The sequence below is a fragment of the Romboutsia sp. BSD2780061687b_171204_C1 genome (assembly GCF_015560225.1).
GTDB lineage: Bacteria > Bacillota > Clostridia > Peptostreptococcales > Peptostreptococcaceae > Romboutsia_C > Romboutsia_C hominis.
Genome location: NZ_JADMRK010000005.1, coordinates 1 through 115343 on the forward strand (window position 1 = coordinate 1; position 115343 = coordinate 115343).

Consider the following 115343-nt stretch of genomic DNA (forward strand, 5'->3'; position numbering starts at 1 on the left):
TACCTGGTTGATAGGTCGAAGGTGTAAGTGCAGTAATGTATTTAGCTTATCGATACTAATAGGTCGAGGACTTGACCAAAAATCATTAACTAAATGATATACAGTTTTCAGAGTATTAACTCTAAAAGATAAAGATTATGTGGTTATTATAGCAAAGAGGATACACCTGTTCCCATACCGAACACAGAAGTTAAGCTCTTTAGCGCTGATGGTACTTGGGGGGCGACCTCCTGGGAGAGTAAGACGTAGCCACGTAATCTTTTTTTTATTTTATAAAATATTAGATATGTATAGATAGCTATTTAAGGCTATCTCTTTTTTATTTTATAAGTTTACTGTTATGATATTTAAAAAGGTTAAATAAATTAGATAAGTTATTAGCAAATTATTTAGCAGAAGTAAAAAACGGTAAGACAATAAGCACAAATTATGGTATGAAAAATTCACTTCAAATATGCTATTTTATGAAAAGATAGAAGGAATTATTTATATGGTAATAGGGGATTTTATGTTAGAGGCAGCAGTCAAAAATAAATAATCACTGTATTGGGATAAGTTATGTGATATAAGAAGTTGTAGTAATATATATGCTGATGGAGAATTATTCTATGAAAATGGAAAGTTTGTAGACTATATTTTATGTAAGTACGGATTATAAATAAAAATAAGTAGGGGGTTAGGTTATATACTAAGCCTCTTATTTTTTAATAAAATTTTATTTTGTTCTAATAAAGAATTGAGATAATTTAGATATTAAGTAATTTTAAATCCATAAAACAGTCAAAGTATTTAAACGTAAGGTATTTAAGTAAATTTTAGATAAATTAACAAGGTAGTGTAAGGATAAAATATTATATCAGATTATAGATTATATGCTAATATTATAGTATATAACAAAGACAAGGGGGACTGACTATGGGTATAATAGTAAGTTTATTAAACCAAGGTGTAGACGAAAAATTAATAAATGATGCAATAAAGTTTAAAGAATTCTATAAAATAGATGAGAATCTTAAACATAGGATATCAGATTCGACTAAGTATTTTTATGGAAAAGATATATGGAATATGGCTATATCAGCTATATTAGAGGGAGAAAACATACTATTATCTGGCCCAAAGGCGACAGGAAAAAATCTACTAGCAGATAATTTATCAGAGTTATTTGGAAGACCTCAGTGGAATACATCGTTCCATATAAATACAGATAGTACAACTTTAATAGGTACAGATACATTTATAGATAATGAAGTTAAGTTAAGAAGAGGCTCAGTATATGAATGTGCTATAAATGGGGGATTTGGTATATTTGATGAAATAAATATGGCTAAAAATGATGCAATTGCAGTACTACATTCAGCGTTAGATTATAGAAGAGTAATAGATGTACCTGGATATGAAAGAATAAATCTTCATGATGCAACGAGATTTATAGGAACTATGAATTATGAATATGCAGGGACAAAAGAATTAAATGAGGCACTAGTTTCTAGGTTTATGGTCATAGATATACCTGTTGTAGAAGAAGAAAAATTAATGCTAATATTAAAAAAAGAATTTGAGGATGCAGATGAAGAAAAATTAATCCAATTTGGAGGTATATTCTTAGACTTACAATTAAAATCACAAAATGGAGAAATATCTAGTAAATCAGTAGATTTGAGAGGATTAATAGGATCACTAAAAGCTATCAGAAGAGGATTAAAACCATCTTTAGCGGTTAATATGGGAGTAACAAGTAAAACATTTGATGTATATGAGAAAGAGATTGTAGGAGATATTATAAAGACTAGAATACCAGATAAATGGGAAACTAAAGATATATTTCCTAAAATAAATACATATTAAAGTAGGAAATAATTATGAAATGGGTATATGGGAATTATGAATTTGAAAATAGAATTAGCAATCTATCTTGGACTGTAGCAGGAGATTATAATGATGATATTCAAATATCTAAAAATGAATATTCATCTAAAGATATCGCCTTGTATTTTGCTACGATGGCAGGAGGAAGGCATAAATACATAGATTGGATCTTAGTAAAAAGATACTTATTAAGTAGAGCTAAAATGGGATATGATATTGATGTTATATCTGATTTATTGCATATAACATTAGATAGGTTAGTTGAAGAAAAGATTATAAAGGAAAGACCAGGTATTGAAGATATAAGATTAAGTGCTTACAAAGATATTTTATCAGGTTTTAGTAAAATACATAATGAAGAAATACTACAAAAAATAAAATACTTTTTAGTTTTAGAAAGGATGGGAAAACATCCAACTATAGACGGACTAAGTAGAAGGATAGTAAATAAAATAAATGAAATTAATCTTAATGAAAATATAGTTGAAATACTTAGGGGAATAGATGAAATTTATATAAATTATTTTAATGATACTTCAAATAAATATGATAATGAAAACTATGAAAATGAAAGAATAATAAATTCAAATATAGATTTTGACACATTTTCAGATTTTATGTATGAAGAACTTTATGATAATGAATACAGTAAAACTATAGAAAATCAAATAAGCGAGATATCATCATCTATGTTAATTGAAAGCTTAGGAGAAGTTGATATTAAAGGCTCAAAACATAGTTCTAACAATGTACTATATGTTGATGAGGAAACTTTAAATAAGATATATAAGAAAATAGAGCATTACTACGGGAAATCATATATAGGTGACTTAGAATTAAAAAAAATAGAAAGCAAATGTTGTAGAGGGGTTCATGAGGGATGTAGAGTACATTTTACAGATGGAGTATTAAGAAGTGAATGTAGTAATATAGCTCAGATAAAATATGCAACTAGACAAAAAGAAAATAATACTCGTAAATTTAGAGAAAACATAAAAATATATAAAAGGAATATATTAAAATTAAAGGAAACTCTATTGAGAATATTAATAGAAGAAAATGAGAAAAGTAGAGTTTATTGTGATAGTGGTACTATATATGCAAATAGGGCATGGAGAGCAACTAGAAGCAATAATAATAAAATTTTCTACAAAGATATTGAAAATGAGAAAGGTAGGTATGTAATAGATATACTTTTAGATTCTAGTGGGTCTCAAACTAGAAATCAAGCCAATGTAGCGATACAAGCATATATAATATCAACAGCTTTAACTAAGGCTGGTATACCAAATAGAGTTATGGGATTCTCAAGCCTTATGGATTACACTATATTAAAAAGATTTAGAGACTATGAAGATAAAATAACCAATAATGAGAACATATTTGAATATTTTTGTGCTGGAAATAATAGAGATGGACTAGCCATAAAATCTATTTGTGAAGGATTATTAGAAAGAGAAGAAGAAAATAAAATCTTAATTGTATTAAGTGATGGAAGACCGAATGACATAAAGATAGGTAAAGACAGGGAAAGAAGTATAAGAGGAGAAATGTCTTATAAAGGTATGATTGGAGCAAAAGATACTGCATCAGAAGTAAGAAAAGCTAGGCAAAAGGGAATAATGGTACTAGGAGTATTTACAGGAAAAGAAATAGATTTAGAAGTAGAAAAAATTATATATGGTAAAGACTTCATATATACTAAAGACATCCAGAGGTTTTCTGATGTGGTTTCCATGTATTTAAAAAAGATAATAAGAAATTAGAAAAATAAAAGGAATATTAAAATATATAGCGAATATAATTTAATATAGAAAAGTATATATTATAGGTTCTTAATATAAGATTAATAGGGAAAGAGGTTAAAATCCTCTACAGCCCCCGCTACTGTGATGCTGATGAAATTTCTAAAACCACTGTAATATTAGATTATGGGAAGGAGAAAGAGTAAAATGAAGCTAAGTCAGGAGACCTGCCTAATAATATTAAATGATTTCTTCGGGGATGGAGAATGTCTTTAAGCTACTTATATAGTTATTTATGTAGATAAAGTCTAATCCCTGTGGATTAGGCTTTTTTATTGTGAAAAGTTTAAAATTTTATATAAATGATATTAAGAAATATTTTAAATAGATGAAGTATATAAGATTAAGCTATGCAAGATAGTTTGCATTAAAAAGAGACTTGTAATGTATAAGTCTTAAAATTAATTTGCCTTAAGCCTAAATTTAATATAAATTTTATATCTAAAGCTTTATGCTTAAAAAGCCCTTATTACATTTAAGGGCTTATTTTTTTATGTAATGATCTTATATTAAGAATAAAAATGTAGATAATTCATATTGATAATACACATTAATTAGTATGAAAATGTAAAAATATTAAAAAATACATGAAGCCATAAGTGATATGAGCGAAGTAAATTTTTTATTTAACATAAATTGTTTACATGTGTAAAGACATATAATACAATTTATGTGTAAACATAATTTATCAGGGGGAGATTTAGTATATGTTAAAGTTAAAGAAGAGATTAATATTTACAGCAATAGTAGGGATTATGTCTTTAAGCATGATTGGATGTAGTAATGACTCAAAAGAAGGTAGCAAAAACATGAAAGGTGACGAAGAAAAATTTTCTGTAGGAATAGTGCTTGGAGAAGGTGGGGCTAATGACCAAAGCTTTAATCAATCATCATTAGAAGGATTAGAAAAGGCAAAATCAGAACTAGGTATAGATGGCTCATACTTGGAGTCAAACCAAGATGCAGATTATGCACCTAATATAGAAACCTTTATAGACCAAGAACGTGATGTAATTATAGGTGTTGGATATACAACAGCAGAATCAATGTTAAATGCAGCAAAACTTTATCCAGATAGACAGTTTGTCATAATTGATCATAATTATGAAGAAGAGGGACAAGAAATACCAGACAATATGATATGTATGACTTTTGATGAAAGAGAGGCAGCATATTTAGTAGGTATAATAGCATCTAAGATGAGTGAAACTAATAAAGTTGGATTTATAGGTGGTATGGAAATACCAAATATAACAAGATTTGAAGAGGGATTTAAAGCTGGGGTAAAGTCGGAAAATAAAGATGTAGAGTATTTATCTCAATATGCAAATTCCTTTGATGATGCTAGCTTAGGAAAGTCTATAGCTAATCAAATGTATAATAATAAAGTAGATGTAATATTCTCAGCTGCAGGTGGTGTTGGAACTGGTGCGATAGAGTCAGCTAAAGAAAAAGATAAGTATGCTATAGGAGTAGATATGGACCAAAATAATTTAGCTCCTGACAATGTAATAACTTCAGCTATGAAAAGAGTTGATATTGGTGTTTTTGATACAATATCAAAGATAAAAGAAGGAAAATTTGAAGGCGGAAAAGCTGTAGTTTATGGATTAAAAGAAGAGGCAGTTGGGATAGCACCAAGTACTGGTAAAAATGTACCTAAAGAAATAATTGATTATGTTAACAAAAAAGCAGAGGATATAATAGAAGGAAAATTAGAAGTAAAATAATACATAAGATATAAAATGGCTATTTAAAATAATAACTTGTAACTTAAGAAAGTATAAATTGCAAGGATTATTATTTTTAGATAGCCTATTTATTTTAAATAAAATACAAGAATAATATAAAGTATGGTATAGTATAATTTCATTTAATAAATAAATTATATTTTTATAATATCCATTTTAGAATAATTAGATTATGGAGATTATCAAAATATAGGACTGATTTAAAGTTTGAATAAATATTTATTATAGATTAAAATATAGTTATAGGAATAGCGACAGGAGGAAAATTATGAATTTAGATACATTAAATCCTGCCCAGAGAGAAGCTGTAGAAAAAACAGAAGGACCGGTACTTATACTAGCTGGAGCTGGGTCAGGGAAAACTAGAGTTTTAACAACGAGAATAGCACATCTTATAGAAGATAAAGGTGTACAAGCCCCAAATATATTAGCAATAACATTTACAAATAAAGCTGCTAATGAAATGAGAGAGAGAGTAGAGGAAACTTTAGGAACAGATACAAAGGAAATGTGGATAAGTACTTTCCACTCTTGCTGTGTGCGTATACTAAGAAAAGATATAAATAGAATCGGATACAATAGAAGTTTTGTTATATATGATAGTGCTGACCAAGTTACCTTAGTAAAGGACTGTTTAAAAGAGTTAAATTTAAGTGATAAAGTATTTGAACCTAAGGTAATAATAAGTACAATATCAGGGGCAAAAGATAAGCTGTATAGCCCATCACAATTTAAAGATATGCATAGACATGATAATAGAATGAGTAAGATTGCAGATGTATATGCACTATATCAAGATCGTTTAAAAAGAAATAGTGCTTTAGATTTTGATGATTTAATATATAAAACAGTAGAACTTTTAAAATCTGAAGAAGAAGTTTTAGAATTTTATAGAAGTAGATTTAAATATATAATGGTAGATGAGTATCAAGATACAAGTAAAGCTCAATATGAACTAATAAAATTATTAGCAAAGGAACATCAAAATATATGTGTTGTTGGAGATGATGACCAAAGTATATATGGATGGAGAGGTGCGGATATAAGAAATATACTTGAGTTTGAAAGAGACTATGATGATGTTCATGTTGTTAAGCTAGAACAAAACTATAGATCTACTCAAGTTATACTAGATGCAGCAAATACTGTTATATCTAATAATATAGAAAGAAAAAGAAAGAAACTTTGGAGTGAGAAAAAAGAAGGAGAGCTAATAAAGATACAACTATCTGAAAATGAAATAAATGAATCTGATTTTGTTGCAGATATGATAGCTAAAATAGCAAGAGAGCAAGGTAGAACTTATAAGGACTTTGCTGTACTTTATAGAGCTAATGCTCAGGCTCGTCCAGTAGAAGATGCACTTAATAGAAGCCAAATACCATATAATATATATGGTGGAACAAAATTCTATGAAAGAAAAGAAATAAAAGATTTACTAGCATATTTAAGGGTTATACAAAATCCTCAAGATGATATATCTTTAAAGAGGATAATAAACGTACCTAGAAGAGGTATAGGTCTTAGAACTATAGAAAAAATAGAAGATAGAGCTAGTTTAAAGCAAGAGAGTATGTACTCTGTACTAATAGATATAGATACAAATTCAGATATATCAACAAAAGCTAAAAATAGTATAAATGGATTTGTTGATACAGTAGGAACACTTAGAACTATAAAAGAAGTATATCCTGTAAGTAAGCTTATAGAGAAAGTATTAGAGACTACAGGATATATAGATGAGCTATCTAAGGACAAAAGTGAAGAAGCTCAAGATAGAATTGATAATCTAAAAGAGTTTATATCTATAGCATTAGAATTTGAGCAAAGTAGCGAAGAAAAAGATTTACAAACATTCTTAACAGGTGTTGCACTTTCATCTGAATCTAGTGAAGATGAAGAGATAGAAAAAGTATCATTAATGACTATACACACATCAAAAGGGCTAGAATTCCCTGTTGTATTCTTAATTGGTATGGAAGAGGGATTATTCCCAATATCTAGAGCTGTAAGGTCAATGAGTGAGTCAGATATAGAAGAAGAAAGAAGACTTTGCTATGTTGGTATAACAAGAGCAAAAGAAGTTCTTTATATGACATTAACTCAAAGAAGAACTTTATATGGAAAAACTAATCCATCAATAGCATCTAGATTTATGGAAGAATTACCAGAACAATGTATAGAGAAGCTTAACAAAGTAGAAAAAGAATTAACTTACTCAAAGGCTAATTATAATGTATTAGATAAGTACAAACAAAAATATATGAACACTATGAATAAGTCCACAGTTGCTAAAAAAGTAAATGCGACTATAAAAGATACTAAAAAAGAAACTGATATAGATGATATAAAGCTAGGAGCAAAGGTACATCATCCAAAATTTGGAGAAGGTACTGTTGTTGGTATGATGGGCTCTGATGTTACAATAGCATTTAAAGAACAAGGAATTAAAAAAATAAATAAAGAATACACAACATTAGATGTATTATAGTAAATAAAAAATAAAGGATATATTTATATATCCTTTATTTTTATTTAAATAATATATTTAAAAAGCTTAGGTTAACTATATAACACATTAGAACTCACTAAGTTAATGACAAATATAAATATAGTAAATCTTTATTTTAAAGATTAAAATACTCTGTTTAAGATTGGGAAAATTAGTATTATAATATATTTATAATGTAGAAATACATTAATTTACATTTACTAGGGAGGCTACAAAATGGAACAAAAGAGATTTGCTAAAGATTTAATAGATTTTATTTATAAAAGTCCAACATCATTTCAAGCAGTAGAAACATCTATAAAGCTTTTAGAGGATAATAACTTTAAAGAATTAAAATTAGATGATATATGGAACATAGAAGTAAATGGGAAGTATTATGTAACAAAGAATTCTTCTGCTATAATAGCCTTTGAGGTTAACTCTAATAACATAGAAAAAGAAGGATTTAGAATAGTAGGTTCTCATACTGACTCACCTACATTTAGAATAAAGCCAAATGCTGAAATGTGTTCTGAAGGTACATACTTAAAATTAAATACTGAATGCTATGGTGGACCAATATTAAATACTTGGTTAGATAGACCTTTAGCCATAGCTGGAAGGGTTGTATTAAAGGGAGAAAGTATATTAAATCCAGTAGAAAAAATGGTAAATATAAATAAACCAATATGTATCATACCAAATATAGCTATTCATTTAAATAGAGGAGTAAATGATGGATATGCACTAAATAAACAAAAGGATATGTTACCTTTAGTAGGTCTTATAAACGAAAGTTTAGAAAAAGATAACTTCTTAATAAATGAAATAAGTAAGTCACTAGGTATAAATAAGGAAGAAATATTAGACTTTGATTTATTCTTATATGAATATGAAAAAGGTTCTTTAATGGGTCCTAATGAGGAGTTTATATCAACAAGCAGATTAGATAATTTATCAATGGCACATGCTAGTTTACATGCACTTATAAATGCTAATGGTAAAAATGGTGTAAATTTAGTAGCTGTATTTGATAATGAAGAAGTAGGAAGTTCTACTAAACAAGGTGCAGATTCTAATATGTTATTAAACATACTAGAAAGAATATGTATATCTTTAGGTAAATCAAGAGAAGAATTCTTTACAGCATTATATTCTTCATTTATTATATCAGCTGATTTAGCACATGCAGTGCATCCAAACTTAGGAGAAAAGCATGACCCAACAAACAAACCAGTAATGGGTAAAGGACCAGTTATAAAGATAAATGCAAATCAAGCATATACAAGTGATGCCAGCTCAATATCTATATACAAAGCTATATGCAAAGAAGCTAACGTTAAGTATCAAGAATTTGTAAATAGATCAGATGAAAGAGGAGGAAGTACTATAGGGCCAATTTCATCAACACATATAGATATACCATCTGTTGATGTAGGTTCACCAATACTTGCAATGCACTCTATAAGAGAATTAGGAAGTGTAAAAGATCATTATAGTATATATAAGACATTTAATAAATTTTATGAAATATAAATAGGAGATGAGACAGATGAAAATAGGATTATGCCTTTCTGGAGGAGGAGCTAAAGGAGCTTATCAAGCAGGAGTTATAAAGGCTCTTTATGACAGAGGGTTAGATTTTAGTGCAATATCGGGAACATCTATAGGAGCAATTAATGGATATTATATATTCACAGGAAATGTTGAAAAGTTAGAGGATATGTGGACAAATATAGAAATAGATCCTGCAAACGATATCAAAATAATAGATAATACTGTGGATAATTCTTATGTGATAGAAGGATTAAAAACTTTAGAAGTAAGTAAAGAAGCGGAAATAGACTTTTATGTTAATTATATAGAAATAAAAAATAAAAATCTAAATGAAAAGGTAATGAATATAAAAGATGTAGATAAGTCTAAAGCTTTAGAAAGTATTAAGTATAGTTCTTTATTACCATGTAACCCAAAAGCAACTTTACCGCTAGGACAGCAGTTTATGAAAGATGTAAGTGAAGGGCTATATGATGGATTTAATCTTGATGGAGGATTAGTTAATAATACATTAATACAGCCATTAGTAGAACAAGACTTAGATAAAATAATAATAATAGATACACATACAGAATATGAACTACCTGCAGAAATAAGCGATAAATTTGGTAAAGACAATATTTTTATAATAAAGCCTAAAAAACCTTTTGAAAAAAATGCTACATTAAGATTTGAAAAAGAATTTTGTAAAAAAATATACAATGAAGGATATGAAATAGGAAAGAATTTTTCTATGCACATATAAAATAGTTCTTTTTAGAGTAAATATTAAAATATGAACATTTCTATGTAAATATATAGAATTGTATCAAAAACATTGAATAAACTGCTAAATATTAGTATAATATAAAAGTTCCTTAAAAAGAATATAAATTATGGAGTTGATATAAATAATGGCAACTAAGAGAATAGCAGTTTTAGGTGGGCCTAGATGTGGTAAAACTACACTAATACAACACCTATACGTTGAAATGAAAATAGCAGGATTAAATGTAGGATATGCTTTAGAATACTCAACTGATTATTTAAAAGATAAGGGTATGATAGAGACTATATCTGAACAATACGGAATATACTTAGGGCAAAAGAGAATAGAAGATGAGTTATCAACATTTGATTATGCTCTAACAGACTATGCTACTTTCGTACCTTACATATATGGAAGATTTATGTTAGGAAATAAGGAAAGAAGTAAAAAAGAAATACAAATACTTAAAGATTTATACTGTCTAGCAATAGAAGATATACAAAACTATGACACTATAATATATGTGCCACGAGAGTTTGGATATGTGCAAGATGGTGTAAGATGGCAAGATGAAGAAATCGCTCTTAAAATAGATGAAGCTATATTAAGTTTCTTAAAAGCTGAGAATGTAAACTTTGTAGAAGTTAAAGGCTCTACAAAAGAAAGAGCTAAGCAAATATTAGAGTTATTAGATATAAAATATCAAGATACTCCACAATTAGATGGAGAAGAAAAATAAGCTACTATTATATAGTAGCTTATTTTACTTATACAAAAATAATTACTTTATAATTCAAATATGTAGAGAATTATTTCAAAGTTAGTATATAATAATAAATAGAAAATACATAAAGATAAGAAGAAAGGAATTAAAAAAATGGAAACTAAAAACCCAATAGTAACTATAGAAATGGAAAATGGAAAGAAAATAGTAGCTGAATTATATCCCAATATAGCTCCTAACACAGTTAAAAACTTTGTAACACTAGTAAACCAAGGATTCTACAACGGAGTAGGGTTCCACAGAGTAATAGAAGGATTTATGATACAAGGTGGATGCCCTAATGGAAATGGAATGGGTGGACCAGGATATTCTATAAAGGGAGAATTCAGAGGAAATGGATTCACTAATAACTTAAAGCATGAAGCTGGAGTATTATCTATGGCTAGAACTATGGCTCCAAACTCAGCTGGATCACAATTTTTCATAATGCATAAAAATTCTCCACATTTAGATGGACAATATGCTGCATTTGGTAGAGTAATAGAAGGAATGGACGTTGTTAATGAAATAGCTACAACTGCGACAGATAGAGCTGACAAGCCTAAGACTCCTCAAATTATGAAGTCTGTAACAGTGGAGACATTTGGAAAAGATTATTCAGATGTTGAAAAATGCTAGTTAGTTTCTAAAAGGTAAAAAATAACTATTTACAATCTAACTAAATTATTTTAAAATATTATAAGGTTTAATCCTAACCGAAACACACAAAACACACAAAATACAGAAATTAAACCATTTTATTAATCTACATTATTTATAAGTAGACGATTTAAATTTATAACATATGAAAAAGGAGCTAATCTATATTAAAGATAGCTCCTTTTTCTATATATTAAATATATTATAGTAAACAAAAAAGTATTTATAAAAGATTATAAAATCATTATAAATACTTTTTATTTATTATTATAAATTATTCTTAATAGCAGAAGTTAAATTTGGAACTAATTGTTTCTTTCTAGAAACTACACCCTCAGCAAATACTCCTTGATGAGCTTCAACATTAAATGCTTCAGATATTACTTTATCTTCAGCTTTGTATATTAGGTAAGAACCTTCTTTTATTATGTCAGTTATAGCAAGAACTAACATATCGTAATCAGTAGAGTTTATATAAGATAAAAATTCATCTTTTTTATCAAATATAGAATCTATATCTAAAGTGAATACTTGACCTATACCAACTCTTTTTCCACTCATATCAAATTCTTTAAAGTCCATATTAACTATTTCTTCTATGCTGTATTCATCTAGTGAAGTACCAGCTTTAAACATATCCATAGCATAGCTTTCCATATCAACATCAGCTATTTTACTTAATTCCTCACAAGCTAACTTATCTTTTTCTGTAGTAGTTGGAGATTTAAATAATAATGTATCTGATAATATAGCAGATAATAAAAGTCCAGCTATATGTTTTGGAACCTCAACATTATTTTCTTTAAACATGTTGTAAATTATAGTACAAGTACATCCAACAGGCATTACTCTAAATGATATAGGTACATCTGTAGTTATACCACCTATTTTATGGTGGTCAATTATTTCTACTATATTAGCATTTTCTATGCCATCTGCACTTTGAGCGTATTCATTGTGATCAACTAAAACTACATTTTTATTAGTTAAATCATCTATATTTAATATTTGAGGAGCTTCAACATTGAAGTGATTTAAAGCGTATTGAGCTTCTTTTCTTACCTCCCCTAAAGCATAAGCAGTAGCTTCTTCACCTAATTGATTTTTTAGGTAAGCTAACGAAATTGAAGAGCATATAGAATCTGTATCTGGATTTTTATGCCCGAAAACTAATAATGTCATACAAAAAACTCCTTTCGCAAAATTATGTATTAATTTAAAAAATAAACCTCTATATAAGAGAATAAAACACTATATCTATAATTAATAGTACTAAAATTTAATATACATTATAAATATATTTGTTAATAACAAAGATATTATATCAAAATAACTAAAAAAATTGTTCAAAAAATAAAAAATTTAAAAAAGTATATTATATTATTGCCAATTTTAGTAATAGCAATAACAAATAGTGTATTACTATGAAAATATATAGTATATTGAAATATTATTAAAATAAGTAAATTAAAAATTACTATAATAATATTTGATCTAATGTAAAAATGCAAAAATAAATAGTTTGATTAAAAATTAACTATTGTAATTAAATGAATTTTAAATACTTAAAGTAAGATTTTAAAATAAATTTAAACTTATAAATAAAGATGTAGAAAATTAAAATAAATTATAAAAACGATTTCATAAAACAAATAAGATAAAAATTTAACAAAAAATATTGACAGTTTTATCTATGTGATGTATTATCTAAACATAGATAGTTTGTTAAATAACTAACACAGTTTTATATAAATTGCCTGGGAGGAAAGCATAATGACTAAAGATTTAAAAAAAGTTAAAAATGTAAAAGAAAAGCAAGAAATAACTGTAGAAAGTATGATAAACGATTTAGTAACAAAAGGAAATAAGGCTAAAGAGGAAATGTTAAAATTAGACCAAGAAGCGGTAGACAAGATAGTAAAAGCTATGGCTAAGGCTGGTCTTGATAAGCATATAGAACTTGCACAAATGGCAGTAGAAGAAACTGAAAGAGGAATATTTGAAGATAAAGTAACTAAAAATATATTCGCTACAGAATATGTTTATAATAGTATAAAATATACAAAAACTGTTGGTGTAGTAGAAGAAAATGATGAAGAAAACTACATGATGGTTGCGGAACCAATAGGAGTTATAGCAGGTGTTACACCTGTTACTAATCCAACTTCAACAACAATGTTCAAATCATTAATAGCTATAAAAGGAAGAAATCCAATAATATTTAGCTTCCATCCATCAGCTCAAAAATGTTCAGCAGAAGCTGCTAGAATTTTAAGAGATGCAGCTATAGAAGCTGGAGCTCCAGAAAATTGTATACAATGGATAGAAGAACCATCATTAGAAGCATCAAGTGCTTTAATGAAAAATAACAAAGTAGCATTAATATTAGCTACTGGTGGACCTGGAATGGTTAAGGCAGCTTACTCTTCAGGTAAACCAGCCTTAGGGGTTGGGGCAGGAAACGTACCTTGTTTTATAGAAAAATCAGCAGATATAAAACAAGCCGTTAACGATTTAATATTATCAAAAACATTTGACAATGGAATGATATGTGCTTCAGAGCAAGCAGTTATAATAGAAGAGCCAATATACAATGAAGTAGTAGATATAATGAAGGGATACAATTGCTACTTTGTAAACAAAAAAGAAAGAGAATTATTAGAAAAAACAGTTATAAATCCAGAAACTAAAACATTAAATCCTAATATAGTTGGGCAAAGTCCTTATAAGATAGCTCAAATGGCAGGATTTGAAGTACCTAAAGATGCTAAAATGTTAGTAGCTGAAATAGAAGGTGTAGGTATGGATTACCCATTATCAAAAGAAAAGTTAAGTCCTGTACTTGCTTGCTTAAAAGTTAAAAATGCTGAAGAAGGAATACAAAGATGTGTAGAAATGACTGAATTTGGTGGATTAGGTCACTCAGCGGTTATACATTCAGAAAATGATGACATAATACTAAAATTTAGCGAGAAAGTAAGAACAGGAAGATTATTAGTAAATGCGCCATCTACTTTCGGAGCAATAGGAGATGTATATAACGTGAATACACCATCATTAACACTAGGATGTGGATCTATGGGTAATAACTCAACTACAGATAATGTATCAGCGGTAAATTTAATAAACCTTAAGAAAGTTACTAAGAGAAGAGTAAATATGCAATGGTTTAAAGTACCTGAAAGAATATATCATGAAGTTGGATCTATACAATACTTAGAAAAACTACCACAAGTTGAGAGAGTAATGATAGTTACTGATAGAATGATGGTTCAATTAGGATATGTTGAAAAATTACAATATCATTTAAGAAAAAGAAGAAGCCCAGTTATGATAGAAGTATTTGCTGATGTAGAGCCAGATCCATCTGTTGATACAGTGTTAAATGGTGCTGATGCTATGAGAAAGTTCAAGCCAGATACTATAATAGCTTTAGGTGGAGGATCTGCAATGGATGCTGCTAAAGGTATGTGGTTATTCTACGAAAATCCGGAAGCAGACTTTGAAGATTTAAGACTTAAGTTTATGGATATAAGAAAGAGAATATATAAATTCCCTAAATTAGGAAGACAAGCTAAGATGGTGGCTATACCAACTACTTCAGGAACTGGTTCAGAAGTTACTTCTTTCGCAGTTATAACTGATAAAGTTAATAATATTAAATATCCTTTAGCTGACTATGAGTTAACTCCAGATGTAGCTATAATAGATCCTACATTTGTAATGTCTGTGCCAGCAGCTGTTACTGCAGATACAGGATTAGACGTATTAACTCATGCTATAGAAGCTTATGTTTCTGTAATGGCAACTGATTATACAGATGCTTTAGCTATGAAAGCTATACAAATGGTATTTGAATATCTACCAAAATCATATAAAGGAGCAAATACTCAAGAAGGTAAAGAAGCTAGAGAAAAAATGCACAATGCATCTTGTATGGCAGGGATGGCATTTGCCAATGCATTCTTAGGAATTAACCATTCATTAGCTCATAAGTTAGGATCAGAATTCCATATACCTCATGGTAGAGCAAATGCTATATTATTACCATACGTAATAGAGTACAATGCATCTATGCCAACTAAGTTTGCTGCATTCCCAAGATACAAATCTTTTGTAGCAGATAAGAAATATGCTGAGATAGCTAAGATGTTAGGATTAAAAGCTAACACTACAGAAGAAGGAGTTAAGAGCTTAGTAGAAGCTATAAGAAACTTAATGAGAGAATTAAATATGCCAATGACTATAAGAGAATGTGGTATAGAAGAAAAAATATATATGGGAGCTATAGAAAAGTTAGCATTAGATGCTTTTGATGACCAATGTACTCCAGCTAACCCAAGACAACCATTAGTATCAGAGTTAGTAGAAATATATAAGACAATATATGGAGATAAGAAAACTAAGTAAATAGTTCAAAAATTAAGAAAGTATATTGAACATTAAAATATAAAATAAAGAGGGGCCTTATTAAGGCTCCCTCTTTATTTTATAGACTTGTACATAACAACTTTTTCATATTCATTTTTTATGCTTATTATAGAATTAGAGATATTAATTTCAAAATTGGCAAAAGCAGAGAATAAATCAATGTCTCTCATTAAATGCATAGTAATAATATCGCTCTCTTTGTTTAATCTTAATATAATAGACCTAACAAATGGAAACTGTACTCTTGAATTAAAGAAATTTGAATCTTCTAGTTTAATATCTAAGCTGCGATAGTTTAAGTCTATAAATAAGTCTAAATCATTTTCTTCTTCCCTTATGACTCTGTATTCAAAGTCTGTATCTAAGTTTAATTTACCGAAAATTACCATTTTACAACCTCTTCTACCGAAAGTTTTTTTATATATTATACATTATAGAATGATAGCTAACTATACATTTGTAAAATGTTTTGAAAAATAAAAAGCCTTCGTTGGGGGAACGAAGACTTAATTTGGGGGAGATTGAGTTAAATATTTAATTTTATATTACTATTATGGACAGATAACTTTAATCTATACATAAATTTATAAAATATTTTTAAATCTATCTCTTCTTGTTTATAAACTTAGGTCCAAGGTATTTTCTTATATCGTCATCAGATGAAAAATCATCTATAAGAATTTCTCTACCACTTTCTTCTAGCACAACTAGAACTTCACAGTCACCTTGTAAGAAGAACTTTCTAACTGTTTCTTCTCTAACTTCCCTAACTTTAGTTATATTTTTCTTTTGTTTTTCATAATCCTTTGTATAATAACTATCCATCATGTTTATTATTTTTGTATATCTAGTCATGATTACCTCCTGTATGTTAAATTGAATATTTATTTCTTAAGTAAATATTTTTCTTCACTTAACTAATTCGTATCACACTAATAAAAAGTGTGATATAATAAGTTTTTGTATTAACCTAATAATTATAACAAGGAGTAATAATAATGGCTAGTATAAATAGAAATGATATTTTAAATTGTATAAATTATTGTAAGGAAAATGAGCTGTTTGATAAGTTAAATGATACTTACAAATCACTACCAAGTGGAGATTGTACTGGCTGTGGTAATTGTTGTATGGAATCAGTAGGTATAAATTTAATTGAATTTATTAATATATATAGCTACTTATTAGACAAAGATGAATTAAGAAAGACAAGTTTAAGTAAAATTATAGACTACTATTTTTTAGAATTTACTAAAAAGAGTGCGTGTCCATTTAAAGATGAAAATAACAGATGTTTAATATATGAAGTGAGGCCACTAAATTGTAGAATTTTTGGTCATTGGAAAAAAGAGGATTATAATAAAAATTTATCAAATATAACTAAAAGGAATAGAGAATATAGTGATCTTATGAAATCAAAGTATGGATTTGATATAAGTGAAAAAGTTGTTAATTACAAAATAAAATACTGTGAGGATTTTAAACCCCAAAATGGATATTTAGATAAATCGACTAGATTAAGTTTTGCAGATGAGCTAATGATACTAGATTCTAAGTTATATTCTAAAGGTATTATAGATATAGATTTTAAAGATAGAGGTATAGTTGAATATTTTATAGAAGCTTTATTAAAAGATGATACTGCTTACAATATAAAAATAAGATTATCAAAAGATGAAGAGGTAAGAGAGATAGCATTAAAAAGATTAAAAAAGATACTATTATAATTAGGTGATTAAATGGAGCTTAAAAAAATAAAAGGAAACACATTTTATATAAAGGGTGGAACTAACACTGGTGTTTATATTTTTGATGATAATAAAGCTTTGATAATAGATCCCGGGTTAGCTGGTTCAAGACCTAAGAGAATTATAAATATGTTAGAAGAAAAAAATATCAAGGTAAATTTTATAATAAATACACATGAACATGATGATCATTATGGAGCGTGTAACCAATTTAAAGAGTATTATAATGATATTTGTATATTATCATCAGATGAAGCTAAATTATATATAGAAAAGCCTTATCTATTTGGCAAATATATAATGGGTGGTAAATATAATAGATTTTTTGTGGATAAATTAAAAAATAAATCATTAGATGAAATAAAAGTAGATAAAATAGCAAAAGAAGGAAGTCTGTTATTAAATAATGAAGAATTTGAAATAATAGATTTAAAGGGACATACTGAAGGAAGCATAGGAATATTAACTAAAGATAAAGTTTTATTTACTGGAGACCTTCTAATAGGCTTAGATATGCTTAAAAAGTATGATTTCTTATTTTTGTATGATATAAAGAAAGAAATAGACTCAATAATGAAATTAAAAGAAATAGATTTTGATTATTTAGTCTTAGGGCATAGTAAAGAAGTAATAAGTAAAAAAGATTCTAAGTTTATAACAGAAATGCATTTAAATGCTATTGATAAGTACTTAAATAAAGTAAGAGAAGATTTAAATGTACCAATAACGTTAGAAGAATTATTAAAAAAAATTATAATAGATAATAATTTAAAGTGCAATTATAAAGAATATCATTTTTTTAAGTCATCTTTAGTTTCGATGATAAGCTATTTAGCTGATTTAGATGAAATAGACTATATATTAAATGATGGAGAATTGCTTTATTGTACCAAAAAAAAATAAATTATGCTAAAATAGATATGTTAAAAAAGACTCAAAATAAGATAAAGGGTGAGTACGATGGAATTTGAAAAATGGGATGAAATACTAACACCTTATGACCATGCAGTAGAAGAATTAAAAGTTAAGTTTAAGAATATAAGAAAAGAATTCTTAGCAAAAGGAGAATACTGTCCTATAGAGTTTGTAACAGGAAGGACTAAAAAAATAGCTTCTATAATATCTAAATCAAAGCGCCTAGGAATTGAAGATATAGAGGGTGAGATGGAAGATATTGCAGGTATAAGAATAATGTGTAAGTTTGTAGAAGATATATATACAGTAGTTGAACTTATACAAAATAGATGTGATATGAGTATAGTATATGCAAAAGATTATATAAAAAACTTTAAGGATAGTGGATACAGAAGTTATCATGTTATAATAAAATATCCTATAAATACGATAGCAGGTTCAAAAGAAATATTGTGTGAAATCCAAATAAGAACTTTAGCTATGAACTTTTGGGCAACTATAGAACATTCTTTAAAATATAAATATGAACATTACATACCAGAGGAATTAGCAGTTAGATTAAGAAGAGCATCTGATGCAGCATTCCTATTAGATCAAGAAATGAGCGAGATAAGAGAAGATATAATGAAAGCTCAAGTTATGTGCCAGGTAAAATCAGTTACAGTAAGAGATGTACTTAGTAAGATTCAAGAATTATATAATCTAGGAGAAACACATAAAGCGCTTATATATCAAAGAAGGCTAGATAAAATAGATAATGAACAAGATATAGAAGAAATATTACATCTTCAAAGTGAGGTAGATAATTTATTAGAATTTTACAATAACAATAATAAAGTTAGATAGAGGTTATCCATATTCATGGATAACTTTCTTTATATAATAGTATAGTAATTGAATTTAAATTTAAACTATAGGTATTAATATAGAATATATAAGAAAAGCTACATAAGAAAGGAAAAAAGACATGAACTTATATGCAATAGGAGATTTACACTTTTCAACATCAGTAAATAAGCCTATGGATGTTTTTGGAAAGAATTGGATAGGTCATGAGGAAAAGTTAATAGAAGACTGGAAAGAGAAAGTAAGTGATGAAGATTTAGTATTAGTATTAGGAGATACTTCTTGGGGAATAAATCTAGACGAAGCAAGAAGTGATTTAGATATAATAGATAATTTGCCGGGGAAAAAGATATTTATAAAAGGCAATCATGATTATTGGTGGACTACTGTAACAGCATTAAATAAGCAGTATGATAATATGAACTTTTTACAAACTAATTTCTATGAATACAAAGATTATGCTATTTGTGGAGGAAGAGGATGGATATGTCCGAATGATTTTAAGTTTGATGAAAATGACGCTAAAATATATAAGAGAGAAGAAAATAGGATAAGAATATCTTTAGAAGCTGCTAAGAAGAAAGGACATACTAAATTTATAGTTATCACTCACTATCCTCCTACTAATGATAAACTTGAAGAATCGTTATTCACTAAATTATATGAAGAATATAAAGTTGAAAAAGTTATATATGGACACTTGCACGGAAAAGAATCATTTAAAATGGGATTAAGAGGTGTAAGAAATGGAATTGAATATATATTAGCATCTTGTGATTACACTGATTTTAAATTAATAAAAATATTAGATTAATAATCTTAAAATTGTAAATACTATTATATATGGTTAAAATATGAAAATTGGGGGATTTTTGTTTAAATATACAAAAGAAGGAGATGTTAATGATGAGATGGATATTAGTATTCTTATTTTTGTATCTTATCCCCTTGATAATATTATTTAGAAATTATAAAAATTTGAGAAGATCGTACATATATAGTAGTATTTATGTTGTATTAGTTACAATGATAGTAGCAACAAATCTTTATATGAGTGGATTAAATAAAATCAGAGAAGCTATATATTATTACAGTTATGTTAATGATGAGCCATACGAATATAAGGATAATGTAGGCAAAGAAGAGAATATTGATGAAATTTATAAAGTAGATAAGCAAGACAGTGAAGTGTATGAAAGTAAAGGAGATAAATCAAATGAAGTAGCACTAGAATCAAAAGAAGTAGAATTAAATCAGGATAAAGAAGTAGAAGTTATTAAAAAAACTGATAAAGAAATAATTAGTGATTTCAAAAAAGAAATTTACAATATAGAAAGAAAAGCATTAATTCCTATGAGGGATTGTATTCCTTATACAAAAAATATATCTGAGAGTATAAAAAAATTACCGACTATAGAAAATGACTTAAAATATGCCAGCAAAAAATGTAAAGAAGTTATAGAACTTTATGAAAGTATGGATATACCTAGTCTTTCAGATGAACAATATACTACAATACTAAGCAATGCAAGAGATGATGTTAAAAAGGCTTATGAGCTAAGAGAAAAGGCTATGAACGAGTCTATAAACTTAGTAGAAAGTAAGAATCCAAAATATATTGGAAAAATAACAGAGTATTTAAGCTTATCTGATGAGCACATAGCAAATTTTAAGGATAGAATAGATAAGCTAAGTCTAAATATAAAATAACAAAAGCTTATCTTTTATGATAAGCTTTAAATATACTATAATGCATAAATTTTGATTTATAATATAACATATGATATAATTTTCGATTATAACGTTAATCAGGGAGGTATGTATGGGAAGATTAAATATATGTATAGATATAGATGGAACTATAACAAGTCCATATCATTTTATTCCGTACTTAAATGAGATATATAATAAAAATATAAAAGAAGAAGAATGTGTAACTTATAACTGGGAACAATTATATGGTGATACCATGGATGAAATATTAAATAAATTCCATAGTAGCTGTATGCATTCTTATGAAGAAGCAGAAATAGTAGAATATGCTAAGGACGTTATAGAAAAGTGGTTAGCTAATAGCCACAACTTATATTTTGTAACGGCAAGAGATAAAAGTCTTACAGAGATAACTACAAGATGGTTAAACGATAAAGGATTTTCTGATATAGATGTTCACTTATTAGGTAGTCACGATAAAATAGCTAAAGCTAAAGAATTAGAATGCAATATATTTATAGAAGACAATCCATCAAATGCAATGCAACTTGCAAGTGAAGGTATGAAAATACTACTAATAAATACCAACTACAATCAAGGTGTAGAACATGATAATATAACAAGAGTAGACACTTGGAAAGACATAGATAAATTCATAGAATTGTACAAGTAAACATAGCAATACTATAGGGGGAGGTGGTCTTATGGTCGAATTAAAAGTAGAAAATCGAAAAGGCAATATAAGCATAAATAGCAATGATGTTAAAGAAATCATCAAAATAAGACCAGATATAGAATATACAAGAGATATATCAAATACAATTAATCAAGATGGTATAATGGCATTTGACTGCAAACTGTCTCAAGATGTATTTAATATGCAAGATATAGAAGATGTACTAGATGAAATAGGAGAAGACTTAGACGAAAGCTATTTCCAAGTATTATTTGAAGATGTAAGAGCATATTTAAAAGATGCTACAGATGAAATTGAAGAAGAACTTCAGGATAAATATTTATTTGATAATGTAAGATGTTTCTTTGATATTTATAATATAGATGAATCTTTTACAGATTTTAAATTTGTATTTTTAGTTAGCTTCAAGGATATAAAAATAGCATCATTAGCTAACCTATCTAAAATAGTAGGAAAAAGACAGTTAGTAGGAGCATCAAAATTCTATAGCTAAGGATTATAAATAATATAAAAGATTAATATAGAAATAAAAAAGAGCATCTGTATACAAAGATGCTCTTTTCATTTAATTTTTAAAAGGAATTAAGCTTTATTTATTGATCCGAATAATTCCATTTTTTCTTTAACAGTAGTTTTTATAGATTCAAACCCTGGAGCTAAAAGCTTACGAGGGTCAAATCCTTTACCTTCTAAGTCTTTACCAGCTTCTATATACTTACGAGTAGCATCAGCAAATGCTAATTGACACTCAGTATTAACGTTTATTTTAGAAACACCTAATGATATAGCTTTTTGTATCATTTCAGCAGGTATACCAGTTCCTCCGTGTAATACTAATGGCATGTTTCCTGTAGCATTATTTATAGCAGCTAAAGCATCAAAGTTTAATCCAGCCCAATTTTCTGGATATTTACCATGTATATTACCTATACCAGCAGCTAGCATATCTATTCCTAAATCTGCTATTAATTTACATTCAGCTGGATCTGCAACTTCACCAGCACCAACAACACCGTCTTCTTCTCCACCTATAGAACCAACTTCTGCTTCTAAAGAAAGACCTTTAGCATGAGCTAATTCAACCATTTCTTTAGTTTTAGCTATATTTTCTTCGATTGGATAGTGAGAACCATCAAACATTATTGAAGAGAAACCAGCTTCCATAGCTTTTTTAGCTCCATCGTAGCTTCCGTGGTCTAAATGAACAGCAACTGGAACAGTTATGTTTAATTCTTCCATCATTCCTTCAACCATATTGACTATAGTTTTAAAACCACACATATATTTAGCAGCACCTTCAGATACTCCTAATATAACTGGAGAATTGTTTTCCTGAGCAGTTAATAATATTGCCTTAGTCCATTCTAAGTTATTTATGTTGAATTGACCTACTGCGTATTTTCCTTCTCTAGCTTTTTGTAACATGTCTTTAGCTGAAACTAACATATATAAACCCTCCATACAATTAATTATTAAAAATAATCAAATATAAAATTTACCCATCAATTAATATTATAACCCTAATACAAAAAAAGTACATAGTAAATTGTAATAACTAGTAATTAAAAGTATAATAATATCTATAACTAAATAAATTTTAAGAAAAGAGAGGAATTATATATGCCACAAATAAAAGTAAGAGGTATAAATGAAAATGATATATGTAAAATAAGTGAAAATATGATAGATAAATTAGTGGAAGCAGTAAAATGTCCTAGAGATTATTTTGAAATAGAATGTATAAAATCTGTAGCAATAAGAGACGGAAAAATAGCAGATGTATATCCATTTGTGGAAGTAGCTTGGTTTGATAGAGGACAAGAAGTCCAAGACACAGTAGCTAAAATAATAACAGATAGTATAAGGGATGGATTAAAAGTAGAAAGTATGGATTTAGCATTTACTGTTTTTGAAAAGGAAAAATACTATGAAAATGGAGAACATTTTTAATGGCTAAAAAATTACGTATAGATAAAATACTTTCTAATATAGGATATGGTAGTAGAGCGGAAATAAAAAAATACTGTAAGCAAGGTATGATATCTGTAAATGGAAAAAATATAAATAATCCAGGGATTCAAGTTGACCCAGAAAATGATAAAATACTTTTTAATGGAGAAGAAGTAAACTATAGAGAATTTGTGTACATAATGTTAAATAAACCAGATGGATATATATCGGCGACTTTTGATAAGCATGACCCAATAGTATTAGACTTAATAGATTCATCATACTATGTTTTTGAACCATTTCCAGTAGGTAGGTTAGACAAAGATACAGAAGGGCTATTGGTATTAACAAATGATGGACAACTTGCACATAGGGTATTATCACCAAAAAAGCATGTACCAAAAACTTACTATGCTAAAATAGAAGGAATTGTAACAAAAGAGGATGTAGTTGCTTTCTCAAAAGGAGTTACGCTTGATGATGGATATGAAACTATGCCGTCACAACTTAAAATATTAAAGAGTGATGAAATATCAGAAATAGAACTTACTATACATGAAGGAAAATTCCACCAAGTTAAAAGAATGTTTGAGAGTGTAGGTAAAAAAGTAGTATACTTAAAAAGACTGTCTATGGGAAAATTAGAGCTAGATAAAAATCTAGAGCTAGGAGAATATAGAGAATTAACAGAAGATGAAATAAAATTATTAGAAGAAAGATAACAATTGAGCGGAGGTAGTTTTAGTGAAAAGAAGAGACATAATAGAGTTTGAAATAGATAAAATGGAGTTCGGTGGAACTTCTGTAAGTTTATATGATGGAAAAGATATATATATGAAGGGCGGAATAACTGGACAAAAAGTTAAAGCAGTAGTTCAAAAAGCTAGAAGTAAAAAAGCTGAAGTTAAAATGCTAGAACTTCTAGAAAACTCACCGCTAGAAACAGAAGAGCCATGCAAACATTTCAATCAATGTGGAGGATGTAGTATATTATCAGTTCCTTATGAAAAACAACTTCAAATAAAAGAAAGACAAGTAATGGATTTATTCTTACAACAAGAGTTATTTGGATTCAAATTCTTAGGAATACAAGGAAGTCCTGAGCAAAGAATGTACAGAAATAAAATGGAATATACTTTTGGAGATGAGGTTAAAGATGGTCCACTATCTTTAGGTCTTCACAAAAAAGGAAAACATATAGATATAATAACTGTTGATGGATGTTATTTAGTAGACCAAGACTTCATAAATATATTAAAAGCTACTGTAGAGTACTTTAATGAAAAGCAAATACCATATTACAGAACATTTAATCACAAAGGATACTTAAGAAACCTTGTAGTTAGAAAAGGTATAAATACTAAAGAGATGATGGTAAACATAGTTACATCTTCTCAACTAGATTTTGATATGACTGAGTATAAAAACATGCTTTTAAATTTAGGTTTAGATGCAGAATTAGTAAGTATACTACACACTATAAATGATGGATTAGCAGATGCAGTAAATTGTGATGAATTAAGAATTCTTTATGGAAGAGATTATATACAAGAAGAAATATTAGGGTTAAAATTTAAAATATCTCCATTCTCATTCTTCCAAACAAATACTAAAGGAGCAGAAGAGCTTTACTCTATAGCTAGAGAGTTTGTTGGAGACCACAGTGACAAGGTAGTATTTGACTTATACAGTGGAACTGGTACTATAGGACAAGTTATGGCAGGATCTGCTAAGAAAGTTTATGGTATAGAAATAATAGAAGAAGCTGTAGCAGCTGCTAATCAAAATGCAAAATTAAACGGTTTAACAAACTGTGAATTTATAGCAGGAGATGTTGCTAAAACAGTAAACAAATTAAAAGAAAAGCCAGATTTAATAATAGTTGACCCACCAAGACCAGGTGTACACAAAGATGCTATAAGAGATATATGTGGATTTGATTCTAAGGAAATAATATATATATCTTGTAATCCAAAGACATTAGTATTAGATTTAGTTGAATTTAAAAACTATGGATACGAAGTAGAATTAGTTAAATGTATGGATATGTTCCCAAATACACCTCATGTTGAAACTGTTGTTAAGTTAAAAAAAGCTTAATATAGATTATATCAATAAGACTACCTATAAATTTAGGTGGTCTTATTTTAAGTGTAAAGCAATTAAAAACTTTGTATACTTTGAATAATTTGATTTGAAATATTAACCAAAGACTATATAAAAGATATAATAAAGGAGTGTTATTATAAAAATTATATCAAAAGAGTTTATAAAAGTTACAAATTAATATATTATTAAATGTATATACAATTAAATAGGCAATAAGTTCATGTCTAAAGCCGAGGGAGGAAAGTTATGGGTCAACCTATATATAAAATAATAGAGAACTATGTAAAAGAATTAATTAATTCAGGAAAATTAAATCAAGGAGATTTAATACCATCAGAACATCAATTATGCGAAGAATTTAATGTAACAAGAATGACTGTTAGATCAGCACTTAATAATCTAGTTAAAGAAGGATATATAGCAAGGAGGAGGGGTATAGGAAGTATAGTTTTAGGAAGTAAGGTATATGACAATATATCTTCTATAAGTGGTTTTACAAAAGAGATGAATAGCAAAGGATATAAAGTATCAAGTATATTAGTTAGTTTAGAAAAAATAGAATCAGATGATGAAATTTCTGAAAAGCTAAATATAAGTGAAGGTGATTATGTTTGGGAGATAAAGAGAGTTAGACTAGCAAATGATAAGAGATTATCGTATATGATTACATATATGCCAGATAAACTATTTCCAAATATAAATGAAACTCACTGCAAGGGTTCTTTATATGAATATGTTGAAGAAGTTAGCGGACGTAAGATAGCTATATCAGAAAGAGAAGTAGAGGCTGTCATATCTAATGATGAGTTAGAAGAAAATCTAAAATTGGATAGAAAAGAACCGTTATTATATATAAAGCAAGTTTGCAGACTTGATAACGGTGAAGCATTTGAATACTCTCATACATACCATTATGGTTATACTTTAACCGTTAACGCTATATCTAAATAAAAATACATATAGTGTGAAAATGTTTTCTTTAAATGTCTATACATTTAATATATAATAAATGTATAGACATTTAAATTTTAATAAAATATATTTTGGGGAGGTACAAAAAATGGTAAAAATAATGTTAGCTTGTTCAGCGGGGATGTCAACTAGTTTACTAGTTACAAAAATGGAGGCTGCAGCGAAGGAAAAAGATATAGAGGTAGAAATATGGGCTATATCAGAAGTTAACTTAGATAGGGAAATAGGAAATTGTGACGTTTTATTATTAGGACCGCAAGTTAGATATATATTAGGTAAAGCGACAGAGATGGCTAAGCCATACAATGTACCAGTAGAGGTTATAAATATGATGCACTATGGAACATGTAATGGTAAAGCTGTATTAGATAGAGCAATGGAGTTATATAATTCAAAGTAAATTAAAAAGGGGGATAATCAAAATGGAAGCATTAATGAACTTTATGGAAAGACATTTAGTTCCAATAGCATCTAAGGTTGGCTCACAAAGACACTTAGTAGCAATAAGAGATGGTTTCATTGCTATGATACCAGTAACTATGGTTGGGGCATTTGGATCACTTATAAAAAACTTACCATTAAAACCTTACCAAGATATGTTAGCTAACACTACAGTTGGTCAACAAATATCTGCACTTGGAGGCGATTTATGGTGGGGATCACTTGCAATGATGTCATTATTTTTAGCTGTGTCAGTAGCCTATTCTTTAGCAAAATCATATGAAGCAAATGGTTTACAAGCAGGACTTCTAGCATTATGTGGATTTTTAGTGTTATCTCCTCAAACTGCAGACATAGTAACTGAGGCAGGAGAGGCAGTTTCAGGGTGGGGGTTTATACCTTGGGGTTATGTGTCAACTAATGCACTATTTACTGCTATGGTAGTAGCACTAGTAACAACAGAAATTTATGTAAGATTATCTAAAGTAACTTGGTTAACTATAAAAATGCCAGATGGTGTACCACCAGCAGTTTCTAGATCATTTGCAAAATTATTACCAGGAGTAATAGCGTTATTTATAGTAGGTATAATAGGTATAATAGTAAAACTTTTATCAAACGGATTATTTATAAATGATTTATTATCAACATATTTATCGAAACCTTTAACTGGTATGGCTGACTCTTTAGGAGGGGCTGTGTTTACAGTATTGTTTATCCATGTTTTATGGATATTTGGATTACATGGTGCAAACATAGCACTTCCTGCAGTAGAGCCAATATTAATGGAATTAGGTGGTAAAAATGCTGAGTTAGCATCAGCAGGAGCAACAGAAGGTTACCATGTATTTGCAGGAGCATTTTTAGATGCATTTGTATACTTAGGTGGTTCAGGGATGATACTTGGATTAATAATAGCATTAATAATAGCAGGTAGAAGACGTAAAGAAATGATAGCTTTAGGTGGACCACCAGCATGTTTCAATATAAGTGAGCCTATGATATTTGGTATGCCAATAGTATTAAATCCAATATACATGATTCCATTTGTACTAGCGCCAGTATTATGTACAATAACTTCATACTTAGCTATATCCAGTGGGATAGTAGCACCAGTTTTAATGGCAAAAATTCCTTGGATAACTCCTCCAATATTTAGTGGAATAATGGCTACAGGGCATTGGACTGGTGGAGCATTAGCAGCAGTTAACTTAATAATATCTGTTGTTATATATTTACCATTTGTAGTTGCAGATGAAAGAATGGCAAAAAAAAGATTAGCTAAACAACAAGGTTAGTTAATAATCATAGAGATTGGGTGGTAGAAGATTATGAAAAAAGGTCTTAAGATAGTTACAATAGGGGGAGGATCAAGTTATACCCCCGAATTAATAGAAGGATTTATAAAAAGATATAGTGAGCTACCAGTTAAAGAACTATGGCTTGTAGATATAGAAGCAGGGAAAGAAAAATTAGAAATAGTAGGTAATCTTGCCAAGAGAATGATTAAAAAATCTGGATTAGATATTAAAATTAACCTTACATTAGATAGAAGAGAAGCTTTAAAAGGTGCAGATTTTGTAACAACTCAATTAAGAGTTGGATTATTAGATGCTAGAATAAAAGATGAAAGTATTCCTTTATCACATGGAGTAATAGGTCAAGAAACTAATGGTGCAGGAGGGCTGTTTAAAGCCCTTCGCACTGTACCAGTTATACTAGATATAATAAAAGATATAGAAGAGTTGTGTCCAAATGCATGGTTAATAAATTTTACAAATCCAACAGGTGTAATAACTGAAGCAGTATTTAAATACACAAACTTCAAAAACTATGTAGGATTATGTAATGTTCCTATAGGTGTTAGAAATGGAGTTGCAAAGTTATTTGAAGTAGAAAGTGATAGAATATATATGGATTTTGCTGGACTTAATCATATGGTATATGGGCTTAATGTTATTTTGGATGGCAAAGATGTCACAAAGGAAGCAATAGATAAGTTTGTAAGTTCTAAAATAAGTATGGAAAATATAAAGGCAATAGATTTTAATCCAGAGTTTGTTAAAGCTTTAGGTGCTATACCTTGTCCATACCATAGATATTATTATAAAACTAAAGAAATGCTAGATGAAGAATTAGAAGAATTTAAAAAAGGTAAAGCAAGAGGTCAAGTTGTTAAAGAATTAGAAGGGCAACTATTTGAACTTTATAAAGATGAAAGTTTAGACATAAAACCACCTCAACTTGAGAAAAGGGGAGGAGCATATTATAGTGATGCAGCTTGTAACTTAATAAGTTCTATATACAATGATAAAAGGGATATACAAGTAGTTAATACATTAAATAATGGAGCCATAAGAAACTTTAGAGATGATCAAGCTGTTGAAGTTAGTAGTGTAATAACTAGCGAAGGACCAAAACCTTTATCAATGGGATATCTTCCGCAGTGTACTGATGGTTTAGTAAGTGATATAAAATCTTTTGAAATATTGGCAGCCAAAGCAGCCGTATATGGAGATTACGAAAGTGCATTATTAGCACTTTGTATCAACCCATTAATACCTTCAGATGATTTAGCAAAAACTATATTAGATGAGATGTTAGAGGCTCATAAAGAGTACTTACCTCAATTTAATAAGTAGGTGAAATTTATGACTAAACTTATAGTAAATGCAGATGATTTTGGATATTGTAAAGCTGTAAATTACGGGATAATATCAGCGTATAAAGAAGGAGTAGTAAAATCTACAACAGTTATGGCTAATATGCCAGGATTTGAGCATGCTATGAAACTTTTAAAGGAAAATCCAGGTTTGGCATGTGGAGTCCATATGACTATTAGTTGTAATAGACCAGTACTTCCTAATTTGGAAAGCCTAGTAGACGAAAATGGAAGATTTTTTAGGCGAATCACTAATGATGTAATAGATAAGATGAACTTAGATGAAATTTATGAAGAACTTTGTGCTCAAATAGAAAAAGTAAAGAAATACACTGAAATTTCTCATCTTGATAGTCATCACCATGTTCATACTTTAAAGAAACTACAGCCAGTTATTGAAAGGATAATAGAAAAGTATAAGTTACCAATAAGAGGTGGATTTGAATATAATCTAGAATATTCAAAAGTAGTACCTATGTTAGATACTTTTTATAGTGATAATGTGGAAATTGATTACTTTAAGAAGAATATAAATACTTTAAAAGAATATGACGCTTTAGATATAATGACTCATCCAGCATACTTAGATGCATATATTTTAAACTCTACATCTTATGCAATGCAAAGAACAAAAGAGCATGAGATATTGACATCAGAGGAAGTTAAAAAGTATTTAAATGATAACTTTGAATTGAGTAGTTACAGGGACATTTAGGAGGTTTTTTTAAATGGATGAAAAAATATTTGAAATATCATTTGGCATAATAGGATATGCAGGGGACGCAAAAGGATTAGCTTTTGAAGCAATAGCCCAAGCTAAAAAGGGGAATATAGAAGCAGCAAGAGAAACTATGAAAAATTCTAAGGAAGTAATAACTAAAGCTCATAGATTCCAAACAGAGCTTATACAAGGTGAGGCTAATGGAAGCAAAACAGAAGTGAGTGTTTTATTAGTTCATGCACAAGATCATTTGATGAATGCCATGAATTTTCAGCAGTTAGCAGAAGAGTTTATAGATTTATACGAAAAATTAGAAAGTAAGTAAAATATTTTTTTATACAAAAGAGTATTGAATTAAATTCAATACTCTTTTGTATTTTATAAAAAGTATATTGATTATATTCTTTAAGATAGTTTGTCATATATTTTTAAATATATATTAAGTTGTATTAATATAGTCAAATTATGATATAGCAAATTGTGTAAATTAGAGGAGTATTAATACTTAATGAAGAAAATATACTAAGTAAATGTAAAGTATATCAAGGGGGGACATTAATGAAAAAAGGGGATTTTATATGGGGAGGAATTCTTCTTATCTGGATACTCATATTAGTTATACCAGTTAGTAGGGATTTATTCATTACTGTAACAGGAGAGTATCCATATGTAAGTGGATTTATTAAATTTGCGGTCTTAGCTACAATGGGAGAGTTACTAGGTATGAGAATAAGTTATGGGTACTGGAAGCAACCAAATGGAGTTATGTTTAGAGCGATTATTTGGGGTGTAATAGGTATTGTTATAACATTAGGATTGCCAGTATTCTCTAAAGGTGTAGAGGCTGCTCAAGAGATGGGAAAGCTTCCTTTTAAAGAGTCTATTTTTGCACATGCATTTTTGACAAGTGCGATTATGAATATATTACAATCACCAGCAGTATTTTTATTTCATAAGTGTACAGATACGTACATAGATATAAGACATTATAAAAATGGAGGAAGAGTAAGTCTTAGAGATATAACAAATAAAATCGACTGGTATACGTACATTGATTTCACAGTGTTAAAAACTATACCATTTTTCTGGATACCTTGCCATACGATTGTATTTTTATTTGAACCACAATATCAAGTTATAGTGTCTGCATTTGCATCTATAGCACTAGGGCTTATACTAGCAATGGCAAATAAATCAAAATTAAAAAGTTTTTAGTAGAATAAAAATATAATAAATTCAAAACATAGTAATGCAATTATGTTTTGGAGGAATTATAAATGAATAAAAAAAGAAATATAAGAGTATTTATGTCATTAATATGTATAGCATTACTATCTTTAATACTTTTATATAATACTGAGTTAGTAGATATATCAAGTAAAGTAAAAGCTAACATAGTAGATAGTATAAAAACAGTAAAGGTTACTGAAGAAAGAAGTAAAATAGAATGTAAAAATTTATCAATAACAGTTAGAATGCCTAAATTATATTGTGATAATAAAAATGCTGAAAGGTACATTAATTCTTTTATCAGAAATAATATAAATAGTTATATAAATCATAAGAGGCAAGATATAGAATTACAAAATAATAAACAAAAAACTAATATATTATTAGAATATAATTTAGCGTTTCAAAGTAAAGATGTAATCAATATAGTTATAGTAAAAGAAACTAAAAGTGGAAAAAATAAATTTTCAACCAACAAAGAAAGTTATGTTTTTGATTTAAAGACAGGGCAAAGAATATATATAGATAATCTTTTAGGAGAAGATGAAAACTATAAAGAATTAATAAAATCTTATATAAATAAGACTATAGATGAAAATAAAATAGATATAGACAAAAATCTAGTAATTATAGATAAGGAAACTAATTTTATAATTGTAGACGGGGGATTATCAATAATATTGGACCAAAATAAAGATGGTAAGATGAGAGAATATGAATTTAAAGTTCCATATGATGTTTTTAATAACAAAGTAAAATCAATAAACACAAAAAATATAATTGCAAATGTAGATACGCAAACAATTACTCAAAATAATAAATATATAAATAGTATATTAAATATTCCTATAATAATATCTTCAAATAAGGATATAGATAAAGAATTAAATTATAAAATTAGAAAAGATATAATGGATTTTTATAATAAAGTTTATGAGAGCGCTAAAAACTATTTTGATAATGTTGATGTATCAAAAGATAAATTTGTTGCAAATGTGGATTATGAAGTTAAAAAAAATAGTGATGATATATTAAGTATAAAAGTAACTTACCATCAATATAGTGGAGGAGCTCATGAAGACTATGAAGATATAAGTTATAATATAGACATGAGAAGTGGAAGAATATTAAAATTAAGCGATTTATTTAAGCCAAACTCAGATTATATAAAAGTAATAAATAATGAGATTAGAAGGCAAATAGAGGAATTAGTTAAAAATAATAAGGAGTATGAAGGTATATATCAATTTGAATCAATAGAAAAAGACAATAAGTTTTATATAGAGGACAATAATATAGTTATTTACTTTGATTTATATAAAATTGCACCATTTGCAGCAGGGATACCAGAATTTAAAATAAATAATAGTATAATAAGTCATATGTTAAAAGAAGAATACTTAGAAATACTAAAATAGATAATAATAAAAAGCTTTACTATTTATATCTAATAAAAATTAGATCATAATCAGTAAAGCTTTTATTATTTAGAAATATATTTTATATCTATATTGTAGGATTTAAAGAAGCTATTTTAGTTACAGCTACATATATTCTAGATATTTCGTACCATGTTTTAAAATCAACAATACCATTTTTAGGTAGGCCAAAAATTCCTTGAAATACTTTAACAGCCTCAGCAGTAGATTCTCCAAAAATGCCATCTTCTTTAACTTTAGGTATTAGAGGGTATGAATTAGAGATTGCATTAAGTTGGTTTTGAATAGTTTTAACATAGTTATTATTAGAACCTACTTGTAAAATTTGGCCAGGGAAAGATATAGGAACACCACTTACGATAGGTGCTTTTTCAAAGATTATTTGCTCACCATAAAATGATCTTAATATACTTTCATAGTCTTTACCTTCATCTCCAAGGTATTTACTTCCCCATTGAGTCATTTGATTTGGGCATTGAGATTTTACACCATCACAATATTGAGCTAAAAGGGGCTGTCTAGAGGTAGGTGGTCTTTTTATAAAAGTATTAAATATATCATCAACTACAACATTAATAGTATCAAAGAAGTTTCTATTATTAATAAATTTATGGTCAAAAGCAGTAGTAGAAGTAATAGTATAGCTATAGCCTTTATTTCTGTACCATTCAGTAAATACTCTATTTAAAGTGAATGAAACTATAGCTATTACATTAGCATAAATAGTTTGTTCAGGCCACGTAGAATATATTTCAGAAGAAGCTACGTTTTTTATATAGTCTTTAAAAGGTATCCAATAGTTAGGAGCTGAAGTATCTTCAGGCATTCCATCATGAACGACTATAAATTCTGGAACTACTGGATTATCAAGAACAACAAACCCAGTAGGAGGTGGTAGAGGTTTTAAACTACTTTCAGGGATTTTAGGCGGATAATCTCCATATAGGGTATGGTCTGGAATATCAAATACTTGTTCATTTTGTCTGGAATAAGAATTTCTAGATCTAGTTTTTAAATTAACAGGAACTGTTTGTCGAGCTTCTACAGTAGCTAAGATCTGCGTACCGTCTATTAAAACTGTTTCATAACCATCTTTAGACACCTCAACAGAATAAATGCTATATGGTCTTATAGGTGAAGAAGGATCTAGTGAATAATTTACATCTGGAGCATCTAGTGTTAAACCTGTGATTTGACCAGAAGAGTCTGTTTTTAAGTTTTCGTAAACTTTAGTTAAACGTTGCTCTGACTCTGGAATAGAGTAGATATTAACAGTAGCATTTTCTATTGGTTGATTAGTATTGCTATCTATAACACTAACCGTTAAGAAACCATCTTGCATGCAATCACCCCTTAAAAATAGTATCTTATTATTTTATAGTATGAATAAACATCTTATTTTGTTAAGGAAAATGGAAATAATATAGATTATACAAAAAAGAAAGAAGTGATTATATGAACATAAATATATTTACATTGGCCATAGCACCAACTATAGCTTATATATTTTGGATATACCTAAAAGATAAATATGATAAAGAACCTATAAATAGGTTAGCAAAGTTTTTTTTATTAGGAGTATTTATGGGGATAATTGCTCTTATTGTAGAGCTTTTATTATTGAAATTAGATATATTAACAGGATATACAAGTATAATATATATATCTTTTATAGTAGCAGGTATGACAGAGGAAGGATTAAAGGCAATTGTATTGATTCCAAATCTTTTAAAAGAAAAATATTTTAATGAAAAACTAGATGGAATTATTTACTCCATGTTTTTGTCATTAGGATTTGCAACACTAGAAAATGTATTATATATCTTAAAAGAAGATAAAAGCACAGTGATGGAGGTTGGATTGATTAGAGCTATAATATCTACACCAGCTCACATGTTATTTGCAATAACCATGGGATACTATATATCTAAATATAAATTTAGTACAGAGAAATTTAAAAAAAGAGAATATTTAATACTATCTGTTTTAATACCAATTTTAATACATGGAGTTTTTGATTTTATATTGATGATAGAGTATAGATGGTCTATTATATTGTTTGTGGTTTATATAATTTTTTTATGTAAATTAAACTTAGACAAATTAGATAAATACATAATTAGTTCAAAAAATAGATTTAAGAGAAGAAAAAAGAGAACGAGGAAGGACGATAAGAATTGACAAAGCTACCTGAAAGATTTTTAAGTGATATGAAAGAAATACTAAAAGATGAGTATGATGAATTTATAAAAACATATGATGATAAAAAAACTACCGGCCTTAGAGTTAATACATTAAAAATAAGTAAAAATGACTTAGATAAATTAAATTTATTTAAACTAGAACAAATACCTTGGGTAAATGAAGGCTTTTATTATGATGAAGATATAGATAGACCCGGCAAAAATCCACTACATGAGGCAGGAGCATATTATTTACAAGAACCATCAGCTATGAGTGTTGTGCCAAAGTTGGATATTAAAGAAGGTGAAAAAATTCTAGATATGTGTGCTGCTCCAGGAGGAAAATCAACATACATACTATCAAAACTAAATAATACAGGATTATTAGTATCAAATGAAATAAACCCAATGAGAATAAAAGCACTAGGAGAAAATCTAGAGAGATTTGGAGCTAAAAATTGTATAATAACAAATACAGACTCAAATAATCTAAAGAAGGTATTTAGAGGATACTTTGATAAAATAGTAATAGATGCTCCTTGTTCAGGGCAAGGAATGTTTAGGAAAGATGAAGTTGCTATAAGTGATTGGAGCTATGCAAAAGTATTAGAATGTCAATCTATTCAAAGAGAAATAATAAGAGATGGATATGAGATGCTTAAAAATGGAGGTACGTTAGTATATTCTACATGTACATTTGCGAAAGAAGAAAATGAAACAGTTATAAATGAGTTTATAGAAGAATATGAAAATGCTAAGCTTATAGAGATGGAAAGATTATGGCCTCACAAGATAAAAGGAGAAGGTCACTTTGTAGCTAAAATACAAAAAAATGAAGAAGAGGATATAAAAACTAAAGAATTAAAAGTTAAAAGATTAGATACAGAATTAAAGGATTTTAGAGAATTTGAAAAGAAATTTTTAAATGAGTCAATAGGAAATAAATTTGATATAAGAGGAGAAAATTTATATCTATTGCCAGAAGAAAGTCCAGAAACTAAAAAATTAAAAGTTTTAAGATATGGACTTCATTTGGGAATACTAAAGAAAAATAGGTTTGAGCCATCACATGCATTGTCTCATTATTTAAAGCCAAATCAAGTTAAGTATACAGAGAATTTATCAATACAAGATGAAGAAGTATTAAATTATTTAAGAGGAAATATCATAAATACAGGACAAAGTAGAGGATGGGTATTAGTAACAGTAGAAAATATACCACTAGGGTGGGGAAAAGAATCCAATGGAGTATTAAAAAACCACTATCCGAAAGGTCTTAGAATAAAATACTAAAGTAGCTATAAAAAGGTACTAAGTTATAACTTAGTACCTTTTTATAGTATATATGTAGACACACTTATTTTAAATTTATAGATAAATATAATTATTATATATATTATTCAAAAAAGCCTTAATATATTATATTTAATATGAGCTTTTTTACATAATATAAACCTTCTAGTTTAATAATAAATATATGTGTATTAAAAAGAGGTACAACTAGGAGGGAAATATGAATCCATTAGATAAAAGTAAAGAGTATGTTATATATAAATTTTTACAAAGATATGATTATGATGCGGTAATTGATGTATTAGAAGAAGTTGGTATAGTCGAAGGAGATCTATACCTATTAATGGAATCATCTAAGTATGCTATAAACTTTGACTTTAAAAAAGCATCGATAAGTTTAAAAAAGATGAGCAGTGAGATGTTAAGTAGAAGAGAGATAAAAAGATTGGTTTCTAACCTAGAAAATCTAGAAAATGGAGAACCTGAAGACATATTATCAGAGCTCATAGAAAATATGAAGATACAAATTGTTAATGAAGAGTATATTGATTTTTTGGGAAGGTTATATAGATTAAAGGAAGCATTATTTAAATATATATTTGTAAGTACTAAGGAAAATAAAAAATATAAAGTAAATATGCATGGTTATATGGTATCAAAGAAAAATATTCTATATACATTAAAAAAGAAGTATAATATATATAATGGAAATCTAATAACTGGGGTGACTAACTATATAAATAGGTATATTAAAAAAACAAAAAGAATGGAAAAGGTTGTTGATATATTAAATGGAGAAAGACTAGAAAATTTAATTAAGATTAGACATGAAAGCCCAGTTGGACATGGATTTAAAGGGGTTAGCAAAGAAGATATTGAAGAGTTATATGGCAATCCCATGGAAGTAGTTCAGGACTTAGTTAAAGCATGTGAATTACTAGACTTAGGTATAAAAATGGATAAATATGATAATATAAATGAGATGGCTATACAAATGATAGGAAGTTACACCAATTATTAACTAAATTAAAATTTAGGAGGAGATTATTAGGATGAGTGAAAAATTAAAAAAAGAAGCAATAGAGTGGATTAAGGTAATAGCTACTGCTCTTATTTTTGCATTTATAATAACTCAATTTATAAGACCTACTTTAGTTAAGGGAGAATCTATGTATCCTACTTTAAAGGAAAATGATTATTTAATAATTAATAGAATGGCTTATAAAATAGGAGAGCCAAAAAAGGGAGACATAATAGTATTCCATACGAATTTACTTCAAGACAATGGAAAACCTAAAGACTTAGTAAAGAGAGTTATAGCAACCGGAGGAGATCATATTAAGATAGAAAATTCCAAAGTATATGTAAATGGAAAGTTATTAGATGAACCATATATACATGATAATTATACAGATGGATATATAGATATGACAGTTCCAAAGGGTGAAGTATTTGCAATGGGAGATAATAGAGAGAAGAGTTTAGATAGTAGATATGAAGATGTCGGGTTAGTAAATGAAAAAAATATAATGGGTAAGGTAATGATAAGGTTATATCCATTTAATAAAATAGGAACTGTAAAATAGGTGAATTACATGAAAATTGGTATATCAGCATTATTATATAATCTTGATGAAGCAATAAATTTGTGCAAAGAGATAGATGAAATAAAACATATAGAACTTGGTATAGATAACTTATATGAGTGTGATGAGATATACAAATATATAGACAAGCTTAAAGAATTAAATGTATCTTTAAGTATTCATTTACCTATGGAGTTAAACTTGTGTGAGAATATAGAATTTATTAGACAATCTTGGGTAAGATTTGTAGAAGAAATGAACTATAAATTAAAACATTTAAATATTTGTTACTACAATCTTCACCTAGGGTATGTTATATCTGATAGATTAGATAAAAATAGAGAAAAATATTTAGATATATCATGTAGTATGTTAAATGATATTATAAATAAGACGAAAGCTAATATATCAATAGAAAATACTTATTCTAATAATGGTGATTTATCAAATGTAGGTAACAAACTATATGATTTTGAATATATATTTAATAAAGTAGAAAATGAAAAATTATGGTTTTGTTATGATACAGGCCATAATCTAATCAATAGGGATAATTATATAGACAAATTACATAACAAGATTAGAATAGTTCATTTAAGTGACAATGATGGAAAGAAAGATATACATATAGGGATAAATAAAGGTATATTAGATAAAAAAGAAGTTAAAACTATCATTGACTTAGAACCAGAGTTCTTAATATTAGAGATAAAATATCATGATATAAAGGAAAGTATAGAATATATAAAAGAGATTAAAAAAGAGGTTTAAATACCTCTTTTTAAGTATAAAAGAAAGGAGATTACTATGAAAAATATAACTATCAATGTAGAAGGAAATGAAAAAGTTTATAAAATAGAAAAAGATTCTCCAGGAGTAAAACTAGAAAGTATAGTAAAAGAAATAGATAAAGACTATAAAGGATACATAACATTAGGAGTTATAGACAACAAACTAAGAGAATTAAATTATAGTATAAACAAAGACTGTAAATTAAGTTTTTTAGATACAACTAGCGAAGATGGATTAAGAGTATACTTTAGAACTGTGTCATTTATATTTATAATGGCTTGTAACGAAGTATTTAAAGATTGTCGAGTAGTAATAGAACATTCTCTATCAAAGGGATTATATTGTGAAGTTCATAAAGATGGAGAATTGATAGAGAAAGATGTAGAAGCTATAAACAAAAAAATGAAAGATATAATAGAGTCTAATTATAAAATAGAAAGAATAGACACTAATAAAGAAGAAGCAATAAAAATATTTAAAGATAATAAAATGTATGAGAAAGCAGAGCTTCTTAAATACAAGGAACATGATGATGTAAAGATATATAAGTGTAACAATCATATAAATCATTTCTATGGATATATGTTACCATCTACGGGATATATAAAGACATTTGATTTAAAACCATATAAAAATGGAATAATAGTATTAGGTCCAAGTGAAGAAAATAAAAATATACCAACTAAATTTAAAGAACAGCCTAAGTTATCGAGTGTATATCATGAAGCGGAGAATTGGTCAAAGCTTATGGGAGTAAGTAAAGTAACTACACTTAATGAGGTAATAGAAAGAAAAGAGTATGGAGAAATTATAAGAACAGTAGAAGCTCTACATGAGAAAAAATTATCTCAAATAGCAGATATTATAAAAGAAAAAAATAAGAGAGTTATATTAATAGCAGCTCCTTCATCATCAGGTAAAACAAGTTTTGCTCATAGATTATCAATACATCTTAGAGTCAATAATCTAAATCCTGTATCAATATCTTTAGATGATTACTTTGTTAATAGAGAGCATACTCCACTAGATGAATTTGGAAATTATGATTTTGAGTCTATATATGCAATAGATTTAGAGAGATTTAATAAAGATTTAAAAGATTTACTAGAAGGTAAGGAAATAAGTTTACCTAAGTTTAATTTTAAATTAGGAATAAGAGAAGAAAAAGGAAAGAAGTTAAAAATAAAAGAAAATCAGCCAATAATATTAGAAGGAATACATGGATTAAATCCTATGCTAACATCATCAATACCAGATGAAGATAAATTTAAAATTTATATAAGTGCCCTAACTCAAATTAATTTAGATGACCATAATAGAATACCTACAACGGATTTAAGGTTAATAAGAAGAATGGTTAGAGATTATAATTTTAGAGGTTATAGCGCAGAAAAGACAATAATGCAGTGGGAATCAGTAAGACGTGGAGAGAAGAAAAATATATTCCCATATCAAGAGGAAGCGGATATAATATTTAACTCTGCATGTATTTATGAATTAGCAGTATTGAAAAAGTACGCAAAACCATTACTAGAGGAAATTGATAAGGAAAATAGTTCATATATAGAAGCTAATAGACTTTTAAAGTTTCTTCAATATTTTGTTGAGTTATCAGACATATCAGATATACCACCAACATCAATATTGAGAGAGTTTGTAGGTGGAAGTAAAATAGTTGATTAATACTATAAAACCCCTGATGTTGACAGAATATCAGGGGTTTCTGTATTATATATTTATTAGACATTTGGAAACGTAATTAAATTAGGAGGAGAAGTATGGAAAAGATTCTTGAAGAAGTATTAAATTCAAATAGGAAATATACAAATTATGGACAGGTAGCAGGATACATACCAGAATTAAAGAAAGCCAAAAGAGATGATCTGGGTATATGTGTAATAGATAAAGATAACAACATATATAAAGCTGGTAATTGGGATACTAAATTTACGATTCAAAGTGTATCTAAAATAGTTGTTCTTGCGATGGCGTTGATGGATAATGACTGGCAATATGTTTTTTCTAAAGTAGGTAAAGAACCTAGTGGTGATCCATTTAACTCAATAATGAAATTAGAAACAAATGATACTAAAAAGCCAAGTAATCCAATGATAAATGCAGGTGCTATAGTAACTACATCTTTAATAAAAGGTGCTAGTTTAGAAGAAAAAGAAGAAAGAATGTTAAAGTTCTTTAGAAAATTAGCTAAAAATGATAACTTGGGAATAAATTATGATGTGTATAAGTCAGAGAAAATGACCGGAGATAGAAATAGAGCTATGGCTTATCTTTTAAGAAATGACGGGTTTATACAAGGAGATGTAGAAGAATTATTAGATTTATACTTTAAACAATGTTCGATAGAAGTTGACACATTAGATTTAGCACGAATAGGAGTTAATCTTGCATCTTATGGTGTAGACATAGAAACTGGTGAAAGAATAATAGATGAAAAAGTATCAAGGATAGTTAAGACATTTATGGTTACATGTGGAATGTATGACGCATCAGGAGAGTTTGCTATAAAAGTTGGAATACCTGCAAAATCAGGAGTTGGTGGAGGAATACTAGCATCTGTTCCAAATACTATGGGTATTGGAGTATACGGACCAGCTCTAGATAAAAAGGGAAATAGTATAGCTGGTATAAAGATACTAGAAGAATTATCTCAAAAGTTAGAACTTAACATATTTTAAATTATAGAATTTTTTGACAACTATAAGTCCTTAATATATAATTATCTTATAAATAAAACAATTTTTTTATAGGGGTGGGGGAATGAAGGAAGTACTAGTGCTTAGGGACTTAGAATGTATAAAAGCAATTGCACATCCTAGAAGAATAGACATTTTAAAAACATTTGATAAATCACCACTATCAGCAAAGCAATTATCACAATTATTAGATGAGCCTCATGCAAAAATTAACTATCATATAAAAACTCTTTATAAGGTAGGAATTTTGGAGTTAGTAGAAGAAAAGATAAAATCTGGAATAGTAGAGAAGTACTATTACCCGAGTGCAAAAAATATAGTTATTGGGCAAAAGATTCTTAACTTCTCACTAACAGATGAAGAACAACTTAGTATATCTAAGTTTGAAAACATGAGCGAATTATTTTATAGTGCAGCAGAGGGAAATAGGTTGCTTGATGAAAGTATAGTTGAATATCAAAATATATCACTTACGGAAAGTGAACTTATAGAGTTAAATAATGCAATTAAGATAAAAATACAAGAAATCGTAGATTCTAGAAATACTGATGAAAATGAAATAGGATATAACATATCAGTATTGGCAATACCAGTAGAAGAAGCGATTAGCATATAATAAGTATCGACCTTTGTTGATACTTATTTTTTTGGGTATAATTAAAATATAAAATAAATCAAAATATGATAAAAGACATAAGGAGAGTAAATATGATTATAATAGGACCACATATATCAATAGCAAAAGGATATGCAAAAGCTGCAAAAACAGCAGTCGAAATAGGAGCTAACACATTTCAATTCTTTAGTAGAAATCCAAGAGGAGGAAATGCCAGAGAATTTGATACAAAAGATATAGCAAACTTTCAAGAAATAAGAAAAGAAAATAACTTTGGCCCATTATTGGCACATGCACCATATACTATGAACTTGGCAGCTGCTAAAGATGATGTATATGAATTTGGAAGAAAAGTCATAAAAGAAGATATAGAAAGAATGGATTCTTTAGGAATAGAGTATATATGTTTCCATCCAGGCAGCCATGTTGGTGGAGGGATTGATGCTGGAATAAATAAGATAATAGCAGCACTAAATGAAGCCTTAACAGGAAATGAAAATATAACAGTTCTTTTAGAAACTATGTCTGGAAAAGGTACTGAAATAGGATTTGAGTTTGAACAAATAAAAAGAATTATAGATGGTGTAGAACATAATGAAAAACTAGGGGTATGTTTAGACACTTGCCATATATTCTCAGCAGGATATGATATAGTAAATAACTTAGATGAAGTTTTAAATCAATTTGATGAAATCATAGGATTAGATAGATTGAAAACAATACATTTAAATGATAGTATGATGGGATTTGGTGAAAAGAAAGATAGACATTCAGTAATAGGAGAAGGTAAAATAGGATTAGATGCTATTATTAATTTTATGACACATCCAAAGATAAAGGATTTACCATTTTTCTTAGAAACACCTCTTGAAGATGAAGGTCATAAAAAAGAAATAAAAATGCTAAGGGATATAATAGAAACTAAATAGTAAAGTTTAAGTGGAGGGAAGTAGATTGAGAGAATTAGGTAAAACTAATATGAAGGTTAAAAGAGTAGGATTTGGGGGAATACCTATACAAAGAATTACCCAAGAAGAGACTAATAAAGTAATAAATGAACTTGAAGCACAAGGAATAAACTTTATAGATACAGCTAGAGGATATACAGTTAGTGAAGAGTATATAGGAAATGCAATTGAAGAAAAAAGAGAAAAATTTTTTATAGCCACAAAGAGTATGTCTAGAGACTATGAGGCTATGAAAAATGATATAGAAATAAGTCTTAAGAACTTAAAAACAGATTATATAGATTTATATCAACTACACAATGTAAAAAGTGAAGAATATGATGAAATATTTGCAGATAATAAAGCATATAAAGCTTTGTTAGAAGCTAAAAAAGAAGGAAAAATAAAACATATAGGAATAACTAGCCATAGTTTAGAAACTATAGAAAAGGTAGTTGAAAATGATAAATTTGAAACTATACAGTTTCCTTATAATATAGTTGAGAATCAAGCAGATGAAGTATTTAAAAAAGCTAATGAGAAGGGTATAGGAATAATAGTAATGAAACCTTTAGCAGGAGGAGCACTAGATGATGCAACTTTAGCTATTAAGTATATATTATCAAAAGATTATATTGATGTTGCTATACCAGGTATGGAAAGTATAGAGCAGGTAAAGCAAAATAGTGCGGTACTTAATAATCTAGAATTAAATGAAGATGACAATAAAAAAATAGAAGAAATAAAAAGTACATTAGGCAAAAGATTTTGTAGAAGATGTGAATATTGCTTACCATGTCCAGTAGGAGTAAATATCCCAGCCAATTTTTTACTAGAAGGATATTATACTAGATATAACCTTAAAAAATGGGCAAAAGAAAGATATGCATCTACAGTTGGTAAAGCTAATGAATGTGTAAATTGTGGGTTATGTGAAACTAAATGTCCATATAATTTACCAATAAGAGAAATGTTAAAAGAAGTATGCGCTAAACTTGGTTAATAAAAAGAGAACTTAATTTAGATTAAGTTCTCTTTTTAGATATAAAATCTTATAGCTTATATAGTTTTTAGAAAAAATAATCAAAGTAAAAATCAAAAAGTTTATGTTACTATTTATTTTTTAAGAATGCTATAAGAAACATCATATTCAGAAGCAGGATAAAGTTCTATTTCAACACGAGGATTTTCTTTATCTATAAAATCAAATAATAATACAGGTTTTAACTGTTTATCATTTTTTATTATTCCACTTTTTTCTATTCCATCACATATACTTTTAGGATAGTTATGTAAATCGCCCATACGTTTATTAGGGAAATATAATTTTAAAATAGTTATTAAATCTTCTTCTATAGTTTCTCCATCATATTGTTGGTTTATATAACCTGCTATCATGTTTTCATAGGCTAAATATTTAGAGTGTTTACCTTTTGATGGCATCCATGCTTGACCATGGACGTTGTGAAGTTTAAAATTAGACTTACTTATTGGTCTACCTGGGATTGTTAATTTAATCAATTTATCACCATCCTTACATCTTAAATATTATAAAGCTAATAAAAAATTAATGGAAGGGAATTTTATGAATAAAGAAAAATTAAAAGAGTACTTTAAATCATTGGGCTTAGATACAGTAGGCATAACAGGAGTTAATGTAAACTATGAATTAGAAAAAAAATTAAAAGAAAGAATAGAAAAAGAACATATTACTGGAATGGAAGAACCTATTTTAGAAAACAGAATTAATCCTAAAAATATAATGAAAGATGCTAAATCTATAATAGTATGTGCCTTTCCATACCATATAGATAATGAAAAAGAGTCAAATTTATCTAGATACTGTAGAGGTTTAGATTATCATATAGTAGCGAAAGAATTATTACAGAAAGTATGCGATTATTTAGATGAGAATATCGAAGGATTTGAATATAAAATATTTGTAGATAATGGTCCATTAGTAGATAGAGAATTAGCTTATTTGTCTGGAATAGGGTATTTTGGAATAAATAATAATATAATAACAGATAAATATGGTTCTTATGTATTTATTGGTTATATTATAAATAATTATGAATTTTCTTTAGATAAGCCATTGGATAAAGAATGTATGAAATGTGGAAAATGTGTAAAATATTGTCCGGGAAATGCTCTTTTAGGAAATTATGATATGAACCCTAGAAAGTGTTTATCATATATAACTCAGAAGAAAGAAGAATTATCTTTAGAAGAAGTTAAAGCAATTAAAAATAGTGGGAAAATTTTTGGATGTGATATATGCCAAGAAGTATGTCCTCACAATAAAAATATAAAAGAAACTCATATAGAAGAATTTATGAAAGATTTAATATTAAATTTAGATTTTGAAGAAATTGATGAAATATCAAACAAAGAGTTTAAAAGGAGATATGGAAATAGAGCTTTTAGTTGGAGAGGCAAAAAAATAATAAAAAGAAATATAGAAATAATATTAGAAAAGTCTTAGTCTTTTAGATTAAGACTTTTTTTATAGATATATCTACGAAACTTTTACAAGCTATACAACATAAAATGTATAAAAGAGTTGAGGAGGTATACATATGTTAGTGTATAAAAACACATCAGAAATAGAACCTCTAGAAAGTATATTGGGGCAAGAAAGAGCTATTGAAGCTATGGAGATAGGTCTTAAAATAAACAACCCTGCGTATAATATATATTTAGCTGGAGAACCAGGAACAGGAAAAACTACTTATGCAATGAAAGCTCTTAAAAAATATTCATTAGAAAAAGATACACATAAGGATTGGTGTTATGTGTATAATTTTGAGCATCCAAGAGAGCCAATAGCTATAGGATTAAGAAAGGGATCTGGGAAAATATTTAAAAAAGATATAGAGAAATTAATTGAGACTTTATTAGATGAATTGATAGAAGCTTTTGAAAGTGAAGATTTTGAATTAAGCAAAAATCAACTTGTAGAAGAGTATGAAATAGAAAAAGATGCTTTGCTTAAGCAGATAAAGAAATATGGAGAAGAAAAAGGATTTAAGCTAAAAACTAGTAAAGTTGGAATGGTATTTATGCCAATAGAGGAAAATGGAGAAGAAGTAGATGATGATGAATTCTATAAATTAAAAAGAGAGTTAGAAAATATGGCAATACAAGTTGCATATAAAATAAGGGATTTAGAAGATGCAGCAAAAGATGCATTGCTTGACCTAGAAGAGGAAACTGCAAAGTATATTATTGATCCACATATAGATAACCTTAAAGAAAAGTATAAAGAGTATGAAAAGGTAAATTTATATCTAGATAATATGAGGAAAGATATATTAGAGTATGTTTATTTATTTTATATGAGTGAAGAAGAATTAAAAGATAAATATGATAAAGAACATTTTATAAAATATAAAGTAAATTTATTTGTAGACAATGGTGGAGATAAAGAAAACGAATCAGCACCAATAATCACAGAAATAAATCCTAGTGTATCTAATTTATTTGGAAAAGCAGAATATGATTATAATAATGGAAGTATAAAAACTGATTTTACAAAACTTATACCAGGGGCCATACATAAAGCTAATGGAGGATATCTAGTATTATACACAGATCAACTGCTTAGATATGGGTTATCTTGGGATATTCTAAAGAAAACGATTCAAACTAGAAAAATAAGTATAGATACGCAAACATCTATAACTCCAGAAAGCATACCTATAGATGTAAAGGTAATTCTTATAGGTGATAATTATATGTATAATCTTTTATATCATTATGATAAAGATTTTAGTAAGTATTTTAAGATATTAGTGGATTTTGATAATGAAATGGATGAAAGTGAAATTAATAGAGATGGAATAGCTAGATTTATAGCATTACAATGTGAAAAAAATAAATTAAAACATTTTACCTATGAAGCAGTAGAAGAAGTTATAAAGTTTTCTATAAGACTATCAGGTGATAGTTTTAAAATATCTACTCAGTTTAACAAAATACTAGAGATTATAATTGAAGGTGATGCTTATGCCACAATTAGAAATGCAGAGTTTGTAGATAAAGATGATGTAAAAAAAGCAATAAATGAAAGAAGGAAAAGACTTAGCAGGATAGAAAGTAAAATGGATGAATCCTTAGAAAATGGATTTACTTTAATAGAAACAGAGGGGTGTAGAGTAGGAGTTATAAATGGGCTCTCTGTACTAAATATGGGTGAATATTCATTTGGTAGACCATCTAGAATAACAGTAACTACTAGCCCTGGAAATAAAGGCATAGTAAATATAGAGAGAGAAGTAAACATGAGTGGTCCAATTCATAATAAAGGCGTATTAATATTAGGTGGATATCTATCTGAAAACTTTGCAACGGACTTTTTATTATCTCTAAATGCATATATATGCTTTGAACAAAACTATGGTGGAATAGATGGTGACAGTGCTACAGGAGCAGAATTATATGCACTTATATCTTCTATAAGTAAAATTCCTTTAAAGCAAAATATTGCAGTTACTGGTTCTATGAACCAAAAAGGGGAAATACAAGTTGTAGGAGGAATAACTGAAAAAGTAGAGGGATTTTATTATACTTGTAAGAAAAAAGGATTAAGTGGAGAACAAGGAGTTATAATACCTAAGAATAATAGAAGAAATTTAGTTTTATGTGATGAAGTTAGTGATGCTATAAGAGACAATAAATTTAAAATATATGAAGTAGAAAATGTAAAAGAAGCTATAGAGATTTTAACGGATATGAGTTTTGAAGATGTTAAGAAAAAAACAATAGAAAGGCTTAAAGAATTTAGCAATATAAATAAGAAGTTAAAAGACTAGTTTTATTATAAATTTCATGGGTAAGATATAAAAGGAAGTAAAATTATTTAAAATTTTACTTCCTTTTATAGAATATCAAAATACTACAGTATATAAAATTAACATATAGATTTAAATTTTATATAGAGATTAATAATTAAAATTTTACACATATATATAAAAATAATATAAATAATAAATAATATACAAGATAATGAGGGAGTCTAAGATGAAAAATATAAATAAGATATTAGATATATTAGAAGAAACTTATCCTGATGCTAAATGTGAATTAAATTATACTACGCCATTTGAACTTTTGATTGCTACAATACTATCAGCTCAATGTACAGATGTTAGAGTAAATAAGGTAACAGAAGAGATGTTTAAAAAATATAATACTCCAGAAGCTTTTGCTAAATTAAGCATAGAAGAAATTAGTGAAGAAATAAAAAGTTGTGGATTATACAAAAGCAAAGCTCAAAAAATAAAAGAAACATCAATTAAAATTTGTGAACTTTATAATGGACAAGTTCCAGATAGCCTAGATGAATTAATTAAGTTGCCTGGAGTGGGAAGAAAAACAGCTAATGTTGTACTTAGTAATGCTTTTGGACAAGATGCTTTAGCTATAGATACTCATGTATTTAGAGTTGCTAATAGAATAGGTATGGTAAATACGACAACTCCAGAAAAAACAGAATTTCCATTAATGAAAGTTATACCTAAGAAAAGATGGTCTCATTCTCATCATTTATTAATTTTTCATGGAAGAAGAATATGCAAGGCAAGAAAGCCAGAGTGTGAAATATGTCCTATACAAAAGTATTGTAAGTACTATAAAGAAAATAAATAGGACCTCTTGTTTTAAATACAAGAGGTTTTTATGTTTTTATGAAGAATTAAATTAGAAGACTGCATTATTGTTATAAACGTAATTTCTGTTATAATATAATTTAGAATATTAGAGTTTTAAGTGATAAGGCATAATAAAATTGAACGTACTTTAATATAGGTAAGTATAGTTGTTATTTAAATAAGTAAGGAGGGAAAATATGTCATTAAATATAGTTTTAGTAGAGCCAGAGATACCTCAAAATACTGGAAACATAATAAGAACATGTGCAGCAACAGGCACAAACTTACACTTAGTTAAACCTTTAGGATTTTCTCTAGAAGATAAGTATTTAAAAAGAAGCGGACTTGACTATTGGGATATAGCCAATATAAAGTATTATGATAGCTTTGAAGAAGTTGTAGAAAAAAACCCTGAAGGTAAGTTTTTCTTCGCAACTACTAAAGTCAATCAAGCTCACTCAGATGTTGATTATGTAGATAATTCATTTATAGTTTTTGGAAAAGAAACAAAAGGATTACCAAAAGAATTAATAGAAGCTAACTTAGAAACATGTATAAGAATACCAATGTTAGACATTGAGAAAGCAAGGTCGTTAAATTTATCTAACTCAGTTGCTATAGTTGTTTATGAAGCATTAAGACAATTAGATTATCCAAAAATGAGATAATAAACTAACCTTACTATAAAGTAATAAGGGGGAAGTACATGAAAGATATAAAAATAATATGTGATAGTTTATCAGATATACCTAATGAATTAATAGAAAAATATGATATAGAAGTAGTACCATTAACTGTAATCTTAAATGAAAAAGAATATAAAGATGGTGTAGATATATCAAATGATGAATTTTATAAAACTCTTAGGGAAGAGAATGTATATCCAAAAACATCTCAAGCTACATATGCTCAATTTAAAGAAGTATTTGAAAAATACGTTAATCAAGGAAAAAGAGTACTATATATAGCAGGTTCATCAGTTGCAACAGGAACTTATCAAAGTGCTGTTATGGCTAAAAATGATACAGATGGAGAAATATATACATATGATTCTCAAGCATTTTCTTATGTTATAGGAATATTAGTAGTTGAAGCTGCAAGAATGGCATCAGAAGGATATGATATAGATGAGATAATGAAAGCCATAGAAGAGTTAAGAGATAAGACTTATGTTTTATTCTCAGTAGATACGTTAGAATATCTACAAAAAGGTGGAAGAATATCTTCAACTAAAGCGGCTATAGGAAGTATATTAAATATTAAGCCGATATTAGATATAAAAAATGGTTTAGTTGCTCCAGTTTGCCAAGTTAGAGGCAAAAAGAATGTCATATCTAAGATGATAGAATTAGTAAAAGATAATTGTGGAGAAAATCTACAAGACCAAACAATATGTATTGGATACAGTGATGATTTTAAAGAAAGAGAAAGATTAACTGAAGCTGTTAAAGCTGAATTTAATCCAAAAGATATACTATATTTCCAAATAGGATCTTGTGTTGGTTCTCATGCAGGTCCAGGATTAACTGGAATAGTATGCATTAAAAATAAATAGTGTAACATAAAAAAGAGTCTTAAGCTTAAGACTCTTTTTTTATTTTTCTACTTATAATGACTTAATAAAATAAAATGGCTTAAAACTAATAGTTTGAAATTAAATAATAATATTTTCTGTAAAGTGATATATAAATTATATTTTACATATATATTTAATTAATAAATGAATTATTATGTTTAAAATAAGTCTTAAACACAAATTTTTAAGAAAAATAATATAATTTGCCATAAAAATAAATTTTTATGTAGAAAAAGTTTTTAAAATAGTGTACAATATAAATAAATAGTACACTATATTTAAAATTGGGAGGAAATACATGAAACTTAAAAAGTTATTAACTTTAGGGTTAACTGTAGTTATGAGTGCTAGTATGTTAGTTGGATGCTCATCTAGCAAGAATGCAGACTCTTCAGAGGCTGCTGAGGGGAATGAAAAAGTAATTAGAGTAGGTATGGTTACTGATGTTGGTGGAGTAAACGATGAATCATTCAACCAATCTGCATGGGCAGGCCTTGAGAAAGCTAAGAAAGAGTACGGAGATAAAATAGAAGTTAAGTACTTAGAATCTAAGCAAGATGCTGACTATGTTCCAAATATAGAAACATTTGTAGATCAAGATATGGATTTAATAATAGGTGTAGGATTTAAATTAGCAGATGCTATAAAAGAAGCAGCTGAGCATTATCCAGAAAATCAATTTGCTCTTATAGATGCTGCTTATCCAAAACAACCAAAAAATGTTACATCATTATTATTTGAAGATAACGTATCAGCTTATTTAACAGGATTAATAGCTGGTAAAATGACTGAAACTAATAAAGTTGGTTTCATAGGTGGTGTAGAAGGAGAAGTTATAGATAGATTTGATTACGGATATAGAGCAGGTGTTAAAGCTGCTAACCCAGATGCAAAAGTAGTAGTTCAATATGCAAACAGCTTTACTGATTCAGCATTAGGAAAGTCTATAGCTAATCAAATGCACAAAGATAATGTAGATATCATATTCTCTGCTGCAGGTGCTGCAGGTATAGGAGCTATAGAAGCAGCTAAAGAAAATAATAAAAAAGCTATAGGTGTTGACCAAGACCAAAACAAGTTAGCTCCAAACAATGTAATAACTTCAGCTATGAAGAATATAGATGTTGCAGTATTTAACTTAGTTAAGTCTATGATGGATGGAACTTATAAAGGTGGACAAGTTATAGTAAACACACTAGACATGGATGGAGTTGGAATAGCTCCAACTAGTGATAAGAATGTTCCACCAGATGTTTTAGAATATGTTCAAAAAGAAGCAGAAAAAATAAAATCTGGTGAAATAAAAGTTCCACAAAATGAAAAAGAATATAAAGAATTAAATAAATAACATTAAAGGCTATCCTGTAAGAATAGGATAGCCTTTAATATTTAAAAATAAATTATATATAAATTGGAAAGAATAAAACTATGTAATAAATCGTATTTTCCATACAATTAGATAAATATGATGTATAAATAAGTTTTAATTTATATATAATGTACAACAAAAAGCGATAAAAAATGACTTTTTTATCAAAAATAGTTAAAATAGTTTGTTATATATACGATATTTTAGTATAATAAAAATACTAGAAATTTAAATTAAGGAGGGTAAGAAAGAGCGATGAATAATAGTAATGTTAACTACAGTCAAAAAGTTGTAGAAATGAAAAATGTAACAAAAAAATTCGGAAACTTTGTCGCAAATGATAATATAAATTTGACTGTACATAAAGGGGAAGTACATGCTCTTTTAGGTGAAAATGGAGCGGGTAAATCTACTTTAATGAACATATTATATGGATTATACCAACCAACATCAGGAGAAATATACATAAATGGTAAATTAGTTGAAATGGATAATCCAAATGTTGCTATAGCAAATGGTATAGGGATGGTTCATCAACATTTCATGTTAGTACAACCATTTACAGTAGCTCAGAACATAATATTAGGTACTGAGCCTACAAAAGGACTTGGAGCTGTAGATATAAACAAGGCTATTGATGATGTAAAAGCTATATCTGAAAAATATGGTCTATATGTTGATCCAAATGCAAAGATAGAAGATATATCAGTTGGTATGCAACAAAGAGTAGAAATACTAAAAGCATTATATAGAGGGGCAGAAATATTAATACTAGATGAACCAACAGCAGTTTTAACGCCACAAGAAATACAAGAACTTATACAAATAATAAGAAACTTAACAAAAGAAGGTAAGTCAGTAATAATAATAACTCATAAATTAAAAGAGATAAAAGCAGCTGCAGACCACTGTACAATAATTAGAAGAGGTAAATATATAGATACAGTAAAAGTATCAGATGTTACAGAAGATGATTTAGCAGCTATGATGGTTGGTAGAGAAGTTAACTTTAAAGTAGACAAAAAGGAAGCTAAGCCAAGTAATGTTGTTTTAGAGATAAATAATTTAACTGTTAAAGACAATAGAAAAATATCAGTAGTAGATGAATTATCGTTAGAAGTAAAAGCTGGTGAAATATTAGGGATAGCTGGTATAGATGGAAATGGGCAATCAGAATTAGTTGAGGCTTTAACAGGCCTTAGAAAAGCTGAATCTGGAAGTATAAAAATAAATGGAAAAGAATTATTAAATAAAAATCCAAAAGAAATGTTTAACAATGGTATTAAAAATATACCAGAAGATAGACATAAGAGAGGATTAATACTAGACTTCACAGTAGCAGAAAATACAGTTTTACAAAACTATAAAGATAAGAGATTCTCTAAAAATGGAATATTAAATAAAGCTGCAATAGAAAAATATGCAGATGAAATAATAGAAAGATTTGACGTAAGACCTACAGATCATACTGTTAAATCAAGAGCTTTATCTGGAGGTAACCAACAAAAGGTTATAATAGGTAGAGAGGTTGACAATATAGAGGTAGCAAGAGCCACTACTAAAGAGGCACAATTATTAATAGCAACTCAACCAACAAGAGGATTAGATGTTGGAGCTATAGAGTTCGTTCATCAAGCATTAGTTAAACAAAGAGATGAAGGAAATGCAGTACTATTAGTATCATTAGAACTAGATGAAGTTATGAATGTATCAGACAGAATAGCTGTAATATATGAAGGAAAAATAGTTGGAATCGTCGATGCAAAAGATGCAGATGAAAATACATTAGGATTAATGATGGCTGGAGGTGAAGATAATGAGTAGTAAGGTAAATAAGAAAAAACTATCTTTAGCTGATAATACTATTTTATTTTCTATTATCTCGATAGTTTTAGGACTATTAGTAGGAGCAATAGCATTAATAATAGCAGGGTTTAATCCAATAGAAGCTTATTCAGCTATGATAGATGGTGTATTTGGAAAACCAAAGTTTATAGCTTGGGCTATAATAAGATCAACGCCACTTATATTAACAGGTCTATCTATTGCATTTGCATTTAGAACAGGACTATTCAACATAGGAGCTGAAGGGCAATTTATAGTAGGTTCTTTAGTAGCAACTATCGTAGGAGCTGGGGTACAATTACCAGCAATAATACACGTACCACTTACTCTTTTAGCAGCAGCATTGGCTGGAGCTGTTTGGGGGGGATTTGCTGGTTGGTTAAAATCTAAGTTTGGAATAAATGAAGTTATATCAACTATAATGCTTAACTGGATAGCATTTTACTTAAGTAACTATATGATAAAAAATACTTGGTTAGCTAGACCAAACAGTGAAGCATCAATTAGTATACATGACTCGGCTAGCATAGGTATAAGTTGGTTAAATGGATTAGTAGGACCAGCTACTAAAGTTAACTGGGGTATAGTTATATCAATAATACTTGTTTTAATAATAGCATTCATATTATTTAAAACTACTTTAGGTTTTGAATTAAGAGGAGTTGGATACAACAAATTTGGTGCTGAATATGCAGGTATAAATGTTAACTCAGCAATATTAAAATCAATGGCAATAGCAGGTTTACTTGCTGGTATAGCTGGAGCTATACAAGTTATGGGTGTATCAAATAACATAACAATATTAGCAGCTCAAGAAGGTTATGGATTTGATGGTATAGCAGTTGCTTTAATTGCAAATAGTAATCCAATTGGAGTTATATTCTCAGGATTATTATTCGGAGGGCTTAAGTATGGATCAACTAAGATGCAAGCTATAGGGGCTCCTTCAGAAGTAGTAAATATAGTTATAGGATCTATAGTATTCTTTATAGCATTAAGTAGTGTATTAAGAAATTTATATATAAAAATGAGAGATAAAAAAAATAAAGGGGGAATTGCATAATGGAAGATTTAGCTTTAATCATTAGTACCACTTTAATGTACTCTACGCCCCTTATATTTGCAGCATTAGGTGGAGTATTTTCAGAGAATTCAGGTATAGTTAATATAGGACTAGAAGGAATGATGACAATAGGAGCATTCTCAGCAGCAGCAGCAGGTGTTCTTATAGGAAATCCTTGGATAGCATTTTTAATTGGTGGATTAGCAGGTGGACTATTTGCTTTAATACATGCATTTGCAACAATAACTTGTAATGCAGACCACACAATATCAGGGGTTGCAATAAACTTATTAGCTCCTGGGGTAGCATTATTTACATCTAAGATAATGTTTGATGGTGCAACAATGACACCAACAATACCAATGGAAAATAAAATACCAAGACCTTTACATGGTTTATTTGAAACAGGAAGTATATTAGATACAATATTTAATTCATATGCAACAGTATTTTTAGCATTTATATTAGTTGCAGTAGTTTATTATGTACTATATAAAACTAAATTTGGTTTAAGAGTTAGAGCAGTTGGAGAACATCCAGGTGCAGCAGATACATTAGGTATAAGTGTTGCTAAAACAAGATATGCAGCAGTTATAATATCTGGTATATTAGCAGGTTTAGGGGGAGCATCAATGAGTTTAGCTGTTGTTTCTTCATTCAGACCTACATTAATATCAGGTCAAGGATATATAGCATTAGCAGCAGTTATATTTGGTAAGTGGAGACCTCAATGGGCAATGGTAGCTTGTCTATTATTTGGATTCTCTACAGCATTATCAGTATTCTTTGGTAATCCGTCATTGCCATTTAGCATAAATGAAAACTTATTATCTATGATACCATATGTTGTAACATCAATAGTTTTAGTTATCTTCGTTAAGAGTTCTAAAGCACCAGCAGCACTTGGTAACCCTTATAAAAAAGGTGAAAGATAATCAAAAAAATGATAGCTTAAAGCTATCATTTTTTTTAAAAATTAATATAATATGAATTAAAAATATAAAAACACATATAATAAAATCTATAAGATATATTGATATAAACAACTATCTTGAAATAATTATCTAGGTTCCTCTTAAATCAAGAAAGGATCACAAGTTAGGTATGAAGACAATAAAAGTGAGTTTATTATCAGAAGAAAAACTTTATGCTAAAAATATTTTTTCTAAAAGCAAGAATATATCAGAGGATAATGAAATTGTAGAAATTGAACTTGATATTAATGAGAATAACAAATCTACTATAAGTGGGATATCTAGTATAGTAATGAAAATTATAAGAGATAAAATATTAAAAGACCATATAGATAAGGAATATAGTAATATTTATCCAGATGAAAAAGATGAAATATATATATATTCTTTAGAAATATTAAAAAATAAGGAACCATTTATAGAAGAATCCATACGGCAAAAGCTGCTAGATTATATAAGGACAAATGACTACATAAATTTAGATGGATTTGTTAATTTTAGGATGAAAAATTTTAAAAAATACATATTAGCTGTAACAGATAGGGCAGTAGAAGAATACATAATTAAAAAGGACCAAGATGAATTTATAAAGGTTCTTAAATATTTTATAGAAATTCAAGATGATAAAATTGACTTAGTGAAAGTGCATATAAAAGACGAAGATACTTTTCTTATATATGATAAAAATGGCAATAGAATAAATGAAATGAATAATGAAGATATTGTAAATATGGTTATAGAAGAAAACTTAAATTCAGAAGATTTTTTAATAAGCACTTTACTAAGTTTATGCCCTAAGAAAATAGAAATACTAGATACATTAAAAAATAATATATCTAAAGAAATGATAAATACCATAAAATCTATATTTGGAGATAAGGTTAGTATAGTATATCAAAATTAAAGAATATAGATAATTCTTCTTAACTAATGTAAGTTATGTTAATATTATACAATAATTAGATAGCTTTATTTATTAAATGAAAAAGCTTATAATTATGTAAGATATGGACAGAATTAATATTAGTAAGGAGATTGCAAAATGGATAATTTATTAAAAGTTTTAATACTTGCGATTATAGGGGGCGTAATAGGATATATTACTAATATAATAGCAATAAAGTTAATATTTAGGCCTATTAATCCAATAAAAATACCTATAATTAATACAGAAATAATCGGTATAATACCAAAAAGAAGAAGTGAAATAGCAACTAATATAGGTGAGATTATACAAGATGAATTTTTATCTATTGATGAAATACTTAATCAAGTTATTACAGATGAAGATAAGGATAAAATAGCAGAGTATATACAAATTAAAATAAAAAGTATATTAAATGAAAAAATGTCATTTGCACCAAGTTCAATAAAAAATCTTATACAATCTTATGTATCAGATATGATAGAAGAAGAAATAAAAAATAGTATAGATGATTTAAGTAGTGAAATGATAAATAAGGCTAGTAAAAGAATAAATATCCAGCAAATGATAGAAGATAAGATTAATGAACTTGACTTATATGAATTAGAAGAAATAATTCTTAAAGTTGCTAAAAATGAATTAAAGCATATAGAGATCTTAGGATTTGTATTAGGTTTTGCAATAGGAATAGTGCAAGGAATAATAATAGTAATTCTATAATATTATGGTTGATAGAACTATTACTATCTGATATAATGATACTAACTTAATAGAAATTGCGATGAAAAGGACAAGTAAAATAGAAACAATTTCCAGAGAAGATGAGTCACCGGCTGAAAGCTCGTCTAAATATGTCTATTTGAAAACTACCTTGGAGCAGAATTTAGTAGCATATGTGAAAGTATTCGGTTGACTACCTTATAGTCGTCTTAAGAGGGTGTATTATATACATCAACTTGGGTGGAACCGCGAATTTATACTCGTCCCAAATATATATATTTGGGTCGAGTTTTTTTAATTTCATGAAATAATAAAAATGATTTAGGTAATTATATTTAGATATCAGTATATCTAAATAAATAGGAAATAAATTAAAAAATAATAGAGGAGGTAACAAAAATGGTTAAAGTAACTTTAAAAGATGGTTCAGTAAAAGAATTTGAACAAGGTATCTCTATCATGGATGTAGCAAAATCTATAAGTGAAGGCTTAGCTAGAGCTATAGTAGCAGCATCTGTAAATGGAGAAGTAGTAGGTTTAGACTATAAAATAAATGAAGATTGTGAATTAAACTTATTTAAATTTGATGATGTAGAAGGAAAAGATGTATTTAGACATACATCAGCTCATATGTTAGCTCAAGCTATAAAGAGATTATATCCAGAAGCTAAGCTTGCAATAGGACCAAGTATAGAAAATGGATTCTACTATGATATAGACTTAGAGCACAGATTATCAGCTGAAGATTTAGAAAAAATAGAGAAAGAAATGAAGAAAATAGCTAAAGAAGATTTAGCTATAGAAAGATTTGAATTACCAAGAGAAGAAGCTTTAGCTTGGGCTAAAGAAAATGGTGAAGATTATAAAGTAGAGCTTATATCAGAGTTACCAGAAGGGGAAGTAATATCTTTCTATAAGCAAGGGGACTTTACTGATTTATGTAGAGGGCCACATTTACCATCAACTAAGAAGGTAAAATCAGTTAAGTTATTAAATGTAACAGGAGCTTACTGGCGTGGAGATGAAAAGAACAAAATGCTTCAAAGAGTATACGGAATATCTTTCGAAAAGAATAAAGATTTAGAAGAATACCTACACATGTTAGAAGAAGCTAAAAAGAGAGACCATAGAAAATTAGGTAAAGAATTAGAGTTATTCTTCATACCAGAAGAAGGTCCAGGATTCCCATTATTCCTACCAAAAGGTATGGAACTTAAAAATGCATTATTAAACTTCTGGAGAGAAGTTCATAGAAAAGATAACTATGTAGAAATAGAAACTCCAATAATATTAAACAGACAATTATGGGAAACTTCAGGTCACTGGTTCCACTACAAAGAAAATATGTATACTGTGGGTATAGATGAGCAAGATTTCGCTATAAAACCAATGAACTGTCCGGGAGGAATGTTATTCTACAACTTCAAGCCACATTCATACAGAGATTTCCCTATGAGAGTTGCTGAATTAGGTAGAGTTCATAGACATGAATTATCTGGAGCATTACATGGACTTATGAGAGTTAGAGCATTTACTCAAGATGATGCACATATATTCATGTTACCAGAACAAATAAAAGATGAAATAAAAGGTGTAGTTTCATTAATAGATAGTGTTTATAAGGTATTTGGATTCGAATATCATATGGAGTTATCTACTAGACCAGAATCTTCTATAGGAACTGATGAAGAGTGGGAAGTAGCTGAAAATGGATTAAGAGAAGCTTTAGAAGAGTTAAATTTACCATATAAGTTAAATCCAGGAGATGGAGCATTCTACGGACCTAAGATAGACTTCCACTTAAGAGATTGTTTAGGAAGAACTTGGCAATGTGGAACAATACAATTAGATATGCAATTACCTCAAAGATTTGATATAACTTATATAGGTCAAGATGGTGAAAAGCATAGACCAGTAATGATACACAGAGTTGCATTCGGAAGTATAGAAAGATTTATAGGTATATTAATAGAGCACTATGCTGGTAAATTCCCAGTTTGGTTAGCTCCAACTCAAGTTAAGATATTACCTATATCAGATAAATACAATGATTATGCTAAGGAAGTTAAAAAAGCTTTATTTGACAAAGGTATAAGAGTTGAAATAGATGATAGAGCAGAAAAAACAGGATTCAAGATAAGAGAAGCTCAGCTTCAAAAAGTACCTTACATGTTAATAGTAGGAGAAAAAGAAGAAGCTGATAAGAAAGTATCTGTTAGATCAAGAGATAATGGAGAAATAGGAAGCTTAGACTTAAATGAATTCTTAGAAACTATATTAAAAGAAATAGAAGAAAGAACTAATATAGAGTTAGCCTAATAAAGAAAAAGGGTATTAATAAAATTTTATTAATACCCTTTTTTGATTAATTTATAAATTGTTTAGTTATCAAAGACTTTAATTCTTCATGAGTCATAGTTTCATTATCAAATAAATGTTTAGAAACTACATGTAGATCATTTATATTATCCTTTAAAAGACTTAAAGTTTCATTGTAACAATTTTGGACAATATCATTGGCTTCTTTTTGAACTTGTTCAGACATAAATGTTTTTACATTTCCATCTATAGTCATAAATCCTAAGTTACTCATACCATACTCACAAACCATTTGATTTGCTATATCTGTTACCTTTTTTAAGTCATCTTTTGCGCCTGTTGATTTATGATTAAAAATTATTTCTTCAGATGCTTTACCTGCTAATAAAATTTTCATTTTACCAATTAATTCTTCTTTTGTGTAGATATATCTATCTTCATCAGGTAATTGGAGAACATACCCTAATGCTTGTCCTCTAGGTATTATTGATATTTTTTGTATAGGACAAATTCCAAGTATATTGCTAACAATAGCATGTCCTGCCTCATGATAAGATACTATTTGTTTTTCTTTTTCTATTAACTTAGAGTTTTTAGATTCAAGTCCTGCAATAACTCTCTCAAGTGCTTTATCAAAGTGATCAGTTGTTATAACATCACTATTATCTCTAACTGCAAATATAGCAGCTTCATTAGCTATATTTGAAAGATGAGCACCGTTAAATCCATGAGTTTTCTTAGCAAGTAATTCCAAATCTACAGATGGATCAAGAGGTTTATTGTTTGTATGAACTTTTAAAATTTCACATCTAGTATGATAGTTAGGAGAACCTATGTGTATATGTCTGTCAAATCTTCCGGGTCTAAGGAGAGCTTCATCTAAAAGATCAAGTCTATTAGTAGCTCCTATTATTATGACATTTGAGTCTTTAGTGAATCCATCCATTTCAACTAATAATTGATTTAGTGTTTGATCTTTTTCGTTATTACTTTCAAGATGTCTTTTTGCTCCAATAGCATCTATTTCATCTATAAAAATGATGCTAGGAGATTCTTTTCTAGCTTTTTCAAAAAGTGTTCTTACACGCTTAGCACCTACACCAACGTATTTTTCAACAAACTCAGAACCAGTAACATTGAAAAAAGATGAATTTGTCTCACCAGCTACAGCGGATGCAAGTAATGTTTTACCTGTACCAGGAGGTCCATAAAATAATACTCCTTTTGGTATTTTAGCACCCATTTTTTTGTACTTATCAGGAGACTTCATAAAATCTACTATTTCAAACAACTCTTCTTTTACTTCATCTAAACCAGCTACATCACAAAATGTAGTTTTAGGTTTAGTAGAAGCCGAGTCTTCCTTAGGAGATTCTTTCTCAAGTTTAGTTTGAGCAAATACAGGTACTGGTTTGTTAATCTTTTTAAAGAAATTGTCTAACATTTTCATAGTCATACACCTCAGATAAAAAATTGTTTATTGGTTTTATAATTTCTAACAAACCAAAAACCATCGAAAAATCATTTGTTTATATTTAAGTATAACCAAAACTTTGTTTAATCATTACTAAGAATATAAATTTTAGGTTAGTTATACATATTATGAGAATTAAAAAATTTAAAAAATAATAAAAAAATAGTTGCAAATAATATTTAGAAGTGATATATTATATAGAGTAATTAATAACAAAAGCAAGTAGAAGTCCGCTTCTCACCTTTCGACTTAGGTTGTCTGGTAAATATAAGTTCAAAACTTTAAATATATTATTTCAATATGTTTAGGTTTATATAAATTTGTTGACTTATATGGCGGGTGATTATATCATTCGCCTTTTATTTTATATAAAAAATTTGGAGGTGTCCTACCATTAGCAAGGAATTAGCAATCAACGAACAAATAAGAGAAAAAGAAATAAGAGTTCTTTCACATGATGGAGAACAATTAGGAATAATGTCAGCTAGAGAAGCTCAATTAATAGCTAACGAAAGAAACTTAGACTTAGTTATGATATCACCTAATGCACAACCACCGGTATGCAGAATAATGGATTATGGTAAGTATAAGTACGAACAAGCTAGAAAAGAAAAAGAGTCTAAGAAAAAGCAGAAAGTTGTAACTGTTAAAGAAGTAAGACTTAGACCAGGTATAGAATCAAATGATTTAAATACTAAGGCTAACAACGCTATAAAGTTCCTTAAAAAAGGAGATAAAGTTAAGGTTGAGCTAAGATTTAGAGGTAGAGAATTAGGACATAAAGATCTTGGAAAAGAAGTAATGCTTAAGTTTATAGATATAGTAAAAGAGTTTGGAGAACCAGCAAAGCCACCAAAATTTGAGGGCAATAACATGGTTGTAATCATAGATCCAAAAAAATAGATGATAAACTGAGAGGAGGAAATAAAAATGCCTAAAATGAAAACTCATAGAGGAGCTGCTAAAAGATTCAAAAAAACTGGAAGTGGAAAATTAAAGAGAGCTAAAGCTTTCAGAAGACATATATTAACTAAGAAAGCTGCTAAAACTAAGATGCAATTAAGAAAAGCAGGAATAGTTAGTGAAGGTGATGCTAGAAGAATAGCACAATTATTACCATACTAAAAATCGGATTAAATTAAAATAGAAATTTTAAAAGAGAAAAACAAAGGAGGTCACAGAGATGGCAAGAGTTAAAAAAGCAATGAACGCTCGTAAAAAGCATAAGAAAATATTAAAGCTTGCAAAAGGATTCAGAGGATCTAGAAGCAAGTTATACAGACCAGCTAATACATTCGTAATGAAGGCGTTAAAGAACGCATATATAGGAAGAAAGTTAAAGAAGAGAGACTTCAGAAAACTTTGGATACAAAGAATAAACGCTGGAACTAGAGCTCATGGATTATCATACTCAAGATTCATGAACGGATTAAAATTAGCAGGTGTTGAAGTTAACAGAAAGATGTTATCTGAAATGGCTATAAACGATCCTCAAGGATTTGCTAAATTAGTAGAAGTTGCTAAGTCAAAATTAGCTTAATTAAATAGTTAAGTTCATAAAAAGCCTTTGAATAAAATTCAAAGGCTTTTTTTATATCCATAAAATTATATAATTTTATACTCTATAAAAAAATAAAAAATTATATAATATGAATACGTTTTGTTAAAAATATGTAAAGGAAGTTTATAAATTGTGAATATTTTAAATAGGCCAATTTACATATCCTTTATTGTTTTTATATAGGTTTTGGAATATAATATAGTAATAATTGAAAAGAAGGATGTATCTAATGAGAAAAAACTTATTAGCTATAAAGTGAGAAGGAGGCATAAATACAGATGAAGACCATATTTAAGCGATTTATTGCTCTTATAAATAAAATGCAACCAACTCAAGTAATGGTTTTAGGGTTTGCTAGCGTTATATTAATTGGAGCGCTTCTATTAAATCTTCCTATAGCAACTCAAAGCGGAGAAAGCATCGGATTTATAGATGCCTTATTTACTTCAACATCAGCTGTATGTGTAACAGGATTAATAATGGCAGATACGGCAACTTATTGGAATGGATTTGGACACGTAGTAATAATACTACTTATTCAAATTGGTGGTTTAGGATTTATGACAATAACCACGCTATTTGCACTTATAACTAAGAAAAGAATAAATCTGAAAGAAAGACTATTAATCCAAGAATCTTTAAATCAATTTGATTTGTCAGGGTTAGTTAAGTTAACAAGGTATGTATTATTAATGACATTTACCATAGAAGGTATAGGAGCATTAATATTATCAACAGTATTTATACCTCAATTTGGGCTATTAAAAGGAACTTGGTATAGTATATTTCATGCTATTTCAGCTTTTTGTAATGCAGGATTTGATTTAATGGGGCCAGTTTCAGGTAAGTTTACATCATTAACATACTATGTAAATAACTTTACAGTAAGTGTTACAATTTCATTACTTATAATATTTGGGGGATTAGGATTCCCTGTAATTTTAGATATAATAAAAAATAGAAAATTATCTAAATTAAATTTACATTCTAAAATAGTATTAATTACAACAGTGTCATTAATATTAGTAGGTATGTTACTTATTTTAGTATTAGAATACAACAATCCTAAAACAATAGGAAAGTTAGGATTTGGTGGAAAAATGCTTGCATCGTTCTTCCAATCAGTAACAACTAGAACAGCAGGATTCAATACAGTCAATTTAACGGCAATGCATGAGAATAGTTTATTTATAATGATAATACTAATGTTTATTGGTGCATCTCCTGCATCTACAGGTGGTGGTGTAAAGGTTACGACTATAGCTACTTTAGTTCTAACTGTTAAATCATTTATACTTGGAAAAGAAGATATAGAAGTAGGATCAAGAAGAATTGGAACATCAATAGTTAGAAAATCATTAGGAATATTTCTTATAGGTATAATTGTTGTTTTATCTGGAACTATAATTATAACTATAACTGACCCAAGTTTTAGTTTAATAGAAGCAGGGTTTGAAGTAGTATCAGCATTTGCTACAGTTGGATTAAGTCTAGGTGGAAGTCCTAATTTAAGTACATTAGGAAAAATATTTATAATGTTATTTATGTTTATGGGAAGAGTTGGATCTCTTACAATATTTATGGCGATAATGTCTAGAAAAACAAAGAATAATCCTCCTATAAGATACCCTGAAGGGAAGATAATAGTTGGATAATATAGCCTTTACTTATAGTAAAGAATAATTTAAGTGTGGAGAGGACGAAGGAAATGAAGCAATATATAGTTATAGGTTGTGGAAGATTTGGAGCATCAGTTGCTACAACTATGCATCTTTTAGGTCATCAAGTGATGGCTATAGATAAAAGTGAAGAAATTATACAAAATATAGCAGATAAAGTAACTCATGCTGCTATAGTAGATGTAACAGATGAGCAGTCATTAAGATCTTTAGGACTAGGTAACTTTGATGTTGCAATAGTTGCCATCGGTTCAGATATAAGAGCATCTATAATGGCTACACTTATAGCAAAAGAAATGGGTGTACCTCATATAGTATGTAAGGCAAAAGATGAACTACAAGCTAAAGTTCAATATAAAATAGGAGCGGATAGGGTAGTATTCCCAGAAAGAGATATGGGTGTTAGAGTTGCACATAACTTAGTTTCTGATAATATACTAGATCATATAGAATTAGATCCAGATTATTCAATTGTAGAGATAGTAACACCAAATAGTTGGGTAGGAAAGACTTTAGTTGAATTAAACTTAAGAGCTAAGTTTGAAATAACTGTATTAGCTATAAAAACAGGTAAGAGCATAAATGTTACTCCAGCTCCAGATGAAGAGTTAAAAGCAGGTAGTATTTTGGTTGTAATAGGTCAAAATAGCCATATAAGTACTATCGCATCAGAAAATGAAGAATTTATTAGGAGAAAGTAATAATGCCTACAATAATAACAGCTAAAGATAATAATAAAGTAAAATATACGAAATCACTACTTAAGACTAAAAATAGAAATAAAGAATCTAAATTTATAATTGAAGGATATAGAATACTAACTCTTGCAGTAGAATGTAAGGCTAGTCTAGATTATGTATTTATAAATGAAGATTTTGAAAATAAAGAAGAACATCTTAAATTTTTAGATACCCTAAAAACTAATAATATAAAAATTTATAAAACGACTAATAAAATATTCAATGAATTAATAGATACGGAAAACACTCAAGGTATTTTAGGAGTAGTAAACTTTAAACAAAGAAATATAGAAGAGTATTTAAAAGATGAGCATAAATTTGTTTTAATATTAGATAGAATACAAGACCCAGGTAATATGGGTACGATAATAAGAACAGCAGATGCTGCAGGGGTAGATGCAATAATTGCATTAAAAGGATGTGTAGATATATACAATCCAAAGGTTATAAGGTCTACTATGGGTTCTATATTTGATATGAATATAATACATGCTACTCAAGAAGAAGCTCTTAGAATTTTAAAATTAAAGAACTTTGATATAGTATCAAGTTATTTAAATACAAACAATTACTACAACACAGTTGAATATAATTACAAAACAGCTTTAGTAATAGGAAATGAAGCTAATGGAATAAATGATGAATTAGTATCAAAATCAGATATGTTGGTCAAAATACCTATATATGGGAATGCAGAATCATTAAATGCAGCTATAAGCTCTGCAATATTAATGTATGAAATAAAGAAATACTTAGTTTAACATCTTGTAAATATTATGCATAGTATGATATAATTAAACGCAAAAACAATATTATCAAATACTATGAAAGAGAAAAGTATTTTGAATTAACTTAGCACAGAGATAAGTACCGTAGGCTGTGAGTACTTTCTAAGTATCCAAAAGAAGTTCCCTCTGGAGTATTAAAGCTGAAATTATAGTAGGCTTTAACGTTAAAACGCGTTAAGTTTGTTAGAGGTGGTTTAATAATTTATAATTATTAAGCTACTAGGGTGGTACCGCGAATAATAGTCTTTCGTCCCTAGATAGGGATGAAGGGCTTTTTTTATACAAAAAACTGCGAAAGGGTGAATTAATATAATGCAAGAAAAATTACTTAATTTACAAGAAGCTGCATTAAATGAAATTAAAGATACTTCTAGTATAGAAGTTGTTGAAAGTTTAAGAGTAAAGTACATGGGTAAAAAAGGTGAGATAACATCAATCCTAAAAGAAATGGGTAAATTATCAGCAGAAGAAAGACCTGTAATAGGTAAAGTTGCTAATGAAGTTAGAGCGGCTATAGAAGGTGCTATATCTTCAAAGAAAGAAGAGTTAAAGTTAGCAGAAAAACAAAGAAAATTAGCAGAAGAAGTTATAGATGTAACTATGCCATCAAGAACAGTTAAAGTTGGTAAAAAGCATCCAATATCTCAAATAATAGATGAAGTAAATGAAATATTTATAGGAATGGGATTCTCTATAGCAGAAGGGCCAGAAGTTGAAACTATAGAAAATAACTTTGATGCATTAAATGCACCAAAAGATCATCCATCTAGAGATATGAGTGATACTTTCTATATAAATGAAGAGTTATTACTTAGAACTCAAACTTCACCAGTTCAAGTTAGAACAATGAAGAGTCAGGAATTACCAATAAAAATAATATCTCCAGGAAGATGTTTTAGGTTTGATGCTCCAGATGCTACACATTCACCAATGTTCCATCAAGTTGAAGGACTTGTAGTTGGTAAAGATGTAACAATGGCACAATTAAAAGGAACTTTAGATATGTTCGTTAAGAAGTTATTTGGTGAGCATACAAAAACTAAGTTTAGACCACACAACTTCCCATTCACAGAGCCAAGTGCAGAAGTAGACGTTACTTGCTTTAAATGTGAAGGAGCAGGATGTCCAATGTGTAAAGGTGAAGGTTGGATAGAAATACTAGGAGCAGGTATGGTTCATCCAAATGTACTTAGAAACTGTGGAATTGACCCAGAAGTTTATAGTGGATTTGCATTTGGTATGGGACTTGATAGAATAACAATGCTTAAGTATGAAATAGATGATATAAGACTATTATTTGAAAATGATATGAGATTTTTAAATCAATTTTAATTAGGAGGATTTAAGATGTTAGTACCTTTAAAATGGTTAAGAGATTACGTTGATATAGATTTAGATACACAAGAATTCGCTGATATGATGACTATGACAGGATCAAAAGTTGAGAAAGTAGAGTTCTTTGGAAAAGAAACAAATGGAGTTGAAGTATGTAAAATACTTGAAATAGAACAACATCCAGATGCAGATAGATTAAAAGTAACAAAGGTTGAAGTAGCTGATGGACAAATACTTCAAATAGTAACTAATGCAACTAACATAAAAGTAGGAGACTATGTACCAGTTGCTAGAATAGGTGCAGTATTACCTGGAGATTTCAAAATAAAGAAAGGTAAGTTAAGAGGAGTATTATCAGAAGGAATGTTCTGTGGTGCAGAGGAATTAACTATACCTTCTCAATACGTTGAAGAACATAAAAAAGATGGCATATATATATTAGACCATGAAGAATCTTTTGAATTAGGAAAAGATGTTAGAGAAGTTTTAGGAATAAACGATGCATTAATAGAATTTGAAATAACTTCTAATAGACCAGATTGTAGATCTATAATAGGATTAGCAAGAGAAGCTGCCGTTACTGTAGGAAAAGAATTAAAATTCCCAGGAATAAAAGTAAATGGTTCTGATGAAGAAATGCAATTTGAAATAGATATTCAAACAGATTTATGTAAGAGATATTGTGGAAAAGTTGTAAAAGACGTTAAAGTTGGGCCATCTCCATACTGGATGCAAAGAAGACTTATAGAAGCTGGAATGAGACCAATAAACAACATAGTAGATATAACTAACTATGTTATGTTAGAGCTAGGTCAACCACTTCATGCATTTGACTTAGAAGATATAAAATACAATAAAATGACAGTTAAATTAGCTGAGCAAGGTGAAAAGTTTACTACGCTAGATGGTGTTGAAAGAGAATTAACATCAGACATGTTAGTTATAGGAAATGAAGAAAAAACTTTAGACTTAGCAGGAATAATGGGTGGAGAAAATTCTGAAGTTAAAGATACAACTACATCAATATTCCTTGAAGGTGCAAGCTTTGCAAAAGAAAGTATAAGAGCTACATCTAAGAAATTAGGACTTAGAACAGAAGCTTCATCAAGATTTGAAAAAGGTATAGATGTTAATTTAGCAGAGACTGCTGTAAATAGAGCATGTCAATTAATAGAAGAATTAGGATGTGGTAGAGTTCTTAATGGAATGCTTGACTACTATCCAGTAAAAGAAGAAGTTCAAAAGATAACTGTTAACCCTGTGAGAATAAACAAATTATTAGGTGTTAACGTACCTATGGACCAATTTATAAGCATATTAGAAAGATTAGAGTTTAAATGTAACCTAATATCTTCTGAAAAATTAGAATTAGAAGTTCCAAGCTTTAGACTAGATATAGCTGAAGATGCAGATATATTAGAAGAAATAGCTAGAATATACGGATATGAAAATATACCAACAGCTACTTTAGAAGGAAATGCTACAGCAGGTGTAAAAACTGATAAACAAAAGTTCACAGATAAGATAGTATCTAGTTCAATAGCAGCAGGCTTAAATGAAATATTAACATATTCATTTGTAAGCCCAAGAGGTGTTGATAGAATAAATTTATCATCTGAAGACTCTAGAAGAAACTTTGTAAAACTAATGAATCCATTAGGTGAGGAAACTTCAGTTATGAGAACTACACTAATACCTAATATGTTAGAAGTATTATCTACAAATGTAGCTCATAAAGTTGAAGAAGTATCAGCATTTGAATGTGGAAATACATTTACACCACAAGAAGGATTACCAGTAGAAACGAAGAAATATTGTATAGGAATGTATGGAAAAGATGTAGATTTCTTCTCTATAAAAGGTGTTGTAGAAAGTGTACTAAATAATGTAGGGTTCAAAGGATATGAAATAGAACCAGAAAAAACTAACCCAACATTCCATCCAGGAAGATGTGCTAAAGTTATGTTTAATGGAGAATGCATAGGTACATTTGGAGAATTACATCCAGACGTAATAGAAAATTATAACTTAGGACAAAGAGTTTATGTTTGTGAAATGAATGTAGAATCTGTATTTGAAAATACATCAACAGAAAAAACTTATACTCCATTACCTAAGTATCCATCTACATCAAGAGATATAGCTTTATTAGTTAAGGATGAAGTATATGTTAAAGAAATAGAAGATATAATAAAAGCTAATGCAGGTGGATTAGTTGAAAGCTACAAATTATTTGACGTATATAAAGGTGCTCAAATAGAAGAAGGATACAAGTCTATAGCATACTCTATAACATATAGAAGTATAGAGAAAACTTTAACTGATGAAGATGTGGCAAAAGTACACGATAAAATATTAAATGAGTTAAGTGAAAAATTAGGTGCAACACTAAGATCTAACTAATACAAGGGGGATATTAGTATGAACAAAGTTACCGTTAAGATACATGGTGCAGAGTATCCTATGGTTGGAGAAAAATCTGAAAAACATATGATAAGTGTAGCAGCATTTGTAGATACAGAAATGAATAAAATAGGTGAGGCTAATAAAAGATTAAGCTCATCTCAAGTAGCTATATTAGCAGCTATAAATATAACAGATGAATTGTTTGATTGTGCAGATACACTAGAAAAAGTAGAAAAAGAAAATGAAGAATTAAAGAAAAAAGTTGGAAATAGTGGGGAAGAATATAAGCTTGAAATAAAAGAGCTTGAATACCACTTAGAAAACAAAGATAAAGAAAATAAGAACCATATATCTAAGATAGAAGAACTTAATAAGTTAATAGAGGAACAAAAGAAAGAAATAGAGCAACTAAAAAATGGCACTAATTTATCTAAACAAGAAGTTGAAGATTTAAAAAATGAAATAAAAGAGCTTAAATCATCTGTTGAAATGGCAGAAGAAAAAGCTAATGTTGCAGAACAACTTTCTTCTAAATTCCAAAATGATGCATATAAATTACAATTAGAAAAAATTGAAATAGAAAATGAATTAAAATATCTTAGAGCAATGAAATAAGTTTACTTATATTTAAAATTAAACCTTCAGGGGGACCTGAAGGTTTTAATTTTAAAACTTAGGGACATTATAAATATAGAAAAAATATTACGTATAGGAGGAGAAGTATGAAAGACATAGAATTATTAGCACCCGTTGGTTCCTTTGAAGCGTTAAAAGCAGCTGTTCAAAATGGTGCAAATGCAGTTTACTTAGGAGGAAAAGAATTTAGTGCTAGAGCATCAGCAAATAATTTTGATAGAGAAGAATTAAGAGAAGCAGTAAAATATGCTCACATAAGAGGAGTACAAGTTTTTGTAACGGCTAATACATTAATAAAACAAAATGAAATAGAAGATTTTTTTAAGTATGCTAAATATCTATACGACATAGATGTAGATGCAGTTATACTTCAAGACATAGGTATAGCTAGAATTATTAAAAATGAGTTACCTGATTTTGAAATACATGCAAGTACACAAATGGTAGCACATTCTTTAGAAGATGTTAGATATCTAGAAAATGCTGGATTTGATAGAGTAGTACTAGCAAGAGAAGTTAAAGTAGATGAAATAAAATATATATGTGATAACTGTAAAGCAGATATAGAAGTATTTGTTCATGGAGCACTGTGTGTATGCTATTCTGGACAATGTTTAATGAGTTCTATGATAGGTAACAGATCAGGAAATAGAGGAAGATGTGCTCAACCATGTAGACAAAGATATGAACTTTTAGATGTTTATACTGGAGAAGTAGTAAATAGCAATGGAGACTATTTATTAAGTCCAAGAGATTTAAGCACAATAGAAGAAATAGATAAAATAATAGATGCAGGAGTTCATTCTCTTAAGATAGAAGGTCGTATGAAAAGACCTGAGTATGTAGCTACTGTTATAGAGAGTTATAGAAAAACTATAGATGAATACTTACAAACTAAAAAAGTGAATGTTTCAGATGAAACAATAAGTGATTTATACACTATATTTAATAGAAAATTTACAAAAGGACTTATTTTAGGAGAAGTTGGCGCAGATGTAATGAATTCACAACTTCCAAATAATCAAGGATTATATTTAGGTAAGGTATTAGATTACAATAAAAAAGCTAAAAGACTAAAGATAAGACTTGAAAATACACTTAAAAAAGGCGATGGAATAAATCTTGGTGGTGGAACTATAGGAAGAATCATCAAAAATGGTGAGATAGATACTATAGGATATAAGGGCGAGATAATAGAACTAGATTTTATAGGTGAAGCTAAAAGAAATCAAATAGTATTTAAAACATCAGATAGTGAACTTATGGATAGAGTACAAGCTACATTTACTCAAGATAAAGAATTTGTTAAAAACATGATAGATTCATATATAAGTGTTAAGCTAGATAAAAAACCAATACTTACATTAGCTGATAAAAAAGGAAATACTGCCACAATAGAAGGAGACAAAATAGTTGAAGAGGCTATGAAGGTAGCTTTAAGTGAGGAAAAAATAGAAACTCAGCTTAGAAAATTAGGTAATACTCCTTATGAAATGGATAGTGTAAATATAGAATTAGATGAAAATGTAAGTTTACCAATAAGTATACTAAATCAAATGAGAAGAGATTGTATAGAGCTTTTAGATAAAGAAAGAGTTAAAATAAAAAATAGAGATTTTAAAAATAGAAGATTATCATATAATCCAATTAAATTTAATCGAGATACGGTAAGTAATTTATCTGTTAAAGTTAAAAATTTAGAACAATTACAAAGTGCACTTGAGTGCGGTATAGATAAAATATATTATGAAGATACTAAAACATTAGAAGAAGCTATAAAAGCTGGACTAAAATATAATATAAAAGTTATATATTCAGCTCCTAGAATAATAAGAGGCAAGGAATACAAGCAATTAGAAAAAGCTAAAAATATAGGAGTAAATTCTATACAAGTAGGTATATGGGGAGCTATAGATTATTTTAAAGGTAAAGAGCTAAATATAGATTACTACTTAAATGCATTCAATAGTGAAACTATAAATTACTTTAAAGAAATAGGTGCAACTAATCTTTGTATATCTCAGGAATTAAACATAAATGAAATAAGAGAAACAATAAAATATACAGATATTAATATAGAATCTGTGGTTTATGGATATACTCCACTTATGATAACAGAATACTGTCCAATGGGAGTAGTAGTTCGAGATTGCAAAAAAGATAAAAGAGTTGCTAAATGTAGCCAAAGCACATATGCACTAAGAAACTCTAAAGGGGAAGAGTTTAGATTATCACAAGATCTATTCTGTAGAACAACTATATATAATACAAATGTTACTTGTATGTTAGATAACTTATACGAACTAAATGAAATAGGTATAAATACATTTAGATTAGATTTTACATTAGAAGATAGTCAAACTGTTAAGAAGGTAATAGAGGCATATCAAGAAGTATTAAGCAACAACTACAAATTAGGAAGTAAAGCTACAAAACTTTATAATGAATTAGATGCTAAAGGTGTAAGTGCAGGTCATTATTACAAGGGAGTAGAATAAATTAAATTTGTATAGTAAGTATATGTATTATCAACAATATCAAATATATTTACTTAAAAAATTATAATAGATTTAATATTTATATAGGAGGTATTGGGAAATGAGAGAACAAGCAGTAGGATTAGTAAATAAATATTTAAAATCTGAACATCTAATAAAGCACTCATATGCAGTAGAAGCTGTAATGAAAGCTTTAGGAAATAAACTAGAACCAGAAAAATCTGATGATTGGGCATTAGCAGGATTACTACATGATTTAGATTCAGATATGTTAGATTATAAAAATAATCCAGAAGAATCTAAATTGCATGGGATCAAAACTATCGAATTACTTAAAAATGAAGGTTTTGGAAATGATTACATATATCAAGCAATAAAAGCTCATAATGAAGATAATGGAACAAAAAGAATAAGCACAATTGATAAAGCTATATATGCAGCAGATCCAATAACTGGATTTATAACAGCCATAGCTTTAGTTTATCCAGATAAGAAATTATCTAGTGTAAAAGTAAAGTCTATAACTAAGCGTATGAAAGAACTTAAATTTGCAGCAGGAGCAAACAGGGATGCAATGAGAAGCATAGAAGAATTAGGCATTCCATTTGCTGAATTTGCACAACTATCACTAGAGGCAATGCAAGGAATAAGTGATGAGCTAGGACTATAGAGATATAATATACATAAATTGACTATAATTAATAAATATGATAATATTATCAACAGTATAAAAGTTGAATAATGCTCTGGGTATTAGTATCCAGAGCATTTTTAAATATATATAATATAAAGTTTAGTATAAATTAAATTTAGTAAATTCGTATAACTTAGCCAATATAAAATATTTTTATTATGTATGGCTAATATAGATTTGCATAAAATTTATTAATTTAACTTTTGTATATATAAAATAAACTTGAAAGAGAGACGGATATTATGAGCAGAAAAAAAGTTTTTAATGGTAAAAGATTAAAAATAGCTAGAATGTATAGAGGAAAAACTGTAGATATGCTAGCTAAAGAAATAAATATAAATAAAAAAGATATAATTGCTTTTGAAGAGGAAAAGTACAAGCCAACTCCAGAAAATGAAATGAAATTAGCAAATGCTTTAAGGTTTCCAAAAGAATACTTCTTCCAAATGGATAACATTAAAGTTGTAGTTGATAGTACTCATATAAAGCCAGAATCGAGAATACCTAGAGTAGAAGAAATTTCATACAAAGAAAAGTTAGTAATGGCACATAAAATATTATCTTTTATAGAAGGATATATACAATTCCCAGAAATGAACATACCAACTAACTTAAATAGAAACGATGATATAGAGACATTAGCAACAAAAGTAAGAAGACATTTTGAATTAGGTGATGGACCTATAGGAAATGTGTTAAGCGTGTTAGAGTATAATGGGATAATAGTAACAGACACTAATGTAAATACAAAAGGAGCACTAGCGTTTACGCAAAAACAAACAACTGATAAAAATACTAGATATATAGTATCTTTAGGAAATGATAAAAAATCAGCGACTACAAGAAACTATGACTTAGCTTATGAATTAGCATACATGGTTAGTGTTGAAGCGGGGATACAAGCTAAAAAATTCTCAAAAGATGAATTTGCGTGTGTATTTTTATTGCCAGAAGAAACATTCTTACCAGATTTAAAAGATGTTAATGAGATAGAGGATTTTGTAGAATTAAAAGCAAAATGGATAGTTCCAATATGGGCTATGATATTAAGAGGATACCAGCTAGGTGTTATTAATTACAAGAAATATATGTACTTAATGAACCAAATGGATAAGAAAGGTTGGAGCAAGAAGGAACCATTAGATGCTAATATAAAAGCAACAAGTCCAGTTTTACTTAGAAAATCTGTGGATATGATACTTGAAAGTGGTATTATGAGTGGAGCTACTTTAGTGGATAACTTAGCAAGTTGTGGATTAAGCCTTTATCCTGATGAAATAGAGTCATTATTAGGACTAAAAGAAGGAAAATTAGCACCTAAAGTTAAGAGAGATAATGTAACAAAGGTTAATTTTAAAAATAAAAAATAATACCAAAAGAGTAACAAAGCCTAAGTTATAATAAGCATTTGTTACTCTTTTAAATTGTAATAATTTATTAAATAAAATATCTTAAAATAATAGTAGAAAATTAGAATATTTTTTTAACAAATATTTAACACAAAAAACATATACAAAGTATAGAATTTTATGTTATTTTAAACTTAAGGATAAGAAATCGAACCTAACATAAAAGAATAAATTTAACATAAAATAATTATATAACAACAGTAAGATAAAAAATAAAGTTTTTAAATATAATTCCAGTATTATTTAAAATCCTGCCTATAAAAATTCTAAAACCTTAAATTTAAATTCACTAAACTTAATTAATTATAATAAAGGAGGTAATAATTATTTGATAAACTTAATGATTATGTGTTCATTAGTTCTATTAATATGTATAACATCAAGTAAAATTTTATATAAATTTGGAGTCCCAATTCTTCTAATTTTTATAGGATTAGGAATGTTGACTGGATCTGATGGTATTGTTGGAATATATTTTGATAACTATGAATTAACAAGACAGATATGTTCTATAGGATTAGTTTTTATAATGTTCTATGGAGGATTTGGTACTAGTTGGGATATGGCAAAACCAGTTGCTGTTCCATCAATACTTCTATCAACAGTAGGTGTTGTTATAACTGCTGGTTTAACAGGAATATTTTGCTTTAAGGTATTTGATACTTCTTTATTAGAAGGATTACTTATAGGATCGATAGTTGCATCTACAGATGCGGCATCAGTTTTCGCAATATTACGTTCTCAAAAGTTAAACTTAAAGGGATCTATTGCTTCAATATTAGAGATTGAAAGTGGAAGCAATGACCCTTTAGCATATATGTTGACTATAATTATTTTAGGATTAATGGCAGATAAAGGATATGATACCATAATACCAATGCTTTTAAATCAAGTTGTAGTTGGAATTTTATCGGCTGTTTTATTAGGTAAGCTTACAATTTATTTATTAAGAAATACCAAGTTTGAAATAGATGGATTTTATCCTATATTTGTTATGGGAATAGCAGTACTATCTTATGCTTTAAGTGAGCATTTTGGTGGAAATGGATATTTATCTGTATATATGACTGGTATTATGATAGGTAACAGTAAGATACCACATAAAAAAAGTATGTTCCAATTTTTTGATGGAATTTCATGGATTATGCAAATAATGTTATTTTTCATATTAGGACTGCTATCATTCCCATCGCAAATACCTTCTGTAATGATAAAAGGTATTTCCATATCTATATTTATGATTTGTATAGCAAGACCAATAGCAATTTTTAGCATACTAAGTTGGTTTAAAATTCCTTTAAAGCAACAAGCTTTTGTATCTTGGGTAGGTCTTAGAGGTGCTGCTTCAATAGTTTTTGCAATATATGCAGTAACTTATGGAGTTCCTGTTGAAAGTGATATTTTCCATATAGTATTTTTTGTTGCTTTGTTCTCTGTTGCGATACAAGGTACACTTTTACCTACAGTAGCTAAAAAGCTCGACTTAATTGATGATAAGTCTCCAGTATTAAAGACATTCAATGATTACAGGGAAGAGATAGGTACAAATTTATTAGAAATAACGGTTCAAAATAATAGTGGCATTGCAAATAAAGCTATAATGGATTCAAATATACCTGAGGATATACTTATCGTAATGATAAAGCGTAACAAGGAAGTATTGATTCCAAATGGATCTACTCAAATTCTTCCTCAAGATGTGTTAGTTATAGCTGGAAATGATTTTGAGGTATTGAATGACTTATTATGTAAAAGCAATTAATATTTATGTATATAAGTAAATTTATGCTACAGGATATATTTAAATATCGCTCGAAAAATAGTTTTTTGTTAATATAGGGAAAGAATTTTAGGATTATATTTAAATTCTTTATTCAATAATAAATAATTTGATAGGGGTATATGCCCCTATTTTTTTGCTTGTAATAAATTTTATTAATAGTAAAGAGATTTAAAATGTAATATAAGTACAATTTACTGTGTCCTATGTATATTTATTTGATTATCAAATGTATTAGGAATTATAATAAAATTAAATAAACTACCAAACGAAAATATTGCAATACTAATAAAATAAGGGGGATGTGTTATGAAAAAAATGAAAATGCTATTATTAGTATTTTTAACAGGAGTTGTACTAGGGGGATGTACTACTTCAAAATTAAGTGAATCTTATGATGAAGAATTGTTAAAAGAAGATGCTCAAGGAATAGTTAATATGATTTGTAATGACGAGTATAGTAAAGTTATAGATAAAATGAGTGAAAATTTAAAAACTCAAATAAATGCAGAACAATTAAAAGAAGCGTGGCAACCTATGAAAGATAAACTAGGTAAATTTAAGTCTATTAACAAAGAAGAATTAATAGGTAATGAAGATTTAGCTACTGTAGTAGAAGTTGTGGAATTTGATAATGGTAAAGCACAGTTTACAATCACTTATAATGAAGATATGAAGCTAGAGGGGTTATATATGAAGTAATGTAGAGAAAAGATATGTAAGTCAATTTTAATATATTGATTTATATATCTTTATTTGTATAGGGGATGATATTATGATTTCTAATAAATATGAAAAGATAGTCTTTGGGATAATGATAGCGATGGCTATGGGGTTAATTATATTTCTAAATATGGACCATAGTCTTCATAAAATGCACTTCGAAGAAGATAAAATAAGGATAAAAATAGATAGCATATATAAAGGATATTAAAAGTGCAGAGCTATTAGATGACATTCCTATAGGAAATAAAGTAAATGGTACTAGCACAGCAACATATTTAAGGGGAACTTTCCAAATAGACAGAGATGAAAAGGGGAAGTTATATGTGTATCGTAATAGCAAACCATATATAAAAATCACAACAAGCGATAAAACTCTAATATACAATGATAAAGATAGTAATAAAACAATAGAAACATATAATCAATTAATAAAAAAGTATAATTTAAAAAGTAGCACAAATTCGGTTAAATATAATAATTTCAAGTCTAGCCAAACAAGCTATACTCAAAAAGATGATATAGTAATAGCTATATCAATGATGCCTGCAGTTTTGTTTTTTGTAGGAATAGGAATATATTCATTTAAAAGAAAAACTCCTATGCACTTTTGGGCAGGGACTATAGTTAAATCAGAAGAAATAAGTAATATAAAAGCATATAATAGAGCAAATGGAATTATGTGGATTGCGTATGGGTTATCATTTTTATTGATACCACTACTTGGTTCTATGGTAGGAGGTATAGTTATTGCTATACTATCTTCATTTATGATAGTAGGAATGGTACTTTGTTATAAATGTATTTATAATAAATATAAGGTTAAATAGATTAAAAATGAAAGATGAGGAATTGAAACAAAAGGGTAAATTTATGGGATATATAAAATCATACACTAATTTAAGTAATATAGAAAAGAATGAAGTTTATAAATTCATAAAAGTTAAGGAAAATTCAGTTAATTTATTAGAAGAATTGGATGATAAATTTAATATAAAAATATATGAATATGGTGAAGGTGCATTATTTTATTTTGAGGAAAATAAAGTAGTGGCGAGTATATGCGTAGTTTTAGAAGTAGCAAAAATATTAAAAAGTGCATATATTCACCAAATAAAATGTGCTAAGGATATAACAGATAAAGTTGAAATAATAAGAAAACTAGTAGAAGAATCTGTTAACATATCTAAAGCAAAAGGAGCGACGGATATAAGATTAGGAATAAATAAACAAGAAATATCTAATGAAGAGATAAATAAACTAAACTTTAAAATAGAATACAATTCTTTTGAAATGGTATTAAAGGATAGGTGTAAGAGGAATAAATTATTGAAGCTAAAAAGTTTAAATGAAGAAAATAAGTTAAGGTATATAGATATTTATAATGATTCATTTAGTGATATGCCACATGGTACAGTAACAAATATTGATACTGTAAACAAAAATATAGAAAAAAGTAAAAATGATAATAATAGATATTTTATAGTATTAGATGAAGAAGATAATGAAATCGGATTTATAGAAATTATTATTGAAAGTGACAAGGGATTATTTGATATTGGATTATGTAAAAAATATAGAGGCAAGGGGTATGGAAAGAGAATAATAGAAACAGCAATACAGTTTTTAGCAGAGAGACAAGTTAAAGAAATTGCGCTTATAGTCATAGAACAAAATAAAATAGCCTATGAAATGTACAAAAAAAGAGGATTTGAAGTAAGCCAGATAATGGGCGGATGGGTTATATTGTAATTAATTTTATTAATAAATTTATAAAATTTTTATAAAGCAGAGTTTTGTTAATGTGAAACTCTGCTTTAATTTCGTGTAAATAATAAAAAATTTTGAACTAAGTTGATAGGATTTTTATATAGATTACGTATTAGTTAGTATAAAAGCTTTTATAAAAGAGGGTAAGGAGGAATTATTTTGCAAGATGAATTGATTATTAAGTATATAAGGAAAAGGAAAGAAGAAGGAATGGAGATGTTAATAGATAGTTATAGGGGTCTAATAACATCAGTAATTAGAAGACATTTAGGTGTACTTATAAATTATGAGGAAGAGTGTGTAAGTGATGTACTTTTATCTATATGGGATAGTATAAAAAGTTTTGATAAAAGCAAGAATGATTTTAAAAACTGGGTATGTGCAATATCAAAATATAAAGCGATAGATTATAAAAGAAAGTATATATCAAAAATTGAAACTACTGATATAAGTCAAGAATTATATTACATAGATACTGATTTAATGAAAGCTGAAATTGAGGAAGAAATAAAAGAGATACTAAGTCATTTAAATGATAAAGATAGGGAACTTTTTATAAAACACTATTTAGAAGGTGAAAGTTTGGAGAGTATAGCAGTGAAAAATAACGCAAAGGTGTCTAATTTATATAATCGTTTATCCAGAGGGCGAAAAAGAATTAGGGAAAGTATATCTAAATAGGGAGGTTAAGTATGAAGGACGATTTTGAAATATTAAATGATGTAAAAATGAATGTAGATGATTATGAAGAAGTAAAGTTTGATAATAATGATGAGCTTAAAAATAAAATGAAAATAAAAATTAGAAATAGAAATAAGAATAAAAGATTTAAAAGAGGTATAGTAGCAGCTTCATTATTAGCAATTTTAAGTAGTGGTATTATTCTAGATAATAATATATGGGCAGACATAGAAAGATTTTGGTATTCATTAGGTGATATTGTAAATATGAAAAAAGAAGAACTTGAAGATTATAAGTACAATATAAATAAGGTAGCGATAGATAAAAATGTAAAGATTTCACTTAAAGATGTAATTTTAGATAATGGAAGCTTGATACTAAACTTAAATGTTGATTACAGCAAATTTAATCCATTCAAAGATTTCACAGAGAAGCAACAGAAAGAGTGGTCATTTGATAAATGGGGAAGAGAGGAAACACTATTAACGGTAGGAGAAATAAACAATATATATATAGATGGAGTTAAGTATGAAGGTCAATCTTGGGCAATAGGAGATCATTATCAAAAAAAAGAAAAATCAGTAGATGTTGTTATGGAACAAGGAATAGATATGACTATTAAAGAAGGCAACGACATTAATTCTGAACGAGTTAAAAAAGATGAATTTCCTTATGTTATAAACAAAGATAAAATATATAATTTCAAAATTCAAATTAAAAAACTTCATCTTGAACAAGATTGGGAATCTCAATATAAATCTTATGATGAGGTTAAAAAAGCTGGTGGTCCACATTCTGGGATTATAAGAGGAAACTGGGAGTTTAATATAGACATAAAGGGAGAGGATTTAATAGATAAATCTAAATCATATTCAATAGATGAAGTTATAGAATTTTCATTAAATAATAAAGTAGCTAGCATAGAATTTAGTGAAGTAATAGCTTCGCCTCTATCTGTAGAAATAAAGTATAAGTTTCTAGGAATAAATAATGTTGATTTTGATCGTATAAGATTAAAAGTAAAAGATGAAAATAATAAGGAAATAATTCCAGATGGGATGAATGTAAATAATGGAACGCATGAAGTAGTTGAGAAATATAAAAATACATCTAATAATTATAGCGAATTAAAAATCGTACCAACTATTGTAGATGATAAATATAATGTTAAGGAAGTTCTTGAAGATAAAGCTATAAAGGTAAAATTAGATTAAACATAAAATAAGTAGGGCAAATTCCCTACTTATTTTATGTTTAACAAGAAACTAATCTTAGTTATGTTCATTCATTGATTTTAATATAGCAACTAAGTATTCCCAAGTACGAGTAGTTGAAGATATACTTAAATGCTCATTTGGTGTATGAACTTCAAACATGTTAGGTCCAAAAGATATAGCTTGTGCATGAGGCATTTTGTCTAATAATAATCCACATTCAAGACCAGCATGTAAAGCTTTTATAATAGGCTTTTTACCATTTAATTTTTCATAAGTATGGACACATATATCTTCTAATTTAGAACCTTTAGCATATTCCCATGCTGGGTAATCACTTTCTAAAGTAAATTCTCCACCTAAAGTTTGAGATAATAAGTTCATTTTATTAGTTATATTTTCTTTTAAAGAAGTAACTGAACTTCTAACAGCACATTCAAAAGTTACTTCATTTTCAAGAGTTCTAACAACACCTAAGTTAGTAGAACTTTCAACAAGTCCTTCTATATCCATACTCATAGTTTGGATTCCATTAGGTATTAAGTTTAAAGTTCTTATTACATTATTTTTACAATCATTAGTAAGAACCTTTTCAACAGTAGTTTCTTTACATTCTACAACTATGTCAGGATCAGAAGAAGCAAATTCATGTATGAAAGTGTTTTCCATTTCTTTTATACATGCCATAGCTTTTTCTACATCATTCTTATCAACTACTATAACAGCTTCGCACTCACGAGGTATAGCATTGTTTTTAGAACCACCTTCAACTTTTGCTAAGTCAAAGTCAACACATAATGAGTTTAAAAGTCTTCCCATTAATATATTAGAGTTAGCTCTTTGTTTTATTATATCCATTCCTGAGTGTCCACCAAGAAGTCCTTTTATATCAACTAGTAGAGCTTGTTTGTTAGCATCTACATTGGTAAACTCAGCATTTAATTTAGAGTGAGCAGTAACCCCACCAGCACAACTTACAAGTAAGAAACCTTCTTCTTCTGAATCAAGGTTTATTATGTATTGTCCTTTAAGATTAGAACCGTCAAGAGCCATAGCTCCACTCATTCCAGCCTCTTCATCTGAAGTTATTAAAACTTCTATTTGAGGATGTGCTAAATCATTAGATGCAAGTACAGCCATACCCATAGCAACAGCTATACCGTTATCAGCACCAAGAGTAGTTCCTGTAGCATATATCATGTCATCTTCTATTCTTAATTTTATTGGGTCTTTAGTAAAGTCATGTTCTGTGTTTTTATTTTTTTCACAAACCATATCCATATGACCTTGAAGTATAACACCTGGACAGTTTTCATATCCTTTTGTAGCAGGTTTTCTTATTATGATATTTAACGCATCATCTTGGATAGTTTCTAAGCCTAAGTCTTCACCAAATTTTTTTAGATAATCACTTATAGCTTTTTCATTTCCAGAACCACGAGGTATCTGAGATATCTCTTCAAAATAATTAAAAACAAGCTCTGGATTTAAACCTTTTAATACGTTTTCCATAAGTATTCACTCCTTTTAGATGAAATTAAATATTTAAGTATATGCTAAGTAAAAAGCATGAAACTTAAATAATATAATTATATTATAACACTAAATCTAATATATTCCAAAATAAATAGTTAGTTTTGAAACTAATAAGTTTATATATATAGCAAAATACAGTTTTTATCCTATTATAAACAACTATATTTATGTATAATATTAGTTAGCTATACAAATAGTATAATACAAATATACATAAAATAAACGTAATTATATAGATATAGATTCAAGGAGGAAATAATGAATTCAAAAGCACTAAAGGTTTTAGAATTTGATAAAATAATAGACCTATTGAAAAGCAAAGCATCATCTTCATTAGGTATGAGATACATAGAAAAACTAACACCAAGTTCTGACTTTAATGAAGTTAAGTCAAGATTAGAGGAAACAAGTGAGGCACAAGCCATACTTATAAAAAGAGGTTTTGTTGGATTACAGGGAATATACGATATAGAAGATAAGGTAAAGAGAGCAAGTGTAGGGGCAGCATTAGACCCAGGTAGCTTACTAATGATAGGAAATACTTTAAGAGTAGCCAGAATGCTTAGTAATAATTTAGCATCTAGTGAAGAAGAAGATTTTAACTACCCAATAATACAATCCCTATCAAATTCTTTATACACATATAGAGATTTAGAAGAAGAAATTTTCAATGCAATAATAAGTGAGGTAGAAATATCTGATAATGCATCTAGTGAGCTTAGAAATATAAGAAGAAGAATAGTGCAAAAGAATCAATCTATAAGATCTAAGTTAAACTCAATAATATCTTCAACTACATATCAAAAGTACTTACAAGATGCAATTATATCTGTAAGAGGAGATAGATTTGTTGTGCCAGTAAAAGCTGAATATAGATCACAAGTAGCTGGTATTGTCCATGATCAATCATCATCTGGAGCAACATTATTTATAGAGCCTATGAGTATAGTTGATATGAATAATGAATTAAGGCAATTAAGACTTCAAGAAAAAGAAGAGATAGAAAAAATATTAGCAGAATTATCTTCTAAGGTAGGAGAAATAAGTAATGAACTATTAGCTAACCAAGAGATATTAGGAAGATTAGACTTTGCTTTTGCTAAGGGAAAATTATCTATACAAATGAGAGGTATAGAACCTACTTTAAATGAAGATAAATTTATAAATATAAAAAAGGGAAGACATCCATTACTAGATAAAGATACTGTTGTTCCAAACTCAATTTATTTAGGGAGAGAATTCCATACATTACTTATAACAGGACCTAATACAGGTGGTAAAACTGTAACTATCAAAACTGTTGGTTTATTTGCACTTATGAATCAAAGTGGACTTCACATACCTGCTGATTTTGGAAGTAGTATGTGTGTATATGATAATGTATTTGCAGATATTGGTGATGAGCAAAGTATAGAGCAAAGCTTATCTACATTTTCATCTCATATGACAAATATAGTATCTATATTAAAAGAAGTAACAGAAGACTCTTTAGTAATATTTGACGAGCTTGGAGCTGGAACTGACCCAATAGAAGGAGCGGCTCTTGCAATAGCTATACTTGAAGATGTAAAAAGCATTGGAGCTAAATGTATAGCTACAACACACTATAGTGAATTAAAGAACTATGCACTTACTAAAGAAGGTGTTGAAAATGCAGCTGTTGATTTTGACTTAGAAACTTTAAGTCCTACGTATAGATTACTTATAGGTGTTCCAGGGAAATCAAATGCCTTTGAGATTTCTAGAAAGTTAGGGCTAAGTGATTATGTAATAAGTAGAGCTAGAGAGTTTATAGATAGTGATAATATAGCAATAGAAGATGTGCTTCAAAATGTAGAGAAAAATAGAATTAAAGCTGAAGAAGATAGAGAAGAAGCCGAAAAATTAAAGTCAGAAATAGAAAAGCTAAAGGCTGAGTACGATGAAAAGCTTGCGAAAATGAGTGAACAAAAAGAAAAGATAATGGAAAGAGCAAGACAAGAAGCCTTTAGAATAACAAGACAAGCAAAAGAAGAAGTAGATTTAATAGTAAAAGAACTTAGAGAACTAGAAAAAGAAAGAGCATCTAAAGAAAAGAATCAAAGGATAGAGGCGCTTAGAAAAGAAATATCTAGTTCAATGGGAAGTCTTCAACCAACTGTTAAGAGCATGATTGTTCCTAAAGTATCAAGTAAAGAAGTAAAAGACTTAAAAGTTGGGGAAGAAGTAAAAGTTATAACTTTAAATCAACAAGGTAGCGTTGTTTCAGTTGATAACAATAAAAAAGAAGCTGTTGTTCAAATAGGAATAATGAAGATGAATCTACCGTTTAAGTCTCTTCAAAAAGTTAAAAAAGACCCTAAAACAACAATCACTAAATCAACAAGAAGTATAATAAAAGCTAAATCAGGAAGAGTAAAAAGCGAAGTAGATTTAAGAGGTATGAATTTAGAAGAGGCTATAATGGAAGTTGAAAAATATTTAGATGATGCTTATGTAGCTGGCCTTGAAATGGTAACTGTTATACATGGCGTAGGAACTGGAGTATTAAAATCTGGACTACAAGATGTATTAAAGAGAAATAGACATGTTAAGTCTCAAAGAGCTGGACAATATGGAGAAGGTGGAGCTGGAGTTACTATCGTAAATCTAAAATAAAAAATGATTTGTTCACTATATCGTTAGATGTTTAAAATATATAATTTTGCGATATAGCAAATTTTTTATAAAAGTAATATATATAAGGTGGTACAATATGATTTTAGTATCAGCATGCTTACTTGGAATAAATTGTAAGTACAATGGAGAAAATAATAAAAATGAAAATGTAAAAAAGTTCTTAGAAGGTAAAGAGTTTATAATAGTGTGTCCAGAACAATTAGGAGGAATGAGCACACCAAGAGAACCTTCAGAAATAGTTAAACTAGATGGATATGATGTTATAAAAGGAAAAGCAAGTGTAATTAATAAGCAAAGATTGGATGTAACTAAAAAGTTTAGAAATGGAGCAGATGAAGCTTTAAAAATAGCTAAATTATATAACTGCAAAGAGGCTATATTAAAAGATGGAAGTCCATCTTGTGGTTCAAGTTATATATATGATGGAAGTTTTGCAGGTAAAAAGAAGGACGGCTTAGGAGTTACTGCTGCATTATTAATAGAAAATGGAATAAAAGTAATAAGTGAAAAAGAACTATAAGTAAAGTAAATTTTTATTTTAAATTTAAATGGAATAATTAACTTATACAAAATTGTATTATAAATAAGAATATTGCTAAAATATAGTTAATAAATAAACCAAATAACTTGAAAAAACTCATAAATTGATTTACCATAAAATAATAAGAATATGAGAGGAGAAATATAATGCAAGATTTTAAGATAGAAATAGCAAACTGCTTAAAAGAAAACATAGAAGATTTAACATTAGAAGAAATAGTTGGTCTTATAGAAGTACCACCAAACAAAGAAATGGGAGATTATGCATTTCCTTGCTTTAAATTAGCAAAAGTATTTAGAAAAGCTCCAAATATGATAGCGGCAGAATTAGCAGAAAAAATAGAAGCTAAAGGAGCAATATCTAAGGTATTACCTTTAGGAGGATATGTTAACTTCTTCGTTGACAAATCTCAATTAGCTAAAAATGTTATAAATGATGTTTTAACTCAAAAAGAAAAGTACGGACACAGTGATTTAGGAAAGGATAAGACAGTTGTAATAGACTTCTCATCTCCAAATATCGCTAAGCCATTCCATATAGGGCATATAAGAACTACTGTTATAGGAAATTCTTTATACAAAATATATGATTCTCAAGGATACAATACAGTAAGAATAAATCACTTAGGAGACTACGGAACTCAATTTGGTAAGTTAATAGTGGCTTTCAAATTATGGGGTAGTAAAGAAGCTGTAGAAGCCAACCCAATACCAGAATTATTAAAATTATACATACAATTCCATGATGAAGCTGAAAAGCACCCAGAGATGGAAGATGAGGCAAGAGCTTGGTTCACTAAATTAGAAAATGGAGATGCTGAAGCTAAAGCATTATGGCAATGGTTCAGAGATGAAAGTTTAAAAGAATTTGCTAGAGTTTATGACTTATTAGATATAGAGTTTGATTCATATAATGGAGAAAGTTTCTACTCTGACAAAATGGACTCAGTAATAGAAACTATAAAAGAAAAAGGATTATTAAAAGAATCTCAAGGAACAAATGTTGTTGAGTTAGAAGAATTCAATATGCCACCAGCTCTTATAACTAAAAATGATGGTTCAACATTATACATGACTAGAGACTTAGCAGCTGCAGTTTATAGAAAGAATAATTATGATTTCGACAAGTGTATATATGTAGTTGGTTCTCAACAAAGCTTACATTTCCAACAATTATTCAAAGTTCTAGAATTAGTTGGATTTGAATGGGCTAAAGATATGGTACATGTACCATTTGGTATGGTTGCTTTAGAAAATGGAACAATGTCTACAAGAAAAGGTAGAGTAGTATTCTTAGAAGACGTATTAAAGCAAGCTATAGAAAAAACAAAAGAAACAATGTTAGCTAAAAATCCTAATGCATTAAATGTTGATGAAATAGCTAAGCAAGTAGGTGTTGGAGCTGTTGTGTTCCAAGAGCTATCTAACAGCAGAATAAAAGATTATACATTCTCATGGGAAAGAACTTTAAGCTTTGATGGAGAAACTGGACCATACGTTCAATATACTCATGCAAGATGTTGTGCAGTTTTAAGAAAAGCTAATGAAGAAATAACTACAGATATAAATTATGAATTATTAAATGATGAAGATAGTTCAGAAGTATTAAAGGTTATAGCATCTTTCAACAAGTCTATACTTAATGCTTTAAGAAAGAATGAACCACACATAATAACTAGATTTGTATTAGATTTAGCACAAGCATTCAATAAATTTTACCATGACAATGCCATATTAGTTGAAGATGTTGAATTAAGAAAAGCAAGACTTGCTTTAGTTGCTGCTACTAGACAAACAATAGAGAATGCTCTTAAGTTATTAGGTATGCATGCACCAGAAAGAATGTAATTATAATATTGATTAAAAATTAATATTATAATTTAGATATAATATACAGTGGTAGCTAAAACTATTGGTTCTAGTTACCACTATAATATTTTCTAATATATTTATTTTAAATTTATGTAAAAATATAATTAGTAATAATTTATATAGTTTATTAAATATAATTAAGTTTTAAAATGGCAGTGAAAAACTGTCTCTTTTTTTTGGTTAGTCAAAGCGAAGTATATTAAGTATAATAGATGATAACAATAAAGTAATATAGAGTTTCATATGAGAAAGGTTAAGAGTATGATAGCTAATACTACAATAGAAAATAATATAAAAAATGCATATATATCAGCATTTGAAATGAATGACAAATCATTAAAAGATTTAATAATAATAAATACAAAATGTCTTATTGATGATAAAATACAGAGATATGTATATATAGATAGCAATAGACTAAGAGATGAATTAATATACTATAAATTTTATGGAGAGAAGTTAAGTAGTAAAAATATAATAAATATATTACTTCCAGTAATACTTTCAAACACAAACGCAGATAAAAGTGAAGAAGTTGTTATTGATTTAGTGAGTAAGTATATAAGGTTTCTTAAAATAGAAGAAAATACATATGAGTATATATTAAGTGCTATTTGCTATAATATTATAATCCATAAATTAATAGAAAATAAAAATGTAGAATATGAAGAATTATTGCAAAGTGCAAAAGAAAAAATTATAGGATTTACAATGGAATTAGATAAATCTCAAGTAGTTAAGTTTCAAATGGAACGAATTAAAGCAATACAAATAATAGACAAGTATATAGATTTAAAAGTATATGAATACGAAGAAGATAAAGTATTAATAAATATGTTAAATGTATTGTATGATATATATATTGAAGATAGGGAAATAAGTGATAATGGAATATTAAGTATAAAAAAATCTATACTATCTATACTAAACTTCGAAGAGAATTTAAATATAAACAATATAGACTTCACCTTATCAATGGCTGAATATGTAATTAAACTAAGAAAATATATAATTAACAAAAAGATTTATAATAATCGTGTAGATCCAAGATCCCTAATTAAATTAGAAGTAGGGGAAATTACTATAGATCCGATATTTAATCAAATTGAAATTATAAAAAAAGATTTTAAAAATGATATTCTTGAGATAGGAGTCAAAGCTAAATCAGGAATATATAATCTTAAATTTAAAAAATCTTAGTTAGTATTTTCTAGGTAATTAACAAAATCTTCTTCGCTAGTGTTAGTTAAAAAGCATAGTTCTTTTATTATACTGTTTCTTAAATCTATAAATTCATTAAGTCCAGTATTTTCATTTGTATACTCTAAGGCTTTTATAATAAGCAATAAGTCCCTTTTTGATAAGGCATTGATAGATACTTGATCGATTAATTCCATAAAAAACTTCCTTTCTAAATTAGATATAATTATGATACTATTATTCTACAAAAAGGTTTAAAAAACCTTCTATTAAAGAAAAAAATGATAATATACTACATATAGTATTTTAACCTAAAATGTACAGAAAATCATAGCATAAATGAAAAAAGAGGTGAAATAATTGAAAATTTTATTAACAACGTTAAATTCAAAATTTATACATACAAATTTAGCAATAAGATATTTAAAAGAGTTTGTAAAAGACTTAGTTGAAGTAGATTTAAAAGAATATACAATAAATAATGATTTAGATTATATATTAAAAGATATACACAAACATGATTATGATGTAATACTATTTTCAACTTATATATGGAACGTAAACGATATAGTTAGATTATGCCATAATATAAAGAAAGTAAAGCCAAGTATAAAGATAGCTCTAGGTGGGCCAGAGGTAACTTATGATAGCGAAAGCTTTATGGAAAAGCACTCATTTGTAGACTATATACTTTATGGAGAGGGAGAATTAGTTTTTAGAGATTTGGTAATGTATCTAAAAGGACAAAAATCTTTAGAAGATGTAGAAGGTATAGTTTATAGAAATAACGATGAGATAGTTGTAACTAAACCTAAGGAATTATTACAAAATCTAGATGAAATACCTAGTCCTTATGATCATTTAAATCCAGCAGAATATGAAAATAGAATTGTTTACTATGAAACATCTAGAGGGTGTCCTTTTAATTGCCAATACTGCTTATCTTCAACACTTGAAGGATTAAGATATTTTAGTATAGATAGAGTAAAAAAAGATTTAAAGGCATTAATAGATGCAAGGGTATCTCAAATAAAGTTTATAGACAGAACTTTCAATGCTAACAAGAAGTTTGCACAAGAAATAATGAATTTCCTTATGGAAAATGACAATGGTTATACAACATATCATTTTGAAGTCACAGCACACTTATTAGATGAGGAAACATTAAACTTCTTAAAAGATTGCAAAGAAGGGTTATTCCAATTTGAAATAGGAGTACAAAGTACAAACCAGAAAACTCTTGATGCAGTTGGAAGAAGAGATGATTTTGAAAAATTATCTTATGCAGTTAAAAAAGTAGCATCGTATAGAAATATACATCAACATTTAGATTTAATAGCGGGACTTCCATATGAAGATTATGCAAGCTTTGAAAATTCATTTAATGATGTATTTAATTTAGGTATAGAGCATATACAATTAGGGTTCTTAAAGATGATAAAAGGAACTGGTATAAGAAATACTGCAAAAGAACATGGATATAGATACAAAGATTATACACCATATGAAGTATTATATAATGATTATATAAGTTATAGCGAAATGATAAAGTTAAAAGATATAGAAGAAATACTAGAAAGATACTATAACTCTAAAAACTTTGTATTGTCAATGAGATACATAATACATAATTATTATGAGCAAAGTCCATTTAAATTCTTTGAAGAATTTGCAACTTACTTTGATGAAAATGGGTATTTTGATGTAGCACAAGGTAAGAATCAATTATATAAAATATTATTAGATTTCTACAACGATAAGATAAATGATAAAAATGAATTATTTAATGATATATTAAAGTATGATTATATATCATTAGGTAAAACTTCAAATTTACCTCAAATATTCAATAAAGAAGATGTAGAAGATTTTAAAAATAGATGTCATATGTTCTTACAAAATGAAGATAACATATTAAAATATATACCACAGTTTGAAAATAAACCAGCTAAGCATATAATAAAATATGTTCATTTTGAACCATTTAGATTCGATATATTAAAGTTAAAAGAAGATATACATGCTGATATAAAAGAGATAAAAAATATAATTTTATTTGTCTATGATGATGATAACAAAGTTTTTGAAAAGTCAAAGTCATATAGTGTTAACATATAATATTAAATGCTAATTATTACATATTGGTATTATATATTATGAAAACATATCACATAAATTTTTAATGGGTATAAACATTAATAGATTAAAAATTATTATGTGAAGTTACAAAGGAGGAAAAAATGAAGTTTAAAATAGAAAAGTATTTATTAAAGAAAACAGAAGAATTATCTTTTATAACTATAAAACATGGTGGAGAATTTAACTTAGAAGGTTACACTATACCTAAGGGTGGATTAGATGTACCTATAAAAAATGAGGTATTAGTTAAAGGAATAAAAGAAAAGACAGCACAAGATAAGATAAATACAATGTCTATAGCAGATGCTATGATATATATAATGGGTATTGATAGCCAATTTAAGTATAATGAAGAATACAGAAAATTTTTAGATGCTTTTAGCAAAAAAGTAAATATAAATATAAAAGAATATATGGGCTATATGTCTAAAAAATACTTTGATATTGGTGAGATAACTGATTCGTTAATATACTTAAAAGCTATGATAAGTATGTATCCAAATGACATAGATGGATTATATCATTATTCAATAGTTTGCCAGGAACTAGCAAAGCAGTATCAAAAAGATATGGACAAAGAAGCTATGAATAAGTTTTTATTAGAAGCCTTAGAAAAGTTGGAAATGGTTATACAATTAGATGAAAACTTTGCTTTAGCTTACTATCATTTAGGATACCATTACTACAATCAAGGTCAATATTTAAAGGCTAGAGTTATATGGGAAGAAGCACAAAAATTAGGGTTAGATGCAGACTTAATGGCAGAGGTTCAAGAAAATATAGGAAAGATGGACTTTAAAGTTCAATATGAAGAAGGTTATAATTTAGTATTCCAAGGAAAATGTGAAGAAGGACTAGAAAAATTATTACCTCTTGAACAAGATCATCCTGATTGGTGGAACTTATTATTTATGATAGGATTAGCTTATAAAAATATGGGTGAATTTGAAGAAGCTAAGAAATATTTTGAAAAAATACTTATAACTAAACCACATCAAGTAGATACAATGGTTGAACTAGGCCTTTGTGAAGCTAGTATGTTCAATATAGATAAAGCTATAGAACACTTTGAACAAGCAGCTAAAATAAAAGAAGATCCAGAAATATTATGCAATTTAGGGATGGCATATCTAAACAAAGGTGATATAGATGATGCTATATATTATATAGAAAGAGCTTATGAATTAGATCCACAAGATGAAATTACAGTGGCATGTTTAAGAGAACTTGATAAATATAGATAAAAAATAAGTTAAAATTTACTATAAAAAAATCTAAAATTGACTTTAACTAAATTAAAGGGTATAATAAATCACTGAGATTATATAATTATATTCAAAAGTTAAAATTAGGAGCGAAGAAGTATACCTTGTATATGGGCACTTGAGGTATATGGAGTTAATAGTGCAACCGACTATTCAGATAATATTTAAATATTATTCGAATAGTCTTTTTTATTTTAAGATACAAGTTTATTGATAAGATATTAATGAAAATTAAATGAAAGCTAACAATTTTATATAGCATAAATGCGAACAAATTAAAATAATTAAAAGGACATAAATACATATAAGCTAAAAATAGGAATGAAGAAGTATACCTTGTATATGGGCACTTGAGGTATATGGAGTTAATAGTGCAACCGACTATTCAGATAATAAATCATTATTATCTTGAATAGTCTTTTTTATTTTAAAATAAAAGTTTATTGATAAGACATTAATGAAAATTAAATGAAAGCTAACAATTTTATATAGCATAAATGCACACAAAGCAAAATTATTAAAAGGGCATAAATACATATAAGCTAAAAATAGGAATGAAGAAGTATACCTTGTATATGGGCACTTGAGGTATATGGAGTTAATAGTGCAACCGACTATTCAGATAATAAATCATCATTATCTTGAATAGTCTTTTTTATTTTAAAATAAAAAGATTTAAAAAGGGTGGTGAAATTTATTGAAAAATAAATACAAGTTAGGAAAAAAAATAATATCGATACTTACGTCAGTACTAATGGTTATAAATGTGTTAATTAATACACATTTTGCGTATGCTGAAGAAGTTAAGACAGATAATCAAGGGGATACAATAGAAGTATCTATAACATGTGATAAAAAAGAGATTGAGCCTGGAGAAAAATTGAATTTTAAACTAGAGTATAAGGCTAAATATGGTCCAGGGAGTATAAAACCAGGTGATACTATAGAATTTGAAATGCCTAGTTGGCTTGAAAGATTTAGCTTTAAATTCCCCCCAGAGCATTTTAAAAGTGTACAAATGGAAGGTAATAAAGTAGTAGCAACTTTTGGGGATGATGTTTATGATGCAATAGGAGGATATGTTAATGTATCAGCATATGCAGATAAAACGGAAGAAGTAGATAATCAGAAGATAGAGGTATGGATTGATGGAAAACCAGTTACTAGCATAGAAATAGCTATAAAACCATCTAATGAAACAGAGCCTATAATAGATAGACAGATTCTTAAAACTATAAATAATTATGACCATGTAGATTCAGATGGAAATACGGTAGGAAATATATATTATCCAGTACTAGGAAAAACTCAACAATATAGAGTATATGTTAATGAGAAATTTTCAAATATATCAAATGCAGTATTAACAGATAATATGCCTGAAGGAATGGAGCTTATACCAAGTTCTGTAAATGTAATTAAAATAGAAAGAGATAGCGCAGAAACAGATGTCACAGATAGCTTAAATATAAGCAAATCATCTAATAGGCTTAGTATAAACTTTGGAAATATTAAAGATAAATATATTGTAACTTATAAGACAAAGATTACTCAAAATTTGAGTTCTTATAAGAATACAGCAGTATTTAATAAAAGCGATGGTAAGTTAAATAGTACTGTTATATTAAAACAAAAAAATGAAGCAAAAGATGTTATAAGTAAGTATAGTTATACCTCTGCTAAAAATTCAGAAGGTAAAAATGTAGCATCTATGAACGAAAATGTAAGATATAGAATAGATATTAATGAAAATAGGTCAAATCTTAAAAATGTAACTTTAAATGACTTTACACCTAAAGGAATGGAACTTTTAAAGGACAGTATAAGTATAGGTAAATACAATAAAGATGAAAGCTTTGAGTGGGTAACAGATCAATTTAAAGATAAAATAAACACTAATAATGGAAATTTAACTATAAATTTTGGAAACGTAGATGATTACTATATTGTTTGTTACGACATGAAGATTACAAATGTTGAAGATTCATACTCAAATACTGCAAAGTTATCATACAATGGAACTAGAAATAGTGTTGATGATACGGTTAAATATGAATACAATGCAGGAGCTATAAATGCTCACAAATCTGTTGATAAGACTAAATTAGAAAAAGATGATGACCAAAGTGTTGTATATTCTATAAACTTTGAGAGTTTTGGTGTATTCCAAAAGGGATATATAGATTTAGTAGATAAATTAGATCCGAACGTAAAGATCGTAAAAGTTGAAGTTCCAGATGCTTTTTCTAGTAAAATAGATAAAGCAAATAATACAGTCAATATTATCAATGATAAGGGACAAATAAATTACAAAGAAAATTTAGAAGTAAAAATATATACTGATTTTAGCAATGTAAAAGATGGAACAACTGTATCAAATATAGCTAAAATAAATGGTAATCCAAGTAATAAAGTTGAAACTAAAAAGGGATATGCTTTTGAAGCTATTAAAGTTGATAGTGAAAATAAGGAAAGTAAGCTTAGTGGAGCTATATTTAATCTAAAAGATTCTAATAAGAAAGTTATAGGAAAATTAACTAGTGATGAGAATGGATTAATTAAATCAGATGTAGATAATGTAGGAACATATTATTTACAAGAAGTAAAAGCTCCAGAGGGATATTCAGTAGATGGAAAAGACATAAAGTTTACTATAGAAAAAAGTGATATAGGAACTGTTAAAAATATAGGAACTATAACAAATGAGAAAACAAATGGAGAAGTAGAAATAAAGAAAGTAGATAAAGATAATACAAGTAAAGTGTTACCAGGAACAGAGTTTGAAATACAAACACAAGATGGGCAAAAGGTAACAACGATAATAACTGGAAAGGACGGAATAGCAAGAGCAAGTCTAAAGCCAGGAAAGTATAAAGCAGTAGAAACAAAAGCATCCAAAGGATATATATTAACAAATGAAGTACAAAACTTCGAAATAAAGTTTAATCAAAAGGAAGATGCAAAATTAGTATTTGAAAATGAGAAGCAAGAAATTCCTACTGAAAAAATTAACAATAAGTTAAATGAATCAGAGAATAAATCAAGTGGAGAAGTAGAAATAAAGAAAGTAGATAAAGATGATACAAGTAAGGTGTTACCAGGGACAGAGTTCGAAATCCAAACACAAGATGGGAAAAAGGTGACAACGATAATAACTGGAGAAGACGGTATAGCAAGAGCAACTTTAAAGCCGGGAGAATATAGAGCAGTAGAAACAAAAGCATCAGAAGGATATGTATTAACAAATGAAGTACAAAATTTTGAGATAAAGCCTAATCAAAAAGAAAATATAAAATTAGTTTTTGAAAATAAGAGGGAAGAATTGCCTGTAAAAGATACTAATAATAAGCAAAGTGAATCAGAAGATAAATATAATAATGATAATAAAGTAGTAGATGAAAAAACAAATGGAGAAGTAGAAATAAAGGAAGTTGATAAAGACAATCCAAGTAAAATGTTGCCAGGAACAGAGTTTGAAATCCAAACACAAGATGGAAAAAATGTGACAACAACAACAACTGGAAAAGACGGAACAGCTACAGTAAGTCTAGAACCAGGCAAGTATAAAGCAGTAGAAACAAAATCATCAGAAGGGTACCCATTAACAAATGAAGTACAAAATTTTGAGATAAAGCCTAATCAAAAAGAAAATGTAAAATTAGTTTTTGAAAATGAGAAAGATGAAGTGTCTGAAAAAAATACTAATAGCAAGACAAAGGAATTAGAGCATAAATATAATAATGATAATAAAGTATTAGATAAAACTACTAATACTCCTAAAACAGGAGAAGAATCTATAATAGGATATATTGCATTAGTTATATTAGCTTTAGTGGGGATTGTATTTATAAACAAGAGAAAGTAAATAAAAAAATAGTATTAGTGTATTATGCTAATACTATTTTTTTAATTTTATAGAATATTTAGACTATACTACTAGAAAACTATTTTAGTACTAAATGTGATATTATTTAAATATATATAACAAGGGGGAGTATGAGATGATAAAAGATTTACACGATATGTTAGACAAACTAAAGCAAGAAGAAAAAGTAATACTTTCAGTTGCAGCAGCAGAAGATAGAGAAGTTTTATTAGCTATAAAGGATGCAGTTAATAAAGAAGTTATACAACCTATATTAGTAGGACAAGCAGATAAAATAAAGTCTATATCAAATGACATAAACTTTGAGTTAGAAGGTATAACTATAATAGACTCGCCAAGTATAGAAGAAAGTGCAAAGATTGCCGTAGAGTTAGTGTCTAAACAAGAAGCTGATTTTGTTATGAAGGGATTACTTGATACATCAATACTATTAAAATCAGTGCTTAACAAAGAGTATGGCCTTAGAACAGAAAGTTTACTTAGTCATGTAATGATATATCAACTTGAAAATTACCATAAGCTTTTAGTGCTAACAGATGGTGGAATGAACATATCTCCGGAGTATGAGCAAAAAGAAAAAATACTAAAAAATGCAATACAAGCAGTTAAATGTTTAGGTATGGATAATGTAAAAGTAGCCTGTTTAGCAGCAAAAGAAAAAGTAAATCCAAAAATGCAAGCTACAGTGGATGCGAGACTATTGCAAGAAGCTTGCAAAGAAGGCAAATTTGGAGAAGGCGTTATAGTCGAAGGTCCGCTTGCATTTGATTTAGCTATATCAAAAGAAGCAAGTGAAGTAAAAGGATTTAAAAGTGAAGTAAGTGGAGATACAGATATATTATTAGTTCCAAATATTGAAGTTGGAAATGGAATAGGAAAATCATTTACATATATGGCGAATGCGAAATCAGCAGGAATTATAATGGGAGCAAAAGCCCCAGTAGTATTGGTATCAAGAGCAGATAGTCATGAATCTAAGCTATATTCTATAGCATATGGAGCACTTATTGCCAAGAGCATGAAATAATATATACAAATAATGTAAACAATATTATAATATAAATAGGTAAACGTTTTTAGAAAAATTCAAATTAATAAAAATTTTAAATTAATATATATTTTTCAATAGATAATATGGGGAAAATATAAAATATACTTCTTATATAAAACTTTATACAAGAAGTATATTTTATATAAAAAAATAACTTATATTGAGCAAACTAATTTTGTTAAAAAAATATTTAAAAGAATACCAAATTAACAAAATTTAGTATATAATCAAATTAGGGAATCAATAACTTTAGTCTTACAATGGACATAATTTTTTATCACCTCTAGGATTAAAAATCAAGGAAAAAGGGGATAGGAATATGGATAAAAAAATGATGACTATCGATTTGAACAGTCAAGCTATGTTAGATAAGGCTGCAAAAGATGGTGTAGAAACTATGTATGATAGAAAGCTTTCTATGAAGGCTCAATGTGGATTTGGTCTTCAAGGAACTTGTTGTAGAATATGTGCAGCTGGACCTTGTAGAATAACTCCTAAAACTCCACTTGGATTATGTGGAGCTGATGAGCATGTAATAGTAGGTAGAAACTTTGCTAGAATGGTTGCAGCGGGGACTGCAGCTCACTCTGATCATGCAAGGGGTATAGCTCATACATTATCTTTATCTAGTAGAGATGGAAACTACACTATAAAAGATGAAGTTAAATTAGTTAATTTAGCTAAAGAATGGGGAGTAGAGACTGAAGATCGAGATATATATGATATAGCTCATGAAGTTGCAGATATAGCTTTAATGGAGTTTGGTAAACCACATGGAGTATTAAACTTCTTAAGTCGTGCTCCAAAGCAAAGACAAGAAATATGGAAAAGATACGCAATAGAACCAAGAGCTATAGATAGAGAAATAGCCACAATAATGCACTCAACTCATATGGGATGTACAGCTGATATAGATAGTTTAATAAACTTATCAATGAGAACTTCATTATCAGATGGATGGGGTGGATCAATGATAGGAACTATATTCAGTGATATACTATTCGGAACACCAACAGTTAGACAATCAGAAGCAAATCTAGGAGTATTAGAAGATAATAAAGTAAACATAATATTACATGGACATGAACCATCATTATCAGAGATGATAGTTTTAGCATCTGAAGATCCAGAATTAGTAGCATTAGCTAAAGAAATGGGAGCAGATGGAATAAACTTAGCTGGTATGTGTTGTACTGGTAATGAGGTTACAATGAGACATGGTGTAAGAACTGCAGGAGACTTCCACCAACAAGAGTTAGCTATCGTAACAGGTGCTGTAGAAGCAATGATAGTTGACGTTCAATGTATATTCCCTGCATTAGCAAAAGTCGCAGAATGTTATCACACTAAATTCATAACAACATCTCCAAAGGCAAAAATAGCAGGATCAACTTATATAGAATTCACAGAAGAAACAGCTCTTGATGATGCCAAGAGAATAGTAAGAGAAGCTATACTAAACTTCAAAAATAGAGATAAAGAAAAAGTTGAAATACCACAGTTAAAATCTTCAACAACTGTAGGATTCAGTGAACAAGCAATAATAGGTCAATTAGATAGAGTTGTAAACTCTCAAATAGATCAAGCGGGAACTGTTAAACCATTAGTAGACTGCTTAAAATCAGGAGTATTAAGAGGGGTAGTTGGTGTTGTTGGATGTAACAATGCAAGAAGTACTTCAAATAAAGCTCATGTTACTATAATGAAAGAATTAATTAAAAACGATATACTTGTAGTTACTACAGGTTGTGGTGCTTCAGCTGCTGGTAAATTTGGACTATTAACTAAAGAAGCTAGAAGTATGGCTAGTAAGGGGCTTGCAACAGTTTGTGAGTTAGTTGATATACCTCCAGTAATACACTTAGGTTCTTGTGTTGACTGTAGTCGTATATTATCTGTAGTGTCAGAAGTTGCTAAGTTCTTAGATATGGATATGTGTGATATTCCAGTAGCAGGTGTAGCACCAGAATGGATGTCAGAAAAAGCTGTTGCTATAGGTACTTATGTTGTAGCATCAGGGATAGATACATACTTAGGAATTATGCCTCCAGTTGCTGGTTCTGACAAAACTGTTGAGATATTGACTCAAACATTACAAGATTCAGTAGGAGCTACATTCAAGGTAAATGAAAATCCTGAAGAATTAGCTCAAATGATAATACAAGATATAGAAAAGAAACGTGTTCATTTTGAAAAATTAGTAGAAGAAAAAATGAATGAAGAAGCTACTGTTGAAGCTTAATAATGCAAAATAAGTAATAATTATTTATTAGTCTAAAAACGATAAGTGGATATAAATATAACAAATATCTACTTATCGTTTAATATAAATAAAAGACAAAAAATAATTAAATTTAAATAAATGTAGACATACAAAGAGATTGACCAGATTTAAATAAAGAAAAACAGAAATAAACATTAAAAAATTAAGTAACTAATGACAAAAGGTGGTATAATATGAAAATAGCAATAACAGGTAAGGGCGGAGTAGGTAAAACAACTTTTTCTTCAATGCTATCTAGAATGTTTGCAGAAGATGGATATAGAGTACTAGCAGTTGATGCTGATCCAGATGCAAACTTAGCTTTAGCACTAGGATTTCCAAGAGAAGTCTATGAGTCAATAGTTCCAATCTCAGAAATGAAAAAACTTGTTTCAGATAGGACTGCTGCATCAGTAGGATCATTTGGAAAAATGTTTAAAATGAATCCTAAGGTAGATGACATACCAGAAAATTTATGTAAAGAACATAATGGAGTAAGGCTACTTACATTAGGAACAGTAGATTCTGGTGGTAGTGGATGTGTTTGTCCAGAACATGTACTACTAAAAAGGCTATGTTCACACTTAATATTACAAAATAAAGATGTAGTTGTTATGGATATGGAAGCAGGTATTGAACATTTAGGGAGAGGAACAGCTGAAAGTGTAGATGCATTTATAGTAGTTGTTGAGCCTGGAGAAAGAAGTCTTCAGACCTATAGAAAAGTAAAAAAGCTAGGACAAGATATAGGAGTTAAAAAAGTATTTGTCGTAGGAAATAAAATTAGAAATAAAGAAGACGAGGAATTCATAATCTCTAACCTAGAGGATGGGGAACCATTAGGATTTATATACTATAACCAAGATGTTATAGACGCAGATAGATCAAACAAATCTCCATATGACACAAGTGAAGAGACTAAAAATCAGATAAAAGCAATTAAAAACCATCTAGTTAAATTGCAAAATATATAACTGAAATGTCAAAAATCTAACTTTTAAGTGTCATAATAATTATGTTAAACACTATATGTATTTAAAACCATTAACTTTGTGGTATACATACATAGTGAAATATAAAATTATTAAATTTGTAGGAGGAGATTGAGTAATGGGATTTAAATCAGATATAGAAATAGCACAAGAAGCTAAGCCACAAGATATAAGAGAGATAGCTAAAAAATTAAATTTATCAGAAGATGATATAGAACTATATGGTAAATACAAAGCTAAAGTAGATTACAACTTATTAAAAAGAGACAATGGTGGGAAAAAAGCTAAATTAATATTAACTACAGCTATAAACCCAACTCCAGCAGGAGAAGGAAAAACTACTACAACTATAGGTGTAGCTGATGGATTAGCTAAATTAGGAGAAAATGTATTAGTTGCATTAAGAGAGCCTTCTTTAGGACCTGTATTTGGTGTTAAAGGTGGAGCAGCTGGTGGAGGATATGCGCAAGTTGTTCCTATGGAAGATATAAACTTACACTTTACAGGAGATTTCCATGCAATAGGAGCTGCGAATAACTTATTAGCTGCTATGCTTGATAATCACATCCACCAAGGAAATGAATTAGGAATAGACTCTAGAAGCATAACTTGGAGAAGATGTGTTGATATGAACGATAGACAACTAAGAAATGTTGTTGACGGTTTAGGATCAAGAGGTGATGGTGTAGCTAGAGAAGATGGATTTGATATAACAGTTGCTTCAGAAGTAATGGCTGCTTTCTGTTTAGCAAGTGATATAGTTGATTTAAAAGCTAGATTAGGAAGAATAATAGTTGGATACAACTTTAATGGAGATCCTGTAACTGCTGAGCAATTAAAAGCTAATGGAGCTATGGCTGCATTATTAAAAGATGCATTAAAGCCAAATTTAGTTCAAACATTAGAAGGAACACCTGCATTTGTACATGGTGGACCATTTGCTAATATAGCTCATGGTTGTAACTCTGTTATAGCTACAAGAATGGCTATGCACTTTGCTGACTATGTAGTAACAGAGGGAGGATTTGGTGCTGACTTAGGTGCTGAAAAATTCTTAGATATAAAATGTAGAATGGCTAACTTAAAGCCAGATGCTGTTATAATAGTTGCTACAGTAAGAGCATTAAAATATAACGGTGGAGTACCAAAAGATCAATTAAATAATGAAAACTTAGAAGCTTTAGAAAGAGGAATTCCAAACTTATTAAAGCATGTTGAAAATATAACTCAAGTATTTAAATTACCAGCAGTAGTGGCTATAAATGAATTCCCAACTGATACAGAAGCAGAAGTTAACTTAGTAAGAGCTAAATGCCAAGAACTAGGTGTTAACGTTGCATTATCTCAAGTATGGGCAAAAGGTGGAGAAGGTGGAATTGAGCTAGCTAAAGAAGTTATAAGATTAACTAGCGAGCCAAATGAATTTGAATTCTGCTATGAAGATGATTTATCAATAGAAGAAAAAATAAATGCTATAGCTACTAAGATATATGGAGCTGATGGTGTAGATTTTACTCCACAAGCTCAAAAAGAATTAGCAAAATTAGAAAAAATAGGATGCGGAAAAATGCCAATATGTATGGCTAAAACTCAATATTCTTTAACTGATGATCAGACTAAGTTAGGAAGACCAACAGGATTTAGAATAACAGTTAGACAATTAACAGTATCAGCAGGTGCTGGATTTATAGTTGCTTTAACTGGGCAGATAATGAAGATGCCAGGACTTCCAAAAGTTCCAGCAGCTGAAAGAATAGATGTTGATGAAAATGGAGTAATCTCAGGATTATTCTAATAAAGGAGAATGAAACAGTAGAGTATGACTATAGTCATACCCTACTGATTACATATAAAAACCTTAGATGATTCAAGGGGGAAGAAAATGAAAATATCAGAAAAAACTTGTGTTGAATTTGTAGAAGTTTTAGCTTCTAAATCAGCAGTACCTGGAGGAGGAGGAGCAGCTAGTCTAGTTGGAGCTATAGGAATGGCTTTAGGTAGCATGGTTTGTAACTTAACAATAGGTAAGAAAAAATATGCTGAATATGAAGAAAGCATAAAAGAAATCTTAGCTAAAGCAGGAGATATAGAAAAGAAATTATTAAGCATGATAGATGAAGATGCAGAAAACTTCTTACCTCTTTCAAAAGCTTACGGTCTTCCTACATCAACTGAGGAAGAAAAGAAGATAAAAGAAGAAACAATGGAGAAAGCTTTAAAGGTAGCTTGCGAAGTTCCAATAAATATAGTAAGAGTATGCTTTGATGCAATAAAATTACATGAAGATTTAGTAGATAAAGGTTCAAGACTTGCAATAAGTGATGTAGGTGTTGGAGTACAATGTTTAAGAGCTGCTATACTTAGTGGCCAATTAAATGTAGTAATAAATATTAATTCAATAAAAGACGAAGAATATGTAGCTAAAGTTAAAAATGAAGTTGATACTTTAGTTGAAGAAGGCGTAAAGATATGTGATGAAGTTTATGCTAAAGTTGAGAAAGCATTAGGCAAATAAATTATAGATTAGAAATAAAGAATTACATAAAGTATATAAATATAAATTAATAGGGGGAATTGGATCCATGGAAACAACTATAACAAAAGGACAAATAATAAAAGGAAAGCCAGTTGCTGACCAAATAAGTGAAAACTTAATAAAAGAAGTTAATGAATTAGTTAAAGAGGGTATAAATCCTAAGTTAGCTATATTAAGGGTAGGTGCAAATGGAAGTGACTTAGCTTACGAAAGAGGAGCATTAAAAAGATGTGAAAGCATAGGAATACAAACTCAAGTTGTTGAATTACCAGAAGATGTAACTCAAGAAGAATACATAAAAACATTAAAGGGATTAAATGAAGATAAAAATGTTAATGGTATATTATGCTTTAGACCTCTTCCAAAGCAATTAGATGAAGAAGCTATAAAGTACATAATATCTCCAGAAAAAGACGTAGATAGTTTCAGCCCAATAAACTCTGCTAAAGTTATGGAAGGAGATAAAACTGGATTCCCTCCATGTACACCAACTGCAGTAGTTGAAATATTAAAGCACTATGGTGTTGAATTAAGTGGATCTAAGGTAGCTGTATTAGGTAGATCAATGGTTGTTGGAAAGCCTGCTGCAATGCTTTTATTAAATGAAAATGCAACAGTTACTATATGCCATTCAAGAACTAAAGATTTAGCTAAAGTAACTTCTGAAGCTGATGTATTAGTTGCTGCTGTTGGTAGAGCGAGAATGGTTAAAGAAGATTTCGTTAAAGAAGGAGCAGTTGTTATAGATGTTGGTATAAACGTAGATGCAGAAGGAAACTTATGTGGAGATGTTGATACTAACGCAGTACTTGATAAAGTATCTATGATAACTCCAGTTCCAGCAGGAGTAGGTTCTGTAACTACATCTATACTTGCTAAGCATGTAGTTAAAGCTTGTAAGTTACAAAACAACAAATAAGATAAGTTTTTAGGGGGAATAGAGATGATAGTTTCTGAAAATAAATCAATGCAAGAAATTTTAGGATTCTTAAAGAAAGCTCAAAAAGTTGTTATAGTTGGATGTAATGAATGTGCAGCTACTTGTAAAAGTGGTGGAGAAGAAGAAGTTTTAAAAATGAAAGAAGCTTTAGAGTCAGAAGGAAAAACTGTTTTAGGATACACTTTACTAGAACCTGCATGTAATCTTTTAAAATCTAAAAAGGATTTAAAAGTATTAAAAGAAGAATTAAAAGAAGCTGATGCTGTTTTATCTATGGCTTGTGGAGATGGAACTCAAACCATAGTTAAAAATATAAAGAAATTACCAGTATATCCAGCAAATAACACTATGTTTATCGGGGAAACAAAGAGAGTTGGAGAATTCGAAGAGTCTTGTAAGGCTTGTGGAGAATGTGAACTTGGATGGACTGGAGGAATATGTCCAGTAACTGTATGTGCTAAGGGATTAATAAATGGTGCATGTGGTGGAGCTAAAAATGGAAAATGCGAAGTTAGCCCAGAAAATGATTGTGCTTGGATAATGATATATGAAAAGTTAAAGGAATTAGATCAATTAGAAAATATGGTTGAGATGAGACCAATGAAGGATTATTCAAAGCAAAACAATCCAAGACACTTAAACTTAAAGAAAAAAGAAGAAGAAGCTTCAGCTGAGGCTTAGATCGTTTAAAAGGTTAAAAGGGGGATTTTTTCATGAGCTTATTAAGAGAAACATTAGAAAGTGGGAAGTTTGCAGTAACAACTGAAATGGCACCACCAAAAGGTACAGATCTTTCTCACTTAATAGAGTGTGCAAAACCATTAGTAGGAAGAGTTCACGCTGCAAATGTAACAGACTTCCAATCTGCAGTTATGAGAACTACTTCGCTTGCTACATGTAAATTATTAAAAGATGTAGGATTAGAACCAGTAATACAAATGACTGGTAGAGATAGAAATAGAATAGCAATACAAGGAGAAATGTTATCTGCTGGTGTATTTGGAATAAACAATATGTTAGCTTTAACAGGAGACCATACAGTAGTTGGAGATCATCCACAAGCTAAAGGAGTATTTGATTTAGATGCTGTTGGTATACTTCAAACTGCTGAAACTTTAATGAAGGGTACTGACTTAGTTGGTAACGCATTAAAAGGATCACCAGAATTTTTCTTAGGAGCTTCTGTTACTCCAGAATATGCTCCAATAGAAGTACAATTATTAAAAATGCAAAAGAAAATAAATGCTGGAGCTAAGTTCTTCCAAACTCAAGCTGTATATGATATAGAACATATGAGAGAGTTTAGAAAGTTAACTAGAGATATGGATTGCAAGGTATTAGCTGGTATAGTACCTTTAAAATCTCCAGGAATGGCTAAGTTTATGACTGCTAATGTTCCTGGTATATTTGTTCCAGATGATCAAATAGAAAGATTAAGAGCTGCAGGAAAAGAAAATTGGGTATCAGAAGGTATAAAGATGGCTGGAGAGTTCATAAGACAATTAAAAGAAGAAGATTTATGTGATGGTGTTCACATAATGGCTATAGGAGCAGAAGAAAATGTTCCAGCTATATTAGATGCTGCAGGTTTATAATATATAGATAAATAGCTATGTTGCTTAAGTTTTCTAACTTAAGTAACATAGTATAAATAGATTTTATTAACGGATATAAATGGGGGAAAAAATATGAAAATAGCAGTTGTAGGTGGTGGACCAGGAGGATACGTTGCTGCAATAAAGGCAGCTATGCTTGGTGCTGAAGTAACAGTAATAGAGAAAAAGAGAGTTGGAGGAACTTGCTTAAATGTAGGGTGTATACCAACTAAAGCATTATTAGCATCTTCTTCTATGTTAATGAATATAAAAGAAGCTAAAGATTATGGAATAAATATAGATGGTGAAATCAATGCAGATTTCAAAGCTATAATGGGAAGAAAAGATAAAATAGTAAACCAATTAATAGGTGGTATAGAATTTTTATTTGAAAAAAGAGGAGTTAACTTAGTTAATGGATTCGGAAAATTAGTAGATAAAAATACTATAGAAGTTACTAAAGAAGATGGAAGCTCAGAAATAGTTAAGGCTGATAAAATAATATTAGCTAACGGTTCTGTTCCAGTAGTTTTACCAATGTTCCCATATGATAAAAAGAGAGTTATAACTAGTGACGAAGTACTAGGACTTGAAGAATTACCAGAGTCTATGTTAATCGTTGGTGGTGGAGTTATAGGTTGTGAAATAGGTCAATTCTTAAGAGCTTTAGGAACTGAAGTAACTATAGTTCAAAGAGGAGATCAAATATTACCTTTTGAGGATAAAGATGTAGCAAAACAGTTGCAGAGACAGTTTAAAAAGGATAAAATTAAAGTGTTAACAGATAGTGGAGTAGAGAAATGTGAAGTTGTAGAAGATGGGGTTATATCTACACTTTCAAATGGAAAAGAGATAAAAACACAATATGTTTTAATGGCAATAGGTAGAAAACCAAATCTTGAAGGTTCTGGAATAGAGGAAATAGGTATAGAGCTTAATAGAGGTAAGATTGTAGTAGATGAAAACTTACAAACTAATATAGAAGGTATATATGCAATAGGTGATTTAATAGATACACCATTCTTAGCACATGTTGCTTCTAAAGAGGGTATAGTAGCTGTGGAAAACGCTTTAGGCAAATCTAAAACTGTTGATTATACAGCAGTTCCAAGATGTGTATATACAGAGCCAGAGCTAGCTGCTGTTGGGAAAACAGAAAGACAATTAGAAGAACAAGGTATAGAATATCATGTTGGTAAGTTTGAATTTAGAGGATTAGGTAAAGCTCAAGCTATGGGTCACTTCCAAGGATTTATAAAGGTTCTTGCAGATAAAGAAGACAAAATAGTTGGAGCATCTATAGTAGGTCCTCATGCTACAGACCTATTAACAGAATTATCTCTTGCAGTACACTTAGGATTAACAGTAGAGCAAGTAGGAGATGTTATACATGCACATCCAACATTATCAGAAGGGTTAATGGAAGCTCTTCATGATGTACATGGAGAATGTGTTCATGCAGCTCCTAAATTAGCAAAAGCATAAGATAAAAACAGAGTAAAGGGGAAAAGCTCTGTTTTGACAAATAAAGGGGGAAATCTTGGTATGGGATATAACATAGCAGTAGCAGGAAAAGGTGGAACTGGTAAGACTAGTCTTACAGGGCTTTTAATTAATAATTTAGTAAGTAATAAAAAAGGACCAGTATTAGTTGTAGATGCAGATGCTAATGCTAACATAAATGAAGTATTAGGTATAGATGTTGAAGATACGATAGGGTCTATAAGAGAAGAAGTAAATCAAAGGGAAAAACAAGGTAATGCTTTTCCAGGAGGAATGACTAAGGCTCAATATTTACAATATAGATTAAATACTTGTATGTCAGAAGGCGAAGGATATGACTTAATAGTAATGGGAAGATCTGAGGGTGAAGGTTGTTATTGTTATGTTAATGGGATATTAAGAGAGCAAACAGACAAACTAGCAGATTCTTACGAATATTTAGTTATAGATAACGAAGCTGGAATGGAACATTTAAGTAGAAAAACTACTAAGCACATAGACAAATTGCTATTAGTTAGTGATTGTTCTAGACGTAGTGTTCAAGCTGTTGCTAGAATAAGAGATTTAGCTAGGGAATTAAAGCTAAGTGTTTCAGATATATATTTAATTGTAAATAAAGTTCCAAATGGAATATTAAATGATGGGATAAAAGAGGAAATTGAAAAGCATAATCTAAGTCTTATAGGTGTAGTACCTATGGATGAAATGATATATGAATATGATTCTAATGGTATACCTTTAGTAGAATTACCAAAAGAATCAAAAGCTAAAGTTGCTATAAATGATATAGTAACTAAATTAGAATTAAAATAGGCTTAAGGGGGAGTAAACTATGGCATTCAAGATGTCTGTTCAAAAGTATTCTGGTAAAATATCAGAAGTAGAAATAGGGACAGGAGAAAAAGCGATAAAAATAGGTGGAGAGAATATTCTACCATTTTATAACTTCGATGGGAATGGTGGAAATACTCAAAAAATAGGAATAGAAATAACTGACATATATCCAGAAGGATGGAGCGATGCTTTTAAAGAGATGTATAAAGATGTTTGTGATTGTCCAGTTAAGTGGGCTAAGCATGTAGAAGAAAATACAAAAGCAGACTTTATATGCTTAAAGCTTGAAAGTGCAGATCCAAATGGATTAGATAAAACTCCAGAAGAGTGCGCTGAGGTAGCTAAAAAAGTTGTTGAGGCTGTTAGTGTACCAGTAGTTATAGCTGGATGTGGAAACCATGAAAAGGATGCTAAGTTATTTGAAAAAGTAGCGCAAGCAGTAGATGGGCATAATTGTTTATTCTTAGCAGCTACAGAAGACAACTACAAGGCAGTAGGGGCTGCGGCTAGTATGGCTTATAGTCATAAAGTGTCTGCTGAGTCTTCAGTTGATATAAACCTAGCTAAACAATTAAATGTATTATTAGGACAATTAGGCGTTAAATCTGAAAATATAGTTATGAACATAGGTTCATCAGCTGTAGGATATGGATATGAGTATGTTGCATCAACTATGGACAGAATCAGACTTGCTGCATTTGGTCAAAATGATAAAACATTACAAATGCCAATAATAACTCCAGTTTCAAAAGAAACTTGGAATGTTAAAGAATCTATAGCAAGTGTTGAAGATGAACCAGCTTGGGGATGTGTAGAAAAAAGAGGTATAGCAATGGAAATATCAACTGCTGCAAGTGCATTAGTTGGTGGATCAAATGCAGTTATACTTCGTCATCCAGAATCAGTAGAAACTATAAAAGAATTAGTTAGCGCATTAGCTTAATAAATTGTAAGGTTAGGGGGAAAAAATCATGGCATTAAAAGCTTTAGATATATTCAAATTAACACCAAAGAAAAACTGTAAGGACTGTGGATTTCCAACTTGTATGGCTTTCTGTATGAAGGTTGCATCAGGAGCAGTAGAGGTAGAAAAGTGTCCACATATGTCTGATGAGGCATTAGCAAAATTATCAGAAGCAACTGCACCATTAATGAGAGGTGTAAAAGTTGGAGCTGGAAATTCTGAATATGAACTAGGAGCAGAAACTGTATTATTTAGACATGAAAAAACATTAGTAAATAGAAATAGATTTGCAGTAGCATTTTGTGAATGTATGACTGATGAGCAAGTAGATGCAAAACTTGCTAACATGAAAGCTGTTGACTACGTAAGAATAGGTGAAGAAATGAGAGTTGAAATGGCTCTAATAGAATACTTTGAAAATAAAGAAGGATTCTTAAGGGTAGTTAACAGAGTTAAAGATAGCGGATTAGATTTAGCTTACATATTAGTATGTGAAGATGCTGAAGTTGCTAAAGAAGCTGTTGAAATATTAAAAGATAAAAAACCAGTAGTATACGGAGCTACTAAAGACAACTATCAAGCTATGATAGATGTAGTTAAAGGAGATAAGTTAGCTTTAGGTGTTAAAGCATCTAGTTTAGAGGAATTGTACTCTACAGTAGAAGCTATACAAGCTGCAGGATATAGAGAATTAATATTAGATGTAACAGGAGAAAATATAAAAGATACATTTACAAATGCTGTTCAAGTTAGAAGAATAGCATTAAAAGAACAAGACAGAACATTCGGATACCCATCAATAGTATTTGCAAATAAATTAGCTAAAGAAAATCCTAATATGGAAGTTGCTTTATCATCTGTATTCACAGTTAAATACGGTTCTATAATCGTAATAGATGATATAGACTATTCTAAAGCATTACCATTATTTGCTCTAAGACAAAACATATTCACTGACCCACAAAAACCAATGAGAGTTGAAACAAAAGTTTATCCAATAAATAATCCAGATAAGAATTCTCCAGTAATAGTTACTGTTGACTTCGCTTTAACTTATTTCATAGTATCGGGAGATGTAGAAAGATCTAAAGTTCCTGTACATTTAGCTATCCCAGATGCTGGAGGGTACTCAGTATTAACAGCTTGGTCTGCTGGTAAGTTTAGTGGAAGTTCTATAGCTAACTTCATAAAAGAATCTAATGTAGCAGAAATTACTGATAATAGAGATTTAATAATACCAGGTAAGGTTGCAGTTCTTAAGGGAGATATAGAAGAGGCATTACCAGGATGGAATGTAGTTATAGGACCTGAAGAATCTATGGAATTACCAAAGTTCTTAAAAGAATACAAAGCTAAGAAAGATGAAGCTTTAGCTAACGCGTAATATTAAAATCAATAACATATGCTAGTCAATGAACTACATATACTCAAATAGAGGTATATAGTGAATTGGCTAGTATAAAATTTAACGAAAAAGACTTTTAGAGTCTAATTAAGGGGGATAATTACTATGGAAAAGTTCATGATAATAGGGGAAAGAATACACTGTATATCACCAGTAATAAGAAAAGCATTAGAAGAAAGAAATCCAGAACCAATACTTAAAAGAGCTAAAGAGCAATTAGAAGCAGGAGCTCACTATATAGATTTTAATATAGGGCCAGCTGAAAGAGATGGAGAAGAGTTAATGACTTGGGGAGTTCAATTACTTCAAAAAGAATTTAACAATGTTCCATTAGCATTAGACACTGCTAATAGAAAAGCTATAGAAGCAGGTCTTAAAGTTTACAATCCTATAAATGGTAAAGCTATAATAAACTCTGCAGACGCAGGTGGAAGAATAGATTTAATAGACTTAGCAGGAGAATACCAAGCTAAAGTAATAGCTTTATGTGCTAAAGAAGGTATACCAAAGGATAATGATGAGCGTATGGCTTACTGTCAAGAAATGTTAGAAAGAGGTTTAATGGCTGGATTAGAGCCAGAAGACATGTTATTTGACCCATTATGCTTAGTTATAAAAGGTATGCAAGACCAACAAATGGACGTTTTAGAATCTATAAGAATGATGACTGAAATGGGATTATTAACTACAGGTGGATTATCTAACGTATCTAATGGTTGTCCAAAGCATGTTAGACCAATACTTGATAGTGCTTGGCTTGCAATGGCAATGGCAAATGGATTTAGTTCAGCTATAGTAAACCCATGTGACGAAGAAATAATGAGAACAGTAAAATCTTGTGACATAATAAGAAATGCCTCTTTATATGCTGACTCATATTTAGAGCTTAATGAAGGAGGATTTGCATTTAATGCATAATAAAGAAAAGAGATAAGAAGCTTAAAAAGGGGGAAAATAGAGTGAATTTATATAATACTATTTTTAATGGTTCAGAACAAGCTTTGGCTGCTGCTAAAGGCGCTGTAAGCGAAGCAATAGAAAAACATGGAAGAGAACATAATGTAGCATTCCCTGATACTGCATATTCATTACCTTGTATATACGCAGCAACAGGACAAAAAATGAATACGTTAGGTGATTTAGAAGGTGCTTTAACTATAGTAGAAGGTTTAGTAAATAGAACTCATTTATTAGAGCATGCACTTAATGCTGGTTTAGCTACAGCTTTATCTGCTGAAGTTATAGAAGCTGTAAAATATGCTACAATAGATGCACCATATAGTGAACCTTGTGCGGGTCATATAACTGACCCTATAATAAGATCATTAGGTGTACCTCTAGTTACAGGAGATATACCAGGGGTTGCTGTTGTACTTGGAGAATGCCCAGATGCAGAAACTGCAGCTGAGATTATAAAAAATTACCAATCTAAAGGATTACTTACTTTCTTAGTCGGAAAGGTAATAGATCAAGCTATAGAAGCTGATGTTAAGATGGGTCTAGAACTAAGAGTTATCCCTCTAGGATATGATGTAACTTCTGTTATCCATGTTGTATCTGTAGCAGTAAGAGCAGCATTGATATTTGGAGGATTAAATCCAGGAGATTTAGCAGGATTATTAGATTATACTGCTAAGAGAGTTCCAGCATTTGTTAATGCATTTGGACCATTAAGTGAATTAGTTGTATCTTGTGGAGCTGGAGCAATAGCTTTAGGATTCCCAGTTATAACTGATCAAACAGTATTAGAAGTTCCAATGAATTTATTAACTCAAAAAGATTATGATAAGTTTGTAGCTACTTCATTAGAAGCTAGAGGAATAAAGATAAAGGTAACTGAAATACCTATACCAGTATCTTTTGCTGCTGCATTTGAAGGTGAAAGAATAAGAAAAAATGACATGTTTGCTGAATTTGGTGGAAATAAAACTGAAGCTTGGGAACTTGTTGTTAAAAAAGAATTAAGTGAAGTTGAAGACCATAAAATAGAGGTTATAGGTCCAAATATAGATGAAATAGAGTCTGACGGTGTTGTAAGATTACCACTTGCTGTTATAGTTAAAATAGCTGGTAAAGCAATGCAAGAAGATTTCGAACCAGTTTTAGAAAGACGTTTACACTACTTCTTAAACTATATAGAAGGTGTAATGCATGTTGGTCAAAGAGATATGTCTTGGGTAAGAATATCTAAAGATGCTTTTGAAAAAGGATTCAGATTAGAGCATATAGGAGAAGTTTTATATGCTAAGATGCTAGATGAATTTGAATCAGTTGTTGATAAATGCGAAGTAACTATAGTAACTGATGCACAAAAAGTATCAGAAATGAAGGGTGAAGCTATAGATAGATATAATGCTAGAGATGAAAGATTAGCTTCATTAGTTGATGAAAGTGTTGAGGAATTCTATTCTTGTAACCTTTGTCAATCATTTGCACCTGCACACGTTTGTGTTGTTACTCCTGAAAGACTTGGATTATGTGGAGCAGTTAGCTGGTTAGATGCTAAAGCTACTAAAGAACTAGATCCAACAGGACCATGCCAACCAATAGTTAAGGGCGAATGCTTAGATGAAAGAACAGGAATATGGCAAGCAGTTAATGAAACAGTATGTGAAATATCTCAAGGTGCTGTTGAAAATGTTACATTATATTCTATATTAGAAGATCCAATGACTTCTTGCGGATGCTTCGAGTGTATATGCGGTATAATGCCAGAAGCAAATGGATTTGTTATAGTTAATAGAGAGTTCTCTGGTGAAACTCCTGTTGGTATGACATTTGGAGAATTAGCTTCTATGACAGGTGGAGGAGTTCAAACTCCAGGATTCATGGGTCACGGAAGACACTTTATATCTTCTAAGAAGTTTGCTTATGCTGAGGGTGGACCAACTAGAATAGTTTGGATGCCAAAAGAGTTAAAAGAATATGTAGCAGATAAGTTAAATGCTAGTGTTCAAGAATTAACAGGTATAGAAAACTTTACAGATATGATATGTGATGAAACTATAGCTAGTGATTCTGAAGGAGTATTAGCATTCTTAGAGGAAAAAGGTCATCCAGCTTTAGCAATGGAATGTGTAATGTAATCAACTAATAAGGGGGATAATCAAATGAAAGTTATACCAAGTTTAAGATATTCAGATAAACATACATGGGTTAGAGTGGAAGGAGAATTTGCTTATATAGGAATAACTGATTTCGCTCAAGATCAATTAGGAGAAATATTATTTGTTGAAATGCCAGAGCTTGAAGATGAATTAACTCAAGGTGAAGAATTTGGTGTTGTTGAATCTTCAAAAGTAGCATCTGACTTAATAGCTCCTATATCTGGTGAAGTTGTTGAAATAAATGAAAAATTAGATGATGAGCCAGAGTATGTAAATGAAGATGCATATGATGCATGGATAGTAAAAGTTAAAATATCTGATGCAGATGAATTAGAAAACTTATTAACTGCTGAGAAATACGAAGCTATAGCTGAGTAGTTATAAATAAGGAGTACAGAAGATTTAGTAAATCTAAAACATCTGTACTCCTTTGATTTTATACAAAATAAATGTAGTAAATTTTATTAAATTTAAGGCATAGGTTTTTAAATTGATAGTACTATAATTTTACACACAAAAGATACTTATAATATTATGAATTTGAGTACTTATAAGTTGGATTAGGGTAAAATTATACTATATAACATATTGGGGGATGGGTATATGATTAGAGTAAATTTTAAGTCGCACAATAAAGAGATTGTATGCAGCAAAGGGGAAAATTTATTAGAAATAGCAAGAAATAATAAAATATTTATAGATGCTCCATGTAACGGAAACGTGTCTTGTGGGAAATGTAAGGTTAAGCTATTAAAAGGAAAAGTAGATACAGAAAAAACACTACATATAAAAGATGAAGAATGGGAACAAGGATATATACTCGCATGTAATACTAAAGTAATAGAAGATATAGAAATAGAAGTTCCATCAAAATTATCTTCATCTATGCATGGTATGAAAATAGAAGGTAGTGATAAGAAAAAAGACCAGGAAATATTTGATAGAGCAAAAAAAATAATAGAAGATAATAATTTTGATTTTAAAACTAATATAGAAAAAACATATATAGAATTAGATAAACCAACTATAGATGATAATATATGTGATATTGATAGAATAGAGAGATATGTTAGAAATAATTTAGGATATGATGAAATAGATTATACAGTAGAGTTACTTAGAAAAGTTCCAGAGGTTATAAGAGAAAGTGATTTTAATGTAACTATAACTTATGTTAAGAAGAAGAATAAAATAACTATATTAAATATAGAACCAGGGAACAATGAAAATCAATTATATGGAGTAGCCATAGATATAGGAACTACATCAGTCGTAGTATGTTTAGTAGATTTATATTCAAAAGAGATTGTAGATAAGGCATCATCAGGTAATGCACAAATAAAGTATGGTGCAGATGTTATACATAGAATTATATACTCAACAAAGAAAAATGGACTTAAGCATTTAAGAGATGCTGTTATAGACGAAACTATAAACCCATTATTAGAATCTATCTATATTAAAAATAATATAGATAAAGATAATGTAGTAAGCCTTGTAATAGCAGGAAATACAACTATGTCTAGTTTATTTTTAGGAGTTCACACAGATTATTTAAGACAAGAACCATTTATACCT

At 28.8% G+C, this 115343-nt stretch carries 100 protein-coding genes, 2 rRNA genes, 4 riboswitches and 2 other annotated features (1 of these 108 running past the window's edge); of the genes, 93 read left to right on the forward strand and 9 right to left on the reverse strand.

What is annotated here, in order from left to right:
- From I2H23_RS10380 to I2H23_RS10425, 10 genes are all read left to right on the forward strand, one after another.
- Positions 1-79, forward strand: a 23S ribosomal RNA gene (locus I2H23_RS10380); the annotation flags it as partial.
- 59 nt (positions 80-138) lie between these two features.
- Positions 139-255 (forward strand): 5S ribosomal RNA (rrf, locus tag I2H23_RS10385).
- A gap of 660 nt (positions 256-915) precedes the next feature.
- A complete protein-coding gene (locus I2H23_RS10390; RefSeq protein WP_195581615.1) occupies positions 916-1848 on the forward strand; it encodes an AAA family ATPase in 933 nt (310 codons plus the stop codon).
- 14 nt (positions 1849-1862) lie between these two features.
- The gene (locus I2H23_RS10395; protein ID WP_092923330.1) at positions 1863-3635 is read left to right on the forward strand and encodes a nitric oxide reductase activation-like protein; all 1773 of its coding nucleotides are present in this window, start codon (positions 1863-1865) and stop codon (positions 3633-3635) included.
- A gap of 47 nt (positions 3636-3682) precedes the next feature.
- Positions 3683-3863: riboswitch (cobalamin riboswitch) on the forward strand.
- Positions 3864-4381: 518 nt separating this feature from the next.
- Positions 4382-5404: a BMP family lipoprotein gene (locus I2H23_RS10400; RefSeq protein ID WP_092923332.1), complete on the forward strand. Its 1023-nt coding sequence runs from the start codon at positions 4382-4384 to the stop codon at positions 5402-5404.
- Positions 5405-5693: 289 nt separating this feature from the next.
- A complete protein-coding gene (locus I2H23_RS10405) occupies positions 5694-7916 on the forward strand; it encodes an ATP-dependent helicase (protein ID WP_092923335.1) in 2223 nt (740 codons plus the stop codon).
- A 237-nt stretch (positions 7917-8153) separates the two neighbouring features.
- A complete protein-coding gene (locus I2H23_RS10410) occupies positions 8154-9452 on the forward strand; it encodes a M18 family aminopeptidase (protein ID WP_166506042.1) in 1299 nt (432 codons plus the stop codon).
- A 16-nt stretch (positions 9453-9468) separates the two neighbouring features.
- The gene (locus I2H23_RS10415) at positions 9469-10218 is read left to right on the forward strand and encodes a patatin-like phospholipase family protein (RefSeq protein ID WP_166506041.1); all 750 of its coding nucleotides are present in this window, start codon (positions 9469-9471) and stop codon (positions 10216-10218) included.
- Positions 10219-10366: 148 nt separating this feature from the next.
- Positions 10367-10960 carry an AAA family ATPase gene (locus I2H23_RS10420; RefSeq protein ID WP_092923344.1) on the forward strand — a complete coding sequence of 198 codons (594 nt, stop codon included), beginning with the start codon at positions 10367-10369 and terminating at the stop codon, positions 10958-10960.
- A 138-nt stretch (positions 10961-11098) separates the two neighbouring features.
- Positions 11099-11623, forward strand: coding sequence for a peptidylprolyl isomerase (locus I2H23_RS10425; RefSeq protein ID WP_092923347.1), 525 nt, complete (start codon positions 11099-11101; stop codon positions 11621-11623).
- A gap of 288 nt (positions 11624-11911) precedes the next feature.
- On the opposite strand, the gene I2H23_RS10430 is transcribed toward I2H23_RS10425, so the two are convergent.
- A complete protein-coding gene (locus I2H23_RS10430; RefSeq protein WP_166506040.1) occupies positions 11912-12826 on the reverse strand; it encodes a manganese-dependent inorganic pyrophosphatase in 915 nt (304 codons plus the stop codon).
- Positions 12827-13417: 591 nt separating this feature from the next.
- Between I2H23_RS10430 and adhE the strand changes: the two genes are divergently transcribed.
- Positions 13418-16054, forward strand: coding sequence for a bifunctional acetaldehyde-CoA/alcohol dehydrogenase (gene adhE / locus I2H23_RS10435; protein WP_195581616.1), 2637 nt, complete (start codon positions 13418-13420; stop codon positions 16052-16054).
- A gap of 74 nt (positions 16055-16128) precedes the next feature.
- Here the strand turns inward: adhE and I2H23_RS10440 are convergent, their stop codons facing one another.
- Positions 16129-16464 carry a hypothetical protein gene (locus tag I2H23_RS10440; protein WP_195581617.1) on the reverse strand — a complete coding sequence of 112 codons (336 nt, stop codon included), beginning with the start codon at positions 16462-16464 and terminating at the stop codon, positions 16129-16131.
- 214 nt (positions 16465-16678) lie between these two features.
- Complete coding sequence (locus tag I2H23_RS10445; protein WP_092923359.1) at positions 16679-16930, reverse strand: hypothetical protein; 252 nt, start codon at positions 16928-16930, stop codon at positions 16679-16681.
- Positions 16931-17073: 143 nt separating this feature from the next.
- Here I2H23_RS10445 and I2H23_RS10450 point away from each other — a divergent pair, with 143 nt between their 5' ends.
- The 7 genes from I2H23_RS10450 to I2H23_RS10480 all read left to right on the forward strand — a co-directional run bounded on the left by I2H23_RS10450 (position 17074) and on the right by I2H23_RS10480 (position 22487).
- Positions 17074-17802, forward strand: coding sequence for a YkgJ family cysteine cluster protein (locus I2H23_RS10450; protein WP_092923362.1), 729 nt, complete (start codon positions 17074-17076; stop codon positions 17800-17802).
- A 12-nt stretch (positions 17803-17814) separates the two neighbouring features.
- Entirely contained in the window at positions 17815-18726 is a 912-nt protein-coding gene (locus I2H23_RS10455; RefSeq protein ID WP_092923365.1) for an MBL fold metallo-hydrolase, read from the forward strand.
- A 57-nt stretch (positions 18727-18783) separates the two neighbouring features.
- On the forward strand, positions 18784-19584 hold the full coding sequence (locus I2H23_RS10460; RefSeq protein ID WP_092923368.1) for a GTP pyrophosphokinase: 801 nt from the start codon (positions 18784-18786) through the stop codon (positions 19582-19584).
- 121 nt (positions 19585-19705) lie between these two features.
- A complete protein-coding gene (locus I2H23_RS10465; protein ID WP_092923369.1) occupies positions 19706-20398 on the forward strand; it encodes a metallophosphoesterase in 693 nt (230 codons plus the stop codon).
- A 92-nt stretch (positions 20399-20490) separates the two neighbouring features.
- Positions 20491-21294 carry a hypothetical protein gene (locus tag I2H23_RS10470; protein ID WP_092923371.1) on the forward strand — a complete coding sequence of 268 codons (804 nt, stop codon included), beginning with the start codon at positions 20491-20493 and terminating at the stop codon, positions 21292-21294.
- A gap of 112 nt (positions 21295-21406) precedes the next feature.
- Entirely contained in the window at positions 21407-21970 is a 564-nt protein-coding gene (locus I2H23_RS10475; protein WP_092923372.1) for a 5' nucleotidase, NT5C type, read from the forward strand.
- 31 nt (positions 21971-22001) lie between these two features.
- Positions 22002-22487: a hypothetical protein gene (locus tag I2H23_RS10480; RefSeq protein WP_092923374.1), complete on the forward strand. Its 486-nt coding sequence runs from the start codon at positions 22002-22004 to the stop codon at positions 22485-22487.
- An 89-nt stretch (positions 22488-22576) separates the two neighbouring features.
- On the opposite strand, the gene fba is transcribed toward I2H23_RS10480, so the two are convergent.
- Entirely contained in the window at positions 22577-23440 is an 864-nt protein-coding gene (gene fba, locus I2H23_RS10485) for a class II fructose-1,6-bisphosphate aldolase (RefSeq protein ID WP_092923376.1), read from the reverse strand.
- Between the two features lie 174 nt (positions 23441-23614).
- On the opposite strand from fba, the gene I2H23_RS10490 reads away from it, so the two are divergent.
- From I2H23_RS10490 to I2H23_RS10540, 11 genes are all read left to right on the forward strand, one after another.
- Positions 23615-23944, forward strand: coding sequence for a DUF1904 domain-containing protein (locus I2H23_RS10490; protein WP_092923379.1), 330 nt, complete (start codon positions 23615-23617; stop codon positions 23942-23944).
- Positions 23944-24666: a pseudouridine synthase gene (locus I2H23_RS10495; RefSeq protein WP_092923382.1), complete on the forward strand. Its 723-nt coding sequence runs from the start codon at positions 23944-23946 to the stop codon at positions 24664-24666. Before I2H23_RS10490 ends, I2H23_RS10495 begins: the two co-directional genes overlap by 1 nt.
- Before the next feature lie 22 nt (positions 24667-24688).
- Complete coding sequence (gene rlmD, locus I2H23_RS10500) at positions 24689-26044, forward strand: 23S rRNA (uracil(1939)-C(5))-methyltransferase RlmD (RefSeq protein WP_166506038.1); 1356 nt, start codon at positions 24689-24691, stop codon at positions 26042-26044.
- Between the two features lie 255 nt (positions 26045-26299).
- Complete coding sequence (locus I2H23_RS10505) at positions 26300-27004, forward strand: GntR family transcriptional regulator (RefSeq protein WP_092923388.1); 705 nt, start codon at positions 26300-26302, stop codon at positions 27002-27004.
- 109 nt (positions 27005-27113) lie between these two features.
- Entirely contained in the window at positions 27114-27425 is a 312-nt protein-coding gene (locus I2H23_RS10510) for a PTS sugar transporter subunit IIB (RefSeq protein ID WP_166506037.1), read from the forward strand.
- Between the two features lie 22 nt (positions 27426-27447).
- Positions 27448-28764, forward strand: coding sequence for a PTS sugar transporter subunit IIC (locus I2H23_RS10515; RefSeq protein ID WP_195581618.1), 1317 nt, complete (start codon positions 27448-27450; stop codon positions 28762-28764).
- A gap of 33 nt (positions 28765-28797) precedes the next feature.
- Positions 28798-30108 (forward strand): 6-phospho-beta-glucosidase, encoded by a 1311-nt coding sequence (locus I2H23_RS10520; RefSeq protein ID WP_166506035.1) that lies wholly within the window; start codon positions 28798-28800, stop codon positions 30106-30108.
- Positions 30109-30117: 9 nt separating this feature from the next.
- Positions 30118-30843: a chitin disaccharide deacetylase gene (gene chbG, locus I2H23_RS10525; RefSeq protein WP_166506034.1), complete on the forward strand. Its 726-nt coding sequence runs from the start codon at positions 30118-30120 to the stop codon at positions 30841-30843.
- Positions 30844-30856: 13 nt separating this feature from the next.
- Positions 30857-31174, forward strand: coding sequence for a PTS lactose/cellobiose transporter subunit IIA (locus tag I2H23_RS10530; RefSeq protein ID WP_092923400.1), 318 nt, complete (start codon positions 30857-30859; stop codon positions 31172-31174).
- 233 nt (positions 31175-31407) lie between these two features.
- Entirely contained in the window at positions 31408-32064 is a 657-nt protein-coding gene (locus I2H23_RS10535; RefSeq protein ID WP_092923403.1) for a hypothetical protein, read from the forward strand.
- A gap of 62 nt (positions 32065-32126) precedes the next feature.
- A complete protein-coding gene (locus I2H23_RS10540) occupies positions 32127-33497 on the forward strand; it encodes a DUF3298 and DUF4163 domain-containing protein (RefSeq protein ID WP_195581619.1) in 1371 nt (456 codons plus the stop codon).
- 88 nt (positions 33498-33585) lie between these two features.
- Here I2H23_RS10540 and sleC read toward each other — a convergent pair whose 3' ends face one another.
- On the reverse strand, positions 33586-34860 hold the full coding sequence (gene sleC / locus I2H23_RS10545; protein ID WP_092923409.1) for a spore cortex-lytic germination protein SleC: 1275 nt from the start codon (positions 34858-34860) through the stop codon (positions 33586-33588).
- A gap of 113 nt (positions 34861-34973) precedes the next feature.
- Here sleC and I2H23_RS10550 point away from each other — a divergent pair, with 113 nt between their 5' ends.
- From I2H23_RS10550 to I2H23_RS10595, 10 genes are all read left to right on the forward strand, one after another.
- Entirely contained in the window at positions 34974-35699 is a 726-nt protein-coding gene (locus tag I2H23_RS10550) for a PrsW family intramembrane metalloprotease (protein ID WP_166506032.1), read from the forward strand.
- On the forward strand, positions 35696-36994 hold the full coding sequence (locus I2H23_RS10555; protein WP_166506031.1) for an RsmF rRNA methyltransferase first C-terminal domain-containing protein: 1299 nt from the start codon (positions 35696-35698) through the stop codon (positions 36992-36994). Before I2H23_RS10550 ends, I2H23_RS10555 begins: the two co-directional genes overlap by 4 nt.
- A gap of 220 nt (positions 36995-37214) precedes the next feature.
- Positions 37215-38015, forward strand: a complete 801-nt coding sequence (locus tag I2H23_RS10560; RefSeq protein ID WP_092923418.1) for a hypothetical protein — start codon at positions 37215-37217, stop codon at positions 38013-38015.
- 31 nt (positions 38016-38046) lie between these two features.
- Positions 38047-38580, forward strand: coding sequence for a signal peptidase I (gene lepB / locus I2H23_RS10565; protein WP_092923421.1), 534 nt, complete (start codon positions 38047-38049; stop codon positions 38578-38580).
- A 9-nt stretch (positions 38581-38589) separates the two neighbouring features.
- Entirely contained in the window at positions 38590-39351 is a 762-nt protein-coding gene (locus I2H23_RS10570; RefSeq protein ID WP_092923424.1) for a sugar phosphate isomerase/epimerase family protein, read from the forward strand.
- A 36-nt stretch (positions 39352-39387) separates the two neighbouring features.
- A complete protein-coding gene (locus tag I2H23_RS10575; RefSeq protein WP_092923426.1) occupies positions 39388-41055 on the forward strand; it encodes a nucleoside kinase in 1668 nt (555 codons plus the stop codon).
- A 95-nt stretch (positions 41056-41150) separates the two neighbouring features.
- Positions 41151-42068, forward strand: a complete 918-nt coding sequence (gene glsA / locus I2H23_RS10580) for a glutaminase A (protein WP_166506030.1) — start codon at positions 41151-41153, stop codon at positions 42066-42068.
- An 82-nt stretch (positions 42069-42150) separates the two neighbouring features.
- Positions 42151-42702 carry an ArsR/SmtB family transcription factor gene (locus I2H23_RS10585; RefSeq protein WP_092923432.1) on the forward strand — a complete coding sequence of 184 codons (552 nt, stop codon included), beginning with the start codon at positions 42151-42153 and terminating at the stop codon, positions 42700-42702.
- 92 nt (positions 42703-42794) lie between these two features.
- Positions 42795-43631 (forward strand): deoxyribonuclease IV, encoded by an 837-nt coding sequence (locus I2H23_RS10590; protein ID WP_166506029.1) that lies wholly within the window; start codon positions 42795-42797, stop codon positions 43629-43631.
- Positions 43632-43656: 25 nt separating this feature from the next.
- Complete coding sequence (locus I2H23_RS10595; protein ID WP_176579621.1) at positions 43657-44652, forward strand: aldo/keto reductase; 996 nt, start codon at positions 43657-43659, stop codon at positions 44650-44652.
- Positions 44653-44765: 113 nt separating this feature from the next.
- Here I2H23_RS10595 and I2H23_RS10600 read toward each other — a convergent pair whose 3' ends face one another.
- A complete protein-coding gene (locus I2H23_RS10600; protein WP_092923441.1) occupies positions 44766-45170 on the reverse strand; it encodes a RusA family crossover junction endodeoxyribonuclease in 405 nt (134 codons plus the stop codon).
- 64 nt (positions 45171-45234) lie between these two features.
- Here I2H23_RS10600 and queG point away from each other — a divergent pair, with 64 nt between their 5' ends.
- From queG to thrS, 12 genes are all read left to right on the forward strand, one after another.
- Positions 45235-46134, forward strand: coding sequence for a tRNA epoxyqueuosine(34) reductase QueG (gene queG / locus I2H23_RS10605; protein WP_166506028.1), 900 nt, complete (start codon positions 45235-45237; stop codon positions 46132-46134).
- 94 nt (positions 46135-46228) lie between these two features.
- The gene (locus I2H23_RS10610) at positions 46229-48463 is read left to right on the forward strand and encodes a Lon protease family protein (protein ID WP_166506027.1); all 2235 of its coding nucleotides are present in this window, start codon (positions 46229-46231) and stop codon (positions 48461-48463) included.
- 208 nt (positions 48464-48671) lie between these two features.
- Complete coding sequence (gene nth / locus I2H23_RS10615) at positions 48672-49298, forward strand: endonuclease III (protein WP_092923450.1); 627 nt, start codon at positions 48672-48674, stop codon at positions 49296-49298.
- 199 nt (positions 49299-49497) lie between these two features.
- Positions 49498-49968, forward strand: a complete 471-nt coding sequence (gene trmL / locus I2H23_RS10620; RefSeq protein WP_092923453.1) for a tRNA (uridine(34)/cytosine(34)/5-carboxymethylaminomethyluridine(34)-2'-O)-methyltransferase TrmL — start codon at positions 49498-49500, stop codon at positions 49966-49968.
- Positions 49969-50006: 38 nt separating this feature from the next.
- A complete protein-coding gene (locus I2H23_RS10625) occupies positions 50007-50855 on the forward strand; it encodes a DegV family protein (RefSeq protein ID WP_092923456.1) in 849 nt (282 codons plus the stop codon).
- Between the two features lie 319 nt (positions 50856-51174).
- Positions 51175-52224, forward strand: a complete 1050-nt coding sequence (locus I2H23_RS10630) for a BMP family lipoprotein (RefSeq protein WP_166506026.1) — start codon at positions 51175-51177, stop codon at positions 52222-52224.
- Between the two features lie 276 nt (positions 52225-52500).
- Entirely contained in the window at positions 52501-54069 is a 1569-nt protein-coding gene (locus I2H23_RS10635; RefSeq protein WP_092923462.1) for an ABC transporter ATP-binding protein, read from the forward strand.
- Positions 54062-55153, forward strand: coding sequence for an ABC transporter permease (locus tag I2H23_RS10640; protein WP_092923465.1), 1092 nt, complete (start codon positions 54062-54064; stop codon positions 55151-55153). The genes I2H23_RS10635 and I2H23_RS10640 overlap by 8 nt, the downstream gene beginning before the upstream one ends.
- Complete coding sequence (locus I2H23_RS10645) at positions 55153-56088, forward strand: ABC transporter permease (protein ID WP_195581620.1); 936 nt, start codon at positions 55153-55155, stop codon at positions 56086-56088. The genes I2H23_RS10640 and I2H23_RS10645 overlap by 1 nt, the downstream gene beginning before the upstream one ends.
- Positions 56089-56257: 169 nt before the next feature.
- Entirely contained in the window at positions 56258-57031 is a 774-nt protein-coding gene (locus tag I2H23_RS10650; RefSeq protein WP_195581621.1) for a putative sporulation protein YtxC, read from the forward strand.
- Between the two features lie 138 nt (positions 57032-57169).
- The gene (locus I2H23_RS10655) at positions 57170-57772 is read left to right on the forward strand and encodes a DUF445 domain-containing protein (RefSeq protein WP_092923474.1); all 603 of its coding nucleotides are present in this window, start codon (positions 57170-57172) and stop codon (positions 57770-57772) included.
- A 52-nt stretch (positions 57773-57824) separates the two neighbouring features.
- Positions 57825-58043: a binding site (T-box leader), on the forward strand.
- A 128-nt stretch (positions 58044-58171) separates the two neighbouring features.
- Complete coding sequence (gene thrS / locus I2H23_RS10660) at positions 58172-60091, forward strand: threonine--tRNA ligase (RefSeq protein ID WP_092923477.1); 1920 nt, start codon at positions 58172-58174, stop codon at positions 60089-60091.
- A gap of 46 nt (positions 60092-60137) precedes the next feature.
- Here thrS and I2H23_RS10665 read toward each other — a convergent pair whose 3' ends face one another.
- The gene (locus I2H23_RS10665) at positions 60138-61541 is read right to left on the reverse strand and encodes an ATP-dependent metallopeptidase FtsH/Yme1/Tma family protein (RefSeq protein WP_166506025.1); all 1404 of its coding nucleotides are present in this window, start codon (positions 61539-61541) and stop codon (positions 60138-60140) included.
- A 435-nt stretch (positions 61542-61976) separates the two neighbouring features.
- Here I2H23_RS10665 and infC point away from each other — a divergent pair, with 435 nt between their 5' ends.
- The 19 genes from infC (at position 61977) to I2H23_RS10760 (ending at position 81479) form a co-directional block, all read left to right on the forward strand.
- On the forward strand, positions 61977-62468 hold the full coding sequence (gene infC / locus I2H23_RS10670) for a translation initiation factor IF-3 (protein ID WP_442970805.1): 492 nt from the start codon (positions 61977-61979) through the stop codon (positions 62466-62468).
- Positions 62469-62495: 27 nt separating this feature from the next.
- A complete protein-coding gene (gene rpmI / locus I2H23_RS10675; protein ID WP_092923487.1) occupies positions 62496-62690 on the forward strand; it encodes a 50S ribosomal protein L35 in 195 nt (64 codons plus the stop codon).
- Positions 62691-62748: 58 nt separating this feature from the next.
- Positions 62749-63105, forward strand: a complete 357-nt coding sequence (gene rplT, locus I2H23_RS10680; protein ID WP_092923489.1) for a 50S ribosomal protein L20 — start codon at positions 62749-62751, stop codon at positions 63103-63105.
- A gap of 299 nt (positions 63106-63404) precedes the next feature.
- On the forward strand, positions 63405-64781 hold the full coding sequence (locus I2H23_RS10685; RefSeq protein WP_166506024.1) for a TrkH family potassium uptake protein: 1377 nt from the start codon (positions 63405-63407) through the stop codon (positions 64779-64781).
- A 53-nt stretch (positions 64782-64834) separates the two neighbouring features.
- Positions 64835-65506, forward strand: coding sequence for a potassium channel family protein (locus tag I2H23_RS10690; protein ID WP_166506023.1), 672 nt, complete (start codon positions 64835-64837; stop codon positions 65504-65506).
- Between the two features lie 2 nt (positions 65507-65508).
- A complete protein-coding gene (locus I2H23_RS10695) occupies positions 65509-66306 on the forward strand; it encodes a TrmH family RNA methyltransferase (protein ID WP_166506022.1) in 798 nt (265 codons plus the stop codon).
- A 54-nt stretch (positions 66307-66360) separates the two neighbouring features.
- Positions 66361-66591 (forward strand) — a binding site (T-box leader).
- A gap of 54 nt (positions 66592-66645) precedes the next feature.
- On the forward strand, positions 66646-67665 hold the full coding sequence (pheS, locus tag I2H23_RS10700) for a phenylalanine--tRNA ligase subunit alpha (protein ID WP_195581622.1): 1020 nt from the start codon (positions 66646-66648) through the stop codon (positions 67663-67665).
- A gap of 15 nt (positions 67666-67680) precedes the next feature.
- Positions 67681-70071, forward strand: coding sequence for a phenylalanine--tRNA ligase subunit beta (pheT, locus tag I2H23_RS10705; RefSeq protein ID WP_195581623.1), 2391 nt, complete (start codon positions 67681-67683; stop codon positions 70069-70071).
- An 18-nt stretch (positions 70072-70089) separates the two neighbouring features.
- Positions 70090-70689 (forward strand): cell division protein ZapA, encoded by a 600-nt coding sequence (zapA, locus tag I2H23_RS10710; RefSeq protein ID WP_092923503.1) that lies wholly within the window; start codon positions 70090-70092, stop codon positions 70687-70689.
- 107 nt (positions 70690-70796) lie between these two features.
- Positions 70797-73208 (forward strand): DUF3656 domain-containing U32 family peptidase, encoded by a 2412-nt coding sequence (locus I2H23_RS10715; protein WP_166506020.1) that lies wholly within the window; start codon positions 70797-70799, stop codon positions 73206-73208.
- Positions 73209-73308: 100 nt separating this feature from the next.
- Entirely contained in the window at positions 73309-73878 is a 570-nt protein-coding gene (locus tag I2H23_RS10720; protein ID WP_092923509.1) for an HD domain-containing protein, read from the forward strand.
- Between the two features lie 266 nt (positions 73879-74144).
- Positions 74145-75272 carry an XRE family transcriptional regulator gene (locus I2H23_RS10725; RefSeq protein ID WP_166506019.1) on the forward strand — a complete coding sequence of 376 codons (1128 nt, stop codon included), beginning with the start codon at positions 74145-74147 and terminating at the stop codon, positions 75270-75272.
- A 367-nt stretch (positions 75273-75639) separates the two neighbouring features.
- Complete coding sequence (locus I2H23_RS10730) at positions 75640-77073, forward strand: potassium/proton antiporter (RefSeq protein WP_092923521.1); 1434 nt, start codon at positions 75640-75642, stop codon at positions 77071-77073.
- Between the two features lie 327 nt (positions 77074-77400).
- Positions 77401-77793 carry a DUF3887 domain-containing protein gene (locus I2H23_RS10735; protein WP_092923524.1) on the forward strand — a complete coding sequence of 131 codons (393 nt, stop codon included), beginning with the start codon at positions 77401-77403 and terminating at the stop codon, positions 77791-77793.
- A 73-nt stretch (positions 77794-77866) separates the two neighbouring features.
- The gene (locus tag I2H23_RS10740) at positions 77867-78025 is read left to right on the forward strand and encodes a hypothetical protein (RefSeq protein WP_166506018.1); all 159 of its coding nucleotides are present in this window, start codon (positions 77867-77869) and stop codon (positions 78023-78025) included.
- Positions 78026-78140: 115 nt separating this feature from the next.
- The gene (locus I2H23_RS15245; RefSeq protein WP_202819462.1) at positions 78141-78644 is read left to right on the forward strand and encodes a hypothetical protein; all 504 of its coding nucleotides are present in this window, start codon (positions 78141-78143) and stop codon (positions 78642-78644) included.
- A 43-nt stretch (positions 78645-78687) separates the two neighbouring features.
- Positions 78688-79566: a GNAT family N-acetyltransferase gene (locus tag I2H23_RS10750; RefSeq protein ID WP_176698641.1), complete on the forward strand. Its 879-nt coding sequence runs from the start codon at positions 78688-78690 to the stop codon at positions 79564-79566.
- 177 nt (positions 79567-79743) lie between these two features.
- Complete coding sequence (locus I2H23_RS10755) at positions 79744-80265, forward strand: sigma-70 family RNA polymerase sigma factor (RefSeq protein ID WP_092923530.1); 522 nt, start codon at positions 79744-79746, stop codon at positions 80263-80265.
- An 11-nt stretch (positions 80266-80276) separates the two neighbouring features.
- Positions 80277-81479: a DUF4179 domain-containing protein gene (locus I2H23_RS10760; protein WP_092923533.1), complete on the forward strand. Its 1203-nt coding sequence runs from the start codon at positions 80277-80279 to the stop codon at positions 81477-81479.
- A gap of 57 nt (positions 81480-81536) precedes the next feature.
- On the opposite strand, the gene I2H23_RS10765 is transcribed toward I2H23_RS10760, so the two are convergent.
- On the reverse strand, positions 81537-82991 hold the full coding sequence (locus I2H23_RS10765) for an aminoacyl-histidine dipeptidase (protein ID WP_166506016.1): 1455 nt from the start codon (positions 82989-82991) through the stop codon (positions 81537-81539).
- A 282-nt stretch (positions 82992-83273) separates the two neighbouring features.
- Between I2H23_RS10765 and I2H23_RS10770 the strand changes: the two genes are divergently transcribed.
- The 4 genes from I2H23_RS10770 (at position 83274) to I2H23_RS10785 (ending at position 89285) form a co-directional block, all read left to right on the forward strand.
- Positions 83274-85652, forward strand: coding sequence for an endonuclease MutS2 (locus I2H23_RS10770; protein ID WP_195238316.1), 2379 nt, complete (start codon positions 83274-83276; stop codon positions 85650-85652).
- Positions 85653-85749: 97 nt separating this feature from the next.
- Positions 85750-86193: a DUF523 domain-containing protein gene (locus I2H23_RS10775; RefSeq protein ID WP_092923543.1), complete on the forward strand. Its 444-nt coding sequence runs from the start codon at positions 85750-85752 to the stop codon at positions 86191-86193.
- Positions 86194-86360: 167 nt separating this feature from the next.
- Positions 86361-88061: an arginine--tRNA ligase gene (argS, locus tag I2H23_RS10780; protein ID WP_092923546.1), complete on the forward strand. Its 1701-nt coding sequence runs from the start codon at positions 86361-86363 to the stop codon at positions 88059-88061.
- A 267-nt stretch (positions 88062-88328) separates the two neighbouring features.
- Entirely contained in the window at positions 88329-89285 is a 957-nt protein-coding gene (locus I2H23_RS10785; RefSeq protein ID WP_240294285.1) for a hypothetical protein, read from the forward strand.
- On the opposite strand, the gene I2H23_RS10790 is transcribed toward I2H23_RS10785, so the two are convergent.
- Positions 89282-89482, reverse strand: coding sequence for a hypothetical protein (locus tag I2H23_RS10790; protein WP_166506014.1), 201 nt, complete (start codon positions 89480-89482; stop codon positions 89282-89284). The two genes, I2H23_RS10785 and I2H23_RS10790, sit on opposite strands and share 4 nt — an antisense overlap.
- Before the next feature lie 163 nt (positions 89483-89645).
- Here I2H23_RS10790 and I2H23_RS10795 point away from each other — a divergent pair, with 163 nt between their 5' ends.
- From I2H23_RS10795 to acsV, 19 genes are all read left to right on the forward strand, one after another.
- On the forward strand, positions 89646-91403 hold the full coding sequence (locus I2H23_RS10795) for a B12-binding domain-containing radical SAM protein (protein WP_166506013.1): 1758 nt from the start codon (positions 89646-89648) through the stop codon (positions 91401-91403).
- Between the two features lie 122 nt (positions 91404-91525).
- On the forward strand, positions 91526-92668 hold the full coding sequence (locus I2H23_RS10800) for a tetratricopeptide repeat protein (protein WP_092923555.1): 1143 nt from the start codon (positions 91526-91528) through the stop codon (positions 92666-92668).
- A gap of 97 nt (positions 92669-92765) precedes the next feature.
- Positions 92766-92848, forward strand: a riboswitch (cyclic di-GMP riboswitch).
- A gap of 149 nt (positions 92849-92997) precedes the next feature.
- Positions 92998-93081, forward strand: a riboswitch (cyclic di-GMP riboswitch).
- Between the two features lie 149 nt (positions 93082-93230).
- A riboswitch (cyclic di-GMP riboswitch) is annotated at positions 93231-93314 on the forward strand.
- Between the two features lie 72 nt (positions 93315-93386).
- Positions 93387-96554 (forward strand): SpaA isopeptide-forming pilin-related protein, encoded by a 3168-nt coding sequence (locus I2H23_RS10805; protein ID WP_166506012.1) that lies wholly within the window; start codon positions 93387-93389, stop codon positions 96552-96554.
- 136 nt (positions 96555-96690) lie between these two features.
- Positions 96691-97602 (forward strand): bifunctional enoyl-CoA hydratase/phosphate acetyltransferase, encoded by a 912-nt coding sequence (locus I2H23_RS10810; RefSeq protein WP_195581624.1) that lies wholly within the window; start codon positions 96691-96693, stop codon positions 97600-97602.
- Between the two features lie 343 nt (positions 97603-97945).
- Positions 97946-99868 (forward strand): anaerobic carbon-monoxide dehydrogenase catalytic subunit, encoded by a 1923-nt coding sequence (gene cooS / locus I2H23_RS10815; protein WP_092923564.1) that lies wholly within the window; start codon positions 97946-97948, stop codon positions 99866-99868.
- Between the two features lie 215 nt (positions 99869-100083).
- A complete protein-coding gene (locus I2H23_RS10820) occupies positions 100084-100863 on the forward strand; it encodes an ATP-binding protein (RefSeq protein WP_092923567.1) in 780 nt (259 codons plus the stop codon).
- Between the two features lie 136 nt (positions 100864-100999).
- Positions 101000-102676, forward strand: a complete 1677-nt coding sequence (locus tag I2H23_RS10825; protein ID WP_092923570.1) for a formate--tetrahydrofolate ligase — start codon at positions 101000-101002, stop codon at positions 102674-102676.
- Positions 102677-102763: 87 nt separating this feature from the next.
- Complete coding sequence (locus tag I2H23_RS10830) at positions 102764-103396, forward strand: cyclodeaminase/cyclohydrolase family protein (protein WP_092923574.1); 633 nt, start codon at positions 102764-102766, stop codon at positions 103394-103396.
- 67 nt (positions 103397-103463) lie between these two features.
- Entirely contained in the window at positions 103464-104336 is an 873-nt protein-coding gene (locus I2H23_RS10835) for a bifunctional 5,10-methylenetetrahydrofolate dehydrogenase/5,10-methenyltetrahydrofolate cyclohydrolase (protein WP_092923577.1), read from the forward strand.
- 24 nt (positions 104337-104360) lie between these two features.
- A complete protein-coding gene (locus I2H23_RS10840) occupies positions 104361-105038 on the forward strand; it encodes a methylenetetrahydrofolate reductase C-terminal domain-containing protein (protein WP_092923580.1) in 678 nt (225 codons plus the stop codon).
- A 32-nt stretch (positions 105039-105070) separates the two neighbouring features.
- The gene (locus tag I2H23_RS10845; RefSeq protein ID WP_166506009.1) at positions 105071-105952 is read left to right on the forward strand and encodes a methylenetetrahydrofolate reductase; all 882 of its coding nucleotides are present in this window, start codon (positions 105071-105073) and stop codon (positions 105950-105952) included.
- A 93-nt stretch (positions 105953-106045) separates the two neighbouring features.
- Complete coding sequence (gene lpdA / locus I2H23_RS10850; RefSeq protein WP_166506008.1) at positions 106046-107437, forward strand: dihydrolipoyl dehydrogenase; 1392 nt, start codon at positions 106046-106048, stop codon at positions 107435-107437.
- A 60-nt stretch (positions 107438-107497) separates the two neighbouring features.
- The gene (locus I2H23_RS10855) at positions 107498-108268 is read left to right on the forward strand and encodes an ATP-binding protein (RefSeq protein WP_092923588.1); all 771 of its coding nucleotides are present in this window, start codon (positions 107498-107500) and stop codon (positions 108266-108268) included.
- Between the two features lie 19 nt (positions 108269-108287).
- Positions 108288-109232, forward strand: a complete 945-nt coding sequence (gene acsD / locus I2H23_RS10860) for an acetyl-CoA decarbonylase/synthase complex subunit delta (RefSeq protein WP_195581625.1) — start codon at positions 108288-108290, stop codon at positions 109230-109232.
- A gap of 28 nt (positions 109233-109260) precedes the next feature.
- The gene (acsC, locus tag I2H23_RS10865; protein WP_166506007.1) at positions 109261-110637 is read left to right on the forward strand and encodes an acetyl-CoA decarbonylase/synthase complex subunit gamma; all 1377 of its coding nucleotides are present in this window, start codon (positions 109261-109263) and stop codon (positions 110635-110637) included.
- Between the two features lie 126 nt (positions 110638-110763).
- Entirely contained in the window at positions 110764-111576 is an 813-nt protein-coding gene (gene acsE, locus I2H23_RS10870) for a carbon monoxide dehydrogenase/acetyl-CoA synthase methytransferase subunit (protein WP_092923597.1), read from the forward strand.
- Between the two features lie 41 nt (positions 111577-111617).
- Positions 111618-113744 carry an acetyl-CoA decarbonylase/synthase complex subunit alpha/beta gene (gene acsB / locus I2H23_RS10875; RefSeq protein ID WP_092923600.1) on the forward strand — a complete coding sequence of 709 codons (2127 nt, stop codon included), beginning with the start codon at positions 111618-111620 and terminating at the stop codon, positions 113742-113744.
- A 24-nt stretch (positions 113745-113768) separates the two neighbouring features.
- On the forward strand, positions 113769-114143 hold the full coding sequence (gcvH, locus tag I2H23_RS10880) for a glycine cleavage system protein GcvH (RefSeq protein WP_092923603.1): 375 nt from the start codon (positions 113769-113771) through the stop codon (positions 114141-114143).
- A 225-nt stretch (positions 114144-114368) separates the two neighbouring features.
- Positions 114369-115343: the 5' portion of a corrinoid activation/regeneration protein AcsV gene (gene acsV / locus I2H23_RS10885; RefSeq protein WP_195581626.1), read on the forward strand. 966 nt of this gene lie beyond the right edge of the window; the window shows 975 of its 1941 coding nt (coding positions 1-975); it begins with the start codon at positions 114369-114371; its stop codon lies off the right edge, out of view.

What these genes read in the sequence shown, in the direction of transcription:
- I2H23_RS10505 (WP_092923388.1), top strand. Translation starts at nt 26,300, where the DNA reads ATGGGTCAACCTATATATAAAATAATAGAGAACTATGTAAAAGAATTA.
- pheT (WP_195581623.1), top strand. Translation starts at nt 67,681, where the DNA reads ATGTTAGTACCTTTAAAATGGTTAAGAGATTACGTTGATATAGATTTA.
- I2H23_RS10845 (WP_166506009.1), top strand. Translation starts at nt 105,071, where the DNA reads ATGAGCTTATTAAGAGAAACATTAGAAAGTGGGAAGTTTGCAGTAACA.
- I2H23_RS10765 (WP_166506016.1), bottom strand. Translation starts at nt 82,991, where the DNA reads ATGGAAAACGTATTAAAAGGTTTAAATCCAGAGCTTGTTTTTAATTAT.
- I2H23_RS10440 (WP_195581617.1), bottom strand. Translation starts at nt 16,464, where the DNA reads ATGGTAATTTTCGGTAAATTAAACTTAGATACAGACTTTGAATACAGA.
- I2H23_RS10455 (WP_092923365.1), top strand. Translation starts at nt 17,815, where the DNA reads ATGGAGCTTAAAAAAATAAAAGGAAACACATTTTATATAAAGGGTGGA.
- I2H23_RS10445 (WP_092923359.1), bottom strand. Translation starts at nt 16,930, where the DNA reads ATGACTAGATATACAAAAATAATAAACATGATGGATAGTTATTATACA.
- I2H23_RS10395 (WP_092923330.1), top strand. Translation starts at nt 1,863, where the DNA reads ATGAAATGGGTATATGGGAATTATGAATTTGAAAATAGAATTAGCAAT.
- cooS (WP_092923564.1), top strand. Translation starts at nt 97,946, where the DNA reads ATGGATAAAAAAATGATGACTATCGATTTGAACAGTCAAGCTATGTTA.
- rplT (WP_092923489.1), top strand. Translation starts at nt 62,749, where the DNA reads ATGGCAAGAGTTAAAAAAGCAATGAACGCTCGTAAAAAGCATAAGAAA.
- I2H23_RS10760 (WP_092923533.1), top strand. Translation starts at nt 80,277, where the DNA reads ATGAAGGACGATTTTGAAATATTAAATGATGTAAAAATGAATGTAGAT.
- I2H23_RS10695 (WP_166506022.1), top strand. Translation starts at nt 65,509, where the DNA reads ATGCCTACAATAATAACAGCTAAAGATAATAATAAAGTAAAATATACG.
- I2H23_RS10725 (WP_166506019.1), top strand. Translation starts at nt 74,145, where the DNA reads ATGAGCAGAAAAAAAGTTTTTAATGGTAAAAGATTAAAAATAGCTAGA.
- I2H23_RS10495 (WP_092923382.1), top strand. Translation starts at nt 23,944, where the DNA reads ATGGCTAAAAAATTACGTATAGATAAAATACTTTCTAATATAGGATAT.
- acsE (WP_092923597.1), top strand. Translation starts at nt 110,764, where the DNA reads ATGGAAAAGTTCATGATAATAGGGGAAAGAATACACTGTATATCACCA.
- I2H23_RS10475 (WP_092923372.1), top strand. Translation starts at nt 21,407, where the DNA reads ATGGGAAGATTAAATATATGTATAGATATAGATGGAACTATAACAAGT.
- I2H23_RS10510 (WP_166506037.1), top strand. Translation starts at nt 27,114, where the DNA reads ATGGTAAAAATAATGTTAGCTTGTTCAGCGGGGATGTCAACTAGTTTA.
- I2H23_RS10735 (WP_092923524.1), top strand. Translation starts at nt 77,401, where the DNA reads ATGAAAAAAATGAAAATGCTATTATTAGTATTTTTAACAGGAGTTGTA.
- I2H23_RS10635 (WP_092923462.1), top strand. Translation starts at nt 52,501, where the DNA reads ATGAATAATAGTAATGTTAACTACAGTCAAAAAGTTGTAGAAATGAAA.
- I2H23_RS10575 (WP_092923426.1), top strand. Translation starts at nt 39,388, where the DNA reads ATGAAAAATATAACTATCAATGTAGAAGGAAATGAAAAAGTTTATAAA.
- chbG (WP_166506034.1), top strand. Translation starts at nt 30,118, where the DNA reads ATGACTAAACTTATAGTAAATGCAGATGATTTTGGATATTGTAAAGCT.
- I2H23_RS10560 (WP_092923418.1), top strand. Translation starts at nt 37,215, where the DNA reads ATGAATCCATTAGATAAAAGTAAAGAGTATGTTATATATAAATTTTTA.
- I2H23_RS10645 (WP_195581620.1), top strand. Translation starts at nt 55,153, where the DNA reads ATGGAAGATTTAGCTTTAATCATTAGTACCACTTTAATGTACTCTACG.
- I2H23_RS10855 (WP_092923588.1), top strand. Translation starts at nt 107,498, where the DNA reads ATGGGATATAACATAGCAGTAGCAGGAAAAGGTGGAACTGGTAAGACT.
- I2H23_RS10540 (WP_195581619.1), top strand. Translation starts at nt 32,127, where the DNA reads ATGAATAAAAAAAGAAATATAAGAGTATTTATGTCATTAATATGTATA.
- I2H23_RS10825 (WP_092923570.1), top strand. Translation starts at nt 101,000, where the DNA reads ATGGGATTTAAATCAGATATAGAAATAGCACAAGAAGCTAAGCCACAA.
- I2H23_RS10775 (WP_092923543.1), top strand. Translation starts at nt 85,750, where the DNA reads ATGATTTTAGTATCAGCATGCTTACTTGGAATAAATTGTAAGTACAAT.
- pheS (WP_195581622.1), top strand. Translation starts at nt 66,646, where the DNA reads ATGCAAGAAAAATTACTTAATTTACAAGAAGCTGCATTAAATGAAATT.
- I2H23_RS10715 (WP_166506020.1), top strand. Translation starts at nt 70,797, where the DNA reads ATGAAAGACATAGAATTATTAGCACCCGTTGGTTCCTTTGAAGCGTTA.
- I2H23_RS10835 (WP_092923577.1), top strand. Translation starts at nt 103,464, where the DNA reads ATGGAAACAACTATAACAAAAGGACAAATAATAAAAGGAAAGCCAGTT.
- I2H23_RS10650 (WP_195581621.1), top strand. Translation starts at nt 56,258, where the DNA reads ATGAAGACAATAAAAGTGAGTTTATTATCAGAAGAAAAACTTTATGCT.
- I2H23_RS10625 (WP_092923456.1), top strand. Translation starts at nt 50,007, where the DNA reads ATGAAAGATATAAAAATAATATGTGATAGTTTATCAGATATACCTAAT.
- I2H23_RS10470 (WP_092923371.1), top strand. Translation starts at nt 20,491, where the DNA reads ATGAGATGGATATTAGTATTCTTATTTTTGTATCTTATCCCCTTGATA.
- I2H23_RS10610 (WP_166506027.1), top strand. Translation starts at nt 46,229, where the DNA reads ATGTTAGTGTATAAAAACACATCAGAAATAGAACCTCTAGAAAGTATA.
- I2H23_RS10530 (WP_092923400.1), top strand. Translation starts at nt 30,857, where the DNA reads ATGGATGAAAAAATATTTGAAATATCATTTGGCATAATAGGATATGCA.
- I2H23_RS10480 (WP_092923374.1), top strand. Translation starts at nt 22,002, where the DNA reads ATGGTCGAATTAAAAGTAGAAAATCGAAAAGGCAATATAAGCATAAAT.
- I2H23_RS10410 (WP_166506042.1), top strand. Translation starts at nt 8,154, where the DNA reads ATGGAACAAAAGAGATTTGCTAAAGATTTAATAGATTTTATTTATAAA.
- I2H23_RS10390 (WP_195581615.1), top strand. Translation starts at nt 916, where the DNA reads ATGGGTATAATAGTAAGTTTATTAAACCAAGGTGTAGACGAAAAATTA.
- I2H23_RS10425 (WP_092923347.1), top strand. Translation starts at nt 11,099, where the DNA reads ATGGAAACTAAAAACCCAATAGTAACTATAGAAATGGAAAATGGAAAG.
- I2H23_RS10515 (WP_195581618.1), top strand. Translation starts at nt 27,448, where the DNA reads ATGGAAGCATTAATGAACTTTATGGAAAGACATTTAGTTCCAATAGCA.
- I2H23_RS10400 (WP_092923332.1), top strand. Translation starts at nt 4,382, where the DNA reads ATGTTAAAGTTAAAGAAGAGATTAATATTTACAGCAATAGTAGGGATT.
- glsA (WP_166506030.1), top strand. Translation starts at nt 41,151, where the DNA reads ATGGAAAAGATTCTTGAAGAAGTATTAAATTCAAATAGGAAATATACA.
- I2H23_RS10690 (WP_166506023.1), top strand. Translation starts at nt 64,835, where the DNA reads ATGAAGCAATATATAGTTATAGGTTGTGGAAGATTTGGAGCATCAGTT.
- thrS (WP_092923477.1), top strand. Translation starts at nt 58,172, where the DNA reads ATGGTTAAAGTAACTTTAAAAGATGGTTCAGTAAAAGAATTTGAACAA.
- lepB (WP_092923421.1), top strand. Translation starts at nt 38,047, where the DNA reads ATGAGTGAAAAATTAAAAAAAGAAGCAATAGAGTGGATTAAGGTAATA.
- adhE (WP_195581616.1), top strand. Translation starts at nt 13,418, where the DNA reads ATGACTAAAGATTTAAAAAAAGTTAAAAATGTAAAAGAAAAGCAAGAA.
- I2H23_RS10420 (WP_092923344.1), top strand. Translation starts at nt 10,367, where the DNA reads ATGGCAACTAAGAGAATAGCAGTTTTAGGTGGGCCTAGATGTGGTAAA.
- I2H23_RS10810 (WP_195581624.1), top strand. Translation starts at nt 96,691, where the DNA reads ATGATAAAAGATTTACACGATATGTTAGACAAACTAAAGCAAGAAGAA.
- I2H23_RS10750 (WP_176698641.1), top strand. Translation starts at nt 78,688, where the DNA reads ATGGGATATATAAAATCATACACTAATTTAAGTAATATAGAAAAGAAT.
- I2H23_RS10590 (WP_166506029.1), top strand. Translation starts at nt 42,795, where the DNA reads ATGATTATAATAGGACCACATATATCAATAGCAAAAGGATATGCAAAA.
- sleC (WP_092923409.1), bottom strand. Translation starts at nt 34,860, where the DNA reads ATGCAAGATGGTTTCTTAACGGTTAGTGTTATAGATAGCAATACTAAT.
- I2H23_RS10785 (WP_240294285.1), top strand. Translation starts at nt 88,329, where the DNA reads ATGAGAAAGGTTAAGAGTATGATAGCTAATACTACAATAGAAAATAAT.
- argS (WP_092923546.1), top strand. Translation starts at nt 86,361, where the DNA reads ATGCAAGATTTTAAGATAGAAATAGCAAACTGCTTAAAAGAAAACATA.
- I2H23_RS10405 (WP_092923335.1), top strand. Translation starts at nt 5,694, where the DNA reads ATGAATTTAGATACATTAAATCCTGCCCAGAGAGAAGCTGTAGAAAAA.
- I2H23_RS10720 (WP_092923509.1), top strand. Translation starts at nt 73,309, where the DNA reads ATGAGAGAACAAGCAGTAGGATTAGTAAATAAATATTTAAAATCTGAA.
- I2H23_RS10450 (WP_092923362.1), top strand. Translation starts at nt 17,074, where the DNA reads ATGGCTAGTATAAATAGAAATGATATTTTAAATTGTATAAATTATTGT.
- I2H23_RS10685 (WP_166506024.1), top strand. Translation starts at nt 63,405, where the DNA reads ATGAAGACCATATTTAAGCGATTTATTGCTCTTATAAATAAAATGCAA.
- I2H23_RS10830 (WP_092923574.1), top strand. Translation starts at nt 102,764, where the DNA reads ATGAAAATATCAGAAAAAACTTGTGTTGAATTTGTAGAAGTTTTAGCT.
- queG (WP_166506028.1), top strand. Translation starts at nt 45,235, where the DNA reads ATGAATAAAGAAAAATTAAAAGAGTACTTTAAATCATTGGGCTTAGAT.
- I2H23_RS10570 (WP_092923424.1), top strand. Translation starts at nt 38,590, where the DNA reads ATGAAAATTGGTATATCAGCATTATTATATAATCTTGATGAAGCAATA.
- I2H23_RS10665 (WP_166506025.1), bottom strand. Translation starts at nt 61,541, where the DNA reads ATGAAAATGTTAGACAATTTCTTTAAAAAGATTAACAAACCAGTACCT.
- I2H23_RS10460 (WP_092923368.1), top strand. Translation starts at nt 18,784, where the DNA reads ATGGAATTTGAAAAATGGGATGAAATACTAACACCTTATGACCATGCA.
- I2H23_RS10520 (WP_166506035.1), top strand. Translation starts at nt 28,798, where the DNA reads ATGAAAAAAGGTCTTAAGATAGTTACAATAGGGGGAGGATCAAGTTAT.
- I2H23_RS10465 (WP_092923369.1), top strand. Translation starts at nt 19,706, where the DNA reads ATGAACTTATATGCAATAGGAGATTTACACTTTTCAACATCAGTAAAT.
- fba (WP_092923376.1), bottom strand. Translation starts at nt 23,440, where the DNA reads ATGTTAGTTTCAGCTAAAGACATGTTACAAAAAGCTAGAGAAGGAAAA.
- I2H23_RS10490 (WP_092923379.1), top strand. Translation starts at nt 23,615, where the DNA reads ATGCCACAAATAAAAGTAAGAGGTATAAATGAAAATGATATATGTAAA.
- I2H23_RS10790 (WP_166506014.1), bottom strand. Translation starts at nt 89,482, where the DNA reads ATGGAATTAATCGATCAAGTATCTATCAATGCCTTATCAAAAAGGGAC.
- rpmI (WP_092923487.1), top strand. Translation starts at nt 62,496, where the DNA reads ATGCCTAAAATGAAAACTCATAGAGGAGCTGCTAAAAGATTCAAAAAA.
- zapA (WP_092923503.1), top strand. Translation starts at nt 70,090, where the DNA reads ATGAACAAAGTTACCGTTAAGATACATGGTGCAGAGTATCCTATGGTT.
- I2H23_RS10550 (WP_166506032.1), top strand. Translation starts at nt 34,974, where the DNA reads ATGAACATAAATATATTTACATTGGCCATAGCACCAACTATAGCTTAT.
- I2H23_RS10430 (WP_166506040.1), bottom strand. Translation starts at nt 12,826, where the DNA reads ATGACATTATTAGTTTTCGGGCATAAAAATCCAGATACAGATTCTATA.
- gcvH (WP_092923603.1), top strand. Translation starts at nt 113,769, where the DNA reads ATGAAAGTTATACCAAGTTTAAGATATTCAGATAAACATACATGGGTT.
- I2H23_RS10535 (WP_092923403.1), top strand. Translation starts at nt 31,408, where the DNA reads ATGAAAAAAGGGGATTTTATATGGGGAGGAATTCTTCTTATCTGGATA.
- acsD (WP_195581625.1), top strand. Translation starts at nt 108,288, where the DNA reads ATGGCATTCAAGATGTCTGTTCAAAAGTATTCTGGTAAAATATCAGAA.
- I2H23_RS10585 (WP_092923432.1), top strand. Translation starts at nt 42,151, where the DNA reads ATGAAGGAAGTACTAGTGCTTAGGGACTTAGAATGTATAAAAGCAATT.
- I2H23_RS10820 (WP_092923567.1), top strand. Translation starts at nt 100,084, where the DNA reads ATGAAAATAGCAATAACAGGTAAGGGCGGAGTAGGTAAAACAACTTTT.
- I2H23_RS10740 (WP_166506018.1), top strand. Translation starts at nt 77,867, where the DNA reads ATGATTTCTAATAAATATGAAAAGATAGTCTTTGGGATAATGATAGCG.
- lpdA (WP_166506008.1), top strand. Translation starts at nt 106,046, where the DNA reads ATGAAAATAGCAGTTGTAGGTGGTGGACCAGGAGGATACGTTGCTGCA.
- I2H23_RS10770 (WP_195238316.1), top strand. Translation starts at nt 83,274, where the DNA reads ATGAATTCAAAAGCACTAAAGGTTTTAGAATTTGATAAAATAATAGAC.
- I2H23_RS10415 (WP_166506041.1), top strand. Translation starts at nt 9,469, where the DNA reads ATGAAAATAGGATTATGCCTTTCTGGAGGAGGAGCTAAAGGAGCTTAT.
- I2H23_RS10800 (WP_092923555.1), top strand. Translation starts at nt 91,526, where the DNA reads ATGAAGTTTAAAATAGAAAAGTATTTATTAAAGAAAACAGAAGAATTA.
- I2H23_RS10640 (WP_092923465.1), top strand. Translation starts at nt 54,062, where the DNA reads ATGAGTAGTAAGGTAAATAAGAAAAAACTATCTTTAGCTGATAATACT.
- trmL (WP_092923453.1), top strand. Translation starts at nt 49,498, where the DNA reads ATGTCATTAAATATAGTTTTAGTAGAGCCAGAGATACCTCAAAATACT.
- I2H23_RS10840 (WP_092923580.1), top strand. Translation starts at nt 104,361, where the DNA reads ATGATAGTTTCTGAAAATAAATCAATGCAAGAAATTTTAGGATTCTTA.
- I2H23_RS10655 (WP_092923474.1), top strand. Translation starts at nt 57,170, where the DNA reads ATGGATAATTTATTAAAAGTTTTAATACTTGCGATTATAGGGGGCGTA.
- nth (WP_092923450.1), top strand. Translation starts at nt 48,672, where the DNA reads ATGAAAAATATAAATAAGATATTAGATATATTAGAAGAAACTTATCCT.
- I2H23_RS10630 (WP_166506026.1), top strand. Translation starts at nt 51,175, where the DNA reads ATGAAACTTAAAAAGTTATTAACTTTAGGGTTAACTGTAGTTATGAGT.
- acsC (WP_166506007.1), top strand. Translation starts at nt 109,261, where the DNA reads ATGGCATTAAAAGCTTTAGATATATTCAAATTAACACCAAAGAAAAAC.